Consider the following 114,566-nt stretch of genomic DNA (forward strand, 5'->3'; position numbering starts at 1 on the left):
GGATATACAAAATTTCGCTCAAAAGCTTGAGTTGCCTGATGAATTTGACAGTGAATTAGATGATGAAAAATTTGATATTACAAACGAAGTGGAATTTGAGATAAAAGAGCAAGAAGAGTTCGTTGCGACCAAAGATGAAGAGGCTTCTAGCAAAGCGGAAATTGAAGATTTTAAAATTTATCAATCTGACGGATCGGATTATGAAAATATCGATCAGATAAGCGAAACCGAGATCAAACGAGCTCTTGAAGAAAGCAACGAAGAAGCGGTGCAAATAAACCAAACAGATGTAAAAAACGAACTAACTCATAAAATCACCGAGCATATCGCTACTTCGCTAAGCGTAAGCTCTATAAAAGACGCGCTAAAAGGCATGAATATAAAGATAAATATAACGTTTGAGGAAAAGTGAATTTGAAAGGACAAATTTTAATCATCAGCGGTCCAAGCGGAAGCGGTAAAAGCACTCTTTTAAACAGGCTTTTGGCTGAAGAGAGCAATTTATATTTTTCTATTTCATCTACCACTAGAAAGATAAGAGATGGTGAAAAAGACGGAGTGAATTATTACTATATAAGCGAAGATGAGTTTAAGAAGGGTATTGAAGAGGGAAGCTTTTTAGAATGGGCAAATGTTCATAAAAACTATTACGGAACTTCTCTAAAACCTGTTCTTGCGGCATTAAATGAGGGCAAAATAGTCGTGTTTGACGTTGATGTTCAGGGGTTTCATTTAACCAAAGAGAAATTTGCAAATTTGATCACCTCCGTTTTTATCACGACAACGGATAAAAAAGAACTTAGACGTAGGCTTGAAGGCAGGGGAACCGATACTGCCGAAATGATAGAAAATCGCCTTATGAACGCAGCCGGCGAGATGGAGCACATCTTGGAGTATGACTATTTGCTTATTAATGATGATGTAGAAAAAAGTTATGAAAATTTAAGAGCGATTTTAAAATCAATGAAGCTAAAAAGTGCGAATATAAATTTGCGTCAAACCATTAATAATTGGATAGATTGCTAAAATTTATGATAAGATTACGAAAAATTTAAAGGAGAGAAAATGGGTCCAAGCGTCCAACAACTACTTATAATACTTCTTATAGTCGTATTGCTATTTGGTGCAAAGAAGATACCTGAACTTGCAAAGGGACTTGGTAAGGGCATAAAAAGCTTTAAATCAGAGATGGAAAGTGACGATAAAAAAGCTGAAAATATAGAAAAAGTCGAAGAGAAAAAAGAAGATACGCTAACCGCTACTAAGGCTGACGAGACAACTAAGAACGCCTGAGGATAAGAGTGAAAAATTTAGTCATAGATGAGATAAAAAAATACATAAGTGATGATTTTGTATTAGAAAAGCCAAAAGACAAGAGTTTGGCGCATTATGCCACGCCTCTTGCTTTTTCTCTTGCAAAAGAGCTTAAGAAATCTCCAAAAATCATAGCCGAAGAGATCGTTTCTAAATTTAGCGGTAGCGAAATTCTTGAAGCAAGCACACTAAACGGATATATAAATTTTAAATTAAATAGCAAATTTTTAGATAGACTTGCCAGCGATAGCCTTGCAGATCCTCAAAATTTCGCAAAAGGCGGAGCGGATAGAGAAAAGATACTGATAGAGTATGTAAGTGCTAATCCAACAGGACCGCTTCATATCGGACATGTAAGAGGTGCCGTATTTGGCGATACATTAGCTCGCGTAGGAGCTTATATCAGCAAGGATATCACGACTGAGTACTATATAAACGACGCAGGCAACCAAATAGACCTGCTTGGAATTTCCATAAGTCTTAGGGCTCGCGAAGAGCTTTTTAAAGAAGAAGTAAATTATCCTGAAAAGTATTATAGGGGTGACTATATCTTAGATATCGCACGCGAAGCAAACGATAAATTCGGCAAAGAAATTTTTTATGATGAAAGTAGAAATTTAGAGCTTGCAGAGTTTGGCAAGGATATAGTGTTGGGTCTCATCAAACAAAATTTGGCTGAAGCAAAAATTTTTATAGATAATTGGGCTAGCGAGAGAAGTTATTATAACAAGCTTCAAACCACTCTTGAAAAGCTTAAAAAATGCGGCGGCATCTATGAGGATGAAGGTAAAATTTGGATAAGATCAAGCGAAGCGGGAGATGAAAAAGATCGTGTGATAGTTAGGGAAGATGGGCGCGAAACCTACCTTGCGGGCGACATAGTCTATCACAATGATAAATTTGAGCGCGGATATGACAGGTATATCAACATCTGGGGTGCCGATCATCACGGATATATCGCCAGAATGAAAGCCGCGATACACTTTTTAGGCTATGATGAAAGCAGGCTTGAGGTGCTGCTAACTCAGATGGTATCACTTCTTAAAAACGGCGAGCAGTTTAAGATGAGCAAGCGCTCGGGCAATGTGGTGCTTATGAGCGATGTAACTGCTGAGATAGGGTATGAAGCGCTTAGGTTTATGTTTTTAAGTAAGAAAAGCGACACGCATCTTGAATTTGATGTGGATGAACTAAAGCGAGAAGATAGCTCAAATCCGATTTTTTATATCAACTACGCTCATGCGCGCGTGAATCAAATTTTTGCAAAAGCGGATAAAAGTATAGACGACGTAAATAACATTGAGTTTAAGAGCTTGAATGATGACGCTAAGAATTTACTTTTTGAAGCCCTTTCTTTAAACGATGTGCTTGTAGATGCGTTTAACGCTCGTGCAATGCAGAAAATTTGCGACTATCTAAAATCGCTTGCCGCAAATTTTCATAAATTTTATAACGAAAACCGCGTTGTAGGAAGCCAAAATGAAGATGAGTTACTAAAACTCTTTGCAGTCGTAGCCCTCTCGATAAAAACCGCTTTAGCGCTTATGGGGATAAGCGCTAAGGATAGGATGTAAGTAGCTATTAGCCCGCAGAGTTATATAGTTTTACTGCGGGACTACTTTAACCGCTTAAAAATATTATCAAATTTCAAATTCAGCATATTTTGTTAAAATTCTTCCTTTTTTAAGGTTGCAATATGAATACAATGAAAATCAAAGCCGTTTTTTTGCTGCTTGGGTTAGCTATAGCGGCTTATTTTGCGTCAAATTTGGATTTTGTTAAGACGTTTCAGCTAAGTCCGCTTATTATAGCTATTTTGCTTGGTATGATTATCGGAAATAGCTTCAAATCGGCCGTTATGATACTTAAAGATAGCGGAATTTTAACCATAGCTACAAAGCAAATTTTAAGACTTGGTATCATACTTTTTGGATTTAGATTAACGCTTCAAGATATCTATGAGGTTGGATTTTTGGGTGTTTTGATAGCTTTTATAGTGGTTTTTTCGACATTTTTTTTAGGTATTTTTCTTGGGCGAGCTATGGGCATAGAGTCTAAAAGCGCTACGCTTATAAGTTCTGGCGCTTCTATTTGCGGAGCTGCGGCGGTTCTTGCAACTCAAAGCGTAGTCAAGGCAGATGGCGATCGCGTGGCGGTTGCGGTTAGTACGGTAGTGCTTTTTGGAACTATCGGGATGTTTGTCTATCCTATTTTATTTAGAAGTGAAATTTTAGGCTTTGATGCAGCGACTATGGGGCTTTTTACGGGTTCTACGCTTCACGAGGTCGCTCACGTGATAGGAGCAGCAGCCGGTATAGGCGAGAACGCAGGTGCAGGCGCTGTGATCATGAAGATGTTAAGAGTGCTTATGCTCGTTCCGTTTTTACTAATGCTTGGAATTTTTAGCTTTAGACAAAGCGGAGAAAAGGGCTCCGGTATAAAAAATTTCGTGCCTTATTTTGCGCTTTGGTTTTTGGCGACCGTTTTTGCGGGCTCTTTGCCTATTTTCCCAAAGCAAATTTTGCCTACTATAAACTTCATCGACACTATTTTGCTCTGTATCGCTATGGGTGCGCTTGGAACGACTATCAGAAAAGATGTGCTTTTAAATGCGGGCAAAAAGCCGTTTATTTTAGCCTTTTTGCTATTTATGTGGCTTTTTATAAGCGGATTTTTTATGGTTAAATTTTGGCTTTGATATAGTCGTTTATCTGTCATTTAGCAGCTGTTTTGTAAAATACTTAAATTCAAAACAAGGATGAAATTTGAGAAAAATAGCGCTATTTTTAATGCTTTGTCTAGCCTTATTTGCTTCACAAGATTATGCTAAACTTGAGAGAAAATGCGATAAAAACGATGCTAAAGCTTGTTTGAAGCTTGCTTTAAATTTAGAGATGAACGAAATAAACGAAGAGAGGATTTTAACGCTTCTTAAGAAGTCTTGCGCGCTTGACAATGCGCAGGGCTGTTCGTATGCGGGGGTTGTGTATTCTTTAAAATCAACACCCGATCATGCCAAAGCAAGCTTTTATATGCACAAGGCTTGCGATATGAATTTAGGCGACGGGTGCTGGAATTTGGGGTATTTGTACTCTTACGGGCTTGGCGTTAAGAAGGACGAAAACAGAGCTTTTGAGCTTTATGAGAGATCTTGCGAGCTACGATACGGTGTGGGATGCGAAGCCTTAGCACTTGCGTATAAAGATAAAAAAGACGAGGCTAATTATTTTAAATACCTAAATTTAGCTTGCCAAAACGGACATGTAGATAGCTGCTCAAACATAGGCTATATGTATGAGCGAGGAAGCGGTGCCCAGTTTAATCTGCTTGAAGCGATGAAATTTTACGATATGGCTTGCAAGGGCGAAGATCAGCTTGCTTGCTACGCGCTTGGGTATATCTACGAAAAAGGAGCCGAGGGTATAGTAGCCAAGCCTAAAGAGGCGCTAAGGCTTTATGAAAGAGCGTGCGAGCTTGGCGAGAAGCATTCTTGCGATGAGGCTAAAAGGCTAAAAGATAGCCGAATAAAATAATTTGTCGTAGCGATTTTGACTTGAAATTTTATATATTATCGCTACGAGATCTGTAAATTTAATAAAGTTGAGGTGATAAATGAGATGGCAAGGCAGAAGAAGAAGTTCAAATATCGAGGATAGAAGGACAAGCGGTGGCGGTGTATCCATGGGGGCTCTTTTGCCGCTTGTTAGGTTTTTGCTCGGTTCAAATATCGGGCGGGTTGTGCTTGCTATCGGTGTCGTGGCTTACTTCATGGGATTTAACCCGCTAGCCTTGCTTGAGCCAAGCGGAGCTTCCGTAAGCAAGAGCTTAAATGATCCAAATGAGAGTCAAAAGGTAGAATTTGTCTCTGCCGTTTTGGCTGAAACCGAGAGCGTGTGGAGTAAAATTTTTAGCGAGCATGGAGCAAGATACAAAGAGCCAAGTCTTGTTATTTTTAGAAATTCAGTTTCTAGCAAATGCGGTTTTGCAAGCTCACAAGTTGGTCCGTTTTATTGTCCTGCCGATGAGAAGGTCTATCTTGATCTTAGCTTTTTTGACGAACTTGCTAGCAAGCATAAGGCCGGCGGCGATTTTGCTCAGGCTTATGTCATAGCTCATGAAATAGGTCATCACGTCCAAAATATCACGGGCACGCTTGGCAAAATTCACAACCTAAAAGCAAAAAGCAAGGATTTAAGCAAGCAAAACGCGCTTCAGGTCAAAGTTGAACTTCAAGCGGATTGTTATGCCGGAATTTGGGCTCATTATATGCAAAAGTATCAAATTTTAGATGACGGCGATATAGAAGAGGCGCTAAATGCCGCAAGCGCAATAGGCGATGATACTCTTCAGAAAAAATACCAAGGGCACGTGGTTCCTGATTCGTTTACGCACGGAAGCTCAAAACAAAGAATGCAGTGGTTTAAGAAAGGCTTTGAAGGCGGCAAGTTAAGCTCTTGTTCGTTTGGGATTTAGTTTTCAAATGCGAACTTGCTTTTCTTTTCTTCGCAAGGCTCTTGGATAAGTAAATTTTTGATATTTGCAATCTCGCTTTCAAACTGCTTTTTATCGAATTTAAAGCTTATATCATAGATCCAGTCGCGTCTTTGTCTATTTTTAAAATCGCAAAGCATGACGCTATCTTCTTCAAATTTAAGCTTAGCTTCCAGATACCAGCACTCATACGTGCCGCACGGACAGCCTAGCAAGACTACTTTTTCATCTAAATTTGCGTTAAGGAATAGCCTTTGAAAGTCGTATTTATGAAGATAAGAGTATCCGCCTGCTAAATTTTCATATCCTTCTCTGTTGGCAAATGGAATTTCATAGTTTTTTATTGTTTCAAGAAGATGTTTTTTGTTGATTAGAATTGATACAACGTCATTTTGAACTCCTAAAGTAAAGTCAAATTTATCCAACTTAAACTCTATCGTGTCCATTTTATCTTACTTTATCTCCTGAATTTATTATCTCTGAAATAATACCAAAAAAATAAAGATATGAAGAAGAAAAACAAGATATTTGGGGTCAAAATTGATTTAGGAGGCAAAATAAAGACGAAATTTAGCTTGTCCCACTCATCAAGCTCTAAGACTTTTCTTGCTTGTGGCGTTATAATGTGAGAAGTTATTAAAATTCCAAGACAAAACAGATACTCTTTTAAATTCCTATTTTTGTTAAGCCAAATTTTAATGCAAATAATGATTGCGATAACGAGCAAGAAAACTCTTGCAAAGTAAAGCATATCAAGAAAAGATATCATGCTTTGCGTTTTGATAAAAAGAAAATCAAGCTTTTCCAAAATTCGCTTCTTTTATCTATTTTACTTGCACGGCGATCAGGCAAAAGCTAAATTTCAAAGCCGTGCAAGCTTGACAGAGCTAAATTTATCTACTCTCTTTGCTCTTTTAGCTTTGCTAAAAACTCTTCTATATTGTATTTTGCTCGGTGCTCAGGACTTAAAAGATGCACTAAGATATCGCCAAGATCGATTACGACCCAATCAGGAGAGCTTTCAATGCCCAAAAATTCTTCGCCAAAAGGCTTAAGTCCTATTTTAAGATCGTCCGTTAAAGCATAAGCGTGCCTTTCGCCCATCGTCGTTGCGATAACTACGAATTTAACGAAATAATCACGATCTCTCATATCAAAAACTTCTATCGCCTCAGCCTTTTTCTCATCCAGTATTTTTACTATTTTGTCGATTCTTTCTTGCATTTTAATCCTTGGTAAAATTTTATAACTTCATCTTTGATTTTTTCAGGCAGCCCCTCTTGCGCTAGATCTGCTCGTATCTGCGAAGAGGAGATATCAACGTGCATATTCATCTTGTGAAGTATCTTTGGAATTTCGATTTTATCGCGCTGGGCGATAACAAATTCCACTAGCTCTTTAAGCCTATCTATATCGTGCCATTTGTGTAAATTTTCAAGGTGATCAGCACCTATAAGCAGATAAAATTTCTTGATATCATAAATTTCATAAAGATGTAAAACACTCTCTATCGTGGGCACAGGGCGGTTTTGATCTATCTCGAATTTGCTTATCTCAACGCCTTTTAAATCACCCCAAATTTCACTGATCCACTTAAATCTAAGCTCGGGCGGAGCGGAAAATTCATTCTTAAAAGGGCTTATGTATGTAGGCATAATGATAAGTTTATCTATATCAAGACTCTTTAAAGCACTCTTTACTATCGTATCGTGCCCCAAATGCGGCGGATCAAAGCTTCCGCCGAAAAATGCCAACTTCATCTTGCGCCTTAACCTTGTAAATTTAAAAGCAAAGCTTATCAAAAATGAGGTAAAAACGAGTTGAAAGATGAGCCTTAAGCAAAAATTCCCGTGATAAAGCAGGGTTAAAGTTCTTTATGTGTAAAATTTTGCCAAATTTCTACTAAGGAACACATATGGTTAAAATTGCGATCAACGGTTTTGGAAGAATCGGAAGGTGTGCCGCTCGCATAATCTTACAGCGCGATGATGTGGAACTAGTCGCTATAAACGACACGGCAAAAAGAGATATGACAAGATATCTGCTTAAATACGACACCGTGCATGGGGAATTTAAGCAAGATGTAAAAGTGCTTAGTGATGATTATATCGAAGTAAACGGTAAAAAAATTAGAGTTTTTTCAACAAGAGACGCAAACGAGCTTGATTTTGCCGGTTGCGGGGCTGATGTGGTTCTTGAATGCACGGGAGCTTATCTAACTACCGAAAAATGCGAACCTTATCTTAAAAACGGCATTAAAAAAGTTATCATGAGCGCACCTGCTAAGGATGATACGCCTACATACGTTATAGGCGTAAATGAAAGCGAATACAAAGGTGAAGCCGTCATCTCAAACGCAAGCTGCACTACAAACTGCCTTGGACCTGTCGCAAAGGTGCTTGATGACGTATTTGGCATCAAAAAGGGTCTTATGACTACGATTCACGCCTACACCCACGGGCAAAGCTTGGTTGATGTAAAAGCAAAAGATTTTAGACGCTCTCGCGCTGCGGCTTTAAATATCGGACCTACTACGACCGGAGCCGCAAAAGCCATAAGTAAAGTACTTCCTCAGCTTAAAGGCAAGATGCACGGACAAAGCGTTAGGGTGCCTGTTGCTAACGTGTCTATGGTTGATTTAACCGTGGTTTTGGATAAAGAAGTAAGCGTAGAAGATGTAAATAACGCCTTTAGAAACGCTGCAAATGGCGCTATGAAAGGAATTTTGCTCGTAGATGACGATCAGAGAGTATCAAGCGACTTTATGACTTCAAGCTATAGCTCTATCGTTGCAAGCGATATTACGCAAGTTATTTGCGGTGACATGGTAAAGGTTATGGCTTGGTATGACAACGAGTGGGGCTACTCGGAGCGCCTTGTGGATATGGCTGTTCATGCTATGAAAAAGGCTTAAAGATGAGCGATATATTATCGATAAACGATCTTGAGCTTAACGGTAAAAAAGTCTTTATAAGGTGCGATTTTAACGTCCCTATGGATGAATTTTTAAACATAACCGACGATAGGAGAATTCGCTCCGCAATTCCTACCATAAGATACTGCCTTGATCACGGCTGCTCTATCGTTTTAGCAAGTCATCTCGGTCGCCCGAAAAGTGGCTTTGAAGAGAAATTTTCGCTTAAAAATGTAGCTAAAAGGCTTTCTCGCCTTCTTGATAGGGATGTGAAATTTGCAAGCGATGTGATCGGCGAAGACGCTAAAAGTAAGGCTGCAAATTTAAAAAGTGGCGAAATTTTGATGATTGAAAATTTGCGCTTTGAAAAAGGCGAAACTAAAAACGACCAGACTCTTGCCGGCGAGCTTGCAAAATTTGGCGAATTTTACGTAAATGACGCATTTGGCGTATGTCACAGAGCTCATGCTTCTGTTGAAGCGATAACTAAATTTTATGACGATAACCACAAAGCTGCGGGATTTTTACTGCAAAAAGAGATAAATTTCGCTCAAAATTTGATAAAACATCCTTCACGTCCGTTTGTAGCCGTTGTGGGCGGCTCAAAAGTAAGCGGCAAGCTTCAAGCGCTTCATAATCTACTTCCGCGTGTGGATAAGCTAATAATCGGCGGCGGAATGGCTTTTACTTTCTTAAAAGCTCTTGGCGAAAATATCGGAAATTCGCTTCTTGAAGAGGATCTCATAGAGGACGCAAAAGAAATTTTAAAAAAGGGAAAAGAGCTTGGAGTTAAAATTTACTTGCCTGTTGATGTGGTGGCGGCTCAGACATTTTCACAAGACAGTGCCGTCAAATACGTGCCTGCTCAAGAAATTCCAAGCGGCTGGATGGGGCTTGATATAGGACCTGCCTCAACGAGGCTTTTTAAAGAGGTATTAGCCGATGCTCAAACTATCTGGTGGAACGGTCCTATGGGTGTTTTTGAGATGGATAAATTTAGCAAGGGAAGTATCAAGATGAGTCACGCGATCGTCGAGACTCACGCCACTACTGTTGTAGGAGGCGGAGATACCGCCGATGTAGTCGAGCGTGCGGGCAATGCCGATGAGATGACCTTTATCTCAACAGGCGGCGGAGCTAGCCTTGAGCTAATCGAAGGCAAAGAGCTTCCTGGCATAAAACCTCTTAGAAAGGCGCGTGAATCGTGAAATTCGCAGCAAATTTAAAATGCAATCACACAAGGGCTAGCTTTAAGCAGTATGCTCAAATTTTAGATGAAAATTTGAGTGCAAATGACGATGTGATAGTATTTGCGCCATTTACGGCTTTTGAGGATGAAAAGCATAAATTTACTCTTGGTGCGCAAAATTTCTATCCGTGTGAAAACGGAGCATTTACGGGCGAGATCGGCAAGGCGATGCTTGATGAATTTGGCATTAATTGCGTTCTCATCGGGCACTCTGAAAGGCGCGAGGTGCTTGGTGAGTGCGAAGAGATGCTAAAAGCGAAATTTGAATTTGCGGTAAAAAACGGCTGGCATATAGTTTATTGCATAGGCGAGAGCCTAGAGATAAACGAGGCGGGCGGCACAAAGGAATTTTTAAAAAAACAGCTTGAAAATATCGATTTAGGCTACTTAAATTTGACTATAGCTTACGAGCCGATCTGGGCTATAGGTACTGGCAAGAGCGCTACAAACGAGCAGATAGCTGAAATTTTAGATTTCTTATCTACTTTAACTACTGCGCCTTTGCTTTATGGCGGAAGCGTAAATGCTAAAAATATCGCCGAGATCGCACAAATAAAAAGTTGCAAAGGGGTTTTGGTAGGTACTGCAAGCTGGGATGCACATAATTTTTTAAATTTAATAAAAGCTTCATCTCGCGAGTAAATTTGAATGATTTTGCCGAAATTTAAAACCGTAGTATATACGCTAAATTTAGCTTTAAAAGATTCAAATTTATTTCGTGATGATTATAACTTGTTGGATAATGTTAAATTTTATAATTTAAATTTTTAAGGAGAACATAATGATAATGAAGGGCAAAAAAGGTCTTATAGTAGGCGTTGCAAACGCTAAATCAATCGCTCACGGAATCGCTGAAGCGTGTCACGCTCAAGGTGCGCAGCTTGCATTTACATATCTAAACGACGCTCTTAAAAAGCGCGTTGAACCGATCGCAGAAGAGCTTGGAAGCAAATTTGTCTATGAGCTTGACGTAAATAACGAGGAGCATTTAAATGGCTTAGCCCAGAAGATAAGAGCCGATCTTGGCGAGATAGATTTCGTCGTTCATGCCGTGGCTTTTGCTCCAAGAGAGGCGCTTGAGGGCGAGTTTATAAATACGAGTAAAGAGGCGTTTGATATCGCTATGGGAACTTCGGTTTATTCGCTTTTAAGTCTTACAAGAGCGGTTATGCCTGTGCTTAAAGAAGGCGGCGCAGTGCTTACTCTAACCTATCTTGGCGGACCTAAATTCGTACCTCACTACAACGTAATGGGTGTAGCAAAAGCTGCGCTTGAAAGCTCGGTAAGATACTTGGCGCATGATTTAGGGGCTAAAAATATCCGCGTAAACGCTATCAGTGCAGGACCTATCAAAACGTTAGCAGCAAGCGGTATAGGCGACTTTAAGATGATACTTAAATACAACGAATGCAACGCTCCGCTAAAGCGCAACGTTTCAACCGAAGATGTCGGCAAGAGTGCTATGTATCTGCTAAGCGACCTTGCAAGCGGCGTTACCGGAGAGATTCACTATGTGGATTGCGGATACAATATAATGGGCATGAGCGATATCGCAAAAGACGAAGAGGGAAATACTATCTTAGCTTGGGATGCACATAAATAAAACTACCGGATAAAGCCTTTTGCAGGCTTTATCTTAAATTTATAAAGCTAACCCAACTTTGCTTTCATAAAATAAAACTTCGCCACTCTTATCTTTTTTAATATTTAATTTGATTTTAGATTATTTTATAAATTTGCCGCTTATTTTTGAAATTTGATTAAAAATATTAAAGAAATTTCAGTTGTATTTGCATAAAGTATTTTTAAGTTTATATGAAATTTAGTCCAAATGAGTAAAATTAATAAAAATTTTTAAGGAAAAATGATGAGTGATTTACCGCTTTTATTTACGACGTTTAAGATCGGTGATGTAGAGATAAAAAATCGCATAGTTATGCCGCCTATGTGCATGTATAAGGCAAAAGATGATAACGGAATGCCAAGGTGTTTTCACAAGCTTCACTATGCGGCGCGTTCGCTTGGCGGAGTAGGGCTTATCATCGTTGAGGCGACTGCTGTTGAACCAAGAGGAAGGATCACGCATAATGACCTTGGTCTGTGGAGCGATGAGCAGATAGAAGATCACGCAAAACTTGTTAAAGAGTGCGTCAAATACGGATCTAAAATGGCTATCCAGCTAGCTCACGCAGGCAGAAAGAGCGAGTGTAATAGCGAGCCGATCGCTCCAAGCGCGATTAAATTTAGCGATAGATATAAAACTCCACAAGAGATGAGTTTGGATGATGTAAATTTGATTAAGACTAAATTCGTAGAAGCTGCCGCTAGAGCGCAAGAAGCGGGATATGAGATCATCGAAATTCACGCTGCGCATGGATATCTCATAAGTGAATTCCTATCGCCAAATATCAATAAAAGAAGTGATGATTACGGCGGAAGCTTTGAAAACCGTACAAGGCTTTTAAGGGAAATTTTAACCGAAGTAAAAGCGGCTGTGAGTATCCCGGTAGGAGTTAGGATAAGCGCACATAGCTTCGTAAATGGCGACTGGAGCACGGAAGATAGCGTTACTTTGGCGCGCGAGCTTGAAAATTTAGGAGCGGCGTTTATACATGTTTCTTCAGGCGGGTTTTTTGAAAAAGTTGATTTTATGCCTCGCCTTGTGCCGTTATATCAGTGCTCTTATTCAAAAGCCATTAAAAAAGCTGTAAATATACCTGTCATAGCCGTTGGACTCATAACTACCGCCAGTGAAGGCGAAGCCTTGCTTCTTGGCGAGGTTTGCGACGCAGTGGCTTACGGAAGAGAACTGCTTAGAAATCCGAATTTTCCGCAGCTTGCAATGAGCGAGCTAGGTGTAACAGACCTCATAGAAAAGCCTTATAAAAGAGCATTTTGATAAATTTATCCGCTTGCATAGTTTAAGCGGATAAAATATATCTAATACTTAAGATACTTTTTAAAATTTTTAATAATAGAAATTATCATTTTAATTTACTTAAAGGCTAAATGCAATATAATAACGAAATCGGTTATTATATTTAAGGATACTTGATGAACCTTAGTCTTATAAGTTCAGGCAAAAAATGCAAAATAACAAAGTTAAATGCTACGGGAAAGCTACTGCAAAAGCTCTTAGATATGGGATTTGTAATTGGCGCTACTATAGAAGTCATAAGAGAAGCGCCGCTTTATGATCCTGTAGAGCTTAAAATTCACAATTACTTAATATCGCTTAGAAAAAGCGAAGCGGAGCTTATCGAAGTCGAAGAGCTCCTAAAAGAAAGCGCATAGGTGTAACATGGAGATAAAAGTAGCTTTAGCAGGGCAGCCAAACTGCGGAAAATCGACTATATTTAATATGCTAAGCGGCATCCATCAGCATATCGCAAACTATCCGGGCGTAACGGTAGATAAAAAATCGGGCTTTTTTAGCGTCGGTGATCTTGATATAGAGATGATAGATCTTCCCGGAACTTACTCTTTTAGCTCTTATTCGCTTGAAGAGAAGGTAGCTAAAGAGGTTATCATCAATGAAAATCCCGATGTGATTTTAAACATAATAGACTCTTCGAATTTAAAAAGAAATTTATATCTTACTTTTCAGCTTTTAGAGATAGGCGTGCCTGTCGTGCTTGTGCTAAATATGCATGATGTGGCCAAAAGGCGCGGTATTATTATCGATCATAAGAAAATGAGCGAGCTCTTAAGATGTCCGGTAATATGCGCAAGCGCTTCAAAGGGTGAAGGCAAAGAGGAAATTTTTGAAGCTCTTAGAAATGTCCAGAAGCTTAAAGAGAACTATGAAGAGTTTAAAATCAACTACGACGAGCTTGAAATTTACATATCCGAGCTTGACAGCAGCCTTAAATTTACTGATAAAAATATAAGCAAAAGATGGCTTTGCATAAAAGCTTTGGAAAAAGATCAAACTATCATCGATTTGATCAAGCCTGAAAACCCAAATGTAAACGATATTGTCGATAGCGGGCGAACCAAATTTCATGATACTTTTGATAAAGATATCGAGAGCTTTTTGGCTTCGTTTAGATATGAAAGTGCCGATATTATCTTTCATAAATGCGTAGAAGAGACTAAAAAAGGCGAAGTTACTCTAACCGATAAAGCAGATAGGGTAGTCTTAAACAGATGGCTTAGTTTCCCTATTTTACTTGCGATTATTTTTATAATTTATGAAAGCAGCATTGTATTTGGTTATAAGCTAACGGACTATACATGGCCTGTTTTTGCGGCGATTAAAAATTTCGTTACAGATATTACGCCAGAAGCGAATATAGCTCAAATTCCTATGATCACCGATCTTGCCAATTGGCTTGTAAATTCAGCCGTTGCGCTACTTAACTATTTGCCTATATTTTTCATACTTTTTGCCATGATAGCCATACTTGAAGACGTCGGCTACATGCCTAGGATGGCGTTTATACTTGATAAACTTTTTAGAAAATTTGGACTTCACGGGCAGAGCACTCTACCTCTTGTACTTGGGGGTGCATTTGTAGGCGGTTGTGCTGTGCCGGGAGTCATGTCGACAAAGGGCATCGCAGACGATAGGGCAAGGATGGCCACTATTTTAACCGTTCCGCTTATGAACTGTCTTGCTAAAGTGCCTTTTTATACGCTTTTACTCGGTGCGTTTTTCCCGACACAGATGAGTATAATGCTTTTTTATATCTCTACGGTTACCGTTTTAGCCGCACTTGTGATAGCGAAATTTTTAACTTCAACCATACTTAAAACTCGTGAAACGGCACCTTTTGTTATGGAGCTGCCACCTTATCATTTGCCTACATTTAAGGGCGTGATATTAAGATCTATTGAAAGAGTTTGGATATATATCAAAAAGGTTTGTACTATCGTTATAGCAGTTGCTATCGTGCTTTTTGCGCTTTTGCAGTTTCCGGGAATTTCAAAAGAAAGACAAGAACACTATGCGCAAGAAGAGGCGAAAATTTTAGTAGCATTTGATAAAGTGGCTAAGAAAACCGCTTATTATGAGCTTATCGACAGTAGAGATGAGGTTGCTGCGCTTTTAAATTTTTATGACGGCTATAGGGCTAAAAAGATGGGTGGAAGCAAGGATGTCGATGAGAAATATGAGGCCAAAAATGCCGAATTTTATAAATTCTTGCGAGTTCCAAAGGATGATAAAGAAGCAAAATCTATAAATACCGCTCTTAGAAAGCTCTCAACCGCTAGAAATAAAATTTTACGAGATCAAAAAAACGATAAGATAGAAAATTCTCTTCTTGGTATGGCGGGACGCGCACTTGAGCCTATATCGCAGTTTGCGGGATTTGACTGGAAGATAAACGTAGCGTTTTTAAGCTCTTTTGCCGCTAGAGAATCAGCCGTAGCTACTCTTGGAAGCATCTATGAGACAGGCAAAGATGATGCTTCCGTAGCTCAGCCTGAGGTGATTGTCCCGCTAAGTAGCGATAAAGAGTTAAGACCTGAAGAGAAGATGGCTAAAAATAGCGGCTATACGCCTTTGCACGCGGCTTCTATCATTATCTTTATGTTGCTTACTCCGCCTTGTATCGCTACGATGATCGTTGTTAAGATGCAGACGAACAGCTACTTTTGGATGTGTTTTGGGATATTCTTCCCGTTTGCGCTTGCACTTGTTGTTTCATCGCTATTTTTTAGTATTTCGCAAGCGTTTGGACTAAGCGGACTTGCGGCTATGAGTATATATTATTTTATAATGCTCTTGGCGGTTTTGGTGCTTTGGTTTGTTCCTGAAAAACGTATAAACTGGAGCGGAGGAATTAAAAAATGATAAATTTAATAACCAAAGGAGAAGAAATGAAAAAATTACTATTTTCATCATTTGTAGTTGCTCTTATGAGCTCATCTGCTTTTGCTCATACTGCTCTTATGAGTTGCTTTGACAACGGAGATGATACCGTTACTTGCGAAGGCGGCTTTAGCGACGGATCAAGCGCAAGCGGTGTGCAATTTACCGTTATTCAAAACGGCAAAGTCATCATAGAGGGCAAATTCGATAAAGACAGCAGCTTCACGTTTAAAAAGCCTGAGGGCGAATACGAGGCTAAATTCTTTGCCGGAGAAGGGCACGAAGTAATTGTAAAATCAAAAGATATAGCACAATAATTTCAATTTCACAAAAAGGATAGATATGTTTAAAAAAGTTATCGTTTCAGCTGCGGTAGCGGGCGCTTTAGCTACTTCTGCATTTGCTCATTTTCAAATGCTTTACACTCCGGAATCTGCACTAAATAAAGGCGGCACTATACCTCTAAAAATAGTTTTCACTCACCCGTTTGCTGATGAGCACACTATGGATATGGGTCTTCAAGAGGATAAAAGCAGAGAAAAAGTCGTTGATTTTTTCGTAGTTCATAAAGAGAAAAAGACAGATATGCTAGCTACTTTAAAAGAGATGAAATTTAAAGGTAGCCACAACGCGGGCATGGGATATGACTCTGAATATAAAGCAAGAGGTCTTGGCGATCACGTGTTTGCACTAACTCCTGCGCCTTACTATGAAGCAAACGAGGAAGCATATATTCAACAAATTACAAAGATGATCGTAAACGTAGGCGGCGCTCCGACTGATTGGGATGCCGAGCTAGGACTAAAAGCAGAGATCGTGCCTTTAACTAAACCTTACTCAATCTGGGCGGGAAGCACATTTACGGGTATCGTTAAATCGGAAGGTAAGCCGGTTCCGTTTGCGGAAATCGAGGTTGAGTACGTTAACCACGCTATTGACATGAAGAAAAACATGACAAATCCAAAAGGCAAATTTGAAGCTCCGCAAGATAGCTTTGTAACGCTTACTATTAAGGCTAACGAAAGAGGTGAATTTACATTCGGTATACCAAAAGCAGGTTGGTGGGGATTTGCAGCGCTTGGCGTAGGTCCTGACAAAGAGTATAAAGGCAAAGAGCTAGGCCAAGACGCAGTTATCTGGGTTCAAGCAAAAGATATGAAATAATTAAAATTTGAGCAAGAGTAAAGCCTCTTGCTCAAATTTACAAGGATATAAAATGAGCGGATTAGAAGCGGGTTTTCTGATAGTTATCGCACTTGCGGCGGGATATTTTGTTTACGTAAAAGAATTTAAGCAAAAAGACTGCGGATGCGGCAACAAGGGAAATTGTCACAAAAAACAACAGCGCGGGTAGCTAAAGGAAATTTTAGCTACTCCTTATTTTAATGTTTGAATTCTCAAAACAGCCACAATAAATCACTATCAAAGAATTTTGCCTAGTAAATTTATTAAAATTTCTTGCTATCTCACAAATTTCGACAAACTAACTTTCTAAAAATTCAAGTTTTTCTATAGCGTTGTTTTTTCTAAATTCAAAATATATTCTCTTGATTTGAGCAAGTTCGTCAGCACTTATGTGTCCGCAGCTCTCTTGCAGTCTTGTTTTGATACGCGAAGTATCAAGAGCTAAAAGAGATGAAGCAATGAAATTTTCAACCAGTACTATCCCAAGCCTTTTAACCGAGTTCGTTTCGTCTAAAATTTCAAGCGCCCTAGTTGCTAAATTTAGTGTTTCTTGGTATAAATCTTCATTGGGATCAATTAAAATTTTATAAAGCATATTTAGCGAAAGATTGTGCAAAGATATGGCAAGCTCATCCCTATCGCCTACTGATTGCTTCAGGCTTAACCCGATTTTGCCGAATTTTATAGCGGTGTCAATGCTTGTTATATCGCTAAAATTTTGTGATATAAATTTGAGTCTATAAGAGATAGCCATATTTACAAAGCTTGCTCCGTATTCAAACGCACCTAAAGCCGGCACAAATAAGCATTTTTTATAAAATTTGATAGCCTCGTCGAAGTCATTTTCCCATTCGTATAAATTTGCTTTGATGTTATAAAAGTGCCATAACCAAAGAGGCTCATTGTCTTCGCTATGCGAAAACAGCATTTTTTCGAGCTTGCCTAAGATATCTTTAGCCTCATCTTTTAGCGCTTCGTCTCTTTGTGAGATTATTATCCAAGCTGCTTTTCTTTGGTAGTATCTTACCTCTATATCGGACGGCTTTGCTCCTAAATTTAGCTCTTTTGGGAAATTTTCGTATGCCTCTTTCAGCTTTCCTGCTCGCTCATAAAGCGAGCTGATGTTTAGAGCGTATCTGTTTGGATTGATCTCGTAAAGGTATCTATTGAGCAAGATAGCCTCGCTAAATTGCCCGTTTCGTTTAAATAAAAATACCAAATCATCAAGCGCACTTAAGCTAAGCTTTCTGTAGATCGAGCCGTTTGAGCCCTCAAAGCTTTCTATGTCGTTTGTGTCAAACATCTTGCCAGCTATCTCAAACCAGTAGCTGTTTATAAGCTCGTAATGCTGCTTTTCTTTTACTTTTTTTATAAATTTTTCTAAAATTTTTACACTTCTTTTGTGATCAAGCACGAGGTCTTTGGTGTAATGATAAAGTATCAAAAGAGATAGCGGATTGTCAAAAATATCGGTGCAGTGCTCTATGTGGTTTCTTAGGTATTGCGCTAGTTCACGCTCTTCCGTTTTAAGGTCATCATATCTTACACAAGGAGTGAAAAATATCTGAAGAGATCTTTGCTGTGCTAAAAATCCAAAATCCTTAAAGCTTCTTGTTATGAAATTTTGAAATCCAAATATTAGTTTTGAGCTGTTCTCTGCTTGTTTATCTTCAAAGAAATTCTTCCCGCAATATTCAAAAAGCTCAAGCGAGATATAGGTCTTTTGGCTGGGTTTTTTGGTTATAAATGTCGAACAAAGCCTCATCAAATCATAAAATTTACTTTCTCTATGGGAGAACATAAATCTAAAATCAAATTTGTCTTTAGAGTCAAAATTTGCCTCGTTTTCATGAATTTGAATCTCTTTTACGCCAAGTTGGGTTAAAATTCTCTTGATATCGGCTACTTTGTCACTTCTAATATAAAAATTTACATTTTCAAAACGCTTTAAAATCTCTTTTGCAAATACTTTCCAAAGCCACTCGTCGCTTCTTTTTAAATCAAAGTTGTAAAGATGAATTTGCGTTTCGGGGCTAAAATTTAAAAGCGTGAGCTTTAGCTTTTTGGCTCTTCTTGAGTCGGTGTTTAACCATGAGTTTATGATGTTTTTGATGCTGTTTCCTTCGGTGTCAAAGGCTTGAGGAAGTAGGAGCAATCCAAGAAATAAAATAATTACAAAGATAAGAGATATCATCTCTGTGTTGCTAAATTTTAAAGGAGTTTCAAATATGAGTTTTTTAAAGAAATCTTCATAAATACTAACAGCTAAAAGTGATAAAAGTATGAAAAATACCGCCGCGATAGAGATAAATTTAGAGATTATTCTTTTTATAAAAAGCGCTGAAAATAGCTTTTTCTTTCTGTTTAAAGACGCTATATCTAGGATAAATTTATCAAGGCTATCGTCTTTGCAAAATGTTATGTAAAGCCCGCTTTTATCTTTAAATACTGAGCTTTCATCTACGCTTTTTCTCTTAGAACTTTGCAAATTTAGGGTATGAATTTTGATATTTTGCATATCAGATGCCTTTTGCCGCTTTGTTTTGCAAACTATCAGTAAATGTGTATTCTCCATCTTTTAGTTCAAACGGAAAATCTTTTAAAATTTCGGCGAAATTCCGCTTAAATTCATCGCCGTAATTATCTAGCGCATCTTTTATTATGTTTATATATTTTATCGGTATAAAGCTATTTTTATCGCCTTTATGAGCTATAAATTTATCGTTTGTCGTTATAAAAGCCATGAGCTCCGCATTAAAATTTTCATCTAAAATTTGCTCTTTATTTATGCAAATTTGACTGTAGTTTTTCTCTCTTAGCTTTAGCTCTTCAAACTCGTCATGTTTAACCTTTATAGCCACTCCCCAAATTTCCCTATTTTTGTCCGCTTTGATATTTAAAAACACACCTTTTACCTGCTCTTTATCAAAATTTATATGCGAAACCGCGTTCCAAACACGCCTGTAGCCTTTTATTTTAATAGGGATTAGATCATCTTGCGTTAGTATTCTCGTAAAACTTTTTTGTGCGCTTTTTAAATTTATTAGCGAGCCAAAGCCAAATATATACATAATAAAGCCTTTTAATTTAATGGCTTTATTATGGCATTTTTGTTATTTAAGGCAGATAAATTTATATAAGCTTATATGCCATTGGGATTTTGATAAGATAGTCTTTTTCAAGGATTGGAAATTCTTTTGAAGCCTTTTTAATCGCCTCCATTGCCGCTTCGTCAAGACTATCAAATCCTGAGCTTTTGATCACTTTTACGTCGCTTACCGTGCCGTTTGTTTTGAAGAAAAAACTTACTTCCACGACTCCTTGATGTCTCATCTTAGTAGCTCTTTTAGGGTATTTTTGGTGTTTTTTGATAGCGCTTTGCATCTTGGCAAATCTCTCATCGCCCGCAGATGTTGCAAAGCTAAATTCGCCTACGGTTTGAGTGGTGACGGGGCTTGCTTTTTGGGTTGTAGTGGTAGCTACGGGTGCTGGAGTTGAGGGTTGCGCTACTTCTTTAGGTGTAGCAGGCTCTACTGCAGCCGTAACTACAGGCTCGGCAGGTATAGGCTCAACAGGTTTTTCCACTTTTTTTGCTACTTTTTTGGGCTTTGGCTTAGGTTTTGGTTTTTCAACCGGTTTTGGCTCTACTTTTTTAACGGGCTCAGGCACCACTACAGGCTGTGGCACTATAATCGGCTCAGGGATTATCACGGGCTCGGGAGGCTGAGGAGTTACTATGGGCTCGGGCAGGCTTTGTACGGGTGCAGGTTCTGGTGCAGGAGGAAGAGGCGCTGCCGGAGGCTTGAATGATTGTAAGCTTATTTTTATGCTTTCTTCCATGCTAGGTTTGATTTGCGTTGGAAGATTGATGAAGGCGACTATTAAAATCGCGTGAAATAGCGCAGATCCTGCAAGTCCGCTCAGGGTTGATTTTTTATTCAGTGAGAGTTGTGATGGCGAAATTTTCATGATTTTTCTCTTTTAAGATATCAATAACCTTTACAAACATCTCAAATTTACTGTCCTTGTCGCTTTTTAACTCAATCAAAGTCTTTGTGTCGATGTCGCTCAATCTCTCTTTTAAATTCTCTTCGGCGATCTTTTTGTCATCAACGAAAAATTCATTGTCTTTATTGATAATAACGGCTATTTTATTATCCTCTTGTTCTGTCTTCGCGCTTTCGCTACTAGGTAAATCAATAGGTATGTTTCCTTGTGCGATGAACGTAGAAACGCTTAGCACTATGGCTAATAGTACAAGCATGATATCTATCAGAGGAATTACGTTTAAGCCCTCTTTTTTAGGCATTCTCATATTTTGCCTTATAGCGATTGATTAAAACTTCTACTTTTCTCATAAAGCCGTTATAAAGCATAAGCGTAGGGATAGCCACTATAAGCCCAAGAGCCGTAGCCTTAAGGGCTAAAGATAGTCCGACCATGATGCTTTTGGTATCAATTCCTCCGCTCATACCCATATCGTAAAACGTGATCATAATACCTGCAACAGTGCCTAAAAGACCTATATATGGAGCGTTTGAATAGACTATGTAAAGCGTTGTGAGGTTTTTTGTAAGAGCCTCTTCAAATTCTTCAACTTTTTTATAGTTCTCAAGTTTGACATTGGCATAAAATATTATACGTTCGATAGTAAACCAAACAACTAAAAAGCTCATAAAACCTAAAATAGCTATGATGATGTAATCCACATTCGCTTTTAAAAATTCCATTTAACACCTTATTTGAAAAAATAGAAAAGCATTATATCAATTACGATATTTATTGTCAATTATATATCGTAATATAGGCGATTTGTTTAAAATAAATATCATTTTTAGCATAAACTAAAAATATTGAATTTTAGTTTATATTATTTTTTATATTTTTAAAATGATTGATTTTAAGTAGTAGTTTATATAAAGTATAATTAAAAATAGTTAAATGAAATTTTAAATTAAAAATTTTTTAGGAGTAAAAGAGGGGATAGTAACCCTCTTTTATTTTTATCTTCCTTGAATTCTCTTCATATTATCACATCCTGAAACCTCGCCGCTAAAGCAGGATGATTTATAAATTTGAAGAGCTTTATACTCATCTTTTTGAGTTCCAAGACCAAGCTCGTATAAAATTCCCATATTTGTGCAAGAAGGCATATCTCCAAGCGTGCAACCTCTTGAGTATGCGTCAAAAGCCATTGCAAAATCTGATTCTTTGCCGTCATTTGAACGGTAATATTCGCCCAAGTAGTAGCACGAGTCAGCTCCTTGATTTACGCATGAATTTTTATAAATTTCAAGTGCCTTTTGAGTGTCTTTTTTAAGTCCGATTTGATCGCCGTACATATACATATTGGCTAAATTTGTGCAAGCTTTTTGATATCCGCTTTTGCAAGTTCTTTCATAGATGTTAAATGCGGTTTTATGATCTTGCAAATTTTGATAGCTTAATGCCAAGTCGTTGCATGCCGAGAAATTTCCGCTATCGCATTTTGGTTTTAGTATAGCAAGCGCTCTGGTGTTAAAGTCCGTATCGACTGATGTGTTTTTTATACTTGGAGCACTAGGTGTAGATGACGAAGCGCATCCTGCAAGAAATAAAGCAGCTAAAAACATTAGCAATTTTTTCATTTGATTATCCTTTGTTTATTAAAATTTATCTGTATAAATTATTAAAATTTCATATTTTATGCAAATTAAATTCGCAGTTAGATTCACTCGACTCTTCCTAATATATAATGCGTTGTATCATTTACTTTTTTAAGGGAGAATTTGTGCTTGTTTGCCCATTTTTGGATTATCTCTTCGACTTCTTGCTTTATTTCTTCCGAAGTTGCGACATTTTTAATCTTAAAATAATCCTCACTTCCGCTTAAAGCGACAAAGCAACGATGCGGTTTTAAATGATCATTTAGCGTGATTATCTGCTCAGCGCTTACTCCGCTTGAGTTGTTTAGAACTCTTTTTAGTTGATTTAGCGTAGTATCGTTTACGCCGTAGTTTAGTTGGTTAAGAAGTGCTTCTAACTCCATTTTTGTCCTTTCTTAAATTTATTACATTATACTTTTTTGACTTATTAAGACGCCTTCAATTATCTTTTTTATATCTCCGTCGAGTATCGCGTCGGTCTGAGAGTAGGTTAAATTTGAGCGGTTGTCCTTTACTTGCTGATACGGGAAAAGCACGTAAGAGCGTATCTGATGACCCCAGCCGATCTCGCTTTTTTCGACACTTGCGCTCGCTTCTTGCTGCTTCATAAGCTCAAGCTCATAAAGGCGAGATTTCAGCATTTTCATAGCCGTTGCTTTGTTTTTATGCTGACTTCTATCGTTTTGACACTGCACGACTATACCTGTTGGATAGTGCGTGATCCTAATCGCACTTTCGGTTTTATTTACGTGCTGACCGCCGGCACCGCTTGCTCTATAAGTGTCTATTTTAATATCTTTTTCATCGATTTGTATCTCTATGTCATCATCAATCTCAGGGCTTACCATTACGCTTGTAAAACTCGTGTGTCTGCGTCCTGCACTATCAAACGGGCTGGTTCGCACAAGTCGGTGAATACCGTTTTCCGCCTTTAAATAGCCGTAGGCGTTTTCGCCTTTTACTATGAAGCTTACGTCTTTAAGACCTGCCTCATCGCCCTCTTGAAAATCAAGCGTTTCTACTTTAAAGCCCTCTCTTTCGCAAAAGCGCAGATACATACGATATAGCATGCTTGCCCAGTCGTTACTCTCAGTGCCTCCTGCGCCCGGATGAATAGTAACGATAGCGTTTTTGTTATCGTCTTCGCCGCTAAGTAGCATTGAAATTTCTAAATTTACTATCTTTTCTTCAAGTGCGTCTGCGTCTTCGTAGAGTGAATTTAGTGTCTCTTCGTCATTTTCTAAATTTGCAAGATCATAAAGGTCTCTTGTATCAGTAAGTGCGTTTTTAGCCTCTTTAAATTTTGCGAGTATATTTGTTATTTTAGTCTTTTCTTTGCCTATTTGTCCTGCGCGCGTGATATCTTGCCAAAAGCTTGGATCGTTTTCAAGTTCGCTTATGGCTTCAAGGCGTTTTTCTATCTCGTTTGGTTTGATTATAAGGGCGATATTGTTGGTTTTGGTTTCAAGTTTTTTAAGAAGTTCGGTGTATTCGTAGTTGTCCAAATTTATCTCCAAATTTATGTTTTTTGCGTGATTATAACATATTTGATTAAAGCTTAATTTTTAAAAGATAAAATTTTGATATAATTGGCGAATTTTAAGATTAAGGTAGAAATATAAGATGCAAATATTTAGAACCGTTAATGAATTAAGAGAATTTATAAATTTGGTAAATCCTGAAATCGGTTTTGTGCCTACCATGGGGGCGCTGCACGACGGGCATATAAGCCTTATTAAAAGATGCATAAGCGAAAATGAAATTTCTATCGTTTCTACGTTTGTAAATCCGACTCAGTTTTTACCGGGCGAGGATTTGGATGCGTATCCCAGAAACGAGGCTAGAGATATTGAAATTTGCAAGCAGTGCGGAGTTGATGTGATGTTTATTCCTACGGCAAATCAACTTTATTTTAAGCACGAACCTCTTATCAGCGCACCTGAAAATTTAGCTTCTATTTTAGAAGGCGCTACAAGACCCGGGCACTTTGACGGAGTTTTAAGAGTGCTAAATAAGCTATTTAATATAACTTGCGCAAAGCGGGCTTATTTTGGCAAAAAGGATGCTCAGCAGCTTGCGATCGTGCAAAACATGGTCGCTACCAATTTTATGAATTTAGAGATAGTTCCTTGCGAAATCGTAAGAGACAATAAAGGACTTGCGCTTTCTTCGCGCAATGCTTATTTGAACGAAGATGAAAAAGAAGCCGCCCTTAAACTTTCATCATCTCTTATGCACGCTTCGAATTTGATTAAAATGAAGCATTTTGGAGCTAAAGAGATAAAAGAGCAGATGCTTGAAATTCTAAGACCTCTTAAGGTGGATTATGTAGCGATCGTTGATAGAAGCTTTCATGAAATTCCAAGAGTTGAGCTAAAAAATAGCATAATTTTAATCGCGGCTTATGTAGGCAAAACTCGTTTAATCGATAATTTATGGGTATAAAATGCAAAATTTAAATACAAAAAATCAAAAACAGCTTCACCTTATCTCGCTTGGCTGTAATAAAAATTTAGTAGATAGCGAAATAATGCTAGGCAGACTTAAAAGCTATGCTATAACCGATGATATCGGACATGCGGATGTTATCATAGTCAATACTTGCGGATTTATCGATTCTGCCAAAGAAGAGAGTATAAACGCCATACTTAGGATGCATGAAGCGCGCAAAAAGGACTCTTTGCTTGTTGTTACGGGCTGTTTGATGCAAAGATACCGCGAGGAGCTTATGAAAGAGCTTCCTGAGGTTGATCTTTTTACGGGAGTTGGGGACTATGACAAGATCGATGAGATCATACTTAAAAAGCAAAATTTATTTAGCCCCTCTACTTACTTACAAGCTAACGAAGAGCGCGTTATAACAGGCTCAAACTACCACGCTTACATCAAAATTTCAGAAGGCTGTAATCAAAAATGCAGCTTTTGCGCTATACCTACCTTTAAAGGTAAGCTAAAGTCGCGCGCTCTTGAAAATATCGTAGATGAGGTAAAAAAGCTAGTCGCAAAGGGGTATTATGATTTTAGCTTTTTAAGTCAAGATTCAAGCTCTTATATGAGAGATCACGCCGTTAGCGACGGGCTTATTAAGCTTATAGACGAGATTGAGAAGATAAAAGGCGTAAGATCGGCTAGAATTTTATATCTTTATCCAAGTACCACTTCAGACGCGCTTATACGCCGTATTATCGCTTCGCCGGTATTTCATAACTACTTTGACATGCCTATCCAACACATCAGCGACAAGATGCTAAAAGTGATGAGAAGAGGAAGCGGCGCAAAGCGTATAAAAGAGCTTTTAACCATGATGAGGCAAGCTGAAGATTCGTTTTTAAGAACGGGCGTTATAGTAGGACATCCGGGTGAAAGCGAGGCTGACTTTAAAGAGCTTTGCGAATTTTTAAGCGAATTTAAATTCGATAGAATTTCAGCTTTTGCCTATTCTTGCGAAGAGGATACTTTGGCTTATGAGATGGAGCAAATCCCTGCAAAAACAATACAAACTCGCCTTTCAAAGATAGAAAAGATTATAAATAGCGCAATAAAAGAGAGTTTTGCAAATGAGCAAGGAAAGCGAATTTTAGTTTCAATAGACGGCATAAGTAGCGAGGGAGAGATGTTTTATGGAGCCAAAAAGCTCATTTGGGATAAAGACATAGACGGTGAAATTCTTATAAACGAAAGCGACATACAAGAGCTTGAAACGGGCGGTCTTTATGAGTGCGAAGTAAGCGAAGTCGTGGATAAAACTCTACTTGCCCGTGTCATAAAGCATGCCTGATATCATCCTTGCCGAGCTTGAAACTCTAAAAAGCGGTAAGAATTTACTTGCTTTTTCGCACGGAGTTGATAGCACGGCTCTTTTTTACCTGCTTGAGGATGCGGGGGTTAAATTTGATATCGCGATTGTTGATTATAACTTAAGAGCTCAAAGTAAACAAGAGATAGCAAGCGCTAAGGAGTTGGCTGTAAAATTCGCAAAGCAAATTTTTGAGCTTAGCGTTAAGCTTGAGGGCGCAAATTTTGAGTGCAGGGCAAGAGAGGCTAGATATGAGTTTTTTGAGAGAATTTGTAAGGAATTTGGATATACGAATTTGATTTTAGCTCATCAGCTTGATGATAAATTAGAGTGGTTTTTAATGCAACTTAGTAAGGGAGCAGGATTAAACGAGCTTCTTGGCATGAGTTCGTTTGAAAAAAGAGCGAATTTTAATCTTATCAGACCGCTTTTAGCCGTAAGCAAAAAACAGCTTTTAGAGTTCTTACAAGAGCGCAAGCTTAGGTATTTTGTCGATGAGACAAATTTGCAAAGCGACTTTACTCGGAATAAATTTAGAGCTAAATTTAGCGAGCCATTTTTGCATAATTTTGCCGGCGGAGTAGCAAAAAGCTTTGAGCTTTTACAAAAAGATAAAGAAATTTTAGAGCCTGAAATTTTATATGTTTTTGAGAATTTTTATCTGGTTAAAAACGATATAAACGTAATTCGAGGGATTGATAGGGCGTGTAAAATTTTAGGCGTAGTGATGAGTGAAGCTCAAAGAAAAGAGTGTGCCAGATGTATAAATTCCGGAGCTGATTTAGTTGTAAGCGGCAAAATATCAGTAGGGTACACACAAAATTTTATCTTTATATCGCCATTTATAAAAGCCGTTATGGATAAGAAATTTAAAGAGGCTTGCAGAGTGCTAAGAGTGCCTAAAGCAGTCAGACCTTATCTTTTTGGTAGAGATTTTGACCTAAATAAATTAAAAGATGTTTTAGCCTACTGAAAGTTTAAATTTAGCGTTGTCCGTAAACTTTGATGTTAAAAGTCGTGTGTATTTTATCTTCTTGTCCGCGCATATTTATAGGGAAATCTACTTTTATTATATTGTCGTATTTAGCAAGCGCGTCTATAAAATCATAAAATTTACTCGGAGTTTGAAGCAAAGTCGTAACTTCTAGCTCGTATCTTAAAAACTTCTCATTGGTGTCTTTTGGCGGAACTTCGGCAAGTCTTACTTCGCTGAAAAATTTACTTGCAAAAGCGCTGAAATTTGCCTTGTCGAATTTGGTTTCAAAAGCCTTAAATACAAGTCTTTGTTTCTCTTTCATATCATTTAAATTTGCGTTTTTAGTGTTATAAATTTGATTGATTTTGGTTACGCTTGCAGCTTGAGAGCGATTTTGTAAATTTATCTCGCGATACTCTTTGATGTTTGGCACGATAAAGGCAAAGATCATCACTAGACAAACTACCACAAATACCAGCATATAGATTAAAAGCTTTGCTATATCGATCTCTTCTAGGCTTGTATCTTTACTCATTGTAACCTTCCGAGTTGTCGATTTTGTTTGTGCTGATGAAATTTAGCCAGCCGTTTTTAAGCTGATAAAATGTCGTGTTTGATGTGCTAAAAATCGATTTGAGCGGTGCCAGTAAAAGCATGTTGTAAGTATCTTTGTTTGGTGTAACGCCTTTTATGATAAGCGAGTTTTTGTCCATTACAACTTCATTAAGAGTAATACTGTCAGGAACCAGGTCAAAAAGGTTGTTTAGGCTTTGTTTTAGTATGGTATTTGAGGCAAAAATTTCATTTGCCAAGTCGCGTTGCTCTTGCAGTTTTGCTGTAACTGCATCATTTTGAGCGATCTCGCTTGAAATTTGCTCGTAAGTTTGCTTAGCTGAAAGGATACTTTGTTCAAGCATATGGTTTTTAAAAACAAGAAATAAATTTAGCGATACCAAAAGCAAAAACACAATACCGATAAGAGAGATCCAAATTTTACTAAACAGGCTAAAAACAGGCTTTTTAAGAGGTTTAATCAGGCTATAGCTATACATCATATTCCCGCCTCGTCTATCATAAGTTCGGTCATTAGTTTAAGCGTATTTATCGGATATATTGAAGTTTCAACGAGCAACTCCGTTTCCAGGAAGTGTAGAAACGTTGCGCTTGTTTTGGCGTTGTCAAATATGATAATTTGCTCGATAAAATCGCTCTCATAAAGCGGATTTGAATAAAATTCCCTTAGAGCCGAAGTTATATATTGATACATACTCATATCTCTGCCAAATATAGACACGGATGCCGTTACGTCGCTTGAATTTGGCATGTTGATATCATAATCCAAATCGGCAAAATCTTCCTCGTTTCCTTGTGTTTTAACAAGGTCATCAAGGCTATCAAGACTGTCTAAACTCTCAAAACTACTATCAACCTCGGCTATAAAATCATCGATATCATCGATACTTTCTTTATCAAATTCTCCGGCCTCTTCACCGATAGAAGCTACCGTATCGGTTGTCTTGGCAAAAGCTCCGAATTTAAGCTCCGAGTGAGAAGCTATGCAAAGCGCAAAAGAGTCTTTGTGATTGTAGATATAAAGGGTGTTTTTTTCGCTTAAGCCCTTTTGAATGATCATCTTATGAAGCAAAGCTATCGGCGAAAAGATAAGATCGACTCCGATATTTTTAAATTTAGCTTTAGCCTCGGCAATATCGATAAGATCAGCATATACGTACCAGTTTTTATCTACTTTTGTATAGCCAATACTCTTAAGATCTATACCAAATTTCTTAAAATCATCATCGCTTCTACAAGGAAGAGCACCTTGTCTTAAAGAGTCAAAAAATAGCGCCAAATAAAGCCATTTGTACTCTTTTTGCTGTCTTTTTAGGTAGCTGATTATCTTATCGTTTATGTTGTTTTCATCGTCGTTATCAAATTTGGCTTCAACGGTCTTTATCACTTTGCCGCCTCTCATAACTTTGCCGTAAAATAGACACTGTTTAGCCTCTATAACTACGCTAAGATATAAGATACTAAAAAAACGGCGAATAGAAAACGACATAATTCTCCTAAAATTTATAGTGCTTTATCTTACCTAAAATTGGCATTAATTGCAATTAAAACAGCTCTTCTTTAAGCTTTACAAATTTATCTCGCATATCTTTTGCTTCATCTTGGATATCTTTTGGCGTTAGGGTTGAAGGCTTTAACCTATCATATCCGTCTATTACGATCTCGCACATTATGCGGATACGGTTGGTGTCTGCTTTGCCAATCTCTTTAGCCTTGCTCATGTTTAAAATTTGCTCTAAATAACTATTTGCTTCCTCTATGTATTTTGTGTATTTGAGTGCGATTTCGCTTTGCTTCATCACCGTATTTGCCATCTTGTTATAGATATCTTTTTCGTAAGCTTTGTGTGCTAACTCATAAGCTTTTTGATAATTGCCGATTTGGTAATAAAATTTAGATTGCAAAGCGTCCTGATACGAGCCGTTTGTGGCAAAAAACGCCCAAGAAGCGACTATGATCGCAGTTGCTAAAACTACTATGAAAAATTTACTATTCATCGCTAGCACCCATCTTTTTTTTTATCAAATTTTTAGCGTCTTCAAGGCTTAAATTAGCAACGCTAAAAGACTCTGAGAGGGTAAAATTTATAGTTGAAAACGGCTTTGGCAGGATCATCTTATCCCAGCTTTTAAACTGCCAAAATTTACTCGCCTCGTAGTTTAGAATTTGGATATTTACGTTTTGCTTTTGAGCTATTATCACGGCTCCGTCCGCTACGCTATGGCGTGGGCCTCTTGGTCCGTCGGGAGTGATTATCACGTCGTTGCCAGCTTTTATCTCTTTAAAGGCGTTTATAAGAGCTTTTGCGCCGCCTTTTGAGCTGCTTCCTCTGATAGTTCCTATGCCAAAAAATTTAATCACTCTTGCTATTATCTCGCCATCTTTATGATCGCTGATAATTACTTTGCCGTGCCTTTTAAATTTACTCCACCAGTGCAAGTAGGCAAAGCTCATCATGGCTATGCGCCCATGCCAAAAGAGCACGACGCATGGAGAATTTTGTAAATTTGTCTTGGAGTAGGTCTTTTTGCAGGTTAAAAATATGAGCCAAATAAGAAAATATATGGCGTAAGTGGTGAAATTTATAAAGAGCGCTCTTTTAAATTTAGCCCACCAACTCGCCATAAAGAACCATTCTTTTTGGATTTGTGATTTTTACTTTTAGTGTTTTGCCAAGCAGCTCTTCGCTGCCATCCACTTGAACTAAGAAATTATTAAAGCTTCTTCCGGCAACTGCGCTGTTTGCTCTTAGTTCCTCAAAATAAACCTCTAAAATTTTATCTTTTTGAGAGGCTGTTATCTCGTCTAAAATTTCATTGTGTCTGCTTTGAAGCCTTGTTAAACGAGCCGAAGCGATATCATCAGGAATTTGATTTGTAAATTCCGCCGCCTTTGTAAGAGGGCGAGGGGAGTACTTAAAGCTAAAAATTTGCTCAAATCTAACACGCTCAAGCACATCCATCGTATCTTCAAATTCAGCGTCAGTTTCACCGGGGAAAGCCACGATGATATCGGTGCTTATGCTTACATCAGGACACATCGAGCGAAGTTTAAGTGCGCGGTCTAAAAACCACTCTTTAGTATATCCTCGCTTCATCTCGCGAAGAACTTTTGTATTGCCACTTTGAAGCGGCATGTGCATGGATTTGCAAATTTTGGGATTATTTACAAAAACTTCTAAAAATTTATCATCCATATGAAGCGGATGAGGGCTGGTAAAGCGAATTCTCTCAACTCCGTTTACCTCGCTAATCTTAACCAGCAGATCGCTAAAATCCATCTTCTCATGCGAGGCTGAAAAGCGCTTTCCGTAGTTATTTACGTTTTGTCCTAGTAAAAATATCTCTTTAGCGCCGCCGTCTGCTGCTTTTTTAACTTCGTTTAAGATCAAATTTGCAGGTATTGAGATCTCGTCGCCTCTGGTATGCGGCACGATACAATAGGTGCATTTCTTATCACAGCCTATGGAGATGTTGATGTGTGATTTATATGGTGAGCTTCTAAATTCTCCAAAGGCGTATTCGCTCTCGTCGTGATTTATGTCCGTGCTTATAAATTTCGGAGTGTTTACGGCTTGTGAAATTTTACTTACGTTTCTTGCGCCCAAAACGAAATCCACATAAGGGGCGCGCTTAAAAATTTCGCTTCCAAGATGACTTGCCGTGCAACCGCACACTCCGATTTTAGCGCCGCTTTTTTTAACTTTTTCAAAGCTACCTACCTCGCTAAATAGCTTATGCACGGGCTTTTCGCGAACAGAGCAAGTGTTGATAAGGATAAGATCGGCATCCTCCATCTTATCTGTTAGCTCATAGTCCTCTTTTTGCTTAAGTTCTGCGATGATATGCTCGCTATCGCGCACATTCATAGCACAACCTAATGTCTGTATGAAGAGCTTTTTTTGCGTTGTGTTACTCAAAGAATATGAACCTCGTACATGTAGTCGTTCTCGTCAAGTCCGTATTTAACGGTTCTATGATATACGCTTAGCCCCTTTTCTTCAAAATGCTCTATTAAGGCGATTAGCTGCTTGTGGCTATTGTCTTTATCGAAATAAAAAATTTTCTGTCCATCTTTGGAAACTGCGGCTTCGATCTTATCGAGCGAAATTGTCTTTGGTTTCGCGTCAATCTCGTTTCTAGCTAGTTTTAGCTCCATCTTTTATCCTTAAAGTTCTGTTTCGTAATCTATTAATATATCAAAAATATCATAAAATGGCTATTAAACTTATTAAAAGTATATATTTTATATAATACGAATCTACGCAGATAAAATCCCGTGAAATTTATTATTTGGAGATATAGTGGAAAAGATAGCAGATATCATAGAGTCAATAGCAAACGAAAAAGGTTTAGAGATAGAGGATGTAAAAGAGCGCGTTATAAGAGCTCTTGTAAATACGGCTAAGCGTGTTTATGGTGAAAATTACGAATACGATGTCGTTATAGACAGCGCAAGTCGCTCGCTTCGTTTGTATCAAAAAATCACGATAGTGGCTAATGACGATGAGCGTTTGCAAGAGGATAACGAGCATTTTTTAAGCTTGGATGAGGCTAAAAAGATAGATAGCGGGGTTGAAGTAGGAGATGAGCTTACTTATGAGCTAAGCACCGATAATCTAGGCAGAACTGCCGCTCAAACGCTTCATAAAGAGCTTGAATACCACATACAGCGCCTCATGGAGGAAAAAATCTTTCAAAAATATCAAGATATGATAGGGCAAATGGTATTTGGAACCGTTACTCGCGTAGATAGCGAAGAAAATACATTCATAGAGATAGATGAAATTCGTGCTGTTATGCCACGTAAAAACCGCATAAAAGGTGAGAAATTTAGAGTCGGAAACGTCGTAAAAGCGGTTATTAAAAGCGTGTATATAGATAAATCTCAAGGCATTAGAGTTGAGCTTAGCAGGACATCTCCAAAATTTTTAGAAGCTCTTTTAAAAGCCGAAGTCCCAGAGATCAAAGATGGACTTGTATTGATCGCCGCAAGCGCTAGAATTCCTGGTGAAAGAGCTAAAGTCGCACTTATATCAACCACTCCAAACGTAGATCCCGTGGGCGCAACGGTCGGCACTAAAGGCGTGCGCATAAATGCCGTGACAAAAGAGCTAAACGGAGAAAACATAGATGCGATAGAGTTTTCAAGTGAGCCGACTATCCTTATAACTCGTGCAATGGCGCCTGCTATAATAAGTGCCGTTAAGATCGTTGATGAGAAAAAAGCAGTCGTAACTATCGCAAGCGAGCAAAAGAGTAAAGCCATAGGCAAAAGCGGTATAAACATACGTCTTGCAAGCATGCTGAGCGGATTTGAAATCGAGCTTGTCGAACTTGGCAGCGTGAAAGCAACCGAAGATAAAGAAGAGAGCATGAAAGATCTCAAGGCCCTGTTTGGGGATTTATAGGTTGAAATTTGATTTGGCAAGGCTAAAAACAGCTTTGCCGAAGAGTAAATTTGCTAGTTAAAATAGCGTAAATTTAAACTAATTATTTATTTTTCGTAGATCTGTGAAGCGGATGTTGGTAGTCGTTTCTCTCACAGCCGCTTAATAAAAATCCAGCTAAAAATATCATCGATACAAGCAATAATTTTTTCATTTATTTCCCTTGTTTTTTGAATTTTCGCGATTATATCCAAAAATTTCACTATATTAAAAATTTATGCAAAAACGGCTACAATCTAGAAATTTAAAAATAAGGAAAATTTGTGTTGCAAGCACTCGCACTTAGATATCGCCCCCGAAATTTCGACGAACTTATCGGACAAGAATCGGTAAGCAAAAGCCTAACTCACGCACTTAGCGAAAATCGCCTAACTCATGCGTATCTGTTTTCGGGTCTTCGCGGAAGCGGTAAGACTTCAAGCGCTAGAATTTTTTCAAAGGCTCTAGTGTGCGAGAACGGTCCCACTTCAAAGCCGTGTGAAAAGTGCGCTCATTGCATCATGGCCAATGAGTCTCGCCACATCGATATCATCGAGATGGACGCGGCAAGCCACAGAAAGATAGATGACATCAGAGAGCTTATCGAGCAGACGAAATACGCCCCTGCAGCGGCGCGATATAAAATTTTTATCATAGACGAGGTGCATATGCTCACTCGCGAAGCCTTTAATGCGCTTTTAAAGACGCTTGAAGAGCCTCCAAGCTATGTGAAATTTATCCTTGCTACAACCGATCCGCTTAAGCTTCCCGCTACCGTGCTTTCGCGCACTCAGCATTTTAGATTTAAGCAAATTTCAAAGCAAAACATCATCAAGCATCTTGAATTTATCCTGAGTAAAGAGGGTGTGGAGTATGAGAGCGAGGCTGTAGAAATTCTCGCTCGCAGCGGCTCGGGCTCACTTAGGGATACGCTTACTTTGCTTGATCAAGCTATTGTTTATTCGCATGCAAAGATCACTCAAACCGTGGTTGCCGATATGCTTGGGCTACTAGATCCTGCGCGTATTGAAGAGATTATGCAAGTTGTGATGAGCGGCGATAGAGCAGCGATGAGCAGGCTTGTAAGCGAGATTGAGAGCTATGACGGAGAGATGATAATTGATGAATTAATCGCAAATTTAAAAGAGAATTTTTTAAGCGGAAACAACAAATATTCACTGCTTTTATATGAGAGATTTTTTAGAATTTTATCCGAAGCCAAGAGCATGCTTAGCGTAAGTAGCGATAACGGTTTCGTGCTTAGCATAATGCTTTTTATGATGATGGAAGCGATAAATTTAAAGCCTATTGACGACATGATAGGAAATTTTGAGCTAAAAGAGCAGAGCTTAAATTTAAGCACTCTTGCAGCTAAGCAGGCTCAAAAGGCTCAAGTAAATACGCCTGCTAAAATGGTATCAAAAAGCCCGTATGAACTGTTTTTGGATAAAATTTACGATAGAGATTATTCTCTTGGAGAGTGCTTTAAGGAGTGCATTGAGTTTTTGGAGTTTAAAGATAACTGCTTGAGTCTTTCTTCAAATGCAAGTGGAGTCAACCAAGAAAAATTGCGCTCTAGTTCAAAAGTTATAATGGAAATTTTACGTGCGAATTTTGGAGCAGAGGCAAAGATTAAGATTGCCCCAAAAGAAATTCAGCCTAAAATAGACGATAAAAACGAAGCGAATTTATCCAAGAGCGATATGGCTAGAGCCAAGCAAGATATGGAGCAAATTTCAAGTCCGAATTTAGCCGAGCCAAGTCAAGAGTTTCAGTCAAATTTTAAGCCTTATCTTGGCGACAAAAGAGATAATACCGAGGATTTTACTACCGCTTATTCGCTAAAATTTCAAACCGATTCGGGCATTGTGGTTGATGATATGGCTTTGCTTGATATGGAGTTTGAAAAGATTGAAGAGCAAAGCAAGGATACAAGTAAGCCAAGCGAAATTCCCGAAGTAAAGGTCAAGATAGGCGAAACTGCTACTATAAAGCCTGAGGTGAGTGAGTCAAAATCGCCCGAAGAGTTGCAAAGTGCCAAAAACCAAGCCGTCTTAAAAGAGGCGCATAGGCTTTTTGGCGAACCTGAAATTTTAAATTTGGGCTAATAAAAAAAGAAAGCTAAAATTTGAGCTTTAAAAGGCTCAAATTTTAATCATTTAATATCGATAAAAGCTCTTTGTTGTCTTTTGTTTTAAGCATTTTTGCATACAGGAATTTAAGCGCTTCCACATCATCCATTGAAGCGATGGCCGAGCGTATAGCCCAAATTTTTTGAAGTTCGTCAGGCTTTTGAAGAAGCTCTTCTTTTCTTGTTCCTGATTTTAAGATATTGATAGCCGGATAAATTCTGCGGTCTGAGATGTTGCGATCAAGCACGATCTCGCTGTTTCCGGTGCCTTTAAATTCTTCAAATATAACTTCATCCATTCTTGAACCTGTATCAATAAGCGCGGTTGCTACTATCGTTAAGCTTCCGCCGTCCTCGATATTTCTAGCTGCTCCGAAAAATCTTTTCGGTTTGTGAAGCGCATTTGCGTCAACGCCGCCCGTTAGCACCTTGCCGCTTGGCGGAGTTACGGTGTTGTAAGCGCGTGCAAGACGAGTTATGCTGTCAAGCAAGATTATGACATCCTTGCCCATTTCAACTAAACGCTTTGCCTTTTCGATAACAAGCTCGGCAACTCGCACGTGATTAAGCGCGGGAAGATCAAAAGTCGAGCTAAACACTTCGCCTTTTACGCAGCGCTGCATATCGGTAACCTCTTCAGGGCGCTCATCAACCAAAAGCACCATGAGGTGCGCTTCGGGATGATTTCTTGCGATACCGTGAGCAAGCTCTTTCATAAGCTCGGTTTTACCGCTTCTTGGGGGTGCGACGATAAGTCCGCGCTGTCCCTTTCCGATAGGCGTAAAGAGATCAAGCACGCGACCCGTAAGCTTCATTGCATCATATTCAAGATGAAGCTTTTGGGTCGGAAATAGCGGAGTTAAGTTATCAAAAAGAGGTCTTTCCTTAGCTTCCGCTAGAGGCATGTAATTAACCGCTTCGATTTTAAGCAGGGCGTAATATTTTTCTTGATCTTTTGGCTCTCTAACTTGACCGGTTACGATGTCGCCTACGCGCAGGGCGAATTTGCGAATTTGAGAGTTTGAAACATAAGCGTCGTTAGAGCTGTCGCTTAAATTCGCATCGACCGAGCGTAAAAATCCGTAACCCTCGTTGGTAATCTCCAAAATCCCCGTAAATAATATAAAACCGCCTTGTTTGGTCTGTGTTTTTAGGATTTCAAATATCAAATCTTGTCTGCGAAATTCGCGAGGATTTTCCACGCCTACGGTGTTTGCTATCTGCACCAGATCTTCCAGGCTTAGCATGCGAAGTTCTTCTATCTTGTGTCCGTCTACAGGAATGTGAGTGCGAGTATTTTGATGTTTTTTCGTAGTTTTTGTGGTCTCTGAATTTGCTTGCGCAGATTGATTAGTGTTTTCCATTAGTCCTCTTTAAATTTACTGGATAAATTATAGTAGAAAATAAAGTTTCAAAAGAAGTTCTTTGAAGTTCGTATTTTATATAAAATTTGCTTTGTTGTCAAGTTTAACTCGTGCTCTAAAATAGTTAAAAAATATGATAAAATGGCGAAAATCTTAATAAAAAGAAGTTTAAAATGATGCAATTTAAAGACGGCGAACGTGAAAAAAAGATAATAAAAACCGCTTTTATAGGTATAGTTACGAATGTGATTTTAGCAAGCATTAAAATTTTTATAGCGCTTGCTTCAAATTCCGTAGCTATCATCTCTGATGCGGTAAATAACCTAAGTGACGCATTTTCAAGCTTGATAACGATTTTTGGATCAAAGCTTGCTCAAAAGTTGCCTGACGAGAGCCACCCGTACGGATACGGAAGGGTTGAGTATATCGGAGGGCTTATAGTCTCTATCATAGTTTTAATGCTTGGTTTTGAGTTTTTAAAAACCTCGATAGAAAACATCATAGAGCCTGTTACTACGACATTTACTCCGGCTCTCTTAATCATACTTTTCATCGCTATATTTGTAAAATTTGCCATAGCGTTTTACTATAAAAAGATGGGAAATTTAACCAAGTCCATAGCCTTAAAAGCAGTCGGACAGGAGGCTTTGGGAGACGCTATCATCTCTTGCGTGATACTTGTTAGCGCAGGACTTTCGTACTTTGCAAATATCCAAGTTGACGGCTATGCAGGAGCCTTGGCTTCGCTTTTTATCATTTATAACGGCGTGATTTTGATTAAAGAAACCTTTGATAGAATCATCGGCGGGCGAGTAGAAAAAGAAGTAAGCGATGAAATTTATAAGGCGGTTAAGGAGTGTGAGATAGTTCTTGATGCGTATGATCTTATCCTTCACAACTACGGCGTTGAGCGATATGTAGGCTCGATAAACGTAGAAGTTGACGAACATATGAAAATTTCAGAAATTTCTCAGCGCTTAAACGAGCTTCAGATAGAAATTTACCGCAGATATCGTATATATCTTGTGTTTGGAATTTATAGCGTAAATTTAGGACAAAACGACATCAAAGAGTGCGTAAAAAACCTATTAAGCGAATTTAAAAGCATACTGAATTTGCACGCATTTTTTATAAATACGGATAAAAAAACGGTTAGATTTGATGTCGTAGTTAGCTTTAAGGAGCGAAATTTAGACGAGCTTAGAGCCAAAATGGAAAGTGTCGTTTCGGCGCAGTTTCCCGGATATAAAATTTTTATCGTTATCGATAGGGAGTTTGCTTAGAATTTATCCTTGGCGCGCAAAGTTTGATTAGAGGCTGCGCGCTTTGGAATTTTTATCAAATTTAGCGTATATCACGACAGATACGATTATGATAGCTCCGTAAATCACTCGCGTATAAAATGCGTCAAAGCCCATGGCTACGATACCGCTTTCCATTATGCCGATGATTATGCTGCCTATGAGCGTTCCATATACGCTTCCGCTTCCTCCGCTTACGCCCGTACCGCCGATAAAGATCGCCGCAAATACAAGCAGCATGTATCCGTCTCCTTGCGTTGGCCACCAGTTGATAAACTCAAGACTCAAGATAATGCTTGCAAGTGCGCTCATCACCCCCATATTGATAAAAAGCAAGTATTTGCTCCTAGCAACGTTTATGCTTAGCATTTTGGCTGCTTTTGCGTTATCGCCTGAAAACAAGATATTGTCTCCGAATTTGTGTTTAAAGATCATGATGTAAGTTAGTATCGCCAAAACGGTCGCGATGATTGATTGAGCGGGTATTCCTGCAAGTCTGCCTACAAAAAATTCCTTTAAAAAGCCTTCGGTACTTGCTAAAGATAGCGAAAGTCCTCCGCTTAGCACCACCGCAAGCCCTCGCCAGAAAAACTGTGTGCCGATAGTTGCGATAATGGAAGGTATTTTTGCGTTTATAACCAAAAGTGCGTTAAAAGCTCCGCTAAGTGCACCAAAGCTAAGGCTTGCAAGCGTAGCGAAGGCTAAATTTCCGCTTGCTTTAAAAACGTAAGAAAAGACAAATCCACTCATCGCCATAGTCGCAGGAAAGCTCATGTCAAACTCGCCTGAGATGATAAGAGGAAGCAGGCCAAGGCAGAGTATGAGTATGATAGGCACTGAGGTTAGGTAGCTAAAATAGATGTTTTTGGCTAAAAACACCTCAGGCGAAAAGGCCGCAAACACTCCTAAAATCACAAAAAGTATCGCGGTGATGACTAAATTTTTACTCATAAAATACCTTGTAGAGTGAATTTAGATCCGAAATTTCGCTTTTATTTAGTTCTTGCTCTATTACTCCGCTTCTCAAAAGCACGAATTTATCCGCGATATGAAAGGCTTGATTTAGGTTGTGAGTGATGATTATGATGCTTAAATTTTGCTCTTTGAGCTTATCTAAAAAGCCCATAAATCGCTCGGTCTCATTTACTCCAAGCGCTGTTGTAGGCTCGTCTAAAATTAAAATTTGTGATTTAAAATAGATCGCCCTAGCTATGGCAAGTCCTTGCTTTTCGCCTCCGCTTAAGTTGCTTGCAAGGCTTGTAGCGTCGATTCCTGCTCCGCTAAAGCCCATGAATTCTTTTAAAATTTGATTTGAAATTTCTATCTCTTTTTTCTTATCGATGAGCCCAAATTTCGTGATATGACGAGTAGCGAATATGTTTCGATAAATCTCTTGAGAAAGCCCGAGCGAGCTATCTTGAAAGACTACTTCCATGCCTAAATTTCTAGCTTGTAGCAGGTCAAATTCTCCCCTCTTTATAGGAGTATCAAGCACGCTAAAGCTATCAAATTTATCAAACCTATCATAACCGCAAAGGCACTTGATAAGAGTTGATTTACCCGCTCCGTTATCGCCTAAAAGAGCGATTGTCTCGCCCTTTTTTAGGTTAAAATTTATGCCTTTTAAAATTTTGGTATTTCCAAAACTTTTAAAAGCGTTTTTAAGCTCTATCGCGTTATCTGATGCCATTTTTTACTAAAGGCTCGATAAGAGCGATGTTTTTAGCTGTGATGAAGCCTCCGCCAGTATCTACTTTAAATCCTGAAAATCCGTATTTTTTGCTCATTACGATTTGCACGACGCTAAAATACCCTTGAAAAAACGGCTGAGCGTCGGCGACTAGGTCGATTGAGCCGTCTTTAATCCCTGCAATCGTGGCAGGAGAGAGCGAAAATCCTGCGATATTTAGCTTTTCTTTATCCAAATTTAGGCTTTTCATGAATTGCGGTGATTGCGCCGTTAGCGCGCCGTGATCAAGCACTACAAGCTTGGTATCGGGATGCTTTGCCATGTAAGCGCCAAATACGCTAAGTCCTAAGCTCGGGTCTTTGTTTATCTCAGGTGAAATTTCGATGTATTCTACCTTTAAACCTTTTTCTTTAAACACCTCAAGCATAGCCTTTGCTCTAAGACCCCTTACAGGCATGCTAAGTAGTCCCCATACCATCACCTTTTCGCCGCTTTTCATATCAAATTTTTGCACAGCTTCTTGCGCCATAGCCTTGCCGCTTTCGTAGTTGTTGCTTCCCGTATAACCAAATCCGCTTGACTTAAAGGCTTCTAGGCTTTTTGGAAGCTCGGTATCTATGCTTGTTACGTTTATGCCTTTTTCTATCGCATTTTTGATAAGCGGCTGATATAGCTCGTCTCCCGGATGTCCCATCACTATGATGCCGTCAGGCGATGTTGCAACGGCGTTTTTGAAATTTTCTACCATCTTGTTTGGATCCCACTCGGAATACACCACCTTAAGATCGATATTTAGGTCTTTTGCCGCCATTTTTGCGCCGTTTGAGATAACGCTTGAGAAGTTGTCGCCGATACTTCCCGCTTCAAAATAAACTTTAAGCTTATCGCTTGCCGTAACCGAGCCCGCAAGCAGTAAGCAACTTAGTAAAATGCTCTTAAATTTCATATTTTCTCCTTAAATTTTGTTTATAAAAGCTCTATAAAAGCCTCTAGTCTTGTACGTATTTGTCCGCTGTCTTGCCTTGAATAATCAGTCTCTAAACTCATATAATTCGCACCCGCCTCCTTACTAGCTTCTCTTATTTTATTCGTCTCTATAGCGTATGTATGACATCCGCTTAAAACTATATCTATGACGCCGTCTGCGCTGTATTCTTTTATAAATTCCTTGATGATTTGCGCTCTTTTGTCGTTTTTATACATAACCGAACATGGAATTTCAAGATATCTTTTAGCGATATTTTCTATCAAATTTCCTTTTTCTTCGACCAAATTTCGGTAATTTTTCGTTCCGACGCAGTTTTCAAAAGCGACCACGTCAGCGCCTAAATTTTCTATCTGTTTTATTATTTTTTCATACACTCCGCCGCTTGGACAGCCGGTTATGATTATACGCTTTTTATCTGAAATTTTAGCTTCTAAATTTTGTTTAGTTGCCTCTATGAAGGCTTTTAGAGTTTTTATCTTCTCTTTTTTGTCGTAAATAAATTCGCTTGCAAATAGTATCTCGTGAAGTTCGCTACCTTTAATAGGGCTTGGGATGGCCTTGTTTAGCTCCATCAGCTCACACATCAACTCGCGCTCCTCGTTCTGGATTTTTACCGCTTCAAGGAGATTTTCTTGGGTTATCTTAGCTTTAAATTTCTCTTGTAAAAATTCCTTAAAGCTTATTAGCTCGTCCTTCCAAAGAGCCAGCGAGCGCTTATTTGTCATATTTGGAAGCTCTAAAACATACACCGGCTTGTGGTTTGCAAGCAGCTCATACATCTTCTTTTTGCCGTCGCAAGTAGTCTCTCCTACGATGATATCGCTTGCGTTCATATAAGGGCATTTTTTGCTAACTGCATATCCGTAGCTTGCCTTTATAAGCGGACAGAGATTTCTTGGAAGCTCTTTATGCGCGATATTTATAGGGCTTTCGTCATTTGCACAAAGACTGACGGCAACTCCGCCTGCGGCGTATATTAGCTCTTTTGGCGAATATGTACAAAACGTGCCTACTATAGGCTTGCCCTCAGCTTTTAAATTTTGCAGTTCAAAGGAGTTGCGTTTTTTAAGTTTGTCAAAATCCATTCTCATGATTTTTCCTTTTTAAGTCCGATCAGGCTAGCTCCCATCGCTCCGCAAAATATGGCATTTTCATCGGTAAAAACTTCTCTTTGTAAGTGATTTGCGAGCAAATTTTTAAAAAGACTTACCCTGCTAAGTCCGCCGCTTAAAAAGTAAATTTCACTCTCTAGCCTTTTGGTTAAGGAGGCTACCTTTTGAGCGGACGAATCGATGATACCGTAAGCGATCTGCGTTTTATCTACGCCGTTTGCCATTAGCGAGATTATTTCTGATTCGGCAAATACGGTGCAAGTGGAGCTTAGTTTGATATTTAAATTTTTCTTTGCAGTGGCGTAAAGCTCGTTTATATCAAGCCCGAGACGATTTGCCATAACTTCTATGAATTTGCCCGTTCCTGCGGAGCATTTATCATTCATTATAAAGTCTTCGGGCTTATTTGCTACGATTTTGATAGCCTTTGTGTCTTGCCCGCCTACGTCGATTACCGTGCAGTCTTTGGGAAATAAAAAATTCGCTCCCAATGCGTGACATAAAATTTCAGTCGTGGTAAAATTTGCGTATTTAACGCTTACTCTGCCGTATCCGGTTGCGGTTATAAAGCTTGGGAAGTAGTTTTTCTCTTTTAAAATTTCATAAATTTCATCCGCTATTTTTACTCCGCTAAATCCTGTAGGGCGCAAAAACAACTCTGTGAATTTTTGATGGTTTTTATTAAAAACAGCCACTTTTGTAGATGTCGAGCCGATATCTATACCGATGAGATACATTGTGCGCCTTGCGTTTGTGTTTCTAACCTTAGAACTTGCAAAATTGTAACAAAGTAATGATGTTTTGTCAAACGATAAATTTAGGATATGAGTGCATATCCTAAATTTTAAATTTGCTTAATCAATCAAAATTAGTGTTCGCTTTTAACCCCTGCGCCGCAAAGCGAGATGATGCTATCTCCTATGATCTCGTGAGTTTTTACATACTCTTCATACGCGGCATATATCGCAGCCGTAGTATGCTCTACGTAAAATCCGTTTCGCGCCAAGCTCTTTCTAACAGGCAAAATCGCACTTTCGGGTATCGTTATCACTTCGCGCTCGCCTGCGTATTTGCTTGTTAAAATTTCACGCCCTCTCATCGGCTTTCCTATGGCTATGCCTTCAGCTTCGGTCGGCTTTACGACGATATCAAGCGGCTTATCTTTAGCGCCAAAAAACGGAGCGCAATTTTCGCTTTGTACGATAAAAATTTTAGGCAGCTTTTTTATAAGCCCCGCTTCAAAAAGCTCAGTAAGCGCAAGCTCGCAGCCGATTAGCAGCGTTCCGTTGCCAACAGGCAAGAAGAAGTTATCAGGCACACTTCCTAGCTGCTCGTAAATTTCATACACGTAAGTCTTGGTGCCTTGATAAAAGATCGGATTATAGACGTGATTTGCGTAATAAATGCCTTCATCTCGAGCTTTTTTACGGCACGCATCGGCCGTTTCGTCGCGAGTTCCGTCAAACACCGTTGCCGTAGCGCCAAAAGCTTTTATCATGTTTATCTTTTTTTCAGACGTGCCTTTAGGGACGTAAATTTCACACTCAATCCCTGCTCTAGCGCAATAGGCAGCAACCGAATTTCCGGCATTTCCGCTACTGTCTTGAAGGACTTTTTTAACTCCGATACTCTTACAAAGCCAGATAAGAAGTGCCGCTCCGCGATCTTTAAACGAAAGCGTAGGCATCGCATAATCCAGCTTAAAGTAAAGCTTATCATCGAATTTAACGCATGCCGTCATGCCCTCGCCAAGCGTGATCTGCTTCCAAATTTCATTTTGAAGCGGCATAAATTTACGGTAGCGAAATAGGCTAAATTCGCTCTTATCCACAAGATCAAGCGAGAATTTGGGCGGAGTAAATTTAAGCTCATAAAGCCCACCGCACTTGCACTCAAAGTTTAAATTTTCAAGCGAAGCCTCGCTACCGCAACTTGTGCATTTGAAATTTGCCATTTTTATTCCTTATGAATTTGATATTTTAAGCCTAAATCATCGCTACTTGAGCTTCTATCTCAACCAAGCAGTCAAAATGAAGTGCCGAGGTAGGCACGACTACGCGCGCAGGTTTATGCTCGCCAAAAAACTTCGCATACTCATCGTCTATATCGTCCCAAAACGCTATATCGGGCGTATAAACTCTGCACATTATCACGTTTTCTTTTTTGGCTCTGGCTTCGGTTAAAACCGCTTGCAAATTTGCGAGCGCCTGCCTAGCATGCTCTCTAGCACCGCCTTTTGGTAGCTGCATGGTTGCCGTGTCGATGCTAAGCTGACCTGAGACGTAAAGTATGCCGCCATGCTCGATAGCCGGGGTGTAGTGAGCCTTTCTGTTTTTTGAATTTTGAGTCTCTATCTTTTTCAAATTTGCTCCTTTGATGAAAATTATCAAAATTTACAACCTTTTTTATAAATTCTATGTAAAATTTGGCTTGATATACAAATTTGATTTAACCTTAAAATCAAAACATTAGCTGTATAATTTACAAATCTAAATTTGAAAGAAAAATGTAACTCATGAGTAAAACCAAGTGCGCGCATTGTCATCAGAGCTTTGAAGATAGCGTTATGATCGAATCCGGCGGCAATAAATTTTGTTGTAACGGCTGTAAAAGCGTATTTGAAATTCTTTCTTCCAGCGGACTGAGTGAGTTTTACGATCGTCTTGGTAAAAATGTCTTAAGTCCCGTTAAGTCTAGTGCTCAAAAAGATGAAAATTTAGAATTGGCTTATCAAAATTATGTAAAAAACGAGAATGGATTTAGCAAAATTTCACTCGTGATTGACGGCATTCACTGCGCAGCTTGTATCTGGCTAAACGAAAAAGTTTTATTTAACGCCAAAGGAATTTTAGAAGCTAATATAAATTCGTTAAATAATAAAGCCACTATCGTTTGGGACGAGAGTGAGACGAATTTGTCCGAAATTTTAAGGCTTATAAGATCTATCGGATATGACGCTTACGCTTACGATCCAAGCCGCGAAGAGGAGTATATAACCAATAAAAGGCGAGAATTTTACGCAAAGCTTTTGGTGGGGATTTTTGCCACTATGAACATAATGTGGTTAAGTGTTGCAAAATACGGCGGTTATTTTACGGGCATAAGAGATGACGTAAAGGCCGTTTTAAGCTTTGCGGAGTTTGTTTTGGCTACTCCGGTGCTTTTTTATACGGGAAGCGGGTTTTTTAAAGGTGCACTTGCAGCGATTAAAAACAGAAGACAAAATATGGATTTGCTTATCGTCTCGGGAGCGCTTTTAGCTTATGTGTTTTCGATATATGCGATGTTTTCAAGGAGCGGCGAGGTTTATTTTGATTCGGTTGCGATGATAATTACTTTCGTATTTATCGGCAAGTACCTAGAAGTCTTAAGCAAAAAGCGAGCAGGAGATACTCTTGATAGCCTAAATTCGATGGTGTCAAGCAAGGTTAGTGTAAAGACGGAGGGCAAAACCTTGCTTAAAGATGTAAGCGAAGTGCAAATAGGCGATATAATCGTGCTTAGAGCGGGCGAGCGCGCACTTATAGACGGTGTGGTAACTAGCGGCTCTGCCAGTTTTGATTATTCAAGTCTTACGGGCGAAAGCTCGGCGGTTTTTAAAGAAAAAAACGATCCTTTAAACAGCGGTTCCATATGTCTTGACGGGCTTATCGAGTATGAGGCAAGCGCTAAATTTAGCGACTCGACTCTTAGCAAGATTATTCATCTGCTTGAAAAGGCGATAACCAAAAAGCCTCACATAGAAAAGCTTGCTAATGAAATTTCAAGCAAATTTTCAAGCGTTATTATGGTTTTAAGTGCGATTACGTTTTGTTTTTGGCTTTGGCATACGGGCTCTTTTGAAGCGGCCTTGATCGTAGGAATTTCAGTCGTTGTCATTGCTTGTCCTTGTGCACTTGGACTTGCAACTCCCGTTAGTACGCTTGTGGGGCTTGGAGTTGGGTTTAAAAAGGGCGTGATATTTAAAGAGGCTAAGGTGCTTGAAAGCCTCGCAAAATGCGACATGATAGTGTTTGATAAAACAGGAACCATAACCACCGGCAAGATGGCGGTAGATAAATTTGAGAGTTTTAACCCGTATGATATAAATTTGCTCTACTCTCTTGCAAAAAGCTCCTCTCATCCTGTAAGCGTAGCCGTTAGCGAGTATTTAAAGGCGGAATTTGACGCTCTTAAAATTTATGATTTACAAAATTTTAAAAACATCGAGGCAAAAGGCGTTAGCGCTAAATTTAACGGAAGTGAAATTTATGCGGGCAGCGAACGATTTATGCTGGAGCTTGGGATAAATTTGGCTAAAGAGAGCAGGGGGACTAATTATTATTTTGCCATTGATGGTCAAATAGCGGCGAAATTTGAACTAAGCGATAATATAAGAAGCGGCGCAAAGGAGTGCTTTGATGCCTTAAGGCAGGCTAAATTTATGATCGTAATGCTAACGGGCGATAATGAATTTGCGGCTCAAAAAGTGGCTAATGAGCTTGGTATAAAGGAGTTTAAGGCAAACTGCTTGCCTGTTGATAAAGCTAAGTTCATAGAGAATTTAACCCAAGGCGGAAAAAAGGTCGTGATGGTCGGAGACGGGATAAACGACGCGCTTGCGCTAAGTTACGCTAATGTAGCTATCTGCCTTGGAAGCGGGGCTGATGTGAGCTTGCAAAGAAGCGATGCGGTGCTTATGAAGGACGATTTAAATTTGCTAAAAGATGCTATTTGGCTTGCCAAGAGAACCTTTAGGGCGATAAATCAAAATTTGGCTTTTTCGCTTGTTTATAACGCGCTAACCATCCCGCTTGCTATGGCAGGGTATGTTTCGCCAGTGGTTGCAGCGGTTTCAATGTCGTTAAGCTCGGTCGTGGTGGTGCTAAATTCAATGCGTATTAGGCAAAATTCGCGGTAGATGAGGATAAAATGGATATAAGTATAATAGCTTTGATGATAGGCGTTTCGACTCTGCTTGGAGCTTTTGGACTATTTGCTTTGCTTTGGGGGCTTAAGACTAGGCAGTTTGAGGACTATCGTAAATTTTTAGACGGAACGAAATATGACGGCGAAGATGCGCTAAATGACGCTTATAAAATGGAGTTAAAACAAAAAGAGGCGACCAAAAAAGGTTATAGGCCGCCTGATTGATGGATTATTTTAAAGTTTCTATGAAGTCGTTAACCGCTTTTAGATCATCCGCGCTTAAGCTTCTAACCTGAGTTTTCATAACAGCGCCCATACCGTAAGTATTGTTTGTGCCTTCTTTATAGCCTTCAAGAGCTTTTAAACGATCCTCTTTAGATACCGAAACAAGTGGCGGAACTTTGTTCGCATACTTTTTTTCGGCAGATTGACCATGACAGGCTACGCATTTTTTATAAATTTCCGCACCGTCAGCTGCGTATAGAGATGAGCCTAGTAAGCAGGCAGCCGCCAAAATATATACTTTTTTCATTTTGTATCCTTATTTGATAAAAATCGGAGCTTATTATATTCTTAATTTTCTTAAAGTAAGTTGTAAAAAGAAACTAAAATGTTATATGAAATTTGTATTTAAAATTTTATAAATTTATATGTAAATAAGTGTTTTATTTTTGATCCCGCAGGAAGCATTAAAAGCCGAATTTACATGGCTTTTAATGATTATGTAATGATTTAAATTTATTTTGAATCTTTCAAAGACTCTATAAAATCATTTACAGCAATCAGCTCTTCTATGCTTAGGTGTTTCACCTGATCGCTCATCGCACTACCCATTCCGTATTTGCTTTGAGTGCCGTATTTGTAGCCTTCAAGAGCTTTTAAGCGTCTTTCTCTAGAAATTTTTATAATTGGCGAGGCTTTGTAGTGGTATTTTAAATCGCCTTTTTCTCCGTGACACCCGGCGCATTGTTTATAAATTTCAGCTCCGTCTGCAGCGTATAAAGAAGAGCTAAGCGTTAAAATTACGGCAAAAGCAGATGATTTTTTCATTAAAAATGTCCTTATTTTAAATTTTAAGAGCTTATTATAGTTTGATTTTGTAAATCTAAAAATGAAAAAGAAATGAAAATGTAATTATAAAAAGAGAAAAAGGCGGAAAATCCGCCTATAATTATTTTTTTAGAGTTGTTATATACTCTGAAACAGCTTCCATATCAGCTTCGCTCATTGGAGCTACGATAGGCTTCATCATAGCTGCTGAGTTAAATTTGTTTAACGTGCCTGCTTTGTAAGCTTTAAGAGCTTCTACCATCTCTTCTTTTGAAAGAGTTGTAAGAACAGGAACCTTATTTAGGAAAGATTTCTCAGCTTTAGGGCCGTGACAGGCAACACATTTTTTGTAAAGCGTAGCGCCGTCGGCAGCAAAGAGGCTTGAAGCAAGAAGCGCTGCAGCACCTGAAACGATAAGTAATTTTTTCATTTTATCCCCTTTAGTAAAATATCGGGCGCATTATAATATAAAAAGATTAACGTTAGGATATATTTTGTAAATATTTACCGCTCTTCTTAAATTTTAGCAATTTTAAGTATAATTTAACTCATGAATGATTGCAAAATCCAAAAAGCCATATTTTTAGATCGCGACGGCGTTATAAACGAGGATTTCGGCTATGTTTACGAGATTGAAAATTTTATCTTTAAGGATGGAATTTTTAAAGCGGTTCAAGGCTTCATAAGTAAAGGCTTTATAGTTGTTGTCGTTACAAATCAATCCGGAATCGGCAGAGGGTATTATACCCTTGAGCAGTTTAGCAAGCTTAGCGAATTTATGCTTGGCGAGTTTCAAAAAAACGGTATTAAGATAGCTAAAATTTGCTTTTGTCCTCATGCTCCGGAGGTTAATTGCGAGTGCAGAAAGCCAAAGCCAAAGATGATAATTGACGCAGCCGGCGAGCTTAATATCGATCTATCAAAATCTATCATGATAGGCGATAAACATAGCGATGTAAAGGCCGGAGAAAGTGCGGGAGTGGGACTAAATTTCTTGCTTGACGGGAAGAAATTTAAAAGCGTAGAAGATGTTTTTGAAAGTTTAAAAGAGGAAAATTTGATATGAAATTACAGGATAAAAAGATAGTTATAACAGGCGGAGCCGGGTTTATAGGCTCAGCGCTTGCGCATCATTTTGATGAAAATTATCCAAGTTGTAAGGTGCTTGTTGTGGATAAATTTAGAAGCGATGAGAAATTTAGCAACGGAAATTTAAAAAGTTTTGGGCATTTTAAAAATTTGCTCGGCTTTAAGGGTGAAATTTATGAAGGCGATATCAACTGCGCTAAAACCCTTGCGATGATAGAGGAGTTTAAGCCCGACATAATCTATCATGAAGCCGCAATCTCAGATACTACCGTAACAGAGCAGGGCGAGCTAATGCGAACAAATTTAAACAGCTTTAAGGATTTGCTTGAAATTTGTCTTAAAACGGGCGCTAAGATGATATACGCAAGCTCTGGGGCGACTTACGGAAATGCAAAAAGCCCTCAAAAAGTAGGAGAGTGCGAATCGCCAAACAACGTATATGGATTTAGCAAGCTAAAGATGGATCATCTTGGACAAAAATACGCAAAAAAAGGCGTTAGCGTCGTTGGACTTAGGTATTTTAACGTCTATGGCAAAGGTGAGTTTTTTAAGGATAAGACAGCTTCTATGGTGCTGCAATTTGGACTTCAAATTTTAAGCGGCAAAGCGCCTAGGCTATTTGAAGGAAGCGATAATATAAAAAGAGATTTTGTCTATATCAAAGACATCATAAACGCAAATTTGTTAGCTATCAATGCGCCAAGCGGGGTTTATAACGCAGCTACCGGTAAGGCTAGAAGCTTTCAAGATATTGCCGATATCTTGCAGCGCGAGCTTGGCGTAAATTTAGGCAATGAATATATAAAAAATCCTTACGTAAATTCATATCAGTTTCACACACAGGCCGATATTGAGCCTACTAGAGCCGCTCTTAATTATGAGCCGCAGTGGAGCCTTGAAGAGGGTATAAAAGACTATATCTCTGAGATAAAGAGAATTTTTAAGGAAGAGATAAATGCGTGAGGTTCGAGTTTTAGTCGTTGGCGATCTGATGCTTGATCACTATATCTGGGGTAGTTGCGATAGAATTTCGCCTGAAGCGCCGGTGCAAGTAGTAAAGATCAAAGATGAGAGCAAGAGACTTGGCGGAGCCGGAAACGTAGTGCTAAATTTGCTCTCCTTGGGCGCTAAAGTGGGAGTAATAAGTGCTGTAGGAAACGATGAGGTAGGCAAAGAGATAGTTGAGATTATTAAAAATTTTGGCGCAAAGGATGAGTTTATAAAATTAGAAAACGGGCGTACAAGCTCGATAAAAAGCCGTGTAATGGCTACTCATCAGCAAGTAGTTAGAATCGATAAAGAAAGCATAGAGGAAATATCTTGCCAAGATGAGCTTGTGAGTGCATTTAAGGCGGTAGTGGCCGATTATGATGTCGTTTTGCTGTCTGATTACTGCAAAGGCGTGCTTACTAAAAATATTTGCAAGCAGCTTATAAACGAATCAAATTTGCAAAATAAGCCCGTTTTAATCGATCCAAAAGGCAAAGACTACTCAAAATACTATGGCGCAACGCTTCTAACTCCGAATAAAAAAGAGGCTAGCGAGGCGGTTGGCTTTAGCATAAATAGCGACGAGGATCTTGCAAATGCCTTAAAAAAGCTAAAGAGCGAGCTAAATTTAACTCATTCGCTTATAACGATTTCAGAAGAGGGGATCGCGCTTTTGCAGGATGATAAGGCTCTTAAATTTCCGGCATTGGCAAAAGAGGTTTTTGACGTAACAGGTGCGGGAGATACCGTTTTAGCAACGCTTGGATATATGCTTGGGCTTAAAGAAAGCATTGATAAGGCTATACAAACTGCAAATTTAGCCGCTGCGGTCGTGGTGGCTAAGGTAGGCTCGGCGACGGCTAGCTTTGAAGAGATCAATGAACTTGTTAAAAACAGCTCCTCTTTAGGTTTTGAAAATAAGATAAAAACCGCCGACGAGGTTTGCGAACTGCTTAAAAACAGAGGCGATAAAAGGCTTGTTTTTACAAACGGCTGCTTTGATATCTTGCATGCAGGGCATGTAAAATATCTTGCTAAAGCAAGGGAATTTGGCGATGTTTTGGTTTTGGGCTTAAATTCCGATCGTTCCGTGCGCGAGCTAAAAGGCAAAGATCGTCCCGTAAATACTGAATTTGACCGAGCCGCAGTGCTTGCGGCACTTGGCGCGGTGGATTATGTGGTGATCTTTGATGAGCCTACTCCTATAAATTTAATTTCCATGCTAAGACCAGATGTTTTGGTTAAGGGTGCCGATTACAAAGGTAAAGAGGTCGTGGGAAGCGATATAGTAAGCGAAGTAAGGCTGGTTGAGTTTGTGCAAGGCAAAAGCACTACAAGTATAATAAACAGGATACAAAATGCAGATAAATGAGATGATAAAAAAAGAGCTTGAAGAGCATAAAAAGACTGCAGAAGCGATCTTTGGGCTTCAAGATGAGATAAAAAAAGCGTGCGAAATGGCTGCTAGCACGCTTAAAAACGGGGGTAAAATTTTACTTTGCGGAAACGGCGGAAGTGCAGGCGACGCTCAGCATATAGCAGCCGAGCTTAGCGGCAGATATAAAAAGGAGCGCGCAGGACTTGCAGGTATTGCGCTAACTACTGATACTTCGGCTTTAACCGCGATAGGAAACGACTACGGATACGAGTTTGTTTTCTCGCGCCAGCTTGAAGCTATCGGACGAAGCGGAGATCTGCTCATAGCGATATCAACTAGCGGTAATAGCCCAAATGTCATAAAGGCCTTAAAAACCGCTAACGATATGGGTGTGCGAACCCTTGGGCTTAGCGGTAAAGACGGCGGTGCGATGAATGGGTTATGCGAGTTAAATTTGATCATGCCTTCAAGCGATACGCCTAGAATTCAAGAGATGCATATTCTCATAGGGCATACTATTTGCCAAGCTATAGATGATGCTTTTTGATTTTTAATACTTGATTTTGAGCTAAATTACTTTATTTTAGCTCAAATCCTTGCATCGGTTCGGCTTGCAAGGAATTACAAAAGAACTCAAAGATTTGATGATTTGCCGATTTTTTGATATGGTTTATAAAAATTTTTAAAAGCCGTGACGAATTTTAAATTTACTTTCGGATTAAATTCGTCCTAAAACTAGGATATTTCTCTTTTTAGCTCTTTGGCGGCTTTGATTACTAAATTCGGAGTTAAATTTTTCATACATTCATGCGTTTTTATCGGACAAGCTCGCTTCATACAAGGCATGCAATCTAAATTTAGATGCAAAATTCTTGCGTTTTCGTTTTTCCAAGGGCTTGTCTCGTCAAATTTAGTAGGTCCAAAAAGAGCTATGGTAGGCACTTTGTAAGCGGCTGCTATGTGCATAGGACCGCTATCGTTGGTTATAAAAATCCCGCCGATTTCTTTAATCCCGCCGATTTTTTCGCAAAGCTCTTGTATACTTGTTTTGCCTGCTAAATTTTGGCATTTCGCGCCGTTTAAGGCTAAAATTTGCTCTATCTGCCGGCAAATCTCAAGTTCGCCTTTTCCGCCAAAAATTAAAATTTCAAACTCGTCTTTAAAGTGCAAAGCAACTTCGGCAAAGTAGTCCGGATACCATCTTTTTGCGCTTCCGTAGCTTGCTCCCGGATTTAGCGCGAGTATTTTTCTCTCAAATTTAAAAGGAGCAAAGTATAGCTTTAGCTCATCTTTTGTCTCTTTTAAATTTAGTGAATTTTGGATGAAATTTGAGTATTTTAAGACTTGATGAAGTTGTAAGTTTTGTTTTTTGAACTTAAATTTTTTCTGCGCTTTTAAGCAAAATAGTAAAAAACTGCTTGCAAAACTACTTCTAAAACTAATTGCGATATCAAATTCGCCCAAATTCCTAGCCGTTTTAGCTAGAGTTAAAAACCTATTTTTACTATTTTTGTTACCGTGTATGACGATATTTTTGCAGTTTGGATGAGGTCTAAATAGCTCGCATGCCGCAAAAGAGCCAAAAAACGTGATCTTAGCATCGCTAAAATTTGCAACTATACTTTCAATTGCGGGCGAACTCATCACTGCATCACCAAGCCAAGTGGGCAATTCAATGAAGATACGCACCGATTATCTCCATGGTCTCTTGAGCGTTTTTCTCTATACTGAAATTTTTAGCGAGCCCAAAGCTCGCGGCTTGGGTTGATGATAAAAATTTAGCGTCGTTAAGTAGTTTTTCTATGACGCTCAATATGTTTTCATCGCTTGGCGAACTCATCACGAAATCTTTAGGCAGAATTTCACTGGCTCCGTTTTGGGCAGTAGTGATGACTGCGTTTTTGAAGCTAAGCGCTTCCAAAACGACATTTGAAAAGGGTTCGTATCTGGTTGGAAATATAAAAATATCGCTTGCTTTATAAAATTTCCATATGTCGTTTCTTGCCCCTAAAAATTTTACTTTTTCTGCTAAATTTAGCGATTTTGCAAGCTGTTTATAGGTATTGATTTTTTTGTCTTTGCCTATGATTAAGGCTTGAAATCGGCTTTTTAGTTTTGAAAGCAGATGCAAAAATTCATTCACTCCTTTTCGCTCAAAACCGCTTCCGACAAACAAAATAAGCGGAATATCCGCTCTTATATCAAACTGAATATTTAGCTCGTTTTTAGCCTCAAGCTTATTAAAATCATCTTGAATTTTAACACCGTTATATATGACTTTTATCTTTTCTTCCGAAATTTCGTAGGTTTGAACTATCTGATTTTTTACGAAATTTGAGTTTGCTATGATCTTTTTTGAGTTTTCAAAACAGCGACGCTCAAGGTAGCAATATACCAAATTTAAAGGATTTAAAAGGCTTTTTTTCTCTTTCATATAGACCTTATGCACCCCGTCTCCCGCGCGGTATATATCAGCGCAACTTACGCGCTCAAGCGAGAAGTAAAACTCGTCGTTTTTGTTTGAGCAGACTTGAAAGTCATAAATGAGAGCCTTGATCCAAGAGCTTAGAAATTTGGGTGCCTTAAGGCTTTTGATCTGGCATTTTATACCCTTTTCCTCAAGCGTTTCTATGAGGCGAGATAGATAAATTTCAGCTCCACCGACAGCTTTTGGATTAGCTCTTAGGAAGGTTATTTTTTTCATGATTGCTTTTTGTCTTTTATTAAAGAGTTTATGAAATCTAAAATTTTAGTTATCTGGCCGGCTGTTAGTTTAAAATACTCATCTGCGTTTGTCTTTGTATCGGTTTTAAAAACCGACGAAAAAGGTTTAAGACCGGATTCAATAATTAGCGATTTTTCGTATATCGGACGCTGTTCTTTTGCGTAGCAAGGTCCGATAAAGTTTATGGTAGCAACCTCCATGGTATCTGCTATGTATGAATTCCCGGTATCTGAAGATATATAAAGATCCATCTTTGAGATGTAAAAAGGAAGTTCGCAAAGCGCTATTTTATCAAGCAAAGAGATGACTTTGGCGTTATGCGGAAAGATTAAATCATGCATCAATTTCTCTTCATTTTTTAGACCAAATACGTATATCTCGCACTCAAATTTATCAATCGCCCTAAATAACTCATTTAGAGTTTTAGGCGGAATTGTTTTTATTTTATTACCCGCCGTTAGGCTTATGCCTATCTTGAATTTATCGTTATTTTCAATAATGGAGTTTTGTGGCACAAAAAGCGGCTTTTGAATTTCTTTTTTGCAAATTTTACTATGATCTTGCAAATCTATCATTTTTAGGTAGGTATCTATAGTTAAGTCGTTTAGCGTATGATTTATAAGCTTCATATTAAGACTTAGAAAATCGCTTGAAGTATGCCTGTTGTAGTGCTTTATGGTTGTGCAGTTTTTTGCAAAGGCAAATTTTGCAAGGAAAAGATTAAGATCATTTGGCATGAGAATGTAAATTTGTTCATAATTTTTAAAAAATAGCAAAAAAGCCAATTTAAGCTTGCTAAAAAGAGATTTTTTGTAATCGTTTATAGCAAACTTTGCCTTTATCCTCTCATCGTAATTGGCAAAAGATAAATTTATCTTATCAAGAACTATATCAAACTCTTTAAGATTCTCAAATATAACCGAAGAGTTTGCGTAATCGCCTATTTTGGCCGTTTGAATTACTAGAAATTTAGTAGATTTTCTTCTAAAAAAACTAAGAATAAAAAGCAGGGGCAAAAATACAATATAGATAACAAAATAAAGCAAATTATTCTCCTAGCCTGCTAAGTCTTCGTAAATTTTATAGATTTTATTAGCCATTATATCTTTTGTAAAATTATTTTTTACGAACCCTCTTGCGTTTTTTTCAAATTTATTTCTTTGTTCGTCGTTTTGCAACATTTTTATAAGAGCAATCTCTATCTCGTTTTTATCAAAATTAACAAGGCTAAAATTTGAACCGTCATATAAATCCTTAATGCTTCCTACATCGGTTGCGATGCATGCTTTATTCATCAAAAGAGCTTGCATTAAAGATTGAGGAACTCCTTCGCCAGAATCTGAAATAAGTATAAAAACATCAAGAGCGTGCAAAAAATTAGCAGGTTCTTCGCAATGACCTATCATTTTTACATATTCGTCCATATGATGTTCTTTTATAAAGGCTTTAATATCATCTTTTTTTGGACCTTCTCCTGCGATTACAAAAACAACATCTTTAAATTTGTCGTGCAGATTTAGTGCGATCTGCAAAAAGACATCGTGGCGTTTAAATGCACGTAAAACCGAAAGCATACCAACATAAATTTTACCTTTTTCAAGTCCAAATTTTTGCAAGCATTCATCTTTATCGTAAATTTTAGCATCAAATTTTTTCTCATCTATGCCGGTGGGTATGGATGAAATTTTATCTTTATCTATGCGATTTTCTTTTATCATCGCTTCTTTGACGCTTTCACCGGTTGTAATGATAAAATCTGCAAGAGAATTTATAAAATTCAAACGAGAAGGGTTGATTTTGTTTGAAAGATGTCTTGTACGGATAAATTTTATGCCTGCTATTTTTGCAGCAAGACCTCCAACCCAACTGTCTTTACCGCTGTGAGAGTTGAGTATATCTATCTTATTGTTTTTTATAAATTTAATTAGTTTAAAAATAGTCTTAATATCATAAGATGAATTAAAGTCAAAATGAACTACTTGTAAGCCTGCCTGCATGGCTTTTTGTGAAATTTTAGCATGGCTTCTGCAAGCGATAAAAATCTCGACCCCGTATTTTTCTTTTAGAGCAAGAGACTCGTTTATTATGCGTATCTCTTGTCCGCCCCATCCATCAGACCATTCTGTGTGTAAAATTTTGAATTTTTTATACATATTACGGCTTTGTTTTTTAATTTAAAATTTATTTTAACAAAATAAGGCAAAAAGTGAAATAAAAATATCTTACTATGTTTTAATGAATTTTAGATATAATCCAAATCTTTTAGGAGATATCTTGAACACAAAAATAGCTATTAATTATATTGAAAATACCGTAATAGCACTACTTTTTATATTTTTTATCACAGAGCATCATGTTGAATTTACGGCAGTTAAAAATATCTCTCTTTATCTTGCCTTGTTGCTTGGTTTAAGTTTGATTTTTACGGATTTTAAAAGACGAATTTCAAATATAAAATCAAATTTTTTAAATGCCAAATTTGAACTTTCTTTTCTTGGTGTTTTTGTTGCGTATGCTTTTATTGTCTCGTTATTTCCTTATAGTTATGAGTATGACTCTTTTAAAAACGCATTTAAAGAGTTTGGGCGCGGAATTGCTTTTTTATTGATTATTTTAATTCTGGCAGATGACAATAAAAATAAAGAGAAAATTTTCTTCTATAGTATTTTGGCTGCATTTTTTTGCATCACTATTTATTATTGCTATCCTCTTTTTAGCGAGTTTAACAAAATTTCAAGCGCTAATTTTGAGGAGGGAAGGATTATAAACCGAAAATATGCTCTTTTTGCAGATAGATTTATGGTTTTTGCTCTTATTGCTATTTTTCTTTTTAGGCAATATTGGCTTAAATCTTTAGCTATTGTGTTTTGTTTGCTAGTTGTTGTGATGGATATATTTACGGGAGCTAGAGGAAGTTGGCTAAGTGTTTTTGCAAGCTTTGTCCTGCTGTTTGTAGCTTTATTTTTTAGCTCTTATAAGGAGTTTTTAAAAGCTAATTTTAAAAAGATAGCTGCTATTTGTATTGTTGCAACGGCTATATTTGGATTTATATTTGCTAATTCGTCTGTTTTTATATATAAATTTTCTCAAGGAACCTACAGTTCCGGGCGCGATCTTATCTTAAAAGAGAGATTGCCGATGCTTTTTAGCAGCGATAGGGCGTTTGTAGGTCTTGGGTATGGACCTGAGCTTTACGATCAGTTTTTAAGCGATAAGATGGATGAAACCGGAATTGAGTTTTTTATGATGCAGATGTATGATTCAAGGAGACATTGGTTTAACGATGAGCCGTTTTTCATCGGAAACTACTACTATTTTGGAGTTGTCGGCACTGCGGCTTTATTTTTGGCGTTTATTTCGTTACTAATATCTTCTTTTAAAGAATTTAGAAGAACTCAGAATCTACTATTTTTAGGAGTTTTTATATCTACAATTTCGTATTTTGGCATAAGAGGACTTTTTGAAACTTACAATCTTAGAATTTTATATCTTTTTTACATGATAGGCTTTTTTGTGCTGATTAAAGCAAAATTTTCAAACCTTAGCAAAATGCAAGAAATTAATTAAATTTCCTATTTCTAAAATTTGAATACAGATTACCGATTATAGGCGTTGAGTATAGTTTTAGCTTCTTTTTAACTCTAAAGATATAGCTTTTGTCATCTTTTGAGTTGTTTGATATGTCTATGCGGCGAATTTTAAATTTATCATCACCCACGCAGTATCCACCATCAATAACACTAAAGGCGAAGTCGTATTTGGATTCTTTGATTAATTTCATAGAAGTTTCGTTGAAGTGCCCTTTTGGCCAGCAGAAACCAAACTCTTTTTTATTTGGAAAAATTTCTTTTATTTTTTCTTGCGAGCCCTCAAATTCGTTTTTTATGAGCTCTTTATCTTGACTTTTGCAAGAAAAATGCGTCGCCGTATGACTATCGAATTCAAAGAGCCCGCTATCCCTCATCTCATAAATTTCATCTAAGTTTAAAAAATATTCCAAATCTTTGTTACAGTTAATTTTGCTGTGAGGCTTAAAGTTAAAATTTTTATGTTTTAATTCATTGATGTCGTCTGTAATCAAAAAGCAAACCGCAGGAATTTGAAGTTCTTTAAGGATTGGAAAAGCAAATTTGTAATTATCAAAATATCCGTCGTCAAAAGTTAGAAGCACACTCTTTTTTCTAGGCTTTTTACGCTCAAATAATATATCTTTAAACTCGCGATAGTTTATAAATTTAAATCCCATGTTGCAAATTTCTTGCAGTGTTTTTTCAAAAAGCTCGGGAGTTATCGTAAGGTCGTCTTTGAAAGGGGCGCAATGGTGCATGGTTAAAATACAAACAGGATGTGTCATATTTGCTCCAAGAGATTCTTTATATGATCTTTAAGCACAGAGTGATCGTGATTTTGCTTTACGTATTCAAGAGAATTTTGCGTGCATTTTTGCTTTAAATCTTTATCGGATATAAATTTAATGATATTTCTAGCCAGAGAATTTGAGTCTTTATAAGCTGCGCAAAGCCCTCTTTCTTCGTGCTTTATAAGAGTGCTCATGGGTTTTTCATCATAAACTACTATAGGTGTTTGAGCGCACATAGCCTCCAATAAAACTGTGCCAAGACCTTCTGAATGACTTGCAAGAGCATATACGTCGTAAGATTTTATAAGATTTACGCTATCTTTTCTAAAGCCCGTAAAAATAATATTTTCTTTACTATCAAACATCGCTGAAATTTCATCTTTAACCTCATCTTTGATACTTCCGCCAAACACTATTGTCGTATCTTTATGCGTCTTTAAAATTTCTTTTGCCGCCAAAGCGAAGTCATAAACCCCCTTTTTTCTGTATAAAGATGTAAAAGTACCTATGACAAGAGGGCTTTTTATGCCTTGTTCTTCTTTGAATGTGCTTTGTATAGAGCTTAAATTTTTCGTATCTACGGTGTCAGGTAGATAAAATAGCTTTTTTTCATTCACTCCAACTTCTTGCATGTATTCACGCACACTTTGAGATATGTAAATGATCTTATCAAACATAAATTTATGCATAAATTTTGACGCTACGCCCTTGACGGGATACATATTGTGACGCTCTCTTGCAAATTTGACACCTTTTTTTCTAAATATTCTTGCTATTGCGCCATTCCAACTATCCGTAGAGCCGTGAGTTATAACTAAATTGATATTTTTATCTTTGATTATTTTGCACAGTGTAGGAATGCTTTTATGATAAGTTTTTTTACTCATCTTGCATTCAAAAACTTCAAATCCTTTCTCTTTGGCGACTTCTGAAATTTGAGAATTCGGATTACAAAACAGCATTGCATTATGCCCCAACTCGCGCGATAAAACCATTTCGTTTATTACTTTGTTTTGCTGACCGCCCCAATTATAAAGCGTTTCAGTGTGCATTATGTTCATTTAGTTTTTCTTTGATTTTTGATTTTATTTCTTCTATCTCTTTAGCGTCAAATTCGACTAGACAATTACTTATTTTTGAGCCGTTGCAGCCGTCTTTTTGACAGGCCACGCACTCCCAATCTTTTTGAAAGACATAGTGTTTGCCCATGCCTTGATTGCCTCTTGCTTTTTCATAGCTTTGCTGCGCTTCATTATCCCAAGGAGCCCAAATTTGCGCATTGCTCGGTCCAAAAAAAGCAATACAAGGCGTATCGTTTGCGGCTGCTATATGCATGATAGCCGTATCTACGCCGACATAAAGAGCTGATTTTTTACTAAGGGCGGCCACTTGCTTTAAATTTAATTTGCCTCCTAAATTCAAAGGAGCGGAATTGCAAATTTTAAGCACGCTTTCTAGTTTTTTTAGCTCCGTTTCGTTGTCGTCGCTTGTTAGTACAACTTGCACTTTAAGCTCGTTTTGGCAGTAGTCGATTATCTGTGCCGCAACCTCATTATTTATGCATTTAAACATCCATCTGCTGGTTATGTGCATATGCACGAAAATTTCCGGAAGCTTAAGATGAGATATCAAATTTTCATCAAATTCTATACTAACTCGCTTTGTTTTAGGCTCAAATCCAAGAGTTCTAAGAGCGTCTAAATTTATCTCAACCATATGCTTTGGAACATCTATTTTAGGCACTTTATGGGTAATTAGTCTATTTAGTGTTTTGTTTTTGCCTTCATATCCTACGATTTTTTTAATTTTGGCGTATTTTGCTATGATGATACCGCGATCGCCTGTTGTGGTTTGCACGGCGATATCGTATTTTTCTTTTTTTATGGCGTGTATGTATTTTAGTTCTGTTATCACTTTTTTAAAAAAGCTTGAATTTTGCACTTTTGCCCTATCATAGATATGGATTTTACGGATATTAGGATTTCCTTCTATCATAGCTTCGCAGCCTTTATTGAGTGCGAAATCAATATCGGCACCTGGAAAATGATAACGCAAATTTTCAATCAAAGGAGTGGTTAATAACACATCTCCGATATTTCTAAATTTCATAATTAAAATTTTAAGTCTTTTTTCTTTTTTCATTTTATATATTTCCAAAATGTGTATTGAGCGTAAAGTTTTGCGATTACGTATCCGTGCCAACCGTCCATGAAGCCTTTTTTTAGGATAAAAAGCCTAAAAAACGTCCAGGCGGGATTAAAAATCGCTTTAAATTTGCTTTTTTGGGCGCCAAGGCTAGAGTAGCGATTTTGTTTGGCGATAAACTGCTCTATACTCTCGTAGGCGTAGTGCTTTAGCGGATTTTTTAATTCTCCGGTATCGCCTTTTACAACTACCTTTTCATGCACCTCTTTGTCGTTGAAATTTGCTCTATTTTTGTTAAAAAGCCTGACGGTAAAATCAGGATAAAGACCCATGCTTCGCACTTCTTTACCAAAGAACAAATTTAGCCTAGCTACTTTGTAAGCATCAAATTCGGGCTCTTTAAGCACGGATAAAATTTCATCTTTTAGTAAAGGCATTATAACCTCATCGCTATCAAGAGCAAACACCCAGTCGTTACTTGCAAGATCTACCGCAGCGCGCTTTTGCTTACCAAATCCAAGCCAGCTTTGATGCTGAAATTTGACATTTTTAAACTGCTTGCAAATTTGCTCGGTTGTGTCGCTTGAGCCGCTATCAAGCACTATGATCTCATCCGCAAAACTCGCACTTTGTAAAACTTCTTTTAAGTATTTTTCGCTGTTAAAAGTTAATATTACGACGCTTAGCATCTATAAATTTCCTCGTTAAAATGCTTAAATCGCTTATGAAACCAAAAATACTCATCAGGCTTTTCTCTTATAAATTTTTCTGTCGCATCCGCTTGGGCTTGCGTGGCTTTTAAAACGGCCTCTTCTTTATCAAATTCCTTAACGTCAATCGGCTCAAAAAAGTAAATTTCGCTTTTGTTTTTATCTTGCGTTCTTATAAAAGCGGGAATGATAATCGCGCCCGTTTTTTGCGCTAAAATGCTTGCCGCAGGCGTATGAAGAACCTTTTTGCCAAAGAAATTTACCTTTATGCCGTCGCTTTTTGCAGTGTTTTGATCAACTAAAATCCCAACAGGTCTGTGCTCTTTAATGCTTTTTATGATCTGCTTTGCCCCGCCTGTTTTATCGATCATGAGTATATCAAATTGCGTGCGATTTTTGGCTAAAATTTTTTGCATTGCCGGGCTATCAAGTTCTCTTCCTACGACCGCGGCTTTTCCAAATTTAGCAGCCATCGCAAGAGCAAAAAGTTCCCATTCGCCGTAATGCGCGGTTTGAACTATTATAGGACGATTTGCATTTAATGCGTTTTCAAAAATTTCAACATTTTTAAAGCTAACTTTATCTAAAACTTTTTGTTTTGTCGTGCCTTGATTTTTGATGAAATTTATGGCGAATTTCGCGTAATTTTTATATGTGTTTTGAATGATCTCTTCACGAACCTGCTCGCTAATCTCGCTTTCATAAGCGAAATTTAGATTGGCTCTTATGATTTTAGTGTGCTTTTTGTCAAATTTATAAAATAAAAAAGCAATAAAATTTAAAATCTGATTTAGTATAAAATCAGGCAGGATAAAGATCAGAAATTTAAAAAACAGATATAAGCAAACATAGCCAAAATCACGCATTAAGCAGCCTTTTTGCGGTATTAGCAACTAGGCTTGGCGAAATTTCTCTTATGCAAAGATCGCTTTTGTCTATCTTTCTTGCATCTATTTTTTTGTCCGTGTCAATTGTCTGGTTTATGGGGGTTAAAAAAGCGTTTCTATTGCTAGGACGGTTGCCAAAAAGCGTGATAGAAGCGATATTTTGCGCCCAAGCAAGATGGGTTATACCGCTATCGTTTCCAATCACCAAATCACACCCCGAGATAAAATCCACCATCTCTTTTAAACTTAGCCTTTCAAGTAGCTTTGCGTGAGTGTCTTTGGCGATCTCTTTGGCTTTTGCTAGCTCTTGTTTGCCTGCATGACACAAGTAAATTTCAAAATCCTTAAGCGAATTTATGACCTCTTTAAATTTATCATAGCACTTACTTTCTTCGCTTGCAAAAGGCGCTATCAAAATGCGTTTAGTTTCATTTAAAGGCCGTGCGGGTATAGCACTAAAGCAAGGCTCTTTAGCTAAAATTTCCTCTTTGCTGAAGCTGAAATTTAAGGCGTTTGCAACTAGGCTTAGGTTTCTAATTATGATATTTTCTTCGTAGTCAATGCTAAATTTATACTTGTAAAAGTAGCTTGCAAAGCTTTCTTTGACGCTATTTTTATCAAATCCGTAAGTTTCATCGCCTAAAATTTTAGCAACTACGGCTGATTTGATAAGGCCTTGCAGGTCTATTATCACGTCAAATTCGTTCAAATTTTTTAAGATCTTATAGCTTGTTTTAAACTCTTTTTTCTTTAGCGGCAAGCTTACAAGCTTATCTATCAAAGGATGATCTTTTAAAATTTCGCTGAATCTCTCATCTACTATCCATGTTATGCGTGCGTCGGGCAAATTTCTTTTGATAAATTGCAATACTATGCTTGCGTGAATGATGTCGCCAAGAGAGGAGAGCTTAATGATGGCAATGCTTAAATTTGAGCCTTTAAAATCAGAATTCATTTACCGCTTTGTCTTAAAATTTGATATGATTTTACAAATATTTGGCTAAAAAAGGTTTGAAATGGCTAAAAATTATATCTGCGTGTTTGACTGCGAGACCATTCCCGATGTGGCGCTTTTACGCCAAATTTATGGCTATAAGGGCGATGATTTGAGCGTTTGTAAGCAGGCGTTTGCAGCTCAAAAAGAGCTTAGCGGAAGCGAGTTTTTGCCGGTGTGTTTTCATAAAGTTGTTGCTATCTCTGCCGTTATGGCGGATGAATTTGGTAAATTTTTGCGAGTTAGCACGATGAAAGGAGCCAATGAGCATGAAATTTTGGCTAAATTTATAGGATTTTTAAACGAACACAACCCGCGCCTAGTTAGCTTTAACGGGCGAGGATTTGATCTGCCTATGATAATGGTGCGTGCCATGAGATATAATCTTTCAAGTCCGGCTTACTTCGAGAGTGAAAATAAAGAGCTTAACAAAAACAAATGGGAGAACTACCGAAGCCGTTATGACGGACGATTTCATCTTGATTTGCTTGATCATATCAGTGATTTTCGCGCCGTTAGCGGACTTAAGCTTGATACGCTTTGTGCGAGCTTAAATTTGCCGGGCAAATACGACGTGCATGGCGATCAGGTAACTGATATGTTTTTTAGAGGTGAGCTTGCCAAGATAAATGAATACTGCGAATCAGACACTTTAAATACATATTGGCTTTTCCTTAAATACGAGCTTTTGCGCGGAAATTTAACAAGCGAGGATTATGCAGACTTCTTAGCCACAATGAGTGAATTTTTGCTTAAAAACTGCCCTGAGATGAGTTATACTCCGGTTTTTTGCGAGGCTGTGGATATGGAGCTTGCGAGATTAAGAGGCGAGCTTGATTATGAGATTGTGGATTGCGAAGAGGACGCTTGTGATGAGGTTTATGAAGAGTTCGAGGCTATTGATGTCGGCAAGCTTGATGAGCATTTGGCAAAGAGCGGACTTGAAGGCTTAGTAAAAAAAGGAGGCGAGGTTAAATCAAAATCAAAAGCCGAGCCTAAATTTGAAGAAAAACTACCGGAAATAAATATCGACGAGGAGTAGTTGTGTCTTTTAAATTTAGACGGAATTTATATGCTTAAATCAAAAGGAATGCAGATGAAAATTTTATTAACGGGAACCGCGGGATTTATAGGGTATCACCTCTCTTTAGCGCTTGCAAAGCGTGGCGATGAGGTCGTGGGGTTTGATAATATAAATGACTATTATGATGTCAATTTAAAATATGCAAGGCTTGAAAACGCGGGCTTTAGCAGGCAAGATATCAAAGAAAATGAGCTCATAATATCTAAAAAATATCCGAATTTACATTTTATTAAAGCCGATTTAGCTGATTTAGCCGTGCTTGAAAGGCTTTTTAGCGAATTTAAATTCGATTGTGTCGTAAATTTAGCCGCTCAAGCCGGAGTTCGCTACTCGCTAATCAACCCTCACGCTTACGTACAAAGCAATCTAGTCGGCTTTGTAAATCTGCTTGAGTGCGCACGCAAATTTGAGCTTAAAAATTTTGTCTACGCAAGCTCAAGCTCGGTTTATGGATTAAACGAAACGATGCCTTTTAGCACTCAGCACAGCACAGAACATCCTATAAGCTTATATGCCGCAAGCAAAAAGAGCAATGAGCTTATGGCGCACACTTATAGCCATCTTTTTGGCTTGCCGACTACGGGACTTAGGTTTTTTACGGTGTATGGACCTTGGGGGCGACCTGATATGGCGCTGTTTTTGTTTGTCGATGCGGCGCTTAAAAATAAGGAGATAGACGTCTTTAATCACGGAAAGATGAAGCGCGATTTTACTTATATCGATGACATCGTAAAAGGCATAATTAAATGCGTTGATAATCCCGCGAGCAAAAACGAATCTTGGAGCGGCTTAAATCCCGATCCCGCCACATCAAAAGCGCCTTATAAAATTTACAATATCGGCAATAATAATCCTGTTGAGCTGATGGATTATATAAAGGCTATCGAGATAAAAATCGGGCGCGAGATAAAGAAAAATTTCATGCCTATACAAGCCGGTGACGTGCCTGCTACATATGCCGATGTGAGCGGGCTTATCAACGACTTTGATTATAAGCCAAGCACAAGCGTAAATGATGGCGTGGCGAAATTTATAGAGTGGTATGTGGAATTTTACGGAGTTAAAATTTGAGAATTTTTACTCTTGTTTTGCTGTTTTTTGCTGCTCTTGTTCTGCCTTCTTTGGCTAGCGAGCAAGCAGGTAAAAACACAAAATTTGAGCTTTTAAAACTTAGCGAATTTGATCAAAGAGACGTAAGCGGGTATCTAGTAAGCGAAAAGCTTGACGGTGTTAGAGCTTATTGGGACGGAGAAAATTTACTCTCAAGAAGCGGTAAAAAGATAAACGCTCCTAAAAATTTCACTTTGTATTTTCCGCCTTTTGCGCTTGACGGCGAACTTTATACAAAGCGAGGCGAGTTTGAAAAAATCCAGTCGATAGTGATGGATAAAAATCCCGATGAAAAGGCTTGGCAAGAGATAAAATTTTATATTTTTGACGTTCCAAGCGATGAAAAAGGATTGCTTAAACGCCTTGAAAAGCTTGAAAATTTTCTACTGAAAAATGAGCTTAGCTGCGAAAAAATAAAGATAATCAAGCAGATAAAATTAAGAAATAATGCTCATCTTGAAGAAATTTTAGATGATATAATTGCACTTGGCGGCGAAGGCGTGGTGGTTCGCAAGCCAAATTTAGCCTATTATCACGGCAGAAGTAAAAACGATATGAAATATAAAAAATTTAAAGACGCAGAGTGCAAGGTCGTTTCGCTTAATGAAGGCAGTGGCAAATTTAAAGGCAAATTAGGCTCCGTAACTTGCGAAACGAGCGATAAAAAGCGTTTTAAGATAGGCTCAGGTTTTAGCGATGAGGAGCGCATAAATCCACCAAAAATCGGCGAAGTGATAACATACAAATTTCAAAATTTAACCGCAAATGGACTTCCTAGATTTCCTGTTTTTGTAAGGGCAAGAAGGGATTAAAAGGTTGTTTGACTTGCTTTAAACACGAGGATTTGCATTAAATTTTATAATTTTTGTGGTTTAAATTTAAAAGTTGCGATTTATATTTATTTTCGGGTTTTGTAGCTTCCAGATGAGTTAAAGCTTTATAAATATTGGTTAGTATCAAATTTCATCTATGTTTTTTTATTTTTCCGTTTCGGTATCCTTTAAAAATCGCAAATATCACATTTAAAGAGTTTGGATAGCTTAAATAGATGTAGCAGGTTAAAGTGCTTGCCGTGAGCGTTGTTTTCCATATTGGCGTAAAATACGCTTGATGCTTGCCCTATACTTAGAGCGGTTTTGGGCTGACTGCTTCTATCTTGTCTAATCTTCTTTACGTTTGAAGCTTTGATAAAAATTATGATGAAATATTGAATGAAAAATTTTATAGAGTTATCTAGGCGGGTTCATTTTTGTGATTTTAGAGTAATTAGTGATTATAACAAGTTGATTGAAAAGTTAATTTGAGTAAAATAACCCTACCCGAATAGTTCGGATAGGGCGATTAAAACTTCTTATTTAAAGTTTAGATTTTTAACATCTTCGTCAAGTTTCTTTAGTCTGTCTGACGGAGGAGTGCCGACTAGACCATGGTGAAGCTCAATCTTGGCAGGTGGCTCAGGTATAGTAGCTTGTTGTGTTAGAGCTATTGTTATACCGTATTTAGATAAGGCGTTAGCTAGGTGTAGCTGACCCTCTCTTGCTACCGATTGGCATTGACCTGTGATTCTTGCAGCTTCTTGTGGTCCGTGGAATCCATAGCTGTTTTCACTAAACGCAAAGTCCCATCTGATGTGAGCTTTTCTTTGCATCCATAACGGCTCTTTTAGCACTTCGCTTATAGCCTTTTTCTGCTCATCGGCATTAAGTCCCGCAAAATCTTTATGTTTAGCTAGCTCCGCTCTTGCGGTTTTTAGATCTTCGATTAGAGATAATAGATCGTTTTCACAATTTCTAAGCTCGTGAGCGTGGCGATTTTGTATAAACATAATTCTATCTCTTAGCTCGTCCTCGCTTTGCATGTGGCAAGTTTTGCAACTAGCCGTTATGTCTGCAAACGGAGTTTGAATTGTATGGTTTGTAACTTTCGTAGCTCCAACTCTTTTATAAGGCATATGGCAATCAACGCATGTTACACCGCTTCTAGAGTGAACGCTGGTTGAGTGTAGCTCTGCTTCAGGGTGTTGCATCTTGATCATCTTAGCGTCTGTTTGTTTGTGCCTATAATCGGCTTGGAATAGACCTTTATCATGCACTTCGTCAAAATATTCGTCAAACATCTCTATTTTAAAAGGTTCGTCTTTAGGCCATTTTGACCATGGGAAAACTAGATCCGCGTTTAATCCAGGGTAGTATTCAACGTGGCATTGCATACAGACATAATCTCTCATTTCGGCTCTTGTGGCCTTAATTCCTTGTTTTAAATCGGCCTCATAGCCACGCTTAACCATTGCATTAACAAAGCCCGGTCTTGTAACTCTTAAGCTCATATCGTCAGGGTTGTGGCAGTCAGCACAGCTTGAACCAAGGTGCGAGCCGCCGTAAGGGTCTTTACCGTGTTTTTCTTCAACCATTTTCATAACGTCAAAATATGGAATAGAGTTCATCTTCGTCCAAGCTAGCTTTCTTTTTTCTCCGTTTTCTTTATCTACTTCAAAAAAGCCCATTTCAAGCTTGCTTGATTCGGTAGGATTAGCTTGTAAAATTTTATCGTAATCAGGATCGTTCATGATTGCAGTTAAGTGTCCGGTGTGGCAGTTTACACAAAATCCCGGTTGTCCGTTAAATGCAGGAAGGCCGTGAGCGTTTAGATACTCTTTATTATTTCTCATAGTTTCGATTTGATCAATTTGAGAATAAAAATGAAGTCTAGGTCTGTTATAATCTACCGCAAATGCATATCCTTGCCAGAAAACCGTAGCTGCAGGCCATCTCATAAGCTTGCTGTATGGAAGCGAACCGGCAAAAGGCGTTTCAAAGAAAATATCTTTCATAGCTACCGTGTCATCGTATTGAGTCGGGAAATTTTTGCCCCACTCTCTGATATCAGGGTTTAAGTCGCTAACTTTGTTAAGCATTAGAGGATAATGCCTCTCTTGCGCCTTTTTCTCACTGATATCGCTAAATAGTGCAAACATTGCCGCACCTCCGATAACAGCTATAATAAAAATTATGCTAAAAAATAGCTTGTTTTTCATTTTAACTCCTTGATGTTGTATTAGTAATTATGAGCATGACCTACTTGCCTGTGGCAAGATACGCAGCTTAATGATTCGTTTTGGATATTTGCATCGCCGCCGTGAGCTTTAGCATTTACCGAGGCTGCGGCATACTCTCCATGACACTCTATGCAGTTGTTTTGGATGACCCTTTTGCTCTTTGCGTTAGCCGTAAAAGGTACAGGGTTATCTTTAGCTGTAAAAGCGTAGCTGTGCCCAAAGCCGCTCTCAGCTTTCATCATCCATTTGCCTATAAAGTCATGAGGGACATGACAATCGTTACAGGTTGCAACGTGCTGATGACCGCCTCTTTCCCAGCTTTCAAACACCTGATTCATAACATGGCAGTTTTTGCAAGCCAATGGATCATCGCTCATATATGAAAATCCTTTTGCATATACGAAGGTATAAAGCCCATGACCTAAAACAACACCTATGCTAAGCACAAGGATGAGTGTAGCCAAGAAATAAGGTTGCTTTTTAGCCTTTTGTATGACTTTCAAAAAACCTCCTTATGGATAAAATAATATTGAGCAATGATACAGTCTTTAAATGAAAAATTAATTGATTTATGTCAATTCTTGATAAAAAAAAGTTAAATATAATAATAAATACTCTAGTAAAAACGCTTCTGTAACAAATAAGTTACTAATTAAATAGAGTTTAAATATCATTAAAAATACCAAATATTTTATTACTCTTTATTAATAAGACATTTGATAAAATTAGCAAAATTTATGCCAAAGGTTTTTGATGAATATTTTAATAACAGGAGGAGCCGGTTACATAGGCTCTCATGTTTTAAAGGCGCTTTTAAAAGAGGGTGGGCACAATATAACCGTCATAGACAACCTCTGTAAAGGATCATTAAAGGCGATTGAAGTACTTAAAAAGCTTGATAAATTCGAGTTTGTAAATGCAAATTTGGAAGATGATTTAACTCAAATTTTTGCTGAAGGAAAATTTGATGCCATTATTCATTTTGCGGCATTTATAGAGGTGTTTGAAAGCACACAAGATCCGCTTAAATACTATCTAAATAACACCGCAAATGTAGCTAAAATTTTAATTTACTGCAAGAAATTTAACGTAAATAAATTTATCTTCTCTTCAACGGCTGCCGTTTACGGTGAGCCCGATATAAGAGAGGTTGACGAGCTAACATCGCCCGAGTCGATAAATCCATACGGCAGAAGCAAGCTAATGAGCGAGATGATTATAAAAGATTATGCAGCGGCAAATAAGAGCTTTAAATTTGCTATTTTAAGATATTTTAACGTAGCGGGAGCCGATGAAGAAGGGCTTATCGGGCAAAACTATCCAAACGCCACTCATCTTATAAAGATAGCCACTCAAACGGCGCTTGGTAAGCGAGATCAAATGAGTGTATTTGGAAGTGATTACGATACGGATGACGGCACTTGCATAAGAGATTATATACACGTAAGCGATCTTGCAGATGCGCATCTGTCTGCGCTTAAATACCTTGAAAACGGCTCTAGCGAAGTATTTAACGTAGGATATGGTAGAGGATTTAGCGTAAGAGACGTGATAAAAACGGTTAAAGAAGTTAGCGGAGTTGATTTTAAGGTAATAGATGCTCCTCGCAGAGAAGGAGATCCCGCCGTGCTTATAGCCAAATCACAAAAGATTAGAAATTTAACCGGTTGGAAGCCAAAGCGCGATGATCTAGCACTTATCGTTAAAACAGCTCTTGAATGGGAAAGGAAAATATGAAAATAGCAGTTATAGGAACAGGTTATGTGGGGCTTGTAAGCGGGGCATGTCTAGCTAAAATGGGAAATAGCGTGATATGCGTAGATGTCGATGAAGCTAAGATAAACGCACTTAAACAAGGCGTAGTGCCTATCTATGAGCCTGGACTTGCCGAGATGGTTAAGGAGTGCTTTGAAAACGAAACTCTTAAATTCAGCACCGATATAAAAGAGGCTTTAGCTCATGCAAGCGTGCTTTTTATAGCGGTCGGAACACCTATGGGAGCTGACGGACAGGCTGATTTGAAATACGTCCTTCAGGTTGCAAAAAACATAGGCGAACACATGATTCATCCTATGATCATAGTTGATAAATCAACCGTGCCTGTAGGAACAGGCGAAAAAGTGAGCAAGATTATCGCAAACGAGCTTAAAAATAGAAATTTGGATATAAAATTTGAAGTCGTTAGCAATCCTGAGTTTTTAAAAGAGGGAGCTGCGATTGAGGATTTTTTAAAGCCTGATCGCGTTGTGGTAGGCTCTAGCAGCAGTTGGGGTGAAGAGGTTATGAGAGAGCTTTATGCGCCTTTTATGAAAAATCACGATAGGTTTATCGCTATGGACGTAAAGTCGGCTGAAATGACTAAATACGCTGCAAATTCTATGCTTGCTACCAAAATTAGCTTTATAAACGAGATAGCAAATATCTGCGAAAGAGTGGGAGCTGATGTAAATTTGGTGCGTAAAGGCATAGGAAGCGACTCTAGAATCGGTTATAGCTTCATATACCCGGGATGTGGATACGGCGGAAGCTGCTTTCCAAAGGATGTAGAGGCTCTTATCTATACGGCTAGACAAAACGGATTTGAGCCTGAGCTTTTGAATGCTGTCGAAGCCAGAAATAAGGCTCAAAAACGAGTTTTATTTGATAAAATTTATAAGTTTTTCGGAGGCGATTTAAAAGGCAAAAAAATAGCTCTTTGGGGACTTGCTTTTAAGCCAAATACCGATGATATGAGAGAGGCTAGCTCACTTACTCTTATAAATTTGCTTGAAAAAGAGGGGATGGATATCATAGCGTATGATCCAAAAGCGATAAACGAGGCTAAAAAATATCTTCCAAATTCAACCGTAAAATATGTAAAAAGTAAATATGACGCACTTGATGAGAGCGACTGTATGGTGCTTTTAACGGAGTGGAGCGAGTTTAGATCGCCTGATTTTCATGAGATGAAAAATCGCATGAAAAATCCTGTGATTTTTGACGGAAGAAATCAGTACAATGCTAAAATTTTAAAAGATCTTGGATTTAAATATTTTCAAATAGGAGTAAAATCATGAAGAAATTCACATTTTTACTAGCCTTGCCAGTGGTTATTTTTGCTAGCAGCCAATTAGTAGATAATAAAATAGAGCTTAAAAAGCTTGAAAGTGAAAGAGATTATAAGATTGAAGTGATCTTCGGTAAAGAGCTTAAAGTTGATTGCAACAATCACTTTTTAGGAGGCGGAAAGCTCAAAGAAAAGCCTTCAAAAGAGCCTATTGCGCTTTATGAATTTGACGCCAAAGCTGAGCTTGCCTCAACTATGATGTTGTGTCCTGACGGCAAAAAGAGTAAAAAGTTTGTTCATTACTCTTTTACAAAGATGTTTGATTATGATAGTTATACGCCGATTGTCATTAAAGCGCCTAAAGATGTCATAGTAAAGTATAAAATTTATCAAAAGATAGATGAAAAACGCGCAGAGGTAGCAAGATAAGATGAAAATAGCAGTAATCGGTCTAGGATATGTCGGACTACCGCTAGCGGCAGCCTTTAGCGAGAAATATAATGTAGTAGGTTTTGATATTAATAAATCTCGCATACAAGAGCTTAAGGATGGATTTGATCGCACACTTGAGCTTGATAGCCATCAGATGCGAAAAGCGATAGAAAACGGGATGAAATTTAGCACCGATTTGGATGACATAAAAGATTGTAGGCTTTTTATCGTTACCGTCCCCACGCCTATAGATAAAAACAAACGCCCCGACTTGACGCCTGTCATAAAAGCTAGCCAAAGTGTGGCGAAAGTGCTTAAAAAAGGCGATATAGTAGTATATGAAAGCACAGTTTATCCGGGCGTTACGGAAGAAATTTGCGTGCCTATTTTAGAAAGTTCGGGGCTTAAATTTAATGAGGACTTTTACTGCGGATACTCTCCTGAGCGTATAAATCCGGGCGATAAAGAGCACACCGTAACTAAAATAAAAAAAATCACCTCAGGCTCAACACCGCAGATAGCAGGTAAGATCGATCAAATTTACGCAAGCGTAATTACCGCAGGCACTCATAAAGCCCCAAGCATTAAGGTAGCAGAAGCCGCAAAGGTTATAGAAAATACTCAGCGCGATATAAATATAGCTTTTATTAACGAGCTTGCAATGATATTTAATAAGATGAATATCGATACAAACGCGGTTTTAGAAGCTGCGGGCACGAAGTGGAATTTCTTAAATTTTCGCCCGGGTCTAGTGGGAGGTCACTGTATCGGCGTGGATCCTTACTATCTTACCCACAAAGCTCAAGAGCTTGGCTTTCACCCTGAAATTATCCTTGCAGGACGCAGAATAAACGATAATATGGGCAGATACGTAGCTGGTGAAGTTATAAAGCTGATGATAAAAAACGGCGTTAAGATAAGCGACGCTAAAGTACTTGTGCTTGGACTTACCTTTAAGGAAAATTGCCCCGATATAAGAAATTCTCGCGTTATAGACGTTATAGATGAGCTTAAGGATTTTGGTTGCGGAGTTGACGTGTATGATCCTTGGGCGGATGCTCAAGAAGTGCAAAAAGAGTATGGCTTAAATCCGCTTGAAAATTATGATGCAAGCAACTATGACTGCGTAGTTATAGCGGTAGCTCACGATAAATTTAAAGGACTAAATTTAAGCGATACGCTAGTTTATGATATCAAAAATATCTATCCAAAAGCCGATGCGAGACTTTAGAATTTGTTTATAAATTTAATCAGCTCGGTTGTCGTTTTTATCGTATATCTGGGGATAAATTTTTTTCTAACCCCTTATATACTAAAAAGCCTTGGAAACGAGGCCTACGGCTTTGTCGGGCTTGCTAACGCTATCGTCGCATACGCTTCGGTCGTTACGGTTGCTATAAATTCCGTAAGCGGACGATTTGTCGCGTATGAGTGGCACAGAGGCGATATAAAAAAGGCAAATGACTATTACTCCTCGGTTCTAGCCGTAAATATAATATTTTCATTTGCTATAGCCGCTATTTCGGCAGTTTTTATCCTAAATTTAAGCCGCGTTTTAAACGTACCCGAATATCTTACGTATGACGTGCGACTTACTTTTATATTTTATTTTATAAATTTTTGCGTAGGGCTTTTTAACGGCGTAATCTCCGTATGCGCCTTCGTGCGAAATAAGCTTTATCTGATATCCGTTCGAAACGCTATTTCCATGGTGATTTTAGCCGCTCTTATCGTGGCTCTTTTTTACTTTTTTAAGCCGATGATAGCCTATATCGCAATTTCTGCGCTTGCATCTTCGGTTTTTGTGTTTTTTAGCACCGTTTTTATCTCTTCAAAAATTACTCCCGAGCTTAAATTTACTCTTTCAAATTTTAATTTTTCGATGATAAAAGAGCTTGCAAGCTCGGGAATTTGGAATAGTTTTAACGCCTTAAACCGCATACTTTTAACGGGAATGGATCTATTTATCTGCAATATCTTTTTAAACGCGAATTTGACGGGAATTTTAGCCGTAGCAAAGGCCGCTCCTATCATACTTGAAAGCTTTGTGGCTCAGCTTAGTACGATCTTTGCGCCTAAATTCGTGCAACTTTACTCTCAAAAAAACCTGCGCGCACTAATAGCTGAAGCGAAATTTGCCATGAAGGTAGTTGCTTTTATCATGAGCGTTCCTGTAGCTATTTTTGTGGTTTTCGGGCTGGAATTTTACACTCTTTGGCTGCCGTTTAAAACGAGTGATGAGATAAATTTGATCTATAATCTTTCTATCATAACTCTTGTTCCGATCTTGCTTATAGGCTATGTGTTTGCGCTGTTTAACATAGATAGCGCGACAAATAAACTGCGCCGACCCGCGATAGCAAATACTATTTTGGGAGTGAGCACTATCGCCGCTCAAATTTGGATTTTGAAATTTAGCGACTATGGAATTTACGGAGTTGTCGTTGTCGGAGCGATATTTTACTCTATTCGCATAGTTTGCTTTGATCTTATAAACGCTGCATTAAATTTGCGTATAAGATTGAGTGCTTTTTATCCGCTGTTTTTTAGAAATTTAGCCATGTTTGCACTGACTTGCGCGGTTTTTGGCGGGGCTGCTAAATTTGTTGAGATTACAAATTGGACGAGATTTATCTGTTTTTCGCTGATATTTTTATTTGCAGGATACGGGATTAATCTATTTTTAATTTTTAGCAAAGATGAGCGGACGGCTTTGTTGAATAAAATAAAGAGTAAATTTAAAAGGCTTTAAAGTGGATAATCAAATTTTTCTAATCTCCTTAAAAAGCGATGAATCTCGCAGACAAAAGTTAAAAGAGCGGTTTAAAAACTATGATAAATTTACGCTTATCGAGGCTGTTGACGGTAGGATCATGAACGCAATGGAGTATTTTAAATATGCAGTTGCCTCATTTAAAGCTTACGGCAAGCTTTTAAGCCCGACTGAGATAGGGTGTACGCTTTCTCACATGAAGGCTTATGAGGAGTTTTTAAAAAGCGAGTCAAAATTTGCTCTTATCCTTGAAGATGATGTTATGGGAGATGATGAGGGTATTAAAAAATCCTTTGAACTTGCTCAAAATATATGTGAAAATTCGATTTTGATATGCGGTTGTCAGGACGGACTTGACGGAAGATTTAGCGCATTTGGCAAAAGGCTTAATGCCGAGCTTTATGAAGTTTCAAAGCATTCGCGCTCAAGTATTTATAGGGCGGCGGCTTATATAGTTACAAAATCAAGTGCTAAAGCGTTGCTTCAAACGCACAACGAGGCTATTTGCACGACTGATTTTTGGAACTATCTGCTTAAGAAAAACGGACTTAAGATGTATTTTAGCGATATTTTTGCTCATCCTGTTGATCTAAGTAGTTCGGCTATCCAAGAGGCAAGAGATATAAGGGGCTATGAAAGACAAAATTTAAAAGCTTACTTTAATTCGGTAAAATACATTTTATCGACTCGTTTTGAAGCCAAATTTAAAGGCTATGAGCGAATTTTTAAAAAGAAAAAGTAAGCAGTTATAAAGGATGAAATTTATAAAATGCCAATTTCTTTTTTATGAATTTTAATTGTTTTTTGCAAGGTTATAAATAAATTTTGGAGATAAATAATGAGAGTTTTGTTTGTGATATCGACTATGCAAGCGGGCGGTGCCGAGCGGGTTATGGCGATATTGTCCGGATATTTTGCAAATTTTCATGATGTTACCTTGCTTAAATTTGACTCAAAACCTTCTTTTTACGATATCGACAAGCGAGTTAAGCTTATAGATCTTCCTTATCCTATGCTTAAGAAGGGATTTTTTACCAATTTTGTTAGGCGGATTAAGAAGTTTTTTTACCAAAGAAAACTCATTAAAGATGGAAATTTCGATCTTGTGATATCTTTTATGGATAGCACGAATATAAATGTAATACTATCGAATATCTTTATAAACAAGCCGCTTTTTATAAGCGAGCATTCAAGTTCAAGCTTTCTTAAACCTAAGCTTTGGGTGTGGTTAAGACGCCTTCTTTATCCTTATGCAACAGGCCTTACGGTGCTTACTAAGAGCGATTTTGACTACTATAAATTCGTAAAAAATAAAACAGTTATGTATAACCCTATGTTTGAAGCCAGTAAAAAGGGTTTGCCTAAAGAAAATATAATACTTTTTGTAGGTAGGTTAGTGGCTCTTAAGGGCTGTGACGTCTTTTTAAAATCAATTAGTTTAATAGATAAAGAAATTTTAAAGGATTACCGAATCGTTATAGCCGGATCGGGCGATGAAAAACAGCGCCTTGATCTTATAGCTCACGATCTACATATAGATGTCGAATTTGTCGGTCAAACCGAAGATATAGCTTCGCTTTACGAGCGTTCTAAGATCATTGTTTCAAGCTCTAAAACGGAAGGGCTTCCTAATGTTTTGATAGAAAGCATATTTTTTGACTGCGCTAGAATTGCAACCGCAACAACAGGAGCTAGTGAGCTTATAGAAGATGGCGTGGATGGCTTTTTGGTTCCGATTGATGACACTAAAGCGCTTAGCGAAAAGATAGAAATTCTTGTAAATGACGATGCGTTAAGAGAAAAATTCGTAAAAAATGCAAACCTTAAAGCCGATAGCTTTAAGATAGAGCAAATTTACAAAAAATGGATGGAATTTATAGGCGACTCCGTTAAAATATAAAAAATTTATATTAATTAAAATTTGATATACTCAGTTATATTTTGAGACGGAGATTTATGAACAAAAATTTAAAAGTTAGCATAATCATACCCACTTATAATCGTAAAAATTTATTTGAGTTAGCCCTAAAAAGCGCTTTAGCACAAGGTTATGAAAATAAAGAGATAGTGATTACCGATGATAACTCAAATGACGGCACAAGCGAGCTTGCTAAAGAGTATGAGGCTAAATTCGAGTGCGTAAAATACTTCACAAATCAAACTTACGAGCGCGGACCAAACGGCAATAAAAACAACGGTTTTGACAAATCAACTGGCGATGCTTTCGTGATACTTGATGATGATGATTTGTTGCTTGAAGGCGCGATATCCAAGATGGTAAGCGTGCTAAATTTGGGCTATCATAGCGTTTGGGCGAATTGCTATTATGAGATTAACGGCGAAAAAACAGAGAAATTTTCAGGCTTTGGGCTTGAAAAAAGCCAAGAGATAAATAAGCAAGACTATTATGACGGCAAGATAAGAGGCGAATTTTTAGTTATGTTTAGACGCGAAGCCATCGGCGATAGACGCTTTGAAAAGGGTCTATACGGTAGTGAAAATACACTTTGGATATATCTTTTTGATTTTCCTGCATATTATCTTCATGAAGCCGTTAGAATTTACAGGTTTCAAAGAGATGATAGTGTTACGACAAACGCACTTAAGCGACCGCTTAGTATTATGAAAGGCTACGCTCTTATGGCTGATTTGCTTATAAAAAAAGCCCCTCAAACAGATCCTAATCGCATAGCTATCTTGTATAAAACCGCTGCTTACTATGCAAAGATGGGCGGTGAGTATAAAAAAATGTATCAATTTATATTTAAAAGTATTCGCGCAAAACCGACTAAAGAAGCGCTTGTGATGCTTGCTTTAAGCCCATTTCCTCGCTCTTTGATTATATCGCTTAGTAAATTTAGACTTTGGCTGAAGGGCTCTGCTTGAAAGGCACTAGAATTTGTTTGGTGATTTATATAAATATGCTTGGAGGCAGCATAAAAGTAGCGCGTGCGGTCTATGACGCACTTGTTGATGAAGGTTTTGAAGTAAGCGTATTAAGCGTACTTAAAAGTGATCAAGAGGGATTTTTTGACGATGTTGAAATGACAAATTTAAACCTTGAAACGAGCGGTTTTTTGCGCAATTCGTTTTTAGAGTTTAAGAAATTTTTTGCAAAAAATAAATTCGATCTAATTATCAGCTTTGCGGGCTTTGGAGCCTATCCTTTGGCGTTTGCCAAAGCAAATTCAAAGCTCATCATTTCAGAGCATGGAAATCATACGAATCACAAAAATTTACTAAGCAAAACCCTTGTAAATTTAGCTTATAAAAAGGCTGATTTTATAACGTTTCTAACGAAATTCGATTATGATTTTTACGCTCTTAAACACTCAGCCATCATCAAAAATCCGTTTTTTATGACAAGCGACGGGGGCAAAAAGATAACAAAAGAAAATATCATCCTTTTTCCTTCAAATTTAAGTTCAAACAAGCGTCTTGAATTTCTTATAAACGCGTTTGCTTTAATACCGCCTAGCAGGCGAAACGGCTATAAAATAGTAGTTTGCGGAGCAGGAAATATACAAAAATATCAAAATTTAGCCGATGAAAAAAGCGTTAGCATAGAGTTTGCAGGCGCGGTTAAGGATATAGAAAATTTCTACCAAAGAGCCAAGATAGTAGCTCTTACAAGCCTTAGCGAGGGGCTTTCAAATATCTTAATAGAAGCTATATTTTTTGATTGTGCGAGAATTTCGGTTGATTGTATATGCGGTCCAAGCGAGCTTATTAAAGACGGGTTTGACGGATTTTTATGCGGGTTAAACGACGAGACGGAATTTGCTAAAAAGCTTGAAATTTTGATAAATGACGAGAAGAAGGCGCAAGAATTTATCATAAACGCAAGAGCTAGAAAGGACGAATTTAAGCTTGAAAATTTTCGCCGAAGTTGGCTTAAAATCGTTAATGACGTGTTAAAACAATGAAAAAGCTTGCGATTTTTCTTTATTCGATGGGTTCGGGAGGAGCCGAGCGAGTTGTCTCAAATTTATTGCCCGAGCTTGTAAAGAGCTATGAAATTCATCTAATCTTAATGAGTGAAGTTATAGCCTATGATATACCAAGTGAAGTAAAAATCCACTTCATAGAGCGCTCAGATCCTTATGAGGGTGGAATTTTAAAGCTTTTTAGGCTATTTTTCGCTTTGCCGCAGCTAGCCTTTAAATACAAAAAACTTTGCGAAAATTTAAGGATAGATACTCACTTCGTGCTGATGAACCGCCCCTGTTATATCGCTTTGATGGCTAGAGTTTTGGGGCTTAAAGGCAGGATGGTTATAAGCGAGCGAAGCTCTCCTTCGGTTATTTATGGTAGCGGAATTAGCGGATTTGCCAATAAAATTTTGCTAAAGGCACTTTACAACAAAGCCGATTTAATCCTTGCAAATGCACAGGGAAATGCGCAAGATCTTATAGAGAATTTTGGCTGCGATGCAAAAAAGACAAGGGTGCTATACAATGCACTTGATTTAGACCTTATTAAAAAGCTTGCAAATGAGCCTTTTGATAGCGATTTTAAGCCGTTTTTCTTAAATATCGGCAGGCTTGATAGCGGTAAAAACCAAGCTATGCTAATAAGAATAATTGCAAATTTAAACGACGAACGAGCGACACTTGGAATTTTAGGCAAAGGAAATTTAAAAACCGAGCTTGAAAGCCTTATAAACGAGCTTGGCTTGCAAGATCGCGTAAAGCTTCTTGGAGTAAGCAAAAATCCGTTTAGATTTATCAAAAATTCGCAATGCTTCCTTTGCGCTTCACGTTTTGAAGGATTTTCAAACGTGCTTCTTGAAGCTTTGGCGTGTGAGAAATTTATCATCTCAACCGATCATAAAAGCGGCGCTAGAGAGCTTTTGGGCGATGATGAATTTGGTGTTTTGGTAGGTGTGGATGATGAAAAAGCCATGCAAAAAGCGATGAAAAAAGCTTTAGATGATGAAAATTTGAGAAAAACTTATGAAAAAAAAGCGTATAATCGCATTAAAAATTTTGACAAGACTGCTATAGCTAAGCAGCTTATAGAGCACTTAGAGGGTATTGATGGGCAATAAATTTATAGACGGTTTTAAAAATATTCAGTTTTCAAAGCAGACGTTTTTCCTGATCGCGGTCGCATTTGCTTTTAGCGTATTTTGCAGGATGTATTGGGTGTATTGGGCAAGTGCCTATGAGCCGTTTTTTTGGAACGATCAGCTTATGATAAGCACTAACGACGGCTATGCTTTTGCCGAAGGTGCAAGGGATATGATGGCCGGATTTCATCAGCCTAATGACCTTAGCTACTACGGACGCTCGCTATCATCGCTTACTTATGTGCTGGCTAGCTTTTTGCCGTTTAAATTTGAGACGATAATCCTTTATATGAGTGTGTTTTTTAGCTCGCTTATCGTTGTTCCCGTGATCTTGATAGCGCGCGAATACGGCATGCTAAAGGTCGGCTTTGTAGCGGCACTTCTTGCAAGTATCGCAAATAGCTACTACAACCGAACTATGGCAGGGTATTATGATACGGATATGCTTGTTATCGTGCTTGCGGTGTTTGTGCTTTGGTCGATGGTGCGTCTAGTTGAGAGCAAGCAGCGATCAAACCTCATATATATCCCTGTTTTTATTTTGATTTATAACTGGTGGTACCCCAGCTCTTTTTCGTTAAATTCGGCGATGATAGGTCTGTTTTTGATCTATACTTTGATATTTGATCGGACAAATAAGCTAAATTACGAAGCGCTTATTTTTATGATTATAGCACTTACAAATATCGATTACGTGCCTAAATTTAGCATTATTATCGCACTTTATGCGGCGATTTATTTTAAGCCTGAAATTTGGAATAAAAAGACAATCGCTATCCTAGCGGCTTGTGCGGTTGCCCTATTTGCGGCTTGCGGCGGGCTTAAGCCTATCATTTTTCAGCTTAAATTTTATATCTTTAGAGATGTGGCCGAAAGCACGGGGCTTACATTTCATTACTACAACGTAAATCAAACCATAAGAGAGTCAAGTATAGTGCCTTTTGACACCTTTGCGCAGCGTATCAGCGGGCATGTGATTACATTTATCGTAGCTTTTATCGGTACCGTGCTTATGGCTTTTAAATTCCGTTCGTTTTTGCTTGCTGCGCCTATGCTTTTGCTAGGATTTTTAGCGGTTAAAGGAGGTCTTAGATTTACTGTTTATGCCGTTCCTGTTATGGCGCTTGGATTTGGGTATATCTTAAATTTGAGTATAAATTCTTTAAAAGACGGCAAGCATTTTAAGAAATTTTGTATCGCCGCTTTGGCTGTTTTTATCGCTACTTTGTGCCTTTATTTTGATAGATTTTACGGCGCTATCAATGAAAGTTTGCCGGTATTTGGGCAAAATTTAGCCCTTGTTATGCCTGCAAGCGAGGTTAAGATCGGCTCTTATCTTATCTTTGCGCTTGTTTTTGCGTTTGCTTGCGGCATTAGTTACCTAATCATAAACTCCGTAAAATCAAATAGAATTTTAAGTAGGCTTGCTTTAATCAGCATTACACTGGTTGCGCTTGCACCATGTGTTTGGCACATATACGGATACAAGGTCTCAACCGTTTTTGTTCAAAAAGAGGTTGAAAGCGTAAGCAAGCTGGGACAAATCGCAGGCAGAGAGGATTATACGCTTGCTTGGTGGGACTATGGATATCCGATTCGTTATTATGCCGATACCAAGACGCTAATTGACGGCGGTAAGCATCTTGGAAGGGATAACTTCGCCGTTAGTTTCGCTCTTGGAGAGCCTCAGAGGGCTTCTGCAAATATGGCTCGTCTTGAGGTTGAGTACACGGAGCGAAAATTTAGCGAGAAATTCGGCTCAAATTTAGCTCAAATGATGAAAGAATATAATTTTACCGATGTGAATTTATTTTTAAACTCATTAAACGATAAGGAATTTAAGCTACCAAACAAGACGCGAGATATATATTATTATCTTCCCGATGCTATGATACATATATTTCCGGTGGCGCTTCAGTTTTCACGTCTTGATCTAAGTAGCGGCAAGAAGTATGAAGACCTACTCTTTCATATAGGAAGACCTTATTCGCTGAGTAAAGACAGGATAGATATCGGTAACGGCTTTAGCATATCAAATGACGCTACTACGCTTAGCTTTGTGGGCGAAAAGATACCTATGAACACATACTATGAAACAAGCTATAACGAAAAAGAAGAGCTTGTAGTAAAGAAATTTGAGCGTGATAAAGACGGTAAAATTTATGTAGTTTATATGAAAGATTACGGGCGATTTTTAGTGCTTGACAAGCAGAGTTTAGACTCGACCTACGTGCAGCTTTTTGTCTTTGAAAATTACGATAAAGAGTTGTTTGAGCCTGTGCTTTTAAACGGAGCGGTAAAAATTTATAAACTGTTAAAGTAGTTGATGTATCGTATCTAAAATTTAAAAAGTGAAATTTGATGATGAAATTTAGGCATTTTAGTAGATTTTGCTTGAGCTATCTTGCGGGCTGTTTTATCTTAAAGAAAGCTATGAGTCATGGCTAAAATAGGCTTTTTATCTCAAGCTGATATGAGCAAACAAAGCAAAGATACAAATTATCTTTGCGACTTTGCGAACCACTTTGCGCGAATATCGGCGAGAATTTTAAATAAAGTTGCTTTTTATGGCTAGAATAGGCTTTTTGTCTCACGCCGATATGAGCATTTACTTCTTCCGCTCGCCTATCATGAGGGCTTTACAAAATTTAGGACATGAGGTTTTTGCGATCTGTCCTAAGGGTGAATTCTCAACTCGCCTTGAAAGCGAGTTTAACTGCGTTTATTACGAGCTTGATAGAGCCAGCCTAAACCCGTTTGTAGTATTTAAAAACACTGAAAAATTAAGTGAAATTCTTCGTTCTTTAAATTTAGACCTCCTTCAAACTTCAGCTCACAAATCAAACGTATTTGGAACGTTTGCAGCTAAAAAAGCGGGCATAAAGCGAGTAATAAATCTTGTCGAAGGACTTGGAAGCTTTTACATAGACGATGACATAAAGACAAGACTTTTTAGAAAAAGTATCGAGTTGCTTTATAAAAAAGCTCTTAAGCTAAGCGATGCTTGTATCTTCGTAAATGAAGCCGATCCGAGATATTTTTTAAGCCAAAATTTGATAGATAAAGATAAGGTTATAAAGATAAAAAGTGTCGGAGTCGATACGGCAAAATTTGATGAAAATTTGTATCAAAGCATTGATTTTGGCGGCAAAAAAGTAGTTTTGATGATAGCTAGAGCCATGTGGCATAAAGGCGTGCGCGAATTTTACGAAGCGGCTGAAATTTTAAAAGACAGAAAGGATGCTTTGTTCGTCTTTGTCGGAGAGGGCTTTGACGGCAACAAAAGCACTGCAAATTTAGAGTTCTTAAAGGGCGGAAGCGTAAAGTATCTTGGAGCAAGAGATGATGTGGCTAGGCTTCTAAAATCATCTTATATCTTAGCTCTTCCAAGCTATAAAGAGGGCTTTCCAAGAACGGTATTAGAGGCTATGAGTATGAGCAGAGCGGTTGTGGCAAGTGATGTTAGCGGGTGCAATGAGGCTATCATAGACGGGGTAAACGGACTTCTTTGCGAAGTTAAAAATTCCGGCGATCTAGCTAAAAAGATAGAAATTTTGCTTGATGACGAGAGTTTAACTAAAAGGCTCGGGCAAAGTGGCAGGGATATGGCGGTTAGGGAGTTTGACGAAAAAGAGATAGCTAAAAAATACATTGAAGTTTATAGGAAATTTATAGATGTATAGGGCGTGTTTTAAAAGATTTTTAGACATTTTGGGCTCAGTTTTTTTGATAACTTTAACATTTCCCATTATGCTTGCAACGGGAATTTTTATATATTTTAAGATTAGTAAAGATGTGATTTTTACTCAGGCTCGCCCGGGACTAAATGCTAAAATTTTTAAGATTTATAAGTTTAAAACGATGAGCGATAAAAGAGATGAGAGCGGAGAGCTTTTAAGCGATGAGTTAAGGCTTAATAAATTCGGCAAAATGATAAGAAGCTTTAGCCTAGACGAGCTTCCGCAGCTTTTTAATGTGCTAAAAGGCGATATGAGCTTTATCGGTCCTAGGCCACTTCTTATAGAGTATCTGCCACTTTACAGTGTAGAGCAAGCTAAAAGACATGATGTGCGCCCCGGTATAACAGGCCTTGCGCAGATTAACGGCAGAAACGCCATAAGCTGGGAGCAAAAATTTAGATACGACGTAGAATATGTGCGAAATTTAAGCCTTATGCTAGATGCTAAAATCGCACTTTTAACAATAAAAAAAGTTCTTAAAAGAAACGATATAAACAAAGCCGGAGAGGCTACGACGGTGAAATTTGATGGAACCAACTGAGATTTATATATACGGATGTGGCGGCCATGCTGCGGTTATCGCAGATATCGCGGCAGAGTGCGGGTATGAGAAGGTTATATTTCTTGATGATGCAAAATTTAACGGCGTAAATATACTTAAATTTAGCCCTGAGTTAAAAAAAGCCGACATCATTATAGGAGTAGGTGATAATAAAGCACGCAAAAATTTGCAAAATTTAGTCTGTGAAGCGGGATTTAACGTAGTTAGCCTCATTCATCCAAGCGCGGTTATAAGCACGAGTGCAAAAATTTGTCGTGGAGTGGTTGTTATGCCAAATGCCGTTATAAACGCACGCGCAGTGATCAAGCAAGGTGCTATCATAAATAGCGCTTCGGTTATCGAGCATGATTGCGTAATCGGCGAGTTTGCGCACATCAGCCCAAACGTAGCGCTTGCAGGCGGCGTAGAGGTAGGTAATCTTACGCATGTTGGTATAGGCTCTTGCGTGATTCAGGGCATTAAGATCGGTGCGAATTCCGTAATAGGCGCAGGAAGCGTTGTGGTAAGGGATATAACAAATAATGTTTTAGCTTATGGAAATCCCGCCAGAATTAGCAAAAACTTAGATTAAGGCAGTTAATTATGAAGCGAGTTTTTTTAAGTCCGCCACATATGAGTGGAAACGAGCAAAAGTATATAGATGAGGTTTTTAAGAGCAATTACATCGCTCCGCTTGGCGAATTTGTGGATAAATTTGAAGCAAGCGTCAAGGAGTATGCAAGCGTAAGTAGTGCGCTAGCTCTTAGCTCGGCGACTGCGGGGCTTCATCTGGCGCTTAGGGTGCTTGGCGTAGCTCAGGGCGATTTCGTGCTTGCTTCAAGCTTTACATTTATGGCTTCGGTTTCACCGATTTTATATCAGGGTGCGACACCCGTTTTTATAGATAGCGATGAGAGCTGGAATTTAAGCCCAGAGCTACTTAAAAAGGCGATTTTGAATTTGCCTAAAAAGCCAAAAGCCCTAGTTCTTACACATCTTTATGGTCAGGCTGCCAAGATGGATGAAATTTGTGAAATTTGTAAAAATGAAAACATTGCTTTAGTAGAAGATGCGGCAGAAGCTCTTGGGGGATTTTATAAGGATAAAGCGCTTGGAAGTTTTGGCGAGCTTGGAGTTTATAGCTTTAACGGCAACAAGATCATAACAACTTCAGGCGGCGGTATGCTTGTAGGAGATGATGAGCCGGTTAAAAAGGCTAGGTTTTACTCGACTCAGGCTAGAGAACCATTTTTGCATTACGAGCATGAGGACTACGGATATAACTACCGCTTAAGTAACGTTTTGGGCGCTATCGGTGTGGCTCAAATGGAGGTTTTAGAAAGCAGAGTGCTTAAAAAGCGAGAAATTTTCGCTCGCTATCAAGAGGCTTTAAGCGAGCTTGAGTTCATGCCCGAACTTGAAAATTCAAGAGGCAACAGATGGCTAACGACCGCTCTTTTTAAAGAAAAGGGCACTCATTTAAAAGTTATACAAGCTCTTAGTAAAGAGGGTATAGAGAGCCGTCCGCTATGGAAGCCTATGCATATGCAGCCCGTGTTTAAAGGAGCTCTTAGCTTTATAAACTCAGTTAGTGAAGATATGTTTGAAAGAGGAATTTGCCTGCCAAGTGGTACTGCTATGAGCGAAGATGAATTTGAGCGAGTAGTAAAGATAGTAAGGAAAAATTTATAATGTTTAAAGCAACCAAGCTAAAAAGGCTGATATTTTTCTTAAGCTTTGATATTGCGATATTTGTGGGAAGTTTTTATGCGGCGTATCTGCTTAGATTTAGTGGCGTGATACCTGAATTTTTTAAAACAAGCCTGTATATCGCGATGGTTACCGTTGTCTTGCTTAAGCTGTTTTTTATGTGGCTTTTTAAAATTTACAAAGTGCCTTGGAGATTTTTCGGACTTAATGAAGCTAGGAAAATTTTCCTTGTGCATATCTGCACGATTTTGGTGTTTTTCGCTCTGTTTTTTAGCTTTTATGATCTTTTTGATCCTTTCCCAAGAAGCGTAGTTTTAATCGATGCTATCGTATCTTGCTTGCTTGTTGGGAGCTTAAGAATTTCAAAGCGGATGTTTCTTGACTTTTCCAAAAAAGACGACACAAGCAAGCCTTGTATCGTAATAGGCGCTACTTCAAAGGCGTTGCACGTATTAAAAGGACTTAGGCAAGGATATGCCGATCTTTACGCTACCAGTGTAGTTGACGGCAGAAGCGAGCTTGTGGGGACTTATTGCGACGGATTTTTGGTGCAGCCAAAGAGTAAAATTTCAAGTTTAATAAAAGAATACAACGTAAAAACGGCTATTATCGCCCTTGCCTTGCCTCAAGAAGAGCTAAAAGAGCTCTTTGACGAGCTTACCGAGTATGGAATTCGCGATATTAAAATTTTCTCTCTTTTTGGAAATGAGCCTATTAAAAATATCTCTATTGAAGACTTGCTTGCAAGGAAGCCAAAGGATTTAGACGAGAAAGCCGTAAGGGAATTTTTAGAAGGCAAGGTTGTGCTTGTAACGGGTGCGGGCGGAAGTATAGGAAGCGAGATTTGCAAGCAGTGTCTGAAATTTGGCGTTAAAAAGCTTATAATGCTTGATCATAGCGAATATAACCTCTATCAAATAGGCGAGACGACAAACAGCGATAAAACCCTAAGCAAGATGATAAATATCACAAATTTTGATGAGCTTAAGCCGGTTTTTAGCGAATTTAAACCGGAAATCGTAATCCACGCGGCAGCCTATAAGCATGTGCCTCTTTGCGAACAAAATCCAAAATCAGCTGTTGAAAACAATATCTTGGGCACAAAATTCGTAGTTGATCTATCGCTTGAATTTGGCGTTAAAAAAGTGGTTATCATCTCATCTGATAAAGCCGTTCGCCCGACAAACATCATGGGCGCAACGAAGCGAGTTTGTGAGCTATACGCTCTAAATTCAAATTCGCCAGATAAAACCGAGATCGTTTGCGTGCGGTTTGGAAACGTGCTTGGAAGTAGCGGTAGCGTCATACCGAAATTTAAAGAGTTAATCGCGGCAAATCAGCCGTTAAAGGTTACTCATCCTGATATAACTCGATATTTCATGCTTACTTCAGAAGCCTGCCAGCTTGTCCTTCAAGCAGCCTCGATAGCCGAAGGAGGAGAGCTCTTTGTGCTTGATATGGGCGAGCCCGTTAAGATAGTCGATCTTGCTAAAAAGATGTTGCTTCTTTCAAACAAAGAGCACTTAGGTATCGAATTTGTAGGGCTTAGACCGGGCGAGAAGTTATATGAGGAGCTGCTGATAAACGAGGCTGACGCAAGGACGAAATTTGAGTCGATTTTTGTAACTAAATCTCAAATTTATGATTTAACTAAGCTAAATAACGATATAAAAGAGCTTTTAAATTGCGCTGATATAGCGGGCAAGCTAAAAGAGATCGTGCCCGAGTTTAATCACGCGCTAAATACGAAAGGATAGAGTTGGTTATAAAGGACATTCAGAGGTTTTCGGACATTAGATACAAGGCAAGAGCGTATTTGTGCTATCTTTTTAGCAGAAATTTGCCAAACAAACTGCCCGGCGTTAGCTTGGAGGCTATAAACAAAGGCTTTGATAAGATAGCTCACGAGATAGAGGAATTTGACGCGTTTTACGTGCTTGATGAAAACGGCATTCAGCTTGAAAACTCAATCAGCCTAAACCCAAGCTACATAGAGGGCAAGGGCGGAGATAGAAGTAATAAGGCTTATTATTATAGAGCCGTTCGCGAAAAGCGTTGCGTGCTAACGGATCCGTATCCTTCTACGCTTACTAACGAGCTTTGCGTAACGGCTTCAACACCGATATATGATGATAAAAACGAGCTTAAATTCGTAGCCTGCATAGATATTTCGCTTGAAAAAATTCTAAATTTGGCAAGTCCCGGTGCGGTTGAGAGCTATTTCGGTAAATTTTTAAAAGTTGTTTATACCGCTTTTGCGATTGCGCTTTTTATGGTGGCTTCGTTTTTGTTTTATTACGGAGTGGAGAGCTTTTTATCAAAGAGCTTTATGCTGATAAATGTCGAGGAGATGTTTGAATCAACTATCGTTTTAACGCTTGCTTTAGCGATATTTGATCTGGTTAAGGCGATCTTTGAAGAAGAGGTGCTTGGCAAGGGCGGGCAAAATGACGATACGGGCATGTATAAGACAATGGTTAGGTTTATCGGATCTATCATCATCGCGCTTGCCATAGAGGCGCTTATGCTAGTCTTTAAATACGCCATAACCGCGCCTGATCACATCATCAACGCTATTTACTTAATAGGCGGCGTTGCTATGCTTATGATAGCGCTGAGCGTCTATCTTGCCGTTGTTAGGCAAAAGAGCGTTCAATGAGCTCAAATATCTGTATCATTGACTATGGAGCAGGAAATTTACAAAGCGTTGTAAATGCTTTTAAATTCGTAGGCTTTGAGGCTAAATTAGTAAAAAGTGCCGATGAATTGGCTAAATTTGATAAGGCTGTTTTACCGGGAGTCGGGGCGTTTGCCTTAGCGATGAATAGACTAAAAGAGCTTAATATGGATGAGGCGATAAGAGAATTTGCCAAAAGCGGCAAGCCGTTTTTGGGAATTTGCCTTGGCATGCAGCTTTTATTTGATGAGAGCGATGAATTTGGCGTTAGCAAGGGACTTGAGCTCATAAGCGGGAGAGTTAAGAAATTTAATGAGGCGGAATTTAAAACTCCTCTTAAGATCCCTCATATCGGATGGAACGGTTTAAATTTCACTCGTCAAACTGCTTTAAATGCTAATTTAGGCGCAAGCGAGTATCTTTACTTCGTGCATAGCTATCACGTGGTTTGCGAGCCGAAATTCGCTCTTGCAAAAAGTGAATACGGATATGAGTTTATAAGTGCGGTTTGCGCGGATAATATTTACGGATTTCAGCCTCATCCTGAAAAAAGCAGCGACGCGGGGCTTAAAATTTTACGAAATTTCGGGAGGTTGTGATGGAAATTTTTCCTGCTATCGATCTAAAAGAGGGCAAGGCGGTAAGACTTAGCAAGGGAGATATGGCAACTGCTAAAATTTACTCCAATAACCCTGAAGAGCTTGCGAAAGAATTTGAAAATTTGGGTGCAAAATGGCTTCATGTGGTTGATCTAGACGGTGCTTTTGCCGGAGAAGCGATAAACCTAAAAACAGTTGAAAAGATAGCTAGTGCTACGAATTTAAAGATCCAGCTAGGTGGAGGAATCCGCACAAAAGAGCGTATAAAAAGCTATCTTGACAGCGGAATTTCAAGAGTGATTTTAGGCTCAATCGCACTTAAAAATCCAAATTTCGTAAAAGAAGTGGCTAAAATTTACCCGGTAGCAATAGGCATAGACGCATTAAACGGCTATGTGGCGACTGAGGGCTGGGCTGACGTGTCAAATATGAAAGCGACCGATCTTGCGCGTGAATTTGCAGGAGCGGGAGCCGAAGCGATAATTTGCACCGATATCAGCAAAGACGGAATGCTTGAGGGCGTAAATGTAAAATTTACAAAAGAGATGGCCCTTGCTAGCGGCATAGATACGATAGCAAGTGGAGGCGTTAAGGATTTAAATGATATAACCGCACTTAAAGAGACGGGAGGAATCTACGGCGTGATAATAGGCAAGGCTTATTATGAAGGAAGGATTGATCTAAAAGAGGCTTTCAGGCTTGCAAGATAACGTTTAAAGTTTATTTAAACAAAAATTTTGATAAAATGGGGCAAATTTAAAAAAGGATGTTATTGTGAAAATTTTGGTAGTAGATGATAGTTCTACAATGAGAAGAATTATAAAAAATACCCTTCAAAGGCTCGGACACGCTGATATTTTAGAGGCTGAGCACGGAGTTGAAGCTTGGCAAATTCTTGGTCAAAATGATGATATAGCAATACTTATAACAGATTGGAACATGCCTGAAATGAACGGGCTTGAACTTGTAAAAAAAGTGCGTGCAGAGCAAAAATATGTCGATATGCCTATAATCATGGTTACGACAGAAGGCGGTAAAGCGGAGGTTATAACAGCTCTAAAAGCGGGCGTAAATAACTATATCGTTAAGCCTTTTACGCCGCAGGTATTAAAAGAGAAGCTTGAAGACGTTCTTGGCTAATGCAAAATTCCGCTTTAAAAGATAAATTTTACGAACTTACCGTAGTTTCAAAAAGCTCTTGCGAGCTTTTGCGTGATCTTGTTTTTTTGTTTGGTATAACTTGTATTGAAGAGATTAAAGACGGCTTTATAATTCGCGATGAAAACGAGCTTGATGAGATAGAATTCGGTTTAAAGGAATTTGCTAAAAAGCTTGAAGAGTTAGGACATAATGTTGATCTTGAGATAAATTTACAAACAAAAGAGAACAAAGACTGGATAAACGAATACAAAAGAAACATTAAGCCTATTTTAATAGATAAAATTTATATACATCCAAGCTGGGAAGAGCCAAAAGACGGTTTTACTAATATCATAATCGATCCGGCTCTTGCCTTTGGCTCGGGACATCACGAGAGTACTAATGCGTGCGTGGGATTTTTACAAAAATATGCCAAAAGCGACATGAAAGCTATAGACGTGGGATGTGGAAGCGGGATATTAAGCATAGTTATGACAAAGCTTGGATGCGTAGTTGATGCTTGCGATACGGATGAGCAAGCCGTAGATAGTTCAAGACAAAACGCCGATCTTAACGGCGTTAAGATAAATAAAATTTGGACCGGTTCTATATCGAATTTGGATGAAAAGTATGACGTGGTAGTTGCAAATATAATAGCCGACGTTATTTTAATATTAAAAAATGATTTGATAAAATTACTTCAAAATGGCTCTTATCTTATTTTAGCGGGTGTGCTTGATAAGTATAAAGAGCGAATTTTAGATGCTTTCTTGTCGCTTAAGCTTGTTGAGAGCAAGAGCGAAAACGAGTGGAGCAGCTTTGTATTTCAAAAATAGTTTTAAGGGACATAATGAATAATAAAAGATTTAATGACGATAGAAATTTAAACAATAACAATGGCGGAAATAATTTTTTCAATAAAAATCCGATTTTTATTTTTGCCATTTTTGCAATTGTTATAATTTTGGTTTTTAGAAGTTTTACCGATGGTATGGATATGGGTACGAGCTCTCTTGGAGGAGCTGCAACGACGAAAAACGTATCGTATTCTGATCTTAAAGAGATGATAAAAAACAAGCAGGTATCTCAAGTAGGAATTGCTGAAACTTCTATTAAGGCTGTGGCTAACATGGGTGACGGCAAAGCCGTTTATATAGCAAAAAGAGTAAGCGATCCTACCTTGGTTCCTCTTCTTGAGGAAAATAAAATTCCTTACGGCGCATATAGCGAGACGAATTGGTTTAGCGAACTACTGTTTTCTTGGGTGCTTCCGATATTTATATTCTTTGGAATTTGGATGTTTCTTGCAAGCAGAATGCAAAAAAATATGGGCGGAGGCATACTTGGAATGGGAAGCTCCAAAAAGCTTGTAAATTCCGAAAAACCAAAGGTTAAATTTACCGACGTCGCAGGTGTTGAGGAAGCAAAAGACGAGGTTAAGGAGATTGTTGATTTCTTAAAGCATCCCGATAGATATATAAATTTAGGAGCTAAAATTCCAAAAGGCGTGCTTTTGGTTGGACCTCCAGGCACCGGTAAAACTCTTTTGGCAAAAGCGGTTGCAGGAGAGGCTGATGTGCCGTTTTTCTCGGTATCAGGATCTAGTTTTATAGAGATGTTTGTGGGTGTTGGCGCAAGTCGCGTTAGGGATCTTTTTGAAAATGCTAAAAAAGAAGCGCCTGCAATAGTTTTCATAGACGAGATAGACGCTATAGGCAAAAGTCGTGCGGCAAGCGGAATGATAGGCGGAAACGATGAGAGAGAACAGACTCTAAACCAGCTTTTAGCCGAAATGGACGGCTTTAGCTCGGATGCTTCGCCTGTTATAGTTTTAGCTGCGACAAACCGCCCCGAGGTGCTTGATGCTGCACTTTTAAGGCCTGGAAGATTTGATAGGCAAGTGCTTGTAGATAAACCTGATTTTAAGGGTAGAATTGATATTTTACGCGTTCATATGAAGGATATTAAGCTTGATTCAAAAGCCGATATCGAAGAGATCGCTCGTATGACGGCAGGTCTTGCGGGAGCGGATCTAGCAAATATCATAAATGAAGCCGCACTTCTAGCGGGAAGAAAAGAGAAAAATTACGTAGAGCAAAAAGATCTGGTTGAAGCCGTAGAAAGAGCCATAGCCGGACTTGAGAAGAAATCAAGACGTATAAATCCAAAGGAAAAGCGTATAGTTGCGTATCACGAAAGCGGGCATGCACTGATTTCAGAGACCACTAAAGGTGCCGATAAAGTAACAAAAGTTTCTATCATACCTCGAGGACTTGCCGCTCTTGGGTACACTCTAAATACTCCTGAAGAGAATAAATTTATGATGCAGCGTCATGAGTTAATCGCTCGTGTCGATGTGCTTTTAGCGGGCAGGGCGGCCGAAGAGGTGTTTATAAAAGAAATTTCAACCGGTGCGGGAAATGACCTAGAAAGAGCAACCGATATACTAAAAGCTATGGTTTCGATGTACGGCATGAGCGAAGTTGCGGGCCTTATGGTGCTTGAAAAACAAAGAAATACTTTCTTAACCGGCGGCCAGAGCATAAAAGATTATAGCGATAAGATGGCTGAAAAAGTAGATGAATTCGTTAAGAGCACTCTTGAAAACAGATACAAAGAGGTTCTTGATACTCTTAGGCTTTATGAAGGTGCGATAGAAAAGATGGTTGAAGCGCTTTATGAGGAAGAGACCATTGAGGGTGCTAGGGTTAGATCTATTATAGAAGAGTATGAGAAGGAAAAAGGCTTGCCTACTCGTCTTATAAATTTACAAGAGACCAAAGAGGAAGAGCATAAGGCAAATTCCAAAGAATAGATGATGCAAAGTACGAAAATAATCGCTAAAGAGGGCTATAAATATCTACTAATTTTTGGGATTTTATTTCTAATAGCGATTGTTTTTGGTGAATTTGAGTGGCTGTTTTTTGTTATTTTGCTAATTATTTTATTTTTATTCAGAGGGCCAAATAGGGCTATAAGCAGCAATGATGAATTTGCTATCTTAAGCCCTATAGACGGCAAGATAATAAGCATAGAGAAAATTTCATATTTTGATACCGAATGCACGCAGATAGTGATTTGCAAGACTATATTTGGTGCAGGAGCCATAAAAGCTCCTTGCGATATGAATTTGGTCGAATTTAAGCAAAGACACGGGCTTTTTTTGTGTAGCTTTATGAAAGCTGCAAATTTCTTAAACGAAAGAGCTCTTTATATAGCCGTAAAAGGTAAAAATAAAATAGCCTTAAGGCTTATTAGTGGCGCTATGAGCAGGAATTTATACGCTGAAAAATTTGATAGTATCAAAGCGGGTGAAAAATTTGGCTTTATGAGCGACGGAAAAGTGGCACTTATACTGCCTGCGAATACGCGTATAAGCGTAGTTGTGGGAGAGTGCTTGAAGGCTTCAAGCCTAATAGGATTTTTTAACTATGAGGGTAAGAGATGATGGGCGGCGATAAACTTAAGCTTATGTATATATTTCCGAATTTATTTACGGCAGCTAGTGCATTTTTGGGTGTTATCAGCATAATTGCTTCTGTTAACGGACAGTATTTTAAGGCGATATCTTATATCGTTCTTTCTCTTATACTTGACGGACTTGACGGACGCGTGGCCAGACTTACTAAGACTACTTCAAAATTCGGAGTAGAATTTGACAGTCTTGCCGATATAGTTGCTTTTGGCATGGCTCCGGCTATGCTTTTTTATTTTTCGGTGGGTCAAAATTTCGGTCGGTTGGGCTCTCTTATAGCGGCACTTTTTGTAGTGTTTGGCGCTATCAGGCTTGCTAGATTTAACGTAATGACAGGCAGCTCTGAGCCTTCTGTTTTTATCGGACTTCCTATACCTACAGCTGCTATAGTTAGCGCATTTTGGGTCGGACTTAGTTTGGAGTATGAATTTAGCGCAAATTCAAAATGGTTTTTGCTTATTTTACAAGCCGTATTGGCAATCCTTATGGTAAGCAATATCCGCTACCCTAGCTTTAAAAAACTAGATCTAAAAAAGACAAATTCTTTAAAAATTTTAACTCTGCTTATCATAGTCTGCTCGCTTCTTTATATCTATCCTATCGAAGCTCCGACAGCGTTAATGAGTATTTATGTTTTTTATGGTATAGTTCGGTTTGTTTATATGTTTATCATAAAAAATCCAAAATTTAAAAAGGAGAGCGAATGAGCGATATCTATTCCGTTAAATTTATCGTAACTTTATCAAAACTACTTTCAAACAGCTCTCTGCTGCTGCGCTAAGCAGCTACTACTAATAAAACTTCATCAAAATTTACAAAACTTAAAAAATATAAAAAGGATACAAGATGGATAATAATAAAATAATAATATTTGATACTACGTTAAGAGACGGTGAGCAAAGTCCCGGAGCATCGATGAATACCGAAGAGAAATTGCGTATAGCGCTTCAGCTAGAGCGTCTTGGAGTAGATGTCATGGAGGCGGGGTTTGCGGCGGCAAGTCCCGGAGATTTTGATGCTATAACCCAGATAGCAAAACAAGCTTCAAATATCAGAATTTGCTCTCTTGCAAGGGCTGTTGAGCGTGACATCAAGGCTGCCGGAGAGGCCGTAGCTCCTGCAAATAAAAAAAGAATTCACACCTTCATAGCAACAAGCCCGATACACATGGAGTATAAGCTTAAAATGAAGCCCGATGAAGTTATAAAACGTGCTGTGAATGCCGTAAAATACGCTAAAACGTTTTGCGATGATGTTGAGTTTAGTTGCGAGGATGCAGGCAGAACCGATATAGTATTTATGAAAGAAATTTGTGATGCCGTTATAGAAGCGGGCGCGGGAACTATAAATTTACCTGATACCGTCGGATATAGGTTGCCTACGGAAATAGGCGAGATGATAAAGCAGATGGTTGAGTTTGTAAAAGCAAGAGCGATCGTATCCGTGCATAATCATAACGACTTGGGGCTTGCTACCGCAAACTCGTTAGCTGCTATCATGGCAGGCGCAAGACAGGTAGAATGCACCCTAAACGGACTTGGAGAGCGTGCAGGAAATGCCAGCTTGGAGGAGATAGTAATGGCTATAAAGACGCGCCATGATATATTTGCACCGCTTTATACCGATATAATCTGCAAAGAAATTTATCCAAGCTCAAGGATGGTGGCAAGCATAACAGGCATAGAACCTCAACCAAACAAGGCGATAGTAGGCAAAAATGCCTTTGCTCATGAAAGCGGCATACATCAAGACGGCGTGCTAAAACACAAAGAGACTTACGAGATCATAAGTGCCGAGAGTATCGGTCTTGAGCGAAATTCTCTTGTGCTTGGCAAGCATTCGGGTCGTCATGCGTTTAAAGATAAGCTTGCCAGTTTAGGATTTGAGCTTAATAACGATGCTTTAAACGAAGCGTTTGATAAATTTAAAGAGTTGGCCGATAAGAAAAAAGAGGTGTTTGATGATGATATCAGAGCTCTTGTTACTAGCGAATTTATCAAGATTCCTGAAATTTACGAGATCGTTACGCTTGGTCAAAGCAACTGCAACAAAGGTCTTGCAAGCGCGTCCGTGACGATAAAATTTGACAATGAGCTAATAAGTGACGCCGCACTTGGCAACGGAACCGTGGATGCGATATTTAAAGTGATTGACCGTATAAGCGGCATAAACGGACTTTTGAAAGATTATAAGGTAAATGCCGTAAGTCAAGGCAAAGACGCACTTGCAAGCGTAGTGGTTAAGGTCGAATTTGACGAGCAAAATGCAGTTATAGGACACGGACTTGATATAGACACCATGATGGCAAGCGCAAAGGCTTATGTGGGTGCACTAAACAGCTACGTAAGAATTAAAAATTTAAACAGATAATACTTTTTCGGGTTAAGGCTATCTTAACCCGAATTTAATTTGCTACCGATGATTTTAACTAATCTGCTATAATCCATACAAATTCACATAAGGAAAAACGATGAAAAAATTTGCATTTTTGTCCGCTATATTTTTGTCCGCGATTTTAAGTTTCGCTCAAGAAAAACCTCTTGATACAGACTGCAAAGCTCCTTGCGCAAATCATCTTGAGATGGTGCTTGTCCTTGATAAATCAGGCTCCATGAGCGGGCTTGAGAGCGATACTATAGGTGGCTTTAACTCGATGATAGATAAACAAAGAGAACTTGGGCTAAAAACTCATGTTACGACTATTTTATTTGATACGAATTTTAACGTTATCCACGATAGAGTCGATATAAAAAAGATAGAAAAGCTAACAAATAAAGAGTATTTTGCAAGTGGCAACACGGCCTTGCTTGACGCGGTAGGAAGTGCGATAAATAAGATTGAGCGCGTGAGCGACATATACGCAAGGGACAATAGAGTGCTTTTTGTGATCATCACCGACGGACAGGAGAACTCAAGCAAGGAATTTTCAAAATCTCAAATAAAGCAGATGATAACGGCAAAGCAGAACAAATATGACTGGGAATTTATATTTTTAGGTGCAAACATCGATGCGGTTAGCGAGGCAGAGAGTATCGGCATCAAGGGCTCAAATGCCGTAAAATATCAAAATTCAAGCGACGGAGTAAGGAAGAATTTTGAAGCGGCGGCTGAATTTTCAAAAGATATAATGGATAACAAAAAAGAGAGCTCAAAATGGAAAGAAAAAGTTTTAGAAGATAAACAAAGATAAATTTATCAGTCCGTCTTGTTTGGGTAGCAAGACGGGCTTTTTGAATTTGTGATTTAAGCTATAGCGAGTTTGAAATTTAGGATTTTATTTGAATTCGGTCGGTACGTGCAAAATTACCAAGTTTTAGTCTTGGTCAAATTTATCAGTTACACTGTAAAACCAGCCAGCTGTTTTCAAATTTCTTATCTTTTAAATTTTGCTTTGTAATCCACAGATAAATTTTGCCGTAATCACACCACATCATATCGGTTTCTTCGTTGCTGTCAATTTGCAAAAGCAACTTCCAATCGGGGATGTTTTTCTCAAGTTCAAATCTTTTAGGGCCTTCATACGCTCTTTCGTCTCCGCAGTATAGCCCGTTTGTTACAAGTTTGCATTCTAGCTCCATGCCGTCTTGAATATTGTTTGAGTGTCCAAGAATTTTATTGCTGTTTTCTTCGCAGGACTCATATAGGATATCATAAATTTCATCTATTTCTTCATTGTAAAATTTTTCGCTATCTATAAGGTCGCTTTCATAATCGGGAAGTTCGATTTGATTGGAAAAATTAAGCTTTGAAGCGGGAAAAATTTCTGTGTTTTCAGGGACTTGTTTTCTTTCTAGCTCATTTAAATTTCCATCAAAATAAAATACCTTTTTGCCATATTTATCTTTTGGGTCATAACCCCACGGCATATCAATACAGTCGTAAAACAGATACAAGATGCCGGAATTTGGAAGTATGCACTCTTTATCTTAATCTATCGTAATCAATCCTGAAATCAAAAAATTTGCTCTGAAATTTATCGCTTTTTATAAGGTTGTATTGGATGGCCGCAGCTTCGATATTGCCTACTTCTTGGTAAAGATAAGCAAGCGCAAGGCGACTATCTGATGAGTTTGGATCGGTTAGCTTTGAAAGCTCTAAAAGAGCTATTGCGTTTTGCGGATTATTTGAGCCAATCGCTGCGACCGCAGCCATAAAGAGCGTGCCTGCGTCATTTATCTTAAATTCGTCTATCAATCGGTTGTATATGCCGTAGCTCTCTTTGAAATCATTTGTAAAAATATCGATATAAGCAAGAGTTTGAAGCAAATTTGTATCATCTTTGTTGCCGTTTAGGATTAAATTTTTAAGCTTCTCTCTTTCGTAATTTAAAAGTCCTGAAATTTGCAGTAGTTTTATGTATTGCTCTTTGATGATGTTTGCACCGTGATAAAACGCCGCTTCATTTAGATTTTTGGTGTGGAAATGAATTTGTATCTGCTTGACGTACTCTTTGATATTTTGATCATCGAATTTGGCGATGAAATTTAAGATATTTGCGATGACGTCATCAGGCAATTTTGATTTTAAAACCTCGCTTTTTACTATAAATTCGTTATTTCTATTTGAAATTTTAGCGATTATTGCATCAAAGGCCAAATTTAAAGCGTTTTGCTCCTTATCTTCCTCAAGCCACCTTATGAGCGCATTTTGATTTCCGGTGACAAGTTCGGTTAGGGCTTTATATAAATTTATCTCTTTTATCCTGCTGTCGTGCTCTAAATTTTCGCTTATCTCTTGGAGCAGCTTTGCGTTATTTTCGTTATTTATATCGTTTGCTATCGCGCCAAAGACTCCTGCAAGGTGATTTGTAGGATCAAGATGATAGCTTGTGATGAAGTGCTTTGCCGCAAGCGAGAAGTTGCCAAGCTGAGCATAGCTTAAGGCGAGATTGTAATGCAAGACCGAATGTTCTGGGTATAGCGATATTAGCGTTGCAAAGTGCGCATTGGCATCTTTTAGCTTGTAGTTTAATGCGCTTGCGATAGCCTTTGAAAGCTCCAAATTTACTTTTGATATCGTCCCGCTGGCGCTTAGATAGCTACTTGCCGAGCTTGCATCATCAAGAAATAGGCTAACTCCGCCCTTTCTTATGTAGTTTATCGTTTGGCTCGCGTCAAAAACCTTATAAGGTGCGAAATAAAACAGCACTTCATACCGTCTTGTCTTGTCGAAAAATATATCGTTTCTAAAGTGCATTTGAGCTAAATTTACGTCAAAAAGTTCGGATTTTAAGATCGCTTTTATAGGGAATGTATTTTCGATAAATAGCTTGTCTTTGGCAAAAACCGTCTTTAAGCCGTCCGCTCCTAAGGCATAATTGCCCGTTTTGATGTCGATAAGAGCGAGTATCGTGTCTATTTTATTTATTTCGTCGCTATTTTTAAGGGCCAAATTTAGCTTGCTTCTAGCCTTATCGTACTGAGCGTTTCTGGCATAGAGCATGCCAAGAGCCAAATTTGCGTCAAATTCTTTTTGATTTTCCAGCTTTTGTATCGCCTCTTCATCTTCTCCAAGATGTGTTAGAATTTTAGCGCTTAAGTAGTCGTATTTGTTTTTATAGTGACGCTCGGTAGGATAAGAAAGAGCGCGTAAAGCCTCGATATACTCTCCTTTGTAGTAGCGTATAAGAGCGTAATAGTAATTATAAAGAGGGGAGCCCGCTTCTTCTTGCAGGAACGAATTTGCTAGATCTATATAGTATTCAAAGCTTTTTGTGTTATTTAACTCAAGCGAACTTACGGCGGCATTTATAGCGCTTACCGCGATATTTTCTTTGTTATTTATCGCTTTTTTAAAGGACTCTATGGCTTCTGTGAATTTCTCCTGCTTCATCTGCGAAACGCCTAAGTTGTAATTAGATAGCGATTCGTTATAGATGGCTACGTTTTCATAAATTTTAAGAGCCTCAAATTTATTGCCTTTTTCGTATAGTATATTTGCTTTTTGTATCATATCGTCAATCTTTGAAGCCCCGAATTTCTGCACTTCAAAACGATCTTCGATATCTCTTGCAAGCTGACTTGGATCAAATTCGGGCTTTTTATCTCTAGTAGCAAAAAATAGTGTCGTTACTAGAGCGATTACAAGCAAAATGCCGATTGCACCAAATAAAAATATCTTTTTCCTGCTCTTTTTTGGCGAGATATCTTCGCTTTGTGTTTCCTCGCTGCTATCTTGCAGCTCATCAAGCGATATGAGGTTTTCTTCTTGGCTTGCGCCTTTTTGCTCATCACTTGGGCTTTTAGGATCGACCTCTTCTAGTATTACGACATTATCGTCAGCCACTACATATACCTTTTAAGAACTTCCGGAATTTCGATCGTGCCGTCACTTTTTTGGTAGTTTTCCATGATGGCTAAGAGTGTTCTTCCAACCGCCAAGCTTGAGCCGTTAAGCGTGTGAACGAGTGTGTTTTTCTTACCGTCTTTAAAGCGAATTTTAGCTCTTCTTGCTTGGAAATCGCGAGTGTTTGAAACCGAGCTTATCTCTCGGTATCTATTTTGCCCCGGCAACCAAACTTCAAGGTCGATGGTTTTTGCTGCGCTAAAGCCAAGATCTCCGCTGCAAAGAAGCAGATGTCGGTGTGGCAAGCCAAGCGAAGTAAGCAGGTCGCTAGCACACGCCACCATGTCCTCAAATACTTTTTCGCTTTGATCAGGCGCGGTTATGCTTACAAGTTCTACCTTTTCAAACTGGTGTTGGCGTATCATGCCGCGCGTATCTTTGCCCGCAGAGCCCGCTTCTTGGCGAAAGCAAGCCGAGTAGCAAGTCATCTTTATAGGTAGGTTGCCGGCATCGATGATTTCGTCGTTATATAAATTTGTAACAGGAACTTCGCTGGTTGGGATTAGATATAGATCTTCGTCGCGAATTTTATAAAGATCTTCTTCAAATTTTGGCAGCTGTCCCGTGCCGTAAAGCGTGCGAGAATTTACTAAAAACGGCACATTTACCAGCTCAAATCCGCGAGACATATTAAAATCAATCATATAATTAACAAGCGCTCTGCTAAGCTTTGCGCCGTCTCCTTTTAGCACTGTAAAGCGGCTTCCCGCAAGCTTTGCCCCACGCTCAAAATCAAGCCAACCAAGCTTCTCGCCAAGCTCGTAGTGCTCCTTTGGCTCAAAGTCGAATTTACGCGGCTCAAGCACTTTTTTAAGCTCGACATTATCATCCTCGTCTTTTCCAAAAGGCACATCGTCATCGGTGATATTTGGCACACACGAAGCTATGCCGTCAAGCTTTTCGTCAAGCTCGCGAACCACTTTTTCAGCTTCATTCATCGCAACTTTATTTGAATTTAGCTCCTCTTTAAGCGCGCTTACGTCTTCGCCACCTCTTGTCCTTATACCAAGCTCCTTGCTTTTAGCGTTTTGGATAGCTTGAAGGCTTTCTAAATTTTGGCGTTTTGCTTTAAGTTCGTTAAAAGTCGCTAAAAGTTCGCTTAGAACCTCTTCTTTTATCTTTTTCCCTCGTAGTTTCGATACGAATTCATCGTAGTTTGTTTCAAGTAGTTTTAAATTTATCATTCTAATACCTATCTATAAATTCCCGTTGCTTCACGCACTCTTTCAATGAGCGGAAGTGCTACTTCGCGAGCCTTTTTTGCACCCGCTAACAATATCTCATTTACCTCGTCTTCGTGATTTAAGTAGTGTTCGTACTTCTCTCTTGCAGAGGCGAAATACTCCCATGCAAGCTCGTTTAGATACATCTTAAAGTGTCCATGTCCTTCACCGCCACGCTCGTAACGCTCTTGCAGCACTTTTTGTCCGCTTTGGTTTAAAAACAGCTTTGCTATATTATATACATTGCAGGTTTGCCATTGCTTAGGGGCTTCAAGCGGTTCAGACGAGGTTGTTATAGAGCCAATTTGCTTTTTAAGCGTTTTTGCGTCGCTAAAGATATCGATCGTATTTTTATAGCTTTTACTCATTTTAGCGCCATCAGTTCCAGGCACTGTTGCGACGTTTTCATCGACTTTGCTCTCAGGTAGAGTAAAAATTTCTCCGTGTTCGTTGTTAAATTTGATGGCTATATCGCGAGCGATCTCGACGTGCTGAATTTGATCCTTGCCTACTGGAACGACATTTGCACTAAAAAGCAAAATATCGGCAGCCATGAGCACCGGATAGCTAAAAAGTCCGTGATTTGCGCTTATGCCTTTAGCGATCTTATCTTTGTAGCTGTGTGCGCGCTCAAGCAGCCCCATCGGAGTGTATTGGCTTAGCACCCAGTATAGCTCAAGCACCTCTTTTACGTCGCTTTGCACCCAAAATACGCTTTTGTTCGGATCGATGCCAAGCGAAAGAAATGCGCATGCAGCTTCAAAAGTGTTTTGTTTAAGTCTGCTTGCCTCGCTAACCGAGGTCATGGCGTGATAGTTTGCGATAAACATAAACATATCGCTTGAGTTTTGTGCATCTACCATCTGTTTTATCGAGGCAAAATAGTTGCCCAGATGGAGCTTTCCTGAGGGTTGAAGTCCTGTTAGTACTCTCAAATTTTCATCCTTTTTCAAGCTTAAATTTTAATTTTTCTCAAATTTGAGCTGTAAAATCTAAACCATACGTTCATTTTTTAATCTTATTTACAATCTCTTTAACTATATTTTTAGCGCTCTTACCTTCGACATCAACTATGATATCAGCCTTTTTCTCATAAATTTTCTTTCTTGTTTTAAATAGCTCTTTTGCTTTGCTTCTATCTTTTAAAAGCGGACGTTTAGCAAATTTCTTCTGGGCGTTTTGGCTATTGTCTATGCGCTTTATTATGCCATCAAAGCTTGATTTAAGATATATAACAGTGCCGATTTTGTTTAAATTTTTAACGTTTACAAAGCCTCCGCCACCTGCTATCACGCAGTTTTGCACGTTACCGGCTAAATTTTTAGCGACTAAGCGTTCTTGCTTTCTAAAATACTCTTCGCCCTTTGTCTCAAAAATTTCACGAATTTTTAGATTTTCACTGCTTTCGATAAGATCGTCCGTATCAAGCATGAGTCGCTTTAATTTTTTGCAAAGCTCCCTTGCGACCGTTCCTTTTCCAACGCCCATGAAGCCGATTAAGACTAAGTTACTGCTCATCTTTTTCCTCGCTACTTCTGTTTTTTGGTATGAGCACGACAGGAACGCCGTTTAGATCAAATTTTTCGCGCAGTTTGTTTGTAAGATAGCGTTTATAGCTAAAGTGAAGCGCGCGCGGACGATTCATAATAAGAGCTATCTTAGGCGGCGCAAAGCCAAACTGTACGGCATAATAAATCCTAACGCTCTTGCCTTTTTCACGCGGTATCGGGTGGATTTTGGTAGCTTCTTCGATGAGTTCGTTTAGTTTTGAAGTCTGAATTTTTTGAGTGAAATTTTTATAAACTTCAAAGATGAGCGAGTAAATTTTATGAACTCTCTTGCCTCCAAGTGCGCTAACGCTGATTATCGGTGCGTAGGTTAGAAATTTAAACTTATCTTTGATGACTTTTTTCATCTCATCAAACTCCACTTCGCTCTTATCCCACTTGTTTAGCACGATTATCACGCCGAGGTTAAATTTGCTCGCAAGCCCTGCGATACGCTCATCAAGCTCGGTCAGAGGCTCGCTAGAGTCAAGCACGAGTAGGGCAATATCTGTGTTTTCAAGCACGCTTTGGGTTCTATTTAGCGCGTATCTTTCGATGCCTTCTATCTTGCCGCGCTTTCTGATGCCTGCGGTATCGACAAATTCTATCACTCTATCTTCGTAAACAAATGTTTCATTTACAGGATCTATAGTAGTGCCTGCCACATCGCTAACTACGGCTCTTGCATCCTTAACCAAAGCGTTTAAAAGCGAGCTTTTGCCTACGTTTACGCGGCCTATGATGCCAACTCTTATGTTTTTTTCTTCAAAATTTTGCTCGCCTTCTTCGTCAAGAGTCTCTAAAAAATCATCAAAATCCTCGTCCAAATCAGGCTTTATCTCATCTTTAAGGTGCTTATAAATCCACTCGCTAAGCTCATCTACTCCCGCATTGTGAGTGACGGATATGCTAAAAATATCTTTTGCGCCAAAGCTATCAAATTCCCAAGCTCTTTGCTCATCTTTTTTGCTATCTACTTTGTTTATGACAAGTGCGGTCGGAATTCCTAGCCTTAAAAGTGCGTAAAACATCGCCTTATCTTCATAGTCAGGGAAATTTTTACCATCCACCATATAGATAATCGCGTCCGAATTTTGCGCCTCTTTAAGCGTTTTTTCCTTAACATTTCTAAAAAGTTCACTACTCTCGTCAAGCCCGCCGCTATCTACCAAAATACATTGCCTATCATCTATGGTGATCTCGGCTTTGTTCGTGTCGCGAGTGGTTCCGCTTACGTCCGAAGTGATAGCTATGCGCCTTTTTGCCAAGCGATTAAAAAGCGAGCTTTTGCCTACGTTTGGCTTTCCGACAAGTATGATTTTTTGCACTTTATATTCCTTTAAATTTCGCTATTATACAAATTTTTGCCTGCGATGTTTATAAATTTAAGCCGTTTTGCACTACAATACGCTCAAATTTTAAAAAGGTTATGGGGTTGTTGCATAAATTTTTAATGAGGCATTTGGGCACTTATTATATGATTATCGCTTGTATGCTTTTTGCGATAACGGGAGCTCTTGCAAAAGTAATAAGTGCCGATATGCCGTCTATTGAAGTTGTCTTTTTTAGAAATTTGATCGGTCTTGTGATGATCGTTTATTCGCTTTATAAAAAGCCTGCTCATCAAAGGGGCGGGCATCCGTATCTGCTTATATTTAGAGGAGTTATCGGCACGCTTGCGCTCTTTGCGTTTTTTTATAACATCGCTCATATAAATTTAGGCGCGGCATTTACATTTTCTAAAACAAGCCCGATATTTACGGCACTTCTTGCGGCGATGTTTATGGGAGAGAAGCTAAGCTCGCGCGGATGGATGGCGATATTTATCGGATTTGGCGGTATTTTGCTTATCATACAGCCTGAGCTTGGTATCTCAAAGACCGATTGGCTTGGAATTTGGAGCGGAGTAGGGGCTGCGATGGCGTATACGAGCGTTAGAGAGCTTAAAAAGAGCTATGATACTCGCGTTATAGTATTTTCTTTTATGGGGTTTGGCACGACTCTTCCGATCGTTTTTATGGCTCTGGCGGAATTTATTCAGATAGATGGCTTTGAATTTTTGTTTTCCAAATTTGTACTGCCTGATACTAAAAATATCTTTTTGATCCTTTTAATGGGCGTTGCGGGGCTTTACTTTCAGATGTATCTTACTAAAGCTTATGCGGCAAGTAAAAAGGCCGGCACGGTTGCGGCTGTAAGCTATGCCGACGTCATCTTTACCATTATCATCGGATATTTTATGGGGGATGGGCTGCCAAACACGGTTGCATTTTTGGGTATAATTCTAGTAATTCTTAGCGGAATTATAGTGGTAAAGGAGAAATAATGATACTAATCGCAGGGCCTTGCGTCATCGAGAGCGAAGAGCTTGTGTTTGACGTGGCAAAAAGGCTTGTGAAATTTAATGAACATAATAGGATAGAGTTTTATTTTAAATCAAGTTTTGATAAGGCAAATCGCACCAGCATAAGTAGTTTTCGCGGTCCCGGACTTGAAAAGGGTTGTGAAATTTTAGCTCGCGTGAAAAAAGAATTCGGCTTTAAAATTTTAACGGACATTCACGAGAGCTATCAAGCTAAGCCTGTGGCCGAGGTTGCCGATGTGCTTCAAATTCCTGCGTTTTTATGTCGTCAGACAGACTTGCTTGTGGCTGCGGCTAAGACAAATGCAGTCGTAAATATCAAAAAAGGGCAGTTTTTAGCAGCAAGCGCGATGAAGCATTCGGTAAAAAAAGTGCTTGAAACTCGCGGTGTAGATGGCGACGGATATGAAATAGCTAAACAAAACGGAATTTGGCTAACGGAGCGCGGAAGCACTTTTGGATATGGAAATTTGGTCGTTGATATGAGAAATTTGGTTTTGATGAGAGAATTTGCGCCTGTGATATTTGACGCTACGCATAGCGTTCAGATGCCTTCGGCTCTTGGTGAAAAGAGCGGCGGAGATGCAAGATTTGTGCCGTATCTTGCAAGAGCTGCGGCAAGTGTGGGTGTGGACGGGTTTTTTTATGAGACGCATATAAATCCGTGCGAAGCGATGTGCGATGGACCAAATATGTTAAATTTAGACGAGCTGGATAGAGTTGTAGGGCAGACTTTAAAAATACAAGAAATCTTAAGGGGATAATTATGAACATAATTGAAGGAAATTTAAAACTAAGCGGAAAAGAAAAAATCGCAATTATCAATGCAAGGTTTAACCACATCATCACTGATAGGCTTGTCGAAGGCGCTAGGGATGCGTTTTTGCGACACGGTGGAGATGAGAAAAATTTAAGCCTTATTTTAGTTCCGGGAGCATTTGAAATCCCTATGGCTCTTGAAAAGGCACTTGAGAGTGGCAAATGGGACGCGATATGCTGCGTTGGAGCGGTTATTAGAGGCTCAACCCCTCATTTTGACTATGTTTCGGCTGAAACCACAAAAGGCATAGCAAACGTAACTCTTAAATACGGCAAGCCCGTAACATTTGGTGTGCTAACGGTAGATAGTATCGAGCAGGCCATTGAGCGAGCGGGCAGTAAAGCCGGAAATAAAGGCTTTGAAGCGATGAGCGGCGCGATAGAGCTTTTAAATTTATATAAAAATATAAAGGTTTAAAATGGCAACTCGTCATCAGGTTAGACAAGCAGTAATATCGCTGCTTTACGCTCAGGAGATGGGTAGCGAGATGAGTGAATTTAAGGATGAATTTTTAGAGGAAAAAAAGATAAGAAATGAGCAAAGAAATTTCACGACTTCGCTTTATGATGGCGTAAATGAGAATTTGACCGCTCTTGATGAGTTGCTTAACTCCCACTTAAAAGAGTATAAAATCCACGAAATCGGCGTTGTAGAAAGAGCGATACTCCGTCTTGGCGCTTACGAGATGAAATTTACGGACACCGATAAAGCGGTCGTGATAAACGAGGCGATAGAGCTTGCCAAAGAGCTTGGCAGCGACTCTGCACCGAAATTCATAAACGGCGTGCTTGATGCGGTAAGGAGTGATATATGAAACTTTGCGTAGCGCTTGATATGGCGACGATGGAGCAAAATTTAGCTTTGGCTAGAGAGCTAAAGGGACTTGATTTATGGCTTAAAGTAGGTCTTAGAAGCTATTTAAGAGACGGAGCTAAGATAATTGACGATATAAAAAAGATTGACGATTTTAAAATTTTCTTAGATCTTAAGCTGCATGATATACCAAACACGATGGCCGATGCCGCAGAAGTGATAGCAAGCTTGCCCGTTGATATGATAAACGTGCACGCAAGTGCAGGAAAAAGGGCGATGAGTGAGGTCATGAACCGCCTAAATGCGCTTAAAACTCGCCCGATAGTTTTAGCCGTATCCGCACTTACAAGCTTTAGCGATAATTCGTTTAGGATTGTTTATAATGACAGCATTAAGGATTTTGTGCTCAAATTTTGCGTGAGTGCCTATGAGGCGGGGCTTGACGGTATGGTTTGTTCTGTTTTTGAAAGCAATATGATAAAAGACGCAACATCGCGATTTTTTCTGACGTTAACGCCGGGAATTCGTCCGTTTAACGAAGAGGTGAATGACCAAAATAGAGTTGCCGATCTTGAAGTTGCAAAGCAAGAAAATAGCGACTTTATCGTTGTTGGAAGACCAATTTATGAAGATGACAATCCTCGCGAAATTTGTGAAAGAATTCTTGCCGAGATAGAGATACCTCGTGAGTCGGTTTAAGGATATTCCTTATGTTGGAGCTGCTACCGAGGCTGATCTTATAGCACTTGGGTATACCGACATCGCTTCACTAAAGGGCGCAAATGCAGAGGATATGTATGAGCGCACTAAAGCACTTGGACGAGGAAGCGACAGGTGTATACTTTATGTTTATCGTATGATATGTTACTACGCAAATACGCCAAATCCTGATAAGAGCAAGCTTAAATGGTGGCTTTGGAAGGATTGAGCGGTTTTATTGTTTGGTTTTAGATTTTTGGATTTGTTGTAAATTTTAGCTTGAGTTTAAAATTTAAACGTTTTTAAATTGGCGTATTTGTCAAATTTTAAGTGTTTTATAAAGATAAATAAGTAAAATAACTCTTTTTATTCAGATGGACAGATGGGTGAGCGGCTGAAACCACACCCCTGCTAAGGGTGCAAGTCTTAATCGGGCTTCGAGGGTTCAAATCCCTCTCTGTCCGCCACTAAGCCCTAAACTACGGCATTTCAAAGCACTTTTTTAAAAACAAAAAATCCCTCTGCCTATGCCCCAGGTCAATATTATGTATATATGCTTATATCTCGATTAAAGTCATCTAAGTTTTGATTAAGGTAATTTACATAGACATCATAAATCATTTTTGTGCTTGAATGACCTAATAAATTTGCGAGTTTAACTGGAGTAACTAAATTTTTATGAAGCATATTTGTAGCGTAAGTATGACGCATGGTATAAGGTCGTCTATATCTTATATTTAGCTTTTTTAGTATAGGTTTCCAAAAGTTATGCTGAAATATGTAAGTATCTCTATATGGTAAGCCGTATTGAGTTTCTAATAAGTATTCTTTAGTGCGATAAAAAGTATTATTAAATTTTGTTGCTAGAATAGAATTAAGAGTATTTAATATAGGTATCTTTCTTATACTTTTCTTTGTCTTTGGTGTAGTTTCGCCAAATCTTGACCTAGTAGCATTAATTGTTATTATCTTATTTTTTAAATCTATATCGCTATTTTTCAAAGCTATAATTTCACCGGTTCTCATACCTGTAAAAAAGCCAAGATAAATAAATAGCCTAAAATTAAAGTTATAATTCTTACTTTCTCTTAAAATAGCTTGCACCTCGCTATTTGTAAAAGGCTCAATTTTTGGAGCGGTATAAGATAATTTTTTAAGATGTATGATAGGATTTTTTGCTATTAGTTCATCTTGTAAAGCAAGATTAAAAATACCGCTTAAAGCCGTTAAATAGTGCTTCTTTGATTTTTGACCTACATCGACAATCGAATTAATCCAAACTCTTATATCACTTGGCTTAATGTCCTCTATCTCATAATCAAAAAAGCAGGATAAACGATTTTTAACTATACCTTCATTTTTAGAGTATGTGGAGTATTTCCACTCGTCTTTACCTAGTTTAAGATATAAATCGCAATAGTTTTTAAAATTCATATTGTCTAAGTCCTCTTTCGATGAAATCTTCAAGCACCGGAGCATTTAAATTATGCTTTTCGTATTGCTTGGTAAAAGTCTCTAAATTTCTATCAATCATTAAGTTTTCAACATAGGCTAAGTGCTGTAAGTTGCAGTTTTGCTTATCTAAATTGCTGTAATATTGATATAGTTCATAGTTTTTCATTCTATTTACGGGCTTATTTATTTGTCCGTAGTATTCAAGCTTCCATTTTTTAAACTCTCTTATCTCTCTTTGTAGTGTCATTTCATTAGAATCAGGACATTTGCCGTCTGCTCTATAAGGTGTTTTATTGTGCTGTTGTCTTTCGAGTGAATAAGTATGAATCAGTTTATTGCACCTATAATATTCTAATGTGCCGTCAAGATATATTAGCTCTTCTTCACGACGAGGAAATTTGATGTAAATGTATTGGTCTAAGTAATTCCATTCTAAAATAGCGTCATCATCGTTTTTATGGTCGTTTAAGTGATAGAAATCTTGCATTTCGCTTATAAAATTTATCTTTCTATATACCCATAATGGAAATTTAGTGCGAGATGATAGAAAACGTCTTACTTTGTGTTTTATATACCAAGCCGAAAGCTCGTCTAATTTTTCGGTTTCTTTTAGATTTATGAATGTTTTTTGTATATATTTCATTACATAACCAGAAGGATTATTTATTGATGTTTGAAAGCCATTTAATTCGCCGTTTCTTTCTTGCTCCGGTGTAATAGCATTTGTTTTTAGGTTTTGCGGTGCATTAAATAGGTCTTTATAGATTTTAAGCATATAATCTATGGTATGGCCAGGAACATAAAAGAGTGCATGAATATGAGGCACGCCGTCTTTTTTGTGCGGTTCGAAACATCGTATGTATGAACGCTCTAAGCCTTTATATTTGCGGTTATAGCGCATGATAAACAGATTCCATTGATGATTAAGGATAATAACAAGGTCTTTAATGGTAAAAGATAAGCCTTGCTTTATTTTATGTTTTATTTGAGTCGGTAAAAATTTCATATCTTTAGCCTTAAATCTTGAATAATCGCCGTTTAAAGCGTCGCGAAAGCAGCCGTTAAGGGTTATGGTAAGGAATACTGGCTTTTGCTGTAAATCAATAGAGAATGAAGCCATAGTATTTACTCTATTTGATACTTCTGCGTAGTATTTGTCGCTAAAATTAGCGGCCATAGAGCAATCAAGCAGAGTTTTACACTCGCCCAAGCTGTTTACATAGCCTTGAGATAATAGATACTCTTTTTGCTTTTCTAGCTTGTTTTGACAATTTAAAAGGTCAAACTCACTTATTCCATACACTTTTATAAGACTTTCATGCTCGCTTACCTTAAAGGTAAGAGTTTATTATTAATTTGACAAGGAAGCCCATTACTTCGCGTTGCGCTGCGCGCTCCGCTCAGTAACCGGCTTCTGTTTTTATTTTAAATAACCTGTATTGTTAAGGTTAAAACGGTGCTTAATTCCTGGTCTTGCTCTACTGAAAAGAGATATTTAAGAATAAATATGTCTTTTAGAATAGGTACACCGTTTCTTTGCTTTTGAGTGGTTGTTTTATTAATTCCACTTAGAACTAATACATCGCCACGTTTAAGCGAATAAGAGCTTTTAAGCTCTTTCTTTGATGTGATAGGGGTTAATGTATTGTTTGATAGTAAGTCTTCTAAAATGAGATGTAAATCAAAGTCTATATGGTCTTTAAGTATGATAGGTTTAATTTTAACTTTAAGTCCAACGTCTTTATATTCGTAGCTGTCTGATTTTTCTTTTTGTGCATTTGAAATTTCTGTTTTTGATACTAGATAAGGAATGTTTTGAACGGTGGAAAAGTATGCTTCTGTATGATTTTTAGCCGTTAAGAATGGTGATGATATGATTTTGGTAAGTCCATTGCTTTCAAGAAAGTTTAAAACCCCGAAAAAGTCAGTGTTATTGTCTTTAATGATGTTTGAATTTGTAATATACGGTGATGTGATAAGGTTGATATAGTATTTTAAATCTCCTCTGTTGATAGGTTTGAGTAGAGCAGCTAAATTTGTGCCCATGTCTTTAATGTCTTTTAGGTTTGTTTCGGTAATTGTGAGCTTAAATTGCACCTGCTCGAGTGCTTTATCGATATGTTTTACGTTTTGCTTTATTTGGTCGTATATGTAATCATCCGCTCTAAAGAATACGGAATTTGATGTAATAGAATAGGTTGCATTTACGTCAAACTGATTCATTATGCCTTTTATATCGTCTATTACGTAGTTATTTAGCTCTATTCTTCTTAAATCATAATCAGGCAGCTTTTTATCCGTTATATAGTAAAAGTTATCTTTCTTATATAGATAAAGTCCTTTAGCTTCAAGCATTTTCCTAAACATGGAAAGGCTTAAATTTGTCTCTTTTTGATAGATAAAATAGTAATTTGCTCCGTCTATGCTCTCATCGGTTACTATAACGATATTGTTAAATTTGCTTGTAAGCTCTGCAAAGTTTAACAAATCCGTATAGATTGTTTCTGCTTTGATAAAGCTACTTAAAGAGATTAGAAGTAATAGAAGTTTGATTAACACTTTCATTGGATACACCTTTTTTAAGATTTTTAATTTCATCAAGCACGGGCTTATCAAATACTAAAAAGTATTCGATAAAGTGCTTGTTTTTTGTGTTTGAATAAAAATACTTTGGACGTGATGATATTAATGTATATGATATGTATGCGTAAGGGAATGTATATTTTTCATCTTTAAATCTGCAAATTTCATCGATACAAGTTAAGTTGTAATAGTGTAAAGTTTGTAATGGTTCGTCAGGTTGTTTGGGTTTAGGCTTAGTTGTAGTTTCTGATGATATGGTTAAATTTGATGATTCTTGAATAGGCTGAGATGATTTATCGGAAGTTTCAAACATTGAGCTATATGAATAATAAAATAATATAATAGTTACAATTACGAGTAAAATTGATATAGAGATAAAGAATTTAACAAATGATTTACTTTGAGAATTTGCACCGGAATGATATAAATTAAAGACTTCGGGAATAAAAGGGATATTGATATTAAAACTATTTACACGGTCACACTGGTTCATCTTATAAGAGCTAAAATAAGCGTATTTAAATGTTTTTGAAAATAATCGTTTAGAGCTATCGATTGCTTTATAAAATTTCTCTGCTATGCGTTTATATTCGTTATTTACTAGGGTTAAATCTTGAGTGATTAAATATAGGTCATGAGATAAATGGCGATGATATGTAACCCACCATACTAAAACGGGATTTTCTTTGTCTCTTAAATAGTTATGGCATTCATCTACGATAAACATAACTTTATATAATTTCATTGTTTTAGCTACTTCGATTATTTCTGAATCAGGTTTTTTATCAAGATACATAGCATAAAGGATTTGCATATCAGAATAAAATTGCTCGAAGTCAAATTTAAGTAATCTTTCGTCTAATTCAAATTTAAAGCCGTCTATATTGGTGTAAGCATAAAGATAGTTGTTTTCAATAGGTTTAGGTTTTAAAATTTTAGATAGTAGGCTTTTCTTTTCAGGCTCTTTTCTGATAAACATATACCACAGCTTATAAACTGCGAAATATGATTTACCGCTACCAGGAACGCCTACAATATAAGTTATCATTGTTATAGCCTAGCAACATTAAATGAAATTAATGTCATCTGTATAGAATGCAAAAATCTAAGACCTAATTTATAACCATAAATAACAAATAAAGAAATTATAGGAACTGAAAATATACTATAAACATCAACAAAAGCATTCCAAAGACCAAAAGCCTTAAGTATATCCATAGCCCAAGCAAGGATATCGTTACTAGCTCCTGATGTCATATCGTTAATTAAATTTATAAATTGATTAGATTTTTCATAGACAAATAAAAGAAGTGTTGTAACTGCGCCACAATAAAGACCAATAGTAACAACAATGGCAAGATTAACGGCAACCATTTTTCCAAATGTAATACCTCTTAAAACCCATTGAACGACCTTATCCCATTTTTCAAAAGTAAAAAAAGCACCAAATGCGGCAAGTATTGCAGGCATGAATTATCCTTAAAAAGAGAGTATTAAAAGCTTAACAATAAGCATTAAAAAGCCTAAAAAGAAAATCACATAAAATAAGTGATAAAAGGCACCTGAAGCAGGAGAAACAACCTTGCAAAAGTCAAAATTTAGCTCTGAAGGATATCCATTAAAATTAATAGTATATATACGAGGACATGTAGTCGGAACATTCTTTTTAGTTATTCCATTCATGCCTTTACCTTGAACGTTGGCTATGAATTGTTCGATACCTTGTTTGGTATTAGTAAAACTATTATAAACAGTATCAAGAGCGTCAGAGTATTTAGATTTAAAATCATTTACATCTTTTTCTAAGTCTTTAAAATCGAAATCACCAGGGTTAAATTTAGGGTCTTTGCCATTGCCATTGCCAGAGCCTGAACCACCAGAACCGCCACCAGAATTTCCATTACCTTGATTATTTCCGTTATTGTTTCCACTAGAACCGCCACTATTATCGCCGCCTTGATTGCCACCAGAACCTCCGCCAGAATTGCCACCATTTCCACCGGAGCCACCACCTTGATTACCACCTGAACCTCCGCCATTATCTCCACCTGAACCACCTGGATTTTGATTACCAGAACCACCTGGATTACTTGGAGTGGTATTATTATTGTCAGGTTTTGGAATATCTGGAGTATTAGGCTTTTTGAAATTAAATTGCGAACCATCGTCACAAGATGTTATACAAATACTACCACCATCAGGACAAACAGTAACGTGGCTAGTTTTATAAGATGAACCTATACTCTTACAATAACATTGAGCAACACCATCATCAGTAGTTTCTTTACTGCAATCGGTGCAAGCTCCATCAGTCCAACTCCATTTATTCTTATTTACATCGGAACAATCATCATAACATCTATTGTTTTCAGAGTCCCAAGATTGACCTTCAGGGCATTTTTGGCATTGTTTTGTTTCAGTGTTAAAATGCTCATCAGGTTGGCATGTGGCTACTTTTTCAAGATTTAAGAATTTAAAAGCATGTAAATTTAGTTTAGTTGCGTCAGAGGACTGATACCAAGGTTCATCACAATCAGCTTTATTTTGAAATGTATCATGTCCGTAATGTGTCCAACAACCGACTTTTTTAGGTTCTTGATTAAGGAAAATAAAGGCTTTGGCATTATCATTACCAAACCTATAAAATACAGAACTTTTATCATAATTGTCTTGTGAGTTTAAATACTCTATATTATCAATAACTTCTGATTTAAAAATATCATTACCAACACGTATATAAGAATTTATATCGCCAGTGTAAGAATATTTCTTAGGTTGATTAGTTTCTGTAATAAAATAATAAACATATCTATCAGCAAAAACAGAAGTGTTTAAGAATAAAAGAAGTAAGGCAAATTTAAATAAATTTTGCATGATAAACCTAACTTAAAAACTTCTTTGTAATCATATTAAGGCAAAGAAAAAAAGGCAAAGAGATAGTTAAAAAGTGTATTCCGATGCTGGCAAAATAATCAAATGAAGCAATTCCGGTTATTGTGTACATATAAGCTCCTTTATGCAAAACTGACGCCCTGCGGTTGTCGGCTCAAAGCTT

General features: G+C 38.2%; 120 protein-coding genes and 1 tRNA gene (1 of these 121 only partly in view). 66 read left to right on the top strand and 55 right to left on the bottom strand.

Annotation, left to right across the window (positions count from 1 at the left end):
- The 7 genes from CDOM15925_RS00295 to ypfJ form a co-directional block, all read left to right on the top strand.
- Positions 1-412, top strand: the end of a protein-coding gene (locus tag CDOM15925_RS00295; RefSeq protein ID WP_169939920.1) for a midas domain-containing protein. It extends 914 nt beyond the left edge of the window; the window shows 412 of its 1,326 coding nt (coding positions 915-1,326); its start codon lies beyond the left edge, outside the window; the stop codon is at positions 410-412.
- 2 nt (positions 413-414) lie between these two features.
- The gene (gmk, locus tag CDOM15925_RS00300; protein WP_169939922.1) at positions 415-1,026 is read left to right on the top strand and encodes a guanylate kinase; all 612 of its coding nucleotides are present in this window, start codon (positions 415-417) and stop codon (positions 1,024-1,026) included.
- Positions 1,027-1,065: 39 nt separating this feature from the next.
- Positions 1,066-1,293: a Sec-independent protein translocase subunit TatA/TatB gene (locus CDOM15925_RS00305; protein ID WP_169939924.1), complete on the top strand. Its 228-nt coding sequence runs from the start codon at positions 1,066-1,068 to the stop codon at positions 1,291-1,293.
- Positions 1,294-1,301: 8 nt separating this feature from the next.
- The gene (argS, locus tag CDOM15925_RS00310; RefSeq protein ID WP_169939926.1) at positions 1,302-2,888 is read left to right on the top strand and encodes an arginine--tRNA ligase; all 1,587 of its coding nucleotides are present in this window, start codon (positions 1,302-1,304) and stop codon (positions 2,886-2,888) included.
- Positions 2,889-3,010: 122 nt separating this feature from the next.
- Positions 3,011-4,012, top strand: coding sequence for a YeiH family protein (locus tag CDOM15925_RS00315; RefSeq protein ID WP_169939928.1), 1,002 nt, complete (start codon positions 3,011-3,013; stop codon positions 4,010-4,012).
- 67 nt (positions 4,013-4,079) lie between these two features.
- Entirely contained in the window at positions 4,080-4,847 is a 768-nt protein-coding gene (locus tag CDOM15925_RS00320) for a tetratricopeptide repeat protein (RefSeq protein WP_169939930.1), read from the top strand.
- A gap of 79 nt (positions 4,848-4,926) precedes the next feature.
- A complete protein-coding gene (ypfJ, locus tag CDOM15925_RS00325; RefSeq protein ID WP_169939932.1) occupies positions 4,927-5,787 on the top strand; it encodes a KPN_02809 family neutral zinc metallopeptidase in 861 nt (286 codons plus the stop codon).
- On the opposite strand, the gene CDOM15925_RS00330 is transcribed toward ypfJ, so the two are convergent.
- From CDOM15925_RS00330 to nadD, 4 genes are all read right to left on the bottom strand, one after another.
- A complete protein-coding gene (locus CDOM15925_RS00330; protein ID WP_169939934.1) occupies positions 5,784-6,251 on the bottom strand; it encodes a hypothetical protein in 468 nt (155 codons plus the stop codon). The genes ypfJ and CDOM15925_RS00330 overlap by 4 nt on opposite strands.
- A gap of 11 nt (positions 6,252-6,262) precedes the next feature.
- Positions 6,263-6,613, bottom strand: a complete 351-nt coding sequence (locus CDOM15925_RS00335) for a hypothetical protein (protein ID WP_169939936.1) — start codon at positions 6,611-6,613, stop codon at positions 6,263-6,265.
- Positions 6,614-6,702: 89 nt separating this feature from the next.
- Positions 6,703-7,029 (bottom strand): ribosome silencing factor, encoded by a 327-nt coding sequence (rsfS, locus tag CDOM15925_RS00340; RefSeq protein WP_169939945.1) that lies wholly within the window; start codon positions 7,027-7,029, stop codon positions 6,703-6,705.
- Positions 7,005-7,565, bottom strand: coding sequence for a nicotinate (nicotinamide) nucleotide adenylyltransferase (nadD, locus tag CDOM15925_RS00345; RefSeq protein ID WP_169939947.1), 561 nt, complete (start codon positions 7,563-7,565; stop codon positions 7,005-7,007). The genes rsfS and nadD overlap by 25 nt, the downstream gene beginning before the upstream one ends.
- Before the next feature lie 155 nt (positions 7,566-7,720).
- On the opposite strand from nadD, the gene gap reads away from it, so the two are divergent.
- The 10 genes from gap (at position 7,721) to CDOM15925_RS00395 (ending at position 17,140) form a co-directional block, all read left to right on the top strand.
- The gene (gene gap, locus CDOM15925_RS00350) at positions 7,721-8,719 is read left to right on the top strand and encodes a type I glyceraldehyde-3-phosphate dehydrogenase (RefSeq protein WP_169939949.1); all 999 of its coding nucleotides are present in this window, start codon (positions 7,721-7,723) and stop codon (positions 8,717-8,719) included.
- A 2-nt stretch (positions 8,720-8,721) separates the two neighbouring features.
- Positions 8,722-9,927, top strand: coding sequence for a phosphoglycerate kinase (locus tag CDOM15925_RS00355; protein ID WP_169939951.1), 1,206 nt, complete (start codon positions 8,722-8,724; stop codon positions 9,925-9,927).
- A complete protein-coding gene (locus tag CDOM15925_RS00360; protein ID WP_169939958.1) occupies positions 9,924-10,610 on the top strand; it encodes a triose-phosphate isomerase in 687 nt (228 codons plus the stop codon). The genes CDOM15925_RS00355 and CDOM15925_RS00360 overlap by 4 nt, the downstream gene beginning before the upstream one ends.
- Positions 10,611-10,749: 139 nt before the next feature.
- Positions 10,750-11,571: an enoyl-ACP reductase FabI gene (gene fabI / locus CDOM15925_RS00365; protein WP_169939960.1), complete on the top strand. Its 822-nt coding sequence runs from the start codon at positions 10,750-10,752 to the stop codon at positions 11,569-11,571.
- Positions 11,572-11,835: 264 nt separating this feature from the next.
- Positions 11,836-12,867, top strand: a complete 1,032-nt coding sequence (locus tag CDOM15925_RS00370; RefSeq protein ID WP_169939962.1) for an NADH:flavin oxidoreductase/NADH oxidase — start codon at positions 11,836-11,838, stop codon at positions 12,865-12,867.
- Between the two features lie 155 nt (positions 12,868-13,022).
- Positions 13,023-13,262, top strand: coding sequence for a FeoA family protein (locus tag CDOM15925_RS00375; protein WP_169939964.1), 240 nt, complete (start codon positions 13,023-13,025; stop codon positions 13,260-13,262).
- Positions 13,263-13,269: 7 nt separating this feature from the next.
- Positions 13,270-15,768 (top strand): ferrous iron transport protein B, encoded by a 2,499-nt coding sequence (feoB, locus tag CDOM15925_RS00380; protein ID WP_169939966.1) that lies wholly within the window; start codon positions 13,270-13,272, stop codon positions 15,766-15,768.
- 26 nt (positions 15,769-15,794) lie between these two features.
- Positions 15,795-16,103 (top strand): hypothetical protein, encoded by a 309-nt coding sequence (locus tag CDOM15925_RS00385; protein ID WP_169939968.1) that lies wholly within the window; start codon positions 15,795-15,797, stop codon positions 16,101-16,103.
- A gap of 25 nt (positions 16,104-16,128) precedes the next feature.
- Positions 16,129-16,950, top strand: a complete 822-nt coding sequence (locus tag CDOM15925_RS00390; RefSeq protein ID WP_169939970.1) for a DUF4198 domain-containing protein — start codon at positions 16,129-16,131, stop codon at positions 16,948-16,950.
- Between the two features lie 52 nt (positions 16,951-17,002).
- A complete protein-coding gene (locus CDOM15925_RS00395) occupies positions 17,003-17,140 on the top strand; it encodes a FeoB-associated Cys-rich membrane protein (protein ID WP_169939972.1) in 138 nt (45 codons plus the stop codon).
- A gap of 129 nt (positions 17,141-17,269) precedes the next feature.
- On the opposite strand, the gene CDOM15925_RS00400 is transcribed toward CDOM15925_RS00395, so the two are convergent.
- The 8 genes from CDOM15925_RS00400 to prfB form a co-directional block, all read right to left on the bottom strand.
- Positions 17,270-19,489 (bottom strand): tetratricopeptide repeat protein, encoded by a 2,220-nt coding sequence (locus CDOM15925_RS00400; protein ID WP_169939974.1) that lies wholly within the window; start codon positions 19,487-19,489, stop codon positions 17,270-17,272.
- Between the two features lies 1 nt (position 19,490).
- Positions 19,491-20,042 carry a gamma-glutamylcyclotransferase gene (locus tag CDOM15925_RS00405; RefSeq protein WP_169939976.1) on the bottom strand — a complete coding sequence of 184 codons (552 nt, stop codon included), beginning with the start codon at positions 20,040-20,042 and terminating at the stop codon, positions 19,491-19,493.
- A gap of 61 nt (positions 20,043-20,103) precedes the next feature.
- On the bottom strand, positions 20,104-20,940 hold the full coding sequence (locus CDOM15925_RS00410) for an energy transducer TonB (protein WP_169939978.1): 837 nt from the start codon (positions 20,938-20,940) through the stop codon (positions 20,104-20,106).
- Positions 20,906-21,286 (bottom strand): TonB system transport protein ExbD, encoded by a 381-nt coding sequence (gene exbD / locus CDOM15925_RS00415; protein ID WP_169939980.1) that lies wholly within the window; start codon positions 21,284-21,286, stop codon positions 20,906-20,908. Before exbD ends, CDOM15925_RS00410 begins: the two co-directional genes overlap by 35 nt.
- Complete coding sequence (exbB, locus tag CDOM15925_RS00420) at positions 21,273-21,701, bottom strand: TonB-system energizer ExbB (RefSeq protein ID WP_169939982.1); 429 nt, start codon at positions 21,699-21,701, stop codon at positions 21,273-21,275. Before exbB ends, exbD begins: the two co-directional genes overlap by 14 nt.
- A gap of 273 nt (positions 21,702-21,974) precedes the next feature.
- Positions 21,975-22,598 carry a tetratricopeptide repeat protein gene (locus tag CDOM15925_RS00425; RefSeq protein ID WP_169939984.1) on the bottom strand — a complete coding sequence of 208 codons (624 nt, stop codon included), beginning with the start codon at positions 22,596-22,598 and terminating at the stop codon, positions 21,975-21,977.
- A gap of 83 nt (positions 22,599-22,681) precedes the next feature.
- On the bottom strand, positions 22,682-22,999 hold the full coding sequence (locus tag CDOM15925_RS00430) for a type II secretion system protein (protein ID WP_169939986.1): 318 nt from the start codon (positions 22,997-22,999) through the stop codon (positions 22,682-22,684).
- 21 nt (positions 23,000-23,020) lie between these two features.
- Positions 23,021-24,121: a peptide chain release factor 2 gene (gene prfB / locus CDOM15925_RS00435; RefSeq protein ID WP_169940318.1), complete on the bottom strand. Its 1,101-nt coding sequence runs from the start codon at positions 24,119-24,121 to the stop codon at positions 23,021-23,023.
- Between the two features lie 118 nt (positions 24,122-24,239).
- Between prfB and panC the strand changes: the two genes are divergently transcribed.
- From panC to tilS, 3 genes are read left to right on the top strand one after another with little or no spacing between them, the layout of a single operon-like run.
- Positions 24,240-25,061 (top strand): pantoate--beta-alanine ligase, encoded by an 822-nt coding sequence (panC, locus tag CDOM15925_RS00440; RefSeq protein WP_169939988.1) that lies wholly within the window; start codon positions 24,240-24,242, stop codon positions 25,059-25,061.
- Position 25,062: 1 nt separating this feature from the next.
- Complete coding sequence (gene rimO / locus CDOM15925_RS00445; protein ID WP_169939990.1) at positions 25,063-26,394, top strand: 30S ribosomal protein S12 methylthiotransferase RimO; 1,332 nt, start codon at positions 25,063-25,065, stop codon at positions 26,392-26,394.
- On the top strand, positions 26,387-27,385 hold the full coding sequence (gene tilS / locus CDOM15925_RS00450) for a tRNA lysidine(34) synthetase TilS (RefSeq protein WP_169939992.1): 999 nt from the start codon (positions 26,387-26,389) through the stop codon (positions 27,383-27,385). The genes rimO and tilS overlap by 8 nt, the downstream gene beginning before the upstream one ends.
- 10 nt (positions 27,386-27,395) lie before the next feature.
- Here the strand turns inward: tilS and CDOM15925_RS00455 are convergent, their stop codons facing one another.
- The 7 genes from CDOM15925_RS00455 to CDOM15925_RS00485 are packed head-to-tail and all read right to left on the bottom strand — an operon-like array spanning position 27,396 to position 32,119.
- Positions 27,396-27,923, bottom strand: a complete 528-nt coding sequence (locus tag CDOM15925_RS00455) for a hypothetical protein (RefSeq protein WP_169939994.1) — start codon at positions 27,921-27,923, stop codon at positions 27,396-27,398.
- A complete protein-coding gene (locus CDOM15925_RS00460) occupies positions 27,916-28,440 on the bottom strand; it encodes a PilN family protein (protein ID WP_169940320.1) in 525 nt (174 codons plus the stop codon). The genes CDOM15925_RS00455 and CDOM15925_RS00460 overlap by 8 nt, the downstream gene beginning before the upstream one ends.
- Positions 28,440-29,450 carry a DUF8341 domain-containing protein gene (locus CDOM15925_RS00465; RefSeq protein WP_169939996.1) on the bottom strand — a complete coding sequence of 337 codons (1,011 nt, stop codon included), beginning with the start codon at positions 29,448-29,450 and terminating at the stop codon, positions 28,440-28,442. Before CDOM15925_RS00465 ends, CDOM15925_RS00460 begins: the two co-directional genes overlap by 1 nt.
- Positions 29,451-29,505: 55 nt before the next feature.
- Entirely contained in the window at positions 29,506-29,958 is a 453-nt protein-coding gene (locus CDOM15925_RS00470) for a hypothetical protein (protein ID WP_169939998.1), read from the bottom strand.
- Positions 29,951-30,586 (bottom strand): lysophospholipid acyltransferase family protein, encoded by a 636-nt coding sequence (locus tag CDOM15925_RS00475; protein ID WP_169940000.1) that lies wholly within the window; start codon positions 30,584-30,586, stop codon positions 29,951-29,953. The genes CDOM15925_RS00470 and CDOM15925_RS00475 overlap by 8 nt, the downstream gene beginning before the upstream one ends.
- Complete coding sequence (gene miaB / locus CDOM15925_RS00480) at positions 30,567-31,880, bottom strand: tRNA (N6-isopentenyl adenosine(37)-C2)-methylthiotransferase MiaB (protein WP_283956660.1); 1,314 nt, start codon at positions 31,878-31,880, stop codon at positions 30,567-30,569. The genes CDOM15925_RS00475 and miaB overlap by 20 nt, the downstream gene beginning before the upstream one ends.
- Positions 31,877-32,119, bottom strand: a complete 243-nt coding sequence (locus CDOM15925_RS00485; RefSeq protein WP_169940004.1) for an HP0268 family nuclease — start codon at positions 32,117-32,119, stop codon at positions 31,877-31,879. Before CDOM15925_RS00485 ends, miaB begins: the two co-directional genes overlap by 4 nt.
- Positions 32,120-32,264: 145 nt before the next feature.
- Here CDOM15925_RS00485 and nusA point away from each other — a divergent pair, with 145 nt between their 5' ends.
- Together nusA and CDOM15925_RS00495 are read left to right on the top strand one after the other, a co-directional pair.
- A complete protein-coding gene (gene nusA / locus CDOM15925_RS00490; RefSeq protein ID WP_169940006.1) occupies positions 32,265-33,371 on the top strand; it encodes a transcription termination factor NusA in 1,107 nt (368 codons plus the stop codon).
- Between the two features lie 302 nt (positions 33,372-33,673).
- A complete protein-coding gene (locus CDOM15925_RS00495; RefSeq protein WP_502707268.1) occupies positions 33,674-35,497 on the top strand; it encodes a DNA polymerase III subunit gamma/tau in 1,824 nt (607 codons plus the stop codon).
- 43 nt (positions 35,498-35,540) lie between these two features.
- Here the strand turns inward: CDOM15925_RS00495 and rho are convergent, their stop codons facing one another.
- Positions 35,541-36,884, bottom strand: coding sequence for a transcription termination factor Rho (gene rho, locus CDOM15925_RS00500; RefSeq protein WP_169940008.1), 1,344 nt, complete (start codon positions 36,882-36,884; stop codon positions 35,541-35,543).
- Between the two features lie 173 nt (positions 36,885-37,057).
- Here rho and CDOM15925_RS00505 point away from each other — a divergent pair, with 173 nt between their 5' ends.
- Positions 37,058-38,167: a cation diffusion facilitator family transporter gene (locus tag CDOM15925_RS00505; protein ID WP_169940010.1), complete on the top strand. Its 1,110-nt coding sequence runs from the start codon at positions 37,058-37,060 to the stop codon at positions 38,165-38,167.
- Between the two features lie 27 nt (positions 38,168-38,194).
- Here the strand turns inward: CDOM15925_RS00505 and CDOM15925_RS00510 are convergent, their stop codons facing one another.
- From CDOM15925_RS00510 to CDOM15925_RS00540, 7 genes are all read right to left on the bottom strand, one after another.
- Entirely contained in the window at positions 38,195-39,136 is a 942-nt protein-coding gene (locus CDOM15925_RS00510) for an ABC transporter permease (protein ID WP_169940012.1), read from the bottom strand.
- Positions 39,129-39,875, bottom strand: a complete 747-nt coding sequence (locus tag CDOM15925_RS00515; protein WP_169940014.1) for an ATP-binding cassette domain-containing protein — start codon at positions 39,873-39,875, stop codon at positions 39,129-39,131. Before CDOM15925_RS00515 ends, CDOM15925_RS00510 begins: the two co-directional genes overlap by 8 nt.
- On the bottom strand, positions 39,862-40,821 hold the full coding sequence (locus CDOM15925_RS00520) for a sugar ABC transporter substrate-binding protein (RefSeq protein ID WP_169940016.1): 960 nt from the start codon (positions 40,819-40,821) through the stop codon (positions 39,862-39,864). The genes CDOM15925_RS00515 and CDOM15925_RS00520 overlap by 14 nt, the downstream gene beginning before the upstream one ends.
- A gap of 20 nt (positions 40,822-40,841) precedes the next feature.
- Entirely contained in the window at positions 40,842-41,954 is a 1,113-nt protein-coding gene (locus CDOM15925_RS00525) for a double-cubane-cluster-containing anaerobic reductase (protein WP_169940018.1), read from the bottom strand.
- Complete coding sequence (locus tag CDOM15925_RS00530) at positions 41,951-42,712, bottom strand: acyl-CoA dehydratase activase (RefSeq protein ID WP_169940020.1); 762 nt, start codon at positions 42,710-42,712, stop codon at positions 41,951-41,953. The genes CDOM15925_RS00525 and CDOM15925_RS00530 overlap by 4 nt, the downstream gene beginning before the upstream one ends.
- A 131-nt stretch (positions 42,713-42,843) precedes the next feature.
- Entirely contained in the window at positions 42,844-43,929 is a 1,086-nt protein-coding gene (locus CDOM15925_RS00535) for a threonine synthase (RefSeq protein ID WP_169940022.1), read from the bottom strand.
- Positions 43,930-43,960: 31 nt separating this feature from the next.
- A complete protein-coding gene (locus tag CDOM15925_RS00540) occupies positions 43,961-44,338 on the bottom strand; it encodes a RidA family protein (protein ID WP_169940024.1) in 378 nt (125 codons plus the stop codon).
- 152 nt (positions 44,339-44,490) lie between these two features.
- Between CDOM15925_RS00540 and CDOM15925_RS00545 the strand changes: the two genes are divergently transcribed.
- Positions 44,491-46,875, top strand: a complete 2,385-nt coding sequence (locus CDOM15925_RS00545) for a heavy metal translocating P-type ATPase (RefSeq protein ID WP_169940026.1) — start codon at positions 44,491-44,493, stop codon at positions 46,873-46,875.
- 11 nt (positions 46,876-46,886) lie between these two features.
- On the top strand, positions 46,887-47,108 hold the full coding sequence (gene ccoS / locus CDOM15925_RS00550; protein WP_169940028.1) for a cbb3-type cytochrome oxidase assembly protein CcoS: 222 nt from the start codon (positions 46,887-46,889) through the stop codon (positions 47,106-47,108).
- 4 nt (positions 47,109-47,112) lie between these two features.
- Here ccoS and CDOM15925_RS00555 read toward each other — a convergent pair whose 3' ends face one another.
- From CDOM15925_RS00555 to CDOM15925_RS00565, 3 genes are all read right to left on the bottom strand, one after another.
- Positions 47,113-47,415, bottom strand: coding sequence for a c-type cytochrome (locus tag CDOM15925_RS00555; protein ID WP_169940030.1), 303 nt, complete (start codon positions 47,413-47,415; stop codon positions 47,113-47,115).
- Between the two features lie 206 nt (positions 47,416-47,621).
- Positions 47,622-47,933 carry a c-type cytochrome gene (locus CDOM15925_RS00560; protein ID WP_169940032.1) on the bottom strand — a complete coding sequence of 104 codons (312 nt, stop codon included), beginning with the start codon at positions 47,931-47,933 and terminating at the stop codon, positions 47,622-47,624.
- Between the two features lie 121 nt (positions 47,934-48,054).
- Positions 48,055-48,363, bottom strand: a complete 309-nt coding sequence (locus CDOM15925_RS00565) for a c-type cytochrome (RefSeq protein ID WP_169940034.1) — start codon at positions 48,361-48,363, stop codon at positions 48,055-48,057.
- A 120-nt stretch (positions 48,364-48,483) separates the two neighbouring features.
- On the opposite strand from CDOM15925_RS00565, the gene gmhB reads away from it, so the two are divergent.
- From gmhB to gmhA, 4 genes are read left to right on the top strand one after another with little or no spacing between them, the layout of a single operon-like run.
- The gene (gmhB, locus tag CDOM15925_RS00570; protein ID WP_169940036.1) at positions 48,484-48,999 is read left to right on the top strand and encodes a D-glycero-beta-D-manno-heptose 1,7-bisphosphate 7-phosphatase; all 516 of its coding nucleotides are present in this window, start codon (positions 48,484-48,486) and stop codon (positions 48,997-48,999) included.
- On the top strand, positions 48,996-49,985 hold the full coding sequence (gene rfaD, locus CDOM15925_RS00575) for an ADP-glyceromanno-heptose 6-epimerase (RefSeq protein WP_169940038.1): 990 nt from the start codon (positions 48,996-48,998) through the stop codon (positions 49,983-49,985). Before gmhB ends, rfaD begins: the two co-directional genes overlap by 4 nt.
- The gene (gene rfaE1, locus CDOM15925_RS00580; RefSeq protein WP_169940040.1) at positions 49,978-51,384 is read left to right on the top strand and encodes a D-glycero-beta-D-manno-heptose-7-phosphate kinase; all 1,407 of its coding nucleotides are present in this window, start codon (positions 49,978-49,980) and stop codon (positions 51,382-51,384) included. The genes rfaD and rfaE1 overlap by 8 nt, the downstream gene beginning before the upstream one ends.
- Entirely contained in the window at positions 51,371-51,937 is a 567-nt protein-coding gene (gene gmhA, locus CDOM15925_RS00585) for a D-sedoheptulose 7-phosphate isomerase (protein ID WP_169940042.1), read from the top strand. The genes rfaE1 and gmhA overlap by 14 nt, the downstream gene beginning before the upstream one ends.
- Before the next feature lie 188 nt (positions 51,938-52,125).
- On the opposite strand, the gene waaF is transcribed toward gmhA, so the two are convergent.
- The 4 genes from waaF to CDOM15925_RS00605 are packed head-to-tail and all read right to left on the bottom strand — an operon-like array spanning position 52,126 to position 56,268.
- Complete coding sequence (gene waaF, locus CDOM15925_RS00590; RefSeq protein WP_169940044.1) at positions 52,126-53,079, bottom strand: lipopolysaccharide heptosyltransferase II; 954 nt, start codon at positions 53,077-53,079, stop codon at positions 52,126-52,128.
- A complete protein-coding gene (locus CDOM15925_RS00595; RefSeq protein WP_169940046.1) occupies positions 53,063-54,094 on the bottom strand; it encodes a glycosyltransferase family 4 protein in 1,032 nt (343 codons plus the stop codon). Before CDOM15925_RS00595 ends, waaF begins: the two co-directional genes overlap by 17 nt.
- Positions 54,091-55,161: a glycosyltransferase family 9 protein gene (locus tag CDOM15925_RS00600; RefSeq protein ID WP_169940048.1), complete on the bottom strand. Its 1,071-nt coding sequence runs from the start codon at positions 55,159-55,161 to the stop codon at positions 54,091-54,093. The genes CDOM15925_RS00595 and CDOM15925_RS00600 overlap by 4 nt, the downstream gene beginning before the upstream one ends.
- Positions 55,162-55,170: 9 nt before the next feature.
- Positions 55,171-56,268, bottom strand: coding sequence for a glycosyltransferase (locus tag CDOM15925_RS00605; RefSeq protein WP_169940050.1), 1,098 nt, complete (start codon positions 56,266-56,268; stop codon positions 55,171-55,173).
- Between the two features lie 121 nt (positions 56,269-56,389).
- On the opposite strand from CDOM15925_RS00605, the gene CDOM15925_RS00610 reads away from it, so the two are divergent.
- Positions 56,390-57,682 carry an O-antigen ligase family protein gene (locus tag CDOM15925_RS00610; protein ID WP_169940052.1) on the top strand — a complete coding sequence of 431 codons (1,293 nt, stop codon included), beginning with the start codon at positions 56,390-56,392 and terminating at the stop codon, positions 57,680-57,682.
- Here the strand turns inward: CDOM15925_RS00610 and CDOM15925_RS00615 are convergent.
- Genes CDOM15925_RS00615 through waaC form a run of 6 tightly spaced genes read right to left on the bottom strand, consistent with a single transcriptional unit; the run spans position 57,675 to position 63,172 of the window.
- A complete protein-coding gene (locus CDOM15925_RS00615) occupies positions 57,675-58,469 on the bottom strand; it encodes a polysaccharide deacetylase family protein (protein WP_169940054.1) in 795 nt (264 codons plus the stop codon). The genes CDOM15925_RS00610 and CDOM15925_RS00615 overlap by 8 nt on opposite strands.
- Entirely contained in the window at positions 58,466-59,536 is a 1,071-nt protein-coding gene (locus CDOM15925_RS00620; RefSeq protein WP_169940056.1) for a glycosyltransferase family 4 protein, read from the bottom strand. The genes CDOM15925_RS00615 and CDOM15925_RS00620 overlap by 4 nt, the downstream gene beginning before the upstream one ends.
- Positions 59,517-60,617 (bottom strand): putative lipopolysaccharide heptosyltransferase III, encoded by a 1,101-nt coding sequence (gene rfaQ / locus CDOM15925_RS00625; protein ID WP_169940058.1) that lies wholly within the window; start codon positions 60,615-60,617, stop codon positions 59,517-59,519. Before rfaQ ends, CDOM15925_RS00620 begins: the two co-directional genes overlap by 20 nt.
- Positions 60,614-61,309, bottom strand: a complete 696-nt coding sequence (locus CDOM15925_RS00630) for a glycosyltransferase family 2 protein (RefSeq protein ID WP_169940060.1) — start codon at positions 61,307-61,309, stop codon at positions 60,614-60,616. Before CDOM15925_RS00630 ends, rfaQ begins: the two co-directional genes overlap by 4 nt.
- A complete protein-coding gene (locus tag CDOM15925_RS00635) occupies positions 61,303-62,196 on the bottom strand; it encodes a lipid A biosynthesis lauroyl acyltransferase (RefSeq protein ID WP_169940062.1) in 894 nt (297 codons plus the stop codon). Before CDOM15925_RS00635 ends, CDOM15925_RS00630 begins: the two co-directional genes overlap by 7 nt.
- Complete coding sequence (gene waaC, locus CDOM15925_RS00640; protein ID WP_169940063.1) at positions 62,189-63,172, bottom strand: lipopolysaccharide heptosyltransferase I; 984 nt, start codon at positions 63,170-63,172, stop codon at positions 62,189-62,191. Before waaC ends, CDOM15925_RS00635 begins: the two co-directional genes overlap by 8 nt.
- Before the next feature lie 61 nt (positions 63,173-63,233).
- Between waaC and CDOM15925_RS00645 the strand changes: the two genes are divergently transcribed.
- Genes CDOM15925_RS00645 through CDOM15925_RS00655 form a run of 3 tightly spaced genes read left to right on the top strand, consistent with a single transcriptional unit; the run spans position 63,234 to position 66,217 of the window.
- Positions 63,234-64,253 (top strand): 3'-5' exonuclease, encoded by a 1,020-nt coding sequence (locus tag CDOM15925_RS00645; protein WP_169940065.1) that lies wholly within the window; start codon positions 63,234-63,236, stop codon positions 64,251-64,253.
- 54 nt (positions 64,254-64,307) lie between these two features.
- Entirely contained in the window at positions 64,308-65,366 is a 1,059-nt protein-coding gene (locus tag CDOM15925_RS00650; protein ID WP_169940067.1) for an NAD-dependent epimerase, read from the top strand.
- Entirely contained in the window at positions 65,363-66,217 is an 855-nt protein-coding gene (locus tag CDOM15925_RS00655) for a DNA ligase (protein ID WP_169940069.1), read from the top strand. The genes CDOM15925_RS00650 and CDOM15925_RS00655 overlap by 4 nt, the downstream gene beginning before the upstream one ends.
- Positions 66,218-66,405: 188 nt before the next feature.
- Here CDOM15925_RS00655 and CDOM15925_RS10005 read toward each other — a convergent pair whose 3' ends face one another.
- From CDOM15925_RS10005 to nrfH, 3 genes are all read right to left on the bottom strand, one after another.
- Complete coding sequence (locus CDOM15925_RS10005; RefSeq protein ID WP_502707270.1) at positions 66,406-66,606, bottom strand: XRE family transcriptional regulator; 201 nt, start codon at positions 66,604-66,606, stop codon at positions 66,406-66,408.
- Between the two features lie 150 nt (positions 66,607-66,756).
- Positions 66,757-68,439 carry an ammonia-forming cytochrome c nitrite reductase subunit c552 gene (locus CDOM15925_RS00660; protein ID WP_169940071.1) on the bottom strand — a complete coding sequence of 561 codons (1,683 nt, stop codon included), beginning with the start codon at positions 68,437-68,439 and terminating at the stop codon, positions 66,757-66,759.
- Between the two features lie 20 nt (positions 68,440-68,459).
- Positions 68,460-68,963: a cytochrome c nitrite reductase small subunit gene (gene nrfH / locus CDOM15925_RS00665; protein WP_249934646.1), complete on the bottom strand. Its 504-nt coding sequence runs from the start codon at positions 68,961-68,963 to the stop codon at positions 68,460-68,462.
- 250 nt (positions 68,964-69,213) lie between these two features.
- On the opposite strand from nrfH, the gene galE reads away from it, so the two are divergent.
- The 26 genes from galE to CDOM15925_RS00795 all read left to right on the top strand — a co-directional run bounded on the left by galE (position 69,214) and on the right by CDOM15925_RS00795 (position 96,854).
- Positions 69,214-70,197: a UDP-glucose 4-epimerase GalE gene (galE, locus tag CDOM15925_RS00670; protein ID WP_169940073.1), complete on the top strand. Its 984-nt coding sequence runs from the start codon at positions 69,214-69,216 to the stop codon at positions 70,195-70,197.
- On the top strand, positions 70,194-71,516 hold the full coding sequence (locus tag CDOM15925_RS00675; RefSeq protein ID WP_169940075.1) for a UDP-glucose dehydrogenase family protein: 1,323 nt from the start codon (positions 70,194-70,196) through the stop codon (positions 71,514-71,516). Before galE ends, CDOM15925_RS00675 begins: the two co-directional genes overlap by 4 nt.
- Entirely contained in the window at positions 71,513-71,935 is a 423-nt protein-coding gene (locus CDOM15925_RS00680) for an ecotin family protein (protein ID WP_169940077.1), read from the top strand. The genes CDOM15925_RS00675 and CDOM15925_RS00680 overlap by 4 nt, the downstream gene beginning before the upstream one ends.
- A gap of 1 nt (position 71,936) precedes the next feature.
- Positions 71,937-73,169: a Vi polysaccharide biosynthesis UDP-N-acetylglucosamine C-6 dehydrogenase TviB gene (gene tviB, locus CDOM15925_RS00685; RefSeq protein WP_169940079.1), complete on the top strand. Its 1,233-nt coding sequence runs from the start codon at positions 71,937-71,939 to the stop codon at positions 73,167-73,169.
- A 3-nt stretch (positions 73,170-73,172) separates the two neighbouring features.
- The gene (locus CDOM15925_RS00690) at positions 73,173-74,690 is read left to right on the top strand and encodes an MATE family efflux transporter (RefSeq protein WP_169940081.1); all 1,518 of its coding nucleotides are present in this window, start codon (positions 73,173-73,175) and stop codon (positions 74,688-74,690) included.
- 1 nt (position 74,691) lies between these two features.
- Positions 74,692-75,453: a glycosyltransferase family 25 protein gene (locus CDOM15925_RS00695; protein ID WP_169940083.1), complete on the top strand. Its 762-nt coding sequence runs from the start codon at positions 74,692-74,694 to the stop codon at positions 75,451-75,453.
- Positions 75,454-75,549: 96 nt separating this feature from the next.
- Positions 75,550-76,611, top strand: coding sequence for a glycosyltransferase (locus CDOM15925_RS00700; RefSeq protein WP_169940085.1), 1,062 nt, complete (start codon positions 75,550-75,552; stop codon positions 76,609-76,611).
- A gap of 56 nt (positions 76,612-76,667) precedes the next feature.
- Positions 76,668-77,597, top strand: coding sequence for a glycosyltransferase family 2 protein (locus tag CDOM15925_RS00705; RefSeq protein WP_169940087.1), 930 nt, complete (start codon positions 76,668-76,670; stop codon positions 77,595-77,597).
- Entirely contained in the window at positions 77,594-78,637 is a 1,044-nt protein-coding gene (locus tag CDOM15925_RS00710) for a glycosyltransferase (RefSeq protein ID WP_169940089.1), read from the top strand. Before CDOM15925_RS00705 ends, CDOM15925_RS00710 begins: the two co-directional genes overlap by 4 nt.
- The gene (gene pglJ, locus CDOM15925_RS00715; protein WP_169940091.1) at positions 78,634-79,761 is read left to right on the top strand and encodes an N-acetylgalactosamine-N,N'-diacetylbacillosaminyl-diphospho-undecaprenol 4-alpha-N-acetylgalactosaminyltransferase; all 1,128 of its coding nucleotides are present in this window, start codon (positions 78,634-78,636) and stop codon (positions 79,759-79,761) included. Before CDOM15925_RS00710 ends, pglJ begins: the two co-directional genes overlap by 4 nt.
- Complete coding sequence (locus CDOM15925_RS00720; protein WP_169940093.1) at positions 79,751-82,105, top strand: STT3 domain-containing protein; 2,355 nt, start codon at positions 79,751-79,753, stop codon at positions 82,103-82,105. Before pglJ ends, CDOM15925_RS00720 begins: the two co-directional genes overlap by 11 nt.
- Positions 82,106-82,349: 244 nt before the next feature.
- Positions 82,350-83,465: a glycosyltransferase family 4 protein gene (locus tag CDOM15925_RS00725; RefSeq protein ID WP_169940095.1), complete on the top strand. Its 1,116-nt coding sequence runs from the start codon at positions 82,350-82,352 to the stop codon at positions 83,463-83,465.
- Positions 83,458-84,063: a sugar transferase gene (locus CDOM15925_RS00730; RefSeq protein ID WP_169940097.1), complete on the top strand. Its 606-nt coding sequence runs from the start codon at positions 83,458-83,460 to the stop codon at positions 84,061-84,063. Before CDOM15925_RS00725 ends, CDOM15925_RS00730 begins: the two co-directional genes overlap by 8 nt.
- The gene (locus CDOM15925_RS00735; RefSeq protein WP_169940099.1) at positions 84,050-84,655 is read left to right on the top strand and encodes an acetyltransferase; all 606 of its coding nucleotides are present in this window, start codon (positions 84,050-84,052) and stop codon (positions 84,653-84,655) included. Before CDOM15925_RS00730 ends, CDOM15925_RS00735 begins: the two co-directional genes overlap by 14 nt.
- An 11-nt stretch (positions 84,656-84,666) precedes the next feature.
- Complete coding sequence (gene pglE / locus CDOM15925_RS00740; RefSeq protein WP_169940101.1) at positions 84,667-85,755, top strand: UDP-N-acetylbacillosamine transaminase; 1,089 nt, start codon at positions 84,667-84,669, stop codon at positions 85,753-85,755.
- Positions 85,755-87,530, top strand: coding sequence for a nucleoside-diphosphate sugar epimerase/dehydratase (locus CDOM15925_RS00745; RefSeq protein WP_169940103.1), 1,776 nt, complete (start codon positions 85,755-85,757; stop codon positions 87,528-87,530). The genes pglE and CDOM15925_RS00745 overlap by 1 nt, the downstream gene beginning before the upstream one ends.
- Positions 87,531-87,532: 2 nt before the next feature.
- On the top strand, positions 87,533-88,432 hold the full coding sequence (locus CDOM15925_RS00750; RefSeq protein ID WP_169940104.1) for a PDC sensor domain-containing protein: 900 nt from the start codon (positions 87,533-87,535) through the stop codon (positions 88,430-88,432).
- Positions 88,429-89,049 carry an imidazole glycerol phosphate synthase subunit HisH gene (gene hisH, locus CDOM15925_RS00755; RefSeq protein ID WP_169940105.1) on the top strand — a complete coding sequence of 207 codons (621 nt, stop codon included), beginning with the start codon at positions 88,429-88,431 and terminating at the stop codon, positions 89,047-89,049. The genes CDOM15925_RS00750 and hisH overlap by 4 nt, the downstream gene beginning before the upstream one ends.
- Complete coding sequence (gene hisA, locus CDOM15925_RS00760; protein ID WP_169940106.1) at positions 89,049-89,759, top strand: 1-(5-phosphoribosyl)-5-[(5-phosphoribosylamino)methylideneamino]imidazole-4-carboxamide isomerase; 711 nt, start codon at positions 89,049-89,051, stop codon at positions 89,757-89,759. Before hisH ends, hisA begins: the two co-directional genes overlap by 1 nt.
- A gap of 64 nt (positions 89,760-89,823) precedes the next feature.
- Entirely contained in the window at positions 89,824-90,189 is a 366-nt protein-coding gene (locus CDOM15925_RS00765) for a chemotaxis response regulator CheY (protein WP_169940107.1), read from the top strand.
- Complete coding sequence (locus tag CDOM15925_RS00770; protein WP_169940108.1) at positions 90,189-91,025, top strand: 50S ribosomal protein L11 methyltransferase; 837 nt, start codon at positions 90,189-90,191, stop codon at positions 91,023-91,025. Before CDOM15925_RS00765 ends, CDOM15925_RS00770 begins: the two co-directional genes overlap by 1 nt.
- Before the next feature lie 14 nt (positions 91,026-91,039).
- Positions 91,040-93,004, top strand: coding sequence for an ATP-dependent zinc metalloprotease FtsH (gene ftsH / locus CDOM15925_RS00775; protein ID WP_169940109.1), 1,965 nt, complete (start codon positions 91,040-91,042; stop codon positions 93,002-93,004).
- A gap of 3 nt (positions 93,005-93,007) precedes the next feature.
- Positions 93,008-93,637, top strand: a complete 630-nt coding sequence (locus tag CDOM15925_RS00780) for a phosphatidylserine decarboxylase (protein ID WP_169940110.1) — start codon at positions 93,008-93,010, stop codon at positions 93,635-93,637.
- On the top strand, positions 93,637-94,371 hold the full coding sequence (gene pssA / locus CDOM15925_RS00785) for a CDP-diacylglycerol--serine O-phosphatidyltransferase (protein ID WP_249934656.1): 735 nt from the start codon (positions 93,637-93,639) through the stop codon (positions 94,369-94,371). The genes CDOM15925_RS00780 and pssA overlap by 1 nt, the downstream gene beginning before the upstream one ends.
- 139 nt (positions 94,372-94,510) lie before the next feature.
- A complete protein-coding gene (locus CDOM15925_RS00790) occupies positions 94,511-96,034 on the top strand; it encodes a 2-isopropylmalate synthase (protein WP_169940111.1) in 1,524 nt (507 codons plus the stop codon).
- Between the two features lie 100 nt (positions 96,035-96,134).
- Positions 96,135-96,854: a vWA domain-containing protein gene (locus CDOM15925_RS00795; RefSeq protein ID WP_169940112.1), complete on the top strand. Its 720-nt coding sequence runs from the start codon at positions 96,135-96,137 to the stop codon at positions 96,852-96,854.
- A 142-nt stretch (positions 96,855-96,996) separates the two neighbouring features.
- Here CDOM15925_RS00795 and CDOM15925_RS00800 read toward each other — a convergent pair whose 3' ends face one another.
- The 6 genes from CDOM15925_RS00800 to der form a co-directional block, all read right to left on the bottom strand.
- Positions 96,997-97,578, bottom strand: a complete 582-nt coding sequence (locus CDOM15925_RS00800) for a YwqG family protein (protein ID WP_349644302.1) — start codon at positions 97,576-97,578, stop codon at positions 96,997-96,999.
- A 7-nt stretch (positions 97,579-97,585) separates the two neighbouring features.
- Complete coding sequence (locus CDOM15925_RS00805) at positions 97,586-99,949, bottom strand: tetratricopeptide repeat protein (protein ID WP_169940114.1); 2,364 nt, start codon at positions 99,947-99,949, stop codon at positions 97,586-97,588.
- Positions 99,949-101,193: a serine--tRNA ligase gene (gene serS / locus CDOM15925_RS00810; protein ID WP_169940115.1), complete on the bottom strand. Its 1,245-nt coding sequence runs from the start codon at positions 101,191-101,193 to the stop codon at positions 99,949-99,951. Before serS ends, CDOM15925_RS00805 begins: the two co-directional genes overlap by 1 nt.
- A gap of 8 nt (positions 101,194-101,201) precedes the next feature.
- A complete protein-coding gene (gene trpS / locus CDOM15925_RS00815) occupies positions 101,202-102,167 on the bottom strand; it encodes a tryptophan--tRNA ligase (protein WP_169940116.1) in 966 nt (321 codons plus the stop codon).
- 70 nt (positions 102,168-102,237) lie between these two features.
- Entirely contained in the window at positions 102,238-102,750 is a 513-nt protein-coding gene (locus CDOM15925_RS00820; RefSeq protein WP_169940117.1) for a shikimate kinase, read from the bottom strand.
- Positions 102,740-104,107, bottom strand: coding sequence for a ribosome biogenesis GTPase Der (gene der / locus CDOM15925_RS00825; protein WP_169940118.1), 1,368 nt, complete (start codon positions 104,105-104,107; stop codon positions 102,740-102,742). Before der ends, CDOM15925_RS00820 begins: the two co-directional genes overlap by 11 nt.
- A 107-nt stretch (positions 104,108-104,214) precedes the next feature.
- Here der and CDOM15925_RS00830 point away from each other — a divergent pair, with 107 nt between their 5' ends.
- The 7 genes from CDOM15925_RS00830 to CDOM15925_RS00860 all read left to right on the top strand — a co-directional run bounded on the left by CDOM15925_RS00830 (position 104,215) and on the right by CDOM15925_RS00860 (position 107,940).
- Positions 104,215-105,105: a DMT family transporter gene (locus tag CDOM15925_RS00830; protein ID WP_169940328.1), complete on the top strand. Its 891-nt coding sequence runs from the start codon at positions 104,215-104,217 to the stop codon at positions 105,103-105,105.
- Complete coding sequence (gene kdsA / locus CDOM15925_RS00835; RefSeq protein WP_169940119.1) at positions 105,105-105,905, top strand: 3-deoxy-8-phosphooctulonate synthase; 801 nt, start codon at positions 105,105-105,107, stop codon at positions 105,903-105,905. Before CDOM15925_RS00830 ends, kdsA begins: the two co-directional genes overlap by 1 nt.
- A 2-nt stretch (positions 105,906-105,907) precedes the next feature.
- The gene (gene ribH, locus CDOM15925_RS00840) at positions 105,908-106,378 is read left to right on the top strand and encodes a 6,7-dimethyl-8-ribityllumazine synthase (RefSeq protein ID WP_169940120.1); all 471 of its coding nucleotides are present in this window, start codon (positions 105,908-105,910) and stop codon (positions 106,376-106,378) included.
- Between the two features lies 1 nt (position 106,379).
- Positions 106,380-106,775 carry a transcription antitermination factor NusB gene (gene nusB / locus CDOM15925_RS00845; protein ID WP_169940121.1) on the top strand — a complete coding sequence of 132 codons (396 nt, stop codon included), beginning with the start codon at positions 106,380-106,382 and terminating at the stop codon, positions 106,773-106,775.
- Complete coding sequence (gene pyrF, locus CDOM15925_RS00850) at positions 106,772-107,473, top strand: orotidine-5'-phosphate decarboxylase (RefSeq protein ID WP_169940122.1); 702 nt, start codon at positions 106,772-106,774, stop codon at positions 107,471-107,473. Before nusB ends, pyrF begins: the two co-directional genes overlap by 4 nt.
- A complete protein-coding gene (locus CDOM15925_RS00855) occupies positions 107,460-107,702 on the top strand; it encodes a helix-hairpin-helix domain-containing protein (RefSeq protein WP_169940124.1) in 243 nt (80 codons plus the stop codon). Before pyrF ends, CDOM15925_RS00855 begins: the two co-directional genes overlap by 14 nt.
- Before the next feature lie 147 nt (positions 107,703-107,849).
- A tRNA-Ser gene (locus tag CDOM15925_RS00860) sits at positions 107,850-107,940 on the top strand.
- 76 nt (positions 107,941-108,016) lie between these two features.
- On the opposite strand, the gene CDOM15925_RS00865 is transcribed toward CDOM15925_RS00860, so the two are convergent.
- From CDOM15925_RS00865 to CDOM15925_RS00890, 6 genes are all read right to left on the bottom strand, one after another.
- Positions 108,017-108,907 carry a tyrosine-type recombinase/integrase gene (locus CDOM15925_RS00865; RefSeq protein ID WP_169940126.1) on the bottom strand — a complete coding sequence of 297 codons (891 nt, stop codon included), beginning with the start codon at positions 108,905-108,907 and terminating at the stop codon, positions 108,017-108,019.
- The gene (locus tag CDOM15925_RS00870; protein ID WP_169940128.1) at positions 108,897-110,231 is read right to left on the bottom strand and encodes a rolling circle replication-associated protein; all 1,335 of its coding nucleotides are present in this window, start codon (positions 110,229-110,231) and stop codon (positions 108,897-108,899) included. The genes CDOM15925_RS00865 and CDOM15925_RS00870 overlap by 11 nt, the downstream gene beginning before the upstream one ends.
- Before the next feature lie 122 nt (positions 110,232-110,353).
- Positions 110,354-111,493, bottom strand: coding sequence for a type II secretion system protein GspD (locus CDOM15925_RS00875; RefSeq protein WP_169940130.1), 1,140 nt, complete (start codon positions 111,491-111,493; stop codon positions 110,354-110,356).
- A complete protein-coding gene (locus tag CDOM15925_RS00880; RefSeq protein WP_169940132.1) occupies positions 111,447-112,559 on the bottom strand; it encodes a zonular occludens toxin domain-containing protein in 1,113 nt (370 codons plus the stop codon). The genes CDOM15925_RS00875 and CDOM15925_RS00880 overlap by 47 nt, the downstream gene beginning before the upstream one ends.
- 2 nt (positions 112,560-112,561) lie before the next feature.
- Complete coding sequence (locus CDOM15925_RS00885) at positions 112,562-112,981, bottom strand: hypothetical protein (RefSeq protein ID WP_169940134.1); 420 nt, start codon at positions 112,979-112,981, stop codon at positions 112,562-112,564.
- A gap of 9 nt (positions 112,982-112,990) precedes the next feature.
- Entirely contained in the window at positions 112,991-114,385 is a 1,395-nt protein-coding gene (locus tag CDOM15925_RS00890; RefSeq protein WP_169939804.1) for a hypothetical protein, read from the bottom strand.
- Between the last annotated feature and the right edge of the window lie 181 nt (positions 114,386-114,566).

Source organism: Campylobacter sp. RM15925 (assembly GCF_012978775.1).
In the GTDB taxonomy this organism is placed as follows: domain Bacteria; phylum Campylobacterota; class Campylobacteria; order Campylobacterales; family Campylobacteraceae; genus Campylobacter_A; species Campylobacter_A canis.

Bases quoted from the DNA above. Each gene is read 5' to 3' on its own strand.
- CDOM15925_RS00545 (WP_169940026.1), top strand. From the start codon at position 44,491: ATGAGTAAAACCAAGTGCGCGCATTGTCATCAGAGCTTTGAAGATAGC.
- CDOM15925_RS00370 (WP_169939962.1), top strand. From the start codon at position 11,836: ATGAGTGATTTACCGCTTTTATTTACGACGTTTAAGATCGGTGATGTA.
- CDOM15925_RS00455 (WP_169939994.1), bottom strand. From the start codon at position 27,923: ATGAGTAAAGATACAAGCCTAGAAGAGATCGATATAGCAAAGCTTTTA.
- CDOM15925_RS00410 (WP_169939978.1), bottom strand. From the start codon at position 20,940: ATGAAAATTTCGCCATCACAACTCTCACTGAATAAAAAATCAACCCTG.
- kdsA (WP_169940119.1), top strand. From the start codon at position 105,105: ATGATACTAATCGCAGGGCCTTGCGTCATCGAGAGCGAAGAGCTTGTG.
- CDOM15925_RS00515 (WP_169940014.1), bottom strand. From the start codon at position 39,875: ATGGCATCAGATAACGCGATAGAGCTTAAAAACGCTTTTAAAAGTTTT.
- CDOM15925_RS00700 (WP_169940085.1), top strand. From the start codon at position 75,550: ATGAGAGTTTTGTTTGTGATATCGACTATGCAAGCGGGCGGTGCCGAG.
- CDOM15925_RS00535 (WP_169940022.1), bottom strand. From the start codon at position 43,929: ATGGCAAATTTCAAATGCACAAGTTGCGGTAGCGAGGCTTCGCTTGAA.
- fabI (WP_169939960.1), top strand. From the start codon at position 10,750: ATGATAATGAAGGGCAAAAAAGGTCTTATAGTAGGCGTTGCAAACGCT.
- CDOM15925_RS00605 (WP_169940050.1), bottom strand. From the start codon at position 56,268: ATGTATAAAAAATTCAAAATTTTACACACAGAATGGTCTGATGGATGG.
- CDOM15925_RS00795 (WP_169940112.1), top strand. From the start codon at position 96,135: ATGAAAAAATTTGCATTTTTGTCCGCTATATTTTTGTCCGCGATTTTA.
- CDOM15925_RS00425 (WP_169939984.1), bottom strand. From the start codon at position 22,598: ATGAAAAAATTGCTAATGTTTTTAGCTGCTTTATTTCTTGCAGGATGC.
- CDOM15925_RS00510 (WP_169940012.1), bottom strand. From the start codon at position 39,136: ATGAGTAAAAATTTAGTCATCACCGCGATACTTTTTGTGATTTTAGGA.
- CDOM15925_RS00875 (WP_169940130.1), bottom strand. From the start codon at position 111,493: ATGAAAGTGTTAATCAAACTTCTATTACTTCTAATCTCTTTAAGTAGC.
- CDOM15925_RS00560 (WP_169940032.1), bottom strand. From the start codon at position 47,933: ATGAAAAAATCATCTGCTTTTGCCGTAATTTTAACGCTTAGCTCTTCT.
- ftsH (WP_169940109.1), top strand. From the start codon at position 91,040: ATGAATAATAAAAGATTTAATGACGATAGAAATTTAAACAATAACAAT.
- panC (WP_169939988.1), top strand. From the start codon at position 24,240: ATGCAAATATTTAGAACCGTTAATGAATTAAGAGAATTTATAAATTTG.
- CDOM15925_RS00485 (WP_169940004.1), bottom strand. From the start codon at position 32,119: ATGGAGCTAAAACTAGCTAGAAACGAGATTGACGCGAAACCAAAGACA.
- ypfJ (WP_169939932.1), top strand. From the start codon at position 4,927: ATGAGATGGCAAGGCAGAAGAAGAAGTTCAAATATCGAGGATAGAAGG.
- pssA (WP_249934656.1), top strand. From the start codon at position 93,637: ATGGGCGGCGATAAACTTAAGCTTATGTATATATTTCCGAATTTATTT.
- CDOM15925_RS00890 (WP_169939804.1), bottom strand. From the start codon at position 114,385: ATGCAAAATTTATTTAAATTTGCCTTACTTCTTTTATTCTTAAACACT.
- waaC (WP_169940063.1), bottom strand. From the start codon at position 63,172: ATGAATTCTGATTTTAAAGGCTCAAATTTAAGCATTGCCATCATTAAG.
- hisA (WP_169940106.1), top strand. From the start codon at position 89,049: ATGGAAATTTTTCCTGCTATCGATCTAAAAGAGGGCAAGGCGGTAAGA.
- gap (WP_169939949.1), top strand. From the start codon at position 7,721: ATGGTTAAAATTGCGATCAACGGTTTTGGAAGAATCGGAAGGTGTGCC.
- rfaE1 (WP_169940040.1), top strand. From the start codon at position 49,978: ATGCGTGAGGTTCGAGTTTTAGTCGTTGGCGATCTGATGCTTGATCAC.
- rsfS (WP_169939945.1), bottom strand. From the start codon at position 7,029: ATGCAAGAAAGAATCGACAAAATAGTAAAAATACTGGATGAGAAAAAG.
- CDOM15925_RS00675 (WP_169940075.1), top strand. From the start codon at position 70,194: ATGAAAATAGCAGTTATAGGAACAGGTTATGTGGGGCTTGTAAGCGGG.
- CDOM15925_RS00660 (WP_169940071.1), bottom strand. From the start codon at position 68,439: ATGAAAAACAAGCTATTTTTTAGCATAATTTTTATTATAGCTGTTATC.
- rfaD (WP_169940038.1), top strand. From the start codon at position 48,996: ATGAAATTACAGGATAAAAAGATAGTTATAACAGGCGGAGCCGGGTTT.
- CDOM15925_RS00555 (WP_169940030.1), bottom strand. From the start codon at position 47,415: ATGAAAAAAGTATATATTTTGGCGGCTGCCTGCTTACTAGGCTCATCT.
- CDOM15925_RS00645 (WP_169940065.1), top strand. From the start codon at position 63,234: ATGGCTAAAAATTATATCTGCGTGTTTGACTGCGAGACCATTCCCGAT.
- CDOM15925_RS00820 (WP_169940117.1), bottom strand. From the start codon at position 102,750: ATGAGCAGTAACTTAGTCTTAATCGGCTTCATGGGCGTTGGAAAAGGA.
- CDOM15925_RS00565 (WP_169940034.1), bottom strand. From the start codon at position 48,363: ATGAAAAAATTACTTATCGTTTCAGGTGCTGCAGCGCTTCTTGCTTCA.
- exbB (WP_169939982.1), bottom strand. From the start codon at position 21,701: ATGGAATTTTTAAAAGCGAATGTGGATTACATCATCATAGCTATTTTA.
- CDOM15925_RS00400 (WP_169939974.1), bottom strand. From the start codon at position 19,489: ATGCAAAATATCAAAATTCATACCCTAAATTTGCAAAGTTCTAAGAGA.
- CDOM15925_RS00395 (WP_169939972.1), top strand. From the start codon at position 17,003: ATGAGCGGATTAGAAGCGGGTTTTCTGATAGTTATCGCACTTGCGGCG.
- CDOM15925_RS00730 (WP_169940097.1), top strand. From the start codon at position 83,458: ATGTATAGGGCGTGTTTTAAAAGATTTTTAGACATTTTGGGCTCAGTT.
- CDOM15925_RS00720 (WP_169940093.1), top strand. From the start codon at position 79,751: ATGGGCAATAAATTTATAGACGGTTTTAAAAATATTCAGTTTTCAAAG.
- pglE (WP_169940101.1), top strand. From the start codon at position 84,667: ATGAAGCGAGTTTTTTTAAGTCCGCCACATATGAGTGGAAACGAGCAA.
- CDOM15925_RS00680 (WP_169940077.1), top strand. From the start codon at position 71,513: ATGAAGAAATTCACATTTTTACTAGCCTTGCCAGTGGTTATTTTTGCT.
- CDOM15925_RS00650 (WP_169940067.1), top strand. From the start codon at position 64,308: ATGAAAATTTTATTAACGGGAACCGCGGGATTTATAGGGTATCACCTC.
- nadD (WP_169939947.1), bottom strand. From the start codon at position 7,565: ATGAAGTTGGCATTTTTCGGCGGAAGCTTTGATCCGCCGCATTTGGGG.
- rfaQ (WP_169940058.1), bottom strand. From the start codon at position 60,617: ATGAAAAAAGAAAAAAGACTTAAAATTTTAATTATGAAATTTAGAAAT.
- ccoS (WP_169940028.1), top strand. From the start codon at position 46,887: ATGGATATAAGTATAATAGCTTTGATGATAGGCGTTTCGACTCTGCTT.
- CDOM15925_RS00330 (WP_169939934.1), bottom strand. From the start codon at position 6,251: ATGGACACGATAGAGTTTAAGTTGGATAAATTTGACTTTACTTTAGGA.
- CDOM15925_RS00595 (WP_169940046.1), bottom strand. From the start codon at position 54,094: ATGAAAAAAATAACCTTCCTAAGAGCTAATCCAAAAGCTGTCGGTGGA.
- feoB (WP_169939966.1), top strand. From the start codon at position 13,270: ATGGAGATAAAAGTAGCTTTAGCAGGGCAGCCAAACTGCGGAAAATCG.
- CDOM15925_RS00735 (WP_169940099.1), top strand. From the start codon at position 84,050: ATGGAACCAACTGAGATTTATATATACGGATGTGGCGGCCATGCTGCG.
- CDOM15925_RS00355 (WP_169939951.1), top strand. From the start codon at position 8,722: ATGAGCGATATATTATCGATAAACGATCTTGAGCTTAACGGTAAAAAA.
- CDOM15925_RS00630 (WP_169940060.1), bottom strand. From the start codon at position 61,309: ATGCTAAGCGTCGTAATATTAACTTTTAACAGCGAAAAATACTTAAAA.
- CDOM15925_RS00460 (WP_169940320.1), bottom strand. From the start codon at position 28,440: ATGTATAGCTATAGCCTGATTAAACCTCTTAAAAAGCCTGTTTTTAGC.
- gmhB (WP_169940036.1), top strand. From the start codon at position 48,484: ATGAATGATTGCAAAATCCAAAAAGCCATATTTTTAGATCGCGACGGC.
- CDOM15925_RS00475 (WP_169940000.1), bottom strand. From the start codon at position 30,586: ATGGCGAGTTGGTGGGCTAAATTTAAAAGAGCGCTCTTTATAAATTTC.
- CDOM15925_RS00375 (WP_169939964.1), top strand. From the start codon at position 13,023: ATGAACCTTAGTCTTATAAGTTCAGGCAAAAAATGCAAAATAACAAAG.
- CDOM15925_RS00390 (WP_169939970.1), top strand. From the start codon at position 16,129: ATGTTTAAAAAAGTTATCGTTTCAGCTGCGGTAGCGGGCGCTTTAGCT.
- nusB (WP_169940121.1), top strand. From the start codon at position 106,380: ATGGCAACTCGTCATCAGGTTAGACAAGCAGTAATATCGCTGCTTTAC.
- ribH (WP_169940120.1), top strand. From the start codon at position 105,908: ATGAACATAATTGAAGGAAATTTAAAACTAAGCGGAAAAGAAAAAATC.
- pglJ (WP_169940091.1), top strand. From the start codon at position 78,634: ATGAAAAAGCTTGCGATTTTTCTTTATTCGATGGGTTCGGGAGGAGCC.
- CDOM15925_RS00530 (WP_169940020.1), bottom strand. From the start codon at position 42,712: ATGTATCTCATCGGTATAGATATCGGCTCGACATCTACAAAAGTGGCT.
- CDOM15925_RS00465 (WP_169939996.1), bottom strand. From the start codon at position 29,450: ATGTCGTTTTCTATTCGCCGTTTTTTTAGTATCTTATATCTTAGCGTA.
- CDOM15925_RS00385 (WP_169939968.1), top strand. From the start codon at position 15,795: ATGAAAAAATTACTATTTTCATCATTTGTAGTTGCTCTTATGAGCTCA.
- CDOM15925_RS00430 (WP_169939986.1), bottom strand. From the start codon at position 22,999: ATGGAGTTAGAAGCACTTCTTAACCAACTAAACTACGGCGTAAACGAT.
- CDOM15925_RS00635 (WP_169940062.1), bottom strand. From the start codon at position 62,196: ATGCGTGATTTTGGCTATGTTTGCTTATATCTGTTTTTTAAATTTCTG.
- CDOM15925_RS00470 (WP_169939998.1), bottom strand. From the start codon at position 29,958: ATGAATAGTAAATTTTTCATAGTAGTTTTAGCAACTGCGATCATAGTC.
- CDOM15925_RS00745 (WP_169940103.1), top strand. From the start codon at position 85,755: ATGTTTAAAGCAACCAAGCTAAAAAGGCTGATATTTTTCTTAAGCTTT.
- tilS (WP_169939992.1), top strand. From the start codon at position 26,387: ATGCCTGATATCATCCTTGCCGAGCTTGAAACTCTAAAAAGCGGTAAG.
- CDOM15925_RS00705 (WP_169940087.1), top strand. From the start codon at position 76,668: ATGAACAAAAATTTAAAAGTTAGCATAATCATACCCACTTATAATCGT.
- pyrF (WP_169940122.1), top strand. From the start codon at position 106,772: ATGAAACTTTGCGTAGCGCTTGATATGGCGACGATGGAGCAAAATTTA.
- exbD (WP_169939980.1), bottom strand. From the start codon at position 21,286: ATGAGAATGCCTAAAAAAGAGGGCTTAAACGTAATTCCTCTGATAGAT.
- CDOM15925_RS00620 (WP_169940056.1), bottom strand. From the start codon at position 59,536: ATGAACATAATGCACACTGAAACGCTTTATAATTGGGGCGGTCAGCAA.
- CDOM15925_RS00865 (WP_169940126.1), bottom strand. From the start codon at position 108,907: ATGAATTTTAAAAACTATTGCGATTTATATCTTAAACTAGGTAAAGAC.
- rimO (WP_169939990.1), top strand. From the start codon at position 25,063: ATGCAAAATTTAAATACAAAAAATCAAAAACAGCTTCACCTTATCTCG.
- galE (WP_169940073.1), top strand. From the start codon at position 69,214: ATGAATATTTTAATAACAGGAGGAGCCGGTTACATAGGCTCTCATGTT.
- CDOM15925_RS00405 (WP_169939976.1), bottom strand. From the start codon at position 20,042: ATGTATATATTTGGCTTTGGCTCGCTAATAAATTTAAAAAGCGCACAA.
- rho (WP_169940008.1), bottom strand. From the start codon at position 36,884: ATGGAAAACACTAATCAATCTGCGCAAGCAAATTCAGAGACCACAAAA.
- CDOM15925_RS00525 (WP_169940018.1), bottom strand. From the start codon at position 41,954: ATGAGAATGGATTTTGACAAACTTAAAAAACGCAACTCCTTTGAACTG.
- serS (WP_169940115.1), bottom strand. From the start codon at position 101,193: ATGATAAATTTAAAACTACTTGAAACAAACTACGATGAATTCGTATCG.
- CDOM15925_RS00770 (WP_169940108.1), top strand. From the start codon at position 90,189: ATGCAAAATTCCGCTTTAAAAGATAAATTTTACGAACTTACCGTAGTT.
- hisH (WP_169940105.1), top strand. From the start codon at position 88,429: ATGAGCTCAAATATCTGTATCATTGACTATGGAGCAGGAAATTTACAA.
- CDOM15925_RS00880 (WP_169940132.1), bottom strand. From the start codon at position 112,559: ATGATAACTTATATTGTAGGCGTTCCTGGTAGCGGTAAATCATATTTC.
- CDOM15925_RS00725 (WP_169940095.1), top strand. From the start codon at position 82,350: ATGGCTAGAATAGGCTTTTTGTCTCACGCCGATATGAGCATTTACTTC.
- CDOM15925_RS00615 (WP_169940054.1), bottom strand. From the start codon at position 58,469: ATGACACATCCTGTTTGTATTTTAACCATGCACCATTGCGCCCCTTTC.
- CDOM15925_RS00885 (WP_169940134.1), bottom strand. From the start codon at position 112,981: ATGCCTGCAATACTTGCCGCATTTGGTGCTTTTTTTACTTTTGAAAAA.
- CDOM15925_RS00520 (WP_169940016.1), bottom strand. From the start codon at position 40,821: ATGAAATTTAAGAGCATTTTACTAAGTTGCTTACTGCTTGCGGGCTCG.
- CDOM15925_RS00315 (WP_169939928.1), top strand. From the start codon at position 3,011: ATGAATACAATGAAAATCAAAGCCGTTTTTTTGCTGCTTGGGTTAGCT.
- tviB (WP_169940079.1), top strand. From the start codon at position 71,937: ATGAAAATAGCAGTAATCGGTCTAGGATATGTCGGACTACCGCTAGCG.
- CDOM15925_RS00780 (WP_169940110.1), top strand. From the start codon at position 93,008: ATGCAAAGTACGAAAATAATCGCTAAAGAGGGCTATAAATATCTACTA.
- CDOM15925_RS00790 (WP_169940111.1), top strand. From the start codon at position 94,511: ATGGATAATAATAAAATAATAATATTTGATACTACGTTAAGAGACGGT.
- CDOM15925_RS00305 (WP_169939924.1), top strand. From the start codon at position 1,066: ATGGGTCCAAGCGTCCAACAACTACTTATAATACTTCTTATAGTCGTA.
- gmhA (WP_169940042.1), top strand. From the start codon at position 51,371: ATGCAGATAAATGAGATGATAAAAAAAGAGCTTGAAGAGCATAAAAAG.
- CDOM15925_RS00505 (WP_169940010.1), top strand. From the start codon at position 37,058: ATGATGCAATTTAAAGACGGCGAACGTGAAAAAAAGATAATAAAAACC.